Below are 86,694 nucleotides of genomic sequence, written 5' to 3'. Positions count from 1 at the left end.
AATGAGCGGTCACGATGCGCCAGAATGGTCGGTCACGATAGACCAGAATCGGTGGTCACGATCGGCCAGAATACCCAACTAAACTTTCCCTGCCAACAATAAACATTCGCCAGCGCTAACATTTAAAAGTGATAAGCCGCCCGGATTACAGCGAAATTTGCACCGCTATTGGGCTCCTTAATTCCACCATTAGAAAAATGCTGCAATTTCAGACCAAGGTCCAGACCATTGCTAAAGACATAGCCGACGCCAATGTGGTCACCGAACTCAAATGCTGTAGAAAAGCGACGGCTATTGTTATCGTATAAATGCGACATCAAATGCACGCCAATGCCAGCTTCGGCATAAGTACCTTTTTTATCATCTGCCTGAAAACGGAATACTGGGGTGAACCCGATATCTGTCATTTTTCTTTGCTGACCAGGTGCGTTCTGATACTGATTTTCCCGAAATTCAGTCAAACTCAAGTCCCAGTAACCGCCGATATGCGTGCCGTTTGATTGCCACCACTTGGTTCCCCAATCCCATTGAGTTGCCGCACGGACAAATTGGCTTTTGTTCCCAGTACCAACCTCGAGCGAAGCAGAGTCAGGTGTGTAATTGATTGCATAGGCCGCCTGTACACCAGCTAATAAGCATCCGATTGTAAGGATTTTGAAACCTATTCGTTTTTTATGCATAAAGACTTTCGACAAAGAAATATAAGAGGCAGGTAATGATCTACTAGGATGAGGCAAAATTAAATGGCGGGATGCGCTGCTAAATAATAGTTCAAAATCGAAATTTTTGCAGAATAAGTGATTATGTAGGCTCTTCAAAATACACGTCAATATTTAAAGTCATGGCGCGATCCTGAAGTGGCTTATTGCAGCCTGCACCAACGTATTTTAACGATGGATAGCGTTGCATCTTGCTATTGAAATACGGTATGCCGACAAATCTAAATGTGTAGAATTATCTATCAAGCGGACAAATCGTCATACCGGATTTGAAGACCTGATATGTAAAGTACGTCCCGAATTAATTTACATCAATCAATTAATCTCAACGCAGCTAAGCCACCAGCGAGGGCGTTGATCACTTCACCACCTGTAGATATGCTTCCGCTAGATTAACCCAGTAACTTGCCCCAATAGGGAGCAATTCGTCGTTGAAGTCATAGCTGGCATTGTGTAAGTTGCAAGGGCCGAGTCCGTGACCGCCGTCGCGATGGTCGCCGGAGCCATTGCCGAGAAACACATAGCAGCCAGGCTTACTTTGCAACATGAAAGCAAAGTCTTCTGCTCCCATTGTCGGCTCAACCGTTGCATTAACGTTATCGGCACCAGACATCGACTGCATCACAGAGACGGCGAATGCCGTTTCTGTCGGATGATTGACTAGCGGTGGGTAATTACGGTGGAAGCGAAAGTCCACTTCAGCGCCAAATGCTGCGCCTGTGTGATGTGCAATATCACGCATCCGCTCCTCAATTAAATCGAGCACATCGACCGAAAATGTACGAACCGTCCCGATCAATGTAGCCTCATCTGGAATCACATTCGTGGCACTGCCCGAGTGTATTTGCGTGATTGAGAGGACTGCGGAGTCGTTCGGATTCACATTTCGGGCTACGATAGTTTGCCAGCTCTGAGCTATTTGTACGGCGATCATTACCGGGTCAACGCTCTTGTGCGGCTGCGCCGCGTGTGATCCTTTGCCTTTAATAATGACTTCAAACTCATTACTTGATGCCATCATTGGGCCGGGTGTTACACCGAATTTACCGGCGGGCATGCCGGGCCAGTTATGCATGCCAAATACCGCTTCCATAGGACATTGCACAAAAAGACCATCGTCAATCATGCGCTGTGCGCCAGCACCACCTTCTTCCGCTGGCTGAAAAATTAAGTAAACAGTGCCGTCAAAATCACCATGCAAAGATAAGTGCCGTGCGGCACCTAGCAGCATGGCGGTGTGGCCATCATGACCGCATGCGTGCATTTTCCCCTCATGTTGAGAGGCATGCGCGAAAGTATTTAATTCTTGTACCGGTAGTGCATCCATATCGGCGCGCAGACCGATCGCACGTTTACCGTTACCCTTTTTTAGAACACCAACTACGCCAGTAATACCCATTCCACGAATGACTGGTATGTGCCATTCTGTTAATTTTTCGGCGACTACGTCGGCTGTGCGTTGCTCTTTATAACAGAGCTCGGGATGGGCGTGTAAGTCGCGCCGGATAGCTTGAATTTCTGACTGAAACTGGATAATCGATTCGATCAACTTCATAGGTTTCTCCGCATTGTGGACATGGCATTGCCGCTACGACGGGCAATGCCTAAACCTAGATTAGAACATATAAAAAAGCCGGTACTTGCAAAGCAAGTGCCGGCCAGGTCTATTCCTACCAATGTCACAGAACTTTTATGACAACAGATTAATTTCAATAGTATGAAATTAACGTAACCGCAACTTGTAACGTGCTGCAAGCGTTGCGATCACACTGAGTATGGCGCCAGCAATGACATAGAAAGTCACGGCGAGCTTGTTTTCAGTCGCGGCAATTAACCAGGTGATTGTCATGCCTGCAAAACCGCCAAAAATCATCACGGCGATGTTATAGCAAAGTGACATACCGGTGCCCCGCGTCTGAACTGGAAAGATATCCGATAGCAGCGCAGGCATGGATGCAAAATACATCGTCATTAAAATGCCGATGATGCCTTGCACTAGAAGCAAATTTAAAAAGCTTGGATGCGTCGATAAATAAGAAAATAAAGGATAGGTAAGGACCACAAACAGAATGCTGCTTGTCAGCATAAAAGGTGTTCTACCGTATTTATCGGATAGATGACCAACCAACGGTGAGAAAAGCATCATGATCACCCCGGCCATGATCGTTGCACTAAATGATGCAGTCGATGTCATGCCAAGCTGTTTTACCGCATACGTAGGCATGTAAATGACCAGGTACACCGACACGGTTGCCATGATGACGCTGCCCGTACCGATTAGCAGACGTTCTTTTTGAAATGTCATAATGTCGCGCAATGGCGTACTGGTTGCGCTGGCGGCCGAGAACTCAGGCGACTCTTCCAGGTTTTTACGGATGTAATAGCCAGCCGGTCCGATGAGCAAACCGAACAGAAACGGCAGACGCCATCCCCATCCTTCTAATTGCTCAGTCGATAATTGCGAGGACAATACAGCACCGAAGCCCGCAGCCAATAAAATACTCAGGCCCTGGCTGGCAACTTGCCAACTGGAAAAAAATCCGCGTCGATGCGGCGCATGCTCAACCAGAAAAGCGGTGGAACTTCCGAATTCTCCACCTGCTGAGAATCCCTGAATGAGTCGGGCCAATACAATTCCGGCGGGTGCCCAAAGACCGATCGAGGCATAAGTTGGCATGACGGCGATCATCAATGTGCCGATCATCATTAGCATGATGGAAAACGTCAAAGCAGCCTTGCGTCCGACGCGATCCGAGTACGCGCCAAGTATCACCGCACCAAGAGGGCGCATAAAAAAAGAAACACCAAAGGTTGCAAATGTGATCAGTAACGATACCGTTTGGTTCTCTGTTGGGAAAAATAGTTTCGCAATCGTCACCGCAAATGCACTGTAAATTAGCACGTCAAACCACTCCAATGCATTCCCAATTGAGGAGGAAATGACGGCACGCCAAGTTTGCGGATGATGGTCCGGTATGAGGGATGCGGAGCTACTTTCTTTAATGATCATCGGGGGTTCCTATCGGATGGCTTGCGATTTGTGATTGTTAGCCGGTCAGTTCGGCATGTTGCGGGCGAAATCTTCTAAAGAAAGGTAAGATTCTTCATAGTTCAACGCAGCTGCATTGTCAAAGATAGTAAACCAGTTTGTATATATAGGCATGTAATTTGCATACGAATTTGTCGTCTTCTGTCTTCTCTGACCAATGTCATCGAACACGTTATCAAACATGCCATCGAACATTGGCGATCACCAAAGGAACTCTATGAATAGCACCGCCCCGATTTCAGCAGCATTGCTTCAGCCATCACCAGACGTCATGACGATGATCGAACGTCTGATTGCTTTTCCGACAGTTTCGCGAGATTCCAATTTAGGTTTAATTGAGTGGACCCGTGATTATTTGGCAGGGCTTGGCGTTACATCAAGGTTGACGTACGACTCGACAGGTAAGAAAGCAAATTTGTTTGCCACGTTAGGGCAGGGTAAAAAGCCCGGGCTGATTCTATCGGGGCACACAGATGTTGTGCCGGTCGAAGGCCAGGCTTGGGACACCGATCCTTTCAAGGCGACGATCAAAGATGGGTTGATTTATGGTCGCGGTTCAGCGGATATGAAGAGCTACATCGCCACCGCGCTCGCGCTCGCACCGAAATTTTTGGCAGCCGATATGGAAGCGCCATTGCATTTTGCTTTATCGTACGATGAGGAAGTTGGTTGCATCGGCGTGCAAGGCTTAATTAAGGATCTGCAAGAGCTAGGATTGAAACCGGCCGGTTGTATCGTTGGTGAGCCGACGTCAATGCAGCCGATCATCGCCCACAAAGGCACGAATCGATTCCGCTGCTGCATTACCGGGCGCGAAGCACATTCAAGTTACACAACGATGGGTGTGAACGCGATCGAATATGCCGCGCGTATCATTGTTTATATTCGACAGATGGCCGACCGCTTTGCACAACTTGAAACCCGTGATTATGGTTTTACGGTTCCTTATACAACGATGCAAACTGGTTTAATTCGAGGTGGACTTGCATCGAATATTGTTCCTAAGGAATGTGCTTTCGATTTTGAAGCGCGTACCATGCCGGGCGTTGATGCTGAGCGTTTGTACCAGGAAGTGCAAGATTTCGCCGCGAAGCTTCTGCCCGAAATGCAGCTGATTGAGCCGAATGCGAAGATTGCTTTCGAATGGCTGGCCTCCGCGCCAGGCTTGAATACCAAAGAGCATGACGCGATTGTACAACTGGCGGCTTCATTGTCGCGTAACCATACTACTGGTGCGGTCTCTTATGGGACTGAGGCTGGACTATTTCAGCGCGCAGGAATTCCAACGGTGGTGTGCGGTCCGGGCAACATAGAACAAGCGCATCGACCTAACGAGTTCGTCGCGTTGGAGCAGGTCGCCCAATGTGAAGCATTCATGCTGCGTTTATTGGACCCGATGCCTCAATTTCGTTGAAATAAAACGATAGATATTTGCGGCCAAGGGCCTTGTAGTATATCTAAAGGTTTTTACGTGTAGTTATAGTAGAAATTTTCATGTCGATGGATTAATTCTGATAAGTTATCTGTCGATAACTGCTAATGCGTTTAATAATAATTAAGTGGTAATTGAATATTAAATTAACGGTTTAAGTCGCTCCGAATTAATCCATTTTCACCCAAACGATCATGATCACAACTATTGTCCGTGCCGCTTGCCCGCACGATTGCCCCGACACCTGCGCATTGCTGGTGACCGTTCAGGACGGCGTTGCCACTGAAGTGCGCGGCGACCCTGATCACCCGAGTACCGCAGGCGTGCTTTGCACCAAGGTTTCACGCTACACCGAGCGGACTTATCACAAGGACCGATTACTCCACCCGATGAAGCGTGTGGGTGCCAAAGGTGAGGGCAAGTTCGTTCGCATTAGTTGGGATGAGGCATTGAATACTATCGCCACGCGTCTGGGTGCAATTGCCGCACGCGATCCGCAAGCGATACTGCCCTATAGTTACGCCGGGACCATGGGACTGGTGCAGAGTGAGTCGATGTCGATGCGATTTTTTAACCGAATCGGGGCTTCGCTATTGGACCGCACTATCTGCGCGGCGGCTGGTGGGGCCGGTTATAAATATACGATTGGCGCTCGCGTAGGAACAGATCTTGAGCAGTTTCAAAATGCCAAATTTATTGTAATTTGGGGTGGCAATCCGATCGCCTCCAATCTGCATCTATGGATGCGTGTGCAAGAAGCCAAACGTCATGGTGCGAAGCTCATTGCGATTGATCCCTATAGATCACTGACCGCGGAAAAATGTCACCAGCATATTGCTCTGCTGCCAGGAACCGATGCGGCTCTGGCGCTGGGCATGATGCATGTCTTGATTGGCGAGAATCTGCTGGATCATGATTACATTGCGCAACATACGATGGGCTTCGATCAATTGCAAGAGCGTGCTTTGGAATGGCCACCAGAAAGGGTTGCCGAGGTGTGCGGCATTACTGCGCAAGAGGTTATTCAGCTAGCGCGCGATTATGGAAGCGCTGCGCGCGCGGGCGATGGCGTGGCCATCCGTGTCAATTATGGCTTGCAGCGTGTTCGCGGTGGCGGGATGGCTGTGCGTAATATCGCTTGTCTGCCAGCGCTGGTAGGAGCCTGGCGTCACGCCGCTGGCGGAGTGCAATTATCGACATCCGATAGTTTCCCGAAGAACCTGCAAGCATTGCAACGTCCGGACCTTTTGAAACATCATAAGATGCGATTGCGGACGATCAACATGAGCACCATCGGAGATGATTTGCTGCGTGAAACGTCGGCCGATTTTGGCGCTAAAATTGAAGCGCTGATTGTCTACAACGCGAATCCGGTTGCGGTCGCGCCACAATCGGGAACGGTCGCCCAAGGCTTCGCGCGCGAGGATTTATTCACGGTAGTGTTGGAGCATTTTCAGACCGACACCGCCGATTACGCCGATATCCTCTTGCCCGCAACAACTCAACTTGAGCACGCTGACGTGCACTCGTCTTACGGCCATTTGTACATGCTGGCGAATAACCCTGCGATTGCGCCGTTAGGCGAGGCAAAGCCGAATACTGAAATATTTCGATTGCTGGCAGCACGCATGGGATTTGACGATGATTGTTTTAAAGAGTCAGATGATGCGATTGCTGCACAAGCTTTTGATCGTCGAAATGAACGCGCGATTCATTTTGACTGGGACGCGTTAAAGCAAAAGGGATGGCAAAAACTGAATGCGCCGGCTGCGCCATTTGCTAACGGTGGGTTCCAAACACCATCGGGTAAGTGTGAGTTCTTTAGTGCCAGTATGCTGGCGGATGGATTGGATCCATTGCCGACTTATATTGCACCTTACGAATCAGTCGCAAGTAATCCTGCATTGGCGGCTAAATATCCTTTAGCCATGATTTCGCCACCGGCACGAAATTTTTTGAACTCCAGTTTTGTAAATGTACAAAGTTTGCGTGATACCGAGGGTGAACCGCATCTCGATATGCATCCGGCCGACGCACTCCAGCGCGGGATAGCGACTGGCGACACGGTTCGTATTTACAACGATCGCGGCACCTTCGTCGCCAAAGTCAGGGTGACTGATAAGGCGCGAACGGGATTGGTCGTGGGCCTGTCTATCTGGTGGAAAAAATTTGCTCCCGACGGAAAAAATGCCAACGAAGTGACGAGTCAGCGCTTAACCGATATGGGACGAGCGCCTACTTTTTACGACGTATTGGTTGAAGTCGAGGCAATCTGAAGCGCTGGCGATGAGTTACTTTTAAGACGGTGATCGGCGGCGTTTTTTTGACTCCTGATACCTTCGTTGTCGAGAAGACGGAGGAGGAAAACTTCATATGATCGCATCGCCGAAAACCCTATTAATGGCGCGTTTAACGGCGCTGTTACTCAGGTTGTTGACAGCGTTGTCGGCAGTCTTAATGACAGCGTTAATGACCGGCTGTACGCAGCTTGGTTATTATGCCCAGGCAGCGAATGGAGAGCTTTCGCTGCTAGCCGATGCGCGCCCCATTTCTGTGTGGCTGGATGATCCAGCCGCCAGTGATAAGTTGAAGTCGCAGTTGCGAACCGTTAAAGAAATTCGTCAGTTTGCTGTCAGTGAATTGGGCCTACCGGTCAACGGAAGTTATCGCAATTATGTGCAACTGCAGCGCAAGTTTGTACTGTGGAACGTGGTCGCCGCGCCCGCGTTATCGCTAACACCAAAACAGTGGTGTTTCCCCATTGCGGGCTGCGTTTCCTATCGTGGTTACTATAACCAGCAAAGCGCCCAACAATACGGCGCGCAACTTCGCAGTGAAGGTTACGATGTGCAAGTGCTGGGCGTGCCGGCCTATTCGACATTGGGCTGGTTTAATGATCCGGTGATGTCGACTTTTATTAACTATCCGGATGCAGAGTTAGCGCGGTTAATTTTTCACGAGCTGTCGCATCAATTGTTGTACGTCAAAGGCGATACCGATTTTAACGAAGCATTTGCCACCACGGTAGAGGAGGCCGGCGCTGAGCAGTGGCTGGCGGTGAATGGAGATGAGAAACGACGGCGCACATACGCGGAATTTGAAGGTCGCAAAACCGAATTTTTAGCCCTGCTATTAAAGTACCGTCAGCGATTGATGGATGTTTATTCAGGCGATCTGAGCGACGCCGCAAAGAGGCAGAATAAAATCCGTATTTTTGCCGCACTCCAGACAGAGTATCAGGTACTGAAAGCGCATTGGGGTGGTTACGTGGGTTACGACCGCTGGTTTGCTGAGCCGCTGTCGAATGCACATCTGGCATTGGTCGACACTTATTACGCGCTTGAACCGGGATTTCGTGGATTGCTGGCGCAGCAAAAAACCTTTCCACAATTTTATATTGCCGTCGGCAAGTTGGCGGCGCTGCCCAAAGAAGAACGGCGTCGTCAGTTAATCGATTTGGCATCTGCATCGGCAAAGCAAAAAACGAGCGCACTGGAAGGAAGTCATAAAGCGCTTGATTTTTAGAATAAATCGTCTATCAGGCGGCAACATTGCATGCCTGCTTTTGCCGAGGAGTTACTCGAATATGGTGCAAAACACTTGCAAGTGCGCGTCATGACCGATAGCATCGCGGTAGAATAAAACAATCGTGCTTTTTTATGTGAAAACAGATTCTTTTAAAATCCATTCACTTCTTCTATGCGCTATTTTATAAATTCTTCCCGGCTTAGTCGGATTTTGGGAGTTAACGCTATCAAAATGGCTGATGATCCTTTTTATAAGATTGCATTAATAACAACGAGAGACTAGGGCAGACCATGGATAAATTTTGGCTTAAATCGTATCCCGAAGGCGTTCCTGCCGAAATTGATTACACCCCGTATCGATCTTTAGTGCATTTGCTGGAGGAGGCATTTCAAACGTATGCTGGGCGTAATGCCTATGTTTGCATGGGCAAGTATCTGACCTACGCTGAGGTTGATCAGTTATCGAGAAAAGTGGCCGCATGGCTACAAAGCAAAGGCATGCAAAAAGGCGCGCGGGTCGCGATTATGATGCCAAACGTTTTACAATATCCCGTGGTGATCGCGGCCATTTTGCGTGCCGGATATACCGTCGTCAACGTTAATCCTCTCTACACGCCGCGGGAACTGGAACATCAGTTGAACGACTCTGGTGCGGAAGCGATTTTCGTTTTGGAGAACTTTGCTACGACGTTGCAACAGGTACTCACTCGCACCAAGATAAAACACGTGGTTGTCGCCACGATGGGCGACTTGATGGGCGCTAAAGGGTTGATCGTCAATTTGGTGGTACGGCACGTTAAAAAAATGGTGCCGGTATTTTTATTGCCCGGTTCCACCCCATTTAAGCGTTTGCTGTCGGAGGCTGGGTCCATGACCTTGACGCCGTTTGCGACGACACAAGAGGACGTCGCATTTTTACAATATACCGGCGGCACAACCGGCGTGTCTAAGGGTGCAACGCTGTCTCATCGCAATGTAATTGCGAACGTGTTGCAAGCGGAAGCGTGGCTTTCACCGGGCTTGGATAAAGGCCCCGAGATTGAGCAACTCGTGTTCGTCTGCGCCTTGCCGCTTTACCATATCTTCGCCCTGACCATATGCGGCATATTTGGTATGCGCGAAGGCGCGCTAAATGTATTGATTCCAAATCCTCGAGACATCGCCGGTCTGATCAAGGAATTATCCAAGTATCAAATCAATACGTTTCCAGCGGTGAACACACTGTATAACGCACTGGTCAATCATCCCGATTTTGCGAAGTTGGATTTTTCTAGTTATAGAGTCTGTGTCGGCGGCGGTATGGCAGTACAAAAAGTAGTCGCTGATAAATGGATGGCAGTGACCGGTTGTCCTATTATCGAAGGTTACGGCCTATCGGAAACATCGCCCATTGCCTGTGCCAACCCGCCGACGATTACAGCCTACAATGGCACCATCGGATTGCCATTGCCATCAACTGAAATCGTGATCCTCGATGATGCTGGAAATCCGGTCGCGTTGGGAGAAGCCGGTGAAATCGCCATTCGTGGACCACAAGTCATGGTCGGTTACTGGAATCGTCCGGACGAAACCGCATTGGTCATGACGCGAGATGGATTCTTTAAGTCTGGTGACATCGGTGTGATGGACGAGCATGGTTATACCAAGATTGTCGATCGTAAAAAAGATATGATTTTGGTCTCAGGTTTCAATGTCTATCCGAATGAAGTTGAGGGTGTGGTTGCTGAACATCCAGGTGTGCTGGAGTGCGCATGTATCGGCGTGCCGGATGAACATGCTGGCGAAGTCGTCAAGCTATTTGTTGTGCGTAAAGATCCTTCACTAACTGTAGAGGAATTGATGGGTTATTGTAAAGAGCAACTGACCGGTTACAAACGACCGAAATATATTGAATTCCGCACCGAATTACCGAAGACTAACGTCGGTAAGATTTTGCGACGTGAGTTGCGCGACGAAAAGGTGCCGCAAAAAGAAGCGGCATAAGTTTGCTCATATGGCGTTTGCTTATACGATAGTGCGATATAGAAATCCCCGAAATGCTTAACGTATCTCGGGGATTTTGTCGGTCTAATTTATTTGATGATGAGCTGGCGTGATGCTAAAACCGTTTTACCATTCTGCGAAACTACCATCCTTGTGACGCCAGATCGGATTACGCCAGCGGTGACCAAGGGCAGCGCGTTCTTTTACATATTCCTCATTGATCTCAATCCCCAGACCCGGCCCTTGTGGGATGGTGACATAGCCTTCGTTATAGGCGAATACGCCAGGATCGACCACATAGTCGAGTAGATCGTTGCTCTCGTTGTAATGAATACCCAAGCTCTGCTCCTGAATGAATGCGTTGTATGAAACCGCATCAACTTGCAGGCACGCTGCCAGCGCGATTGGGCCGAGTGGGCAATGCAGGGCAACGGCCACATCGTAGGCTTCGGCCATGGTGGCAATCTTGCGCGTTTCTGTGATGCCACCGGCATGCGACACGTCGGGCTGAATAATATCCACGTAGCCTTCGCTGAGAATGCGTTTGTAATCCCAGCGCGAATACAGCCGTTCGCCGAGGGCGATTGGCGTACTGGTCAGATGCGCTATTTCTTTTAGTGCCTCATAGTTTTCGCTCAGAACCGGCTCTTCAATAAACATCAGTTTGTATTGTTCAAGTTCCTTGATCAAAATCTTCGCCATTGGTTTATGCACGCGGCCATGGAAATCGACGCCGATACCGATATGCGGACCCACGGCATCGCGGACTGCTGCAACATTGGCCAGCATCGCTTCGACTTTTTCATAAGAATCGACGAATTGCAACTCTTCCGTGCCATTCATTTTGACGGCACTAAAACCACGTGCGACGGCATCTCTTGCCGCGGCTGCGGTGTCTGCAGGACGGTCGCCACCGATCCATGAATACACCTTGATGCTATCGCGCACCGGGCCGCCCAATAGCTGGCTGACTGAGACCCCGAGATCCTTACCTTTAATATCCCACAGCGCCTGATCGATACCGGCTAGTGCGCTCATGTGTATGGCGCCGCCGCGATAAAATCCGCCACGATATAGCACCGTCCAGTGATCTTCGATGTTGCGCGGATCTTTGCCGATCAGATAGTCGGATAACTCTTCTACGGCCGCCGCGACGCTATGGGCACGGCCTTCAACGACTGGCTCGCCCCATCCCACGACACCTTCATCAGTTTCGATCTTTAAAAAGCACCACCGCGGCGGCACAATGTACGTAGTAAGTTTTGTGATTTTCATGCAGTCATCTCCTTATTATTCTATGGCTTTCTAGTGCCGATCAAACCGGTCGCCTAAGCGACGACGGCACGCCAGGCAGCAATAAATTGTTCTGCGTTCAGTCGCACTTGTTCAGCATGCATACCGGGTTTATAAAGGGCAGAACCAAGACCAAATCCAGAAGCCCCGGCGGCGACAAAAGCCGCCATATTTTTCGGTGTAATACCACCGACCGGAACCAGTGCAACACTCGCCGGAATCACCGCCCGCCACGCTTTTACGACGATGGGGCCGAGCTGCTCGGCAGGGAACATTTTAAGAATATCCGCGCCAGCGGCCAATGCGGCAAACGCCTCGGTGACAGTGGCGACGCCAGGAGCGCAGGCAAGCCCAGCCTGCTTTGCAGCGCCGATCACGGTGGCGTCGCTGTGCGGCATGACAATGATTTCACCGCCTGCATTTTTTACCTCGATTACTTGCGCCTGGGTTAAAACAGTTCCTGCGCCGACGACGCAATCATTGGCCAATGCAGACCGTAACAGACGAATACTTTCAAACGGCTCGGGTGAGTTTAATGGTACTTCAATGACGCGGAATCCTGCGGTGTAAAGCACCATGCCAATAGCCGCGACTTCGCCGGGATGAACCCCGCGTAAAATCGCGATCATGCCGCATTGTTTCATCGCATTTTTTAACATCTGGTGGTCCTTAATATAATAAATATCTGTTGCAATATTGTGTCCATGCTGGCGGGCGACATCAGACTGGCACTGCGTGAGCGGAAACCAGTCCCGCCTGTTTCGCCAGCATCCATAAGCCACGCTCAGTCGCTTTTGCTGTCACGGTAGCGCCTTTTATTTCATAGATATCTAATGCCGTTTTATAACGCGCGCACAACGTAGCGTCGCCAATCAGGATGATTTGCTGCGGCTGATGTACCAACTCCTCCAGCGATGCACGCAACACCGCTATCTCATGGCCAATCAATAGTCCTGAGAGATATTCGCGTTGTCCGCTGCCGTCCAGCGCATCGGTTAAACCTAATGTGCGGGTACTGAAAATCGTAGAAAGTACGCCGGCCCTTCCTGCAACGGTCTGCGCCACTTCAAGGCCACGCGAAAAAGCCAAATGATTGGCCGTATTTTTTTCAGTATCAGCGCCGAAGTCAAAGGCGGCATCCATTTGCATGGTCCGTCCCAAAATAGTATGCGCACACAACGCGGCGTAAACTTCGCCGGTCATGAAGGTGTCGAAATGCTGGATAGTCGGCTCGGTACTATGCTGATGTACGCGTACCCATTTTGAGTGTGTACCCGGAAGACCGATCAATACATCATCTACTGAATGCTGATGCTTTCCGCGCTGTTCGGCTGCTATCGCTAATGCACCGATGACTTGTGTTTCTTCCCCGCGCATAACGTTGGGCAAGGTGGAATGTTGTATCAGGCCCGGCACAATATGGACGACTAATCCATCGGAGGTTTGTACAGTTTTTAACGTTTTTCCGATCTGATTAATGGCAATCGGTATCGGCAAGTAAGGCGCTTCACACCAGCCTTGCATACTGCCAATCATGCCGCAAGCGATGATCGGTGTTGGTGGTGCTGCCGCTAACCAATCGCCACAGGCTTGTCGAAAAGCGAGTTCGAAGCCAGCTTTGTCGCCCAGCGCTTGTTGGTTTTCGGTAGTAACAGTCGGCAAATGCATAATTCCCGTAGAAAGCGCCCGTTGCTCAAGCACCACACCTTGATGACCGATGCGGTACGCACGTAATGACGAGGTGCCCCAATCCAAGGCAATTAATTGGGTTTGATTCATGAGTTTATCTTCCACGTTACCTTCATCATTGTCCTGGCGTTTGGTGTCTGTTATTGATGCCACTAAGCCACTAAAGCGGGGCCTGACTGGTCTGATCGTCGGCCAATCGTGACCTTTGCATTTCTTTGATGCGGCAATTCCCGCATTTCATTTAAGTCCCAAGTCAACGTCGCCGATGACCGTGGCGCAAAGCGTCTTTGAAGCGGTTATCGCACTCTAGACCTTCATATTTATTTTGTCAATATATGAAACTACGTCCCAATATGTGGGATTTTAATACTATTTTGTGTAAAATGCGCTACGGGACATTCATTATTCCTGCCTGTAATATGCATCCAAATAGTGGGGTGATTCTGGTTTGATATCGATTTATAAAAAGAAAGTGTTGAATATGACTAAGCCAGCGGCGACAGTTGAGGTTTCCCAAAACGGCTTGAACCCTACCGGCACACAAACTTTGTCGCGCGGCTTGGCTGTAGTGCATGCAGTCGCCGCTGGCGCGCGTGAATTGATGGACATCGCTTCTGCCGTGGGCACTACCCGCAGCACGACGCATCGGCTCGCCAGTTGTCTGGTGCAGGAACGTTATTTGCGCTTTAGCTCGAGTACCGGCTACGCGCTTGGCCCTAAATTAATTGAGCTGGGGTTTCAGGCGCGCGAAGAAGTATCACTTTCCGTGGTCGCAAGGCCCTATCTGGAATCGCTCGCAGAGCAAACCAATGACACAATTCATCTCGCCGTACGGGATGTGGATGACGTTCTTTATCTCGACAAAATTTCAGGCAAAAAGGGTCTGGAAATGCGCTCGCGCGTGGGGCATCGCATGCCAATTGCCACCACCGGCGTCGGTAAAGCTTTGATGCTTGGCCTGAATGAGGAAGGATGGAAGGATTTGTACGAGAAACGGTCTTTTGTGCATACCGTCGATAGCCTAAAGTTATTAAAAAAAGGGAGCTGGGGCGACTTTCTTGAGCAAATGCAGCAATACGCAAAAGGAGATTTTTCCTTTGATCTGGAGGACAACGAACCATCAATCCGCTGCGTCGCAGCGCCCATTCGTGACGCTAGCCACATGATCGTTGCGGCTATCAGCGTGTCCAGTACCTTGCCTTACATGCCGCACAAGCGAATGCAGGCACTGATCCCCATTGTAAAAAAGGCTGCCGCGGCGATTTCGGGTGAGTTGGGCAATTGTCAGAGGAATTGATTTCATGGCATTTGCATGCCTATCGCCCAACAATTGCCGCACGCTGACTACTCTGGCGCATTTACTTAACGGCACATGCGCGTGGCGAACCTGAGCCGCACATCTTGCAGTTAATCCAATTGTGGGATTTGTCTGGGTTTACGATTTAGGTCGGTGGCAACGTAGGTCAACGTAGCTTCGGTCACTTTAACGATCTCTGTTTGCAGACGGTTGCGTTCGGCGTAGACTTCTACATAGACGGTAATCGAAGTATTGCCGACTTTGACAATTTCCGCGTAAAAGGACAACAGGTCGCCGACGAACACCGGATTTTTAAAAACAAACGAATTCACTGCAATGGTTGCCACGCGACCGTTGGCGCGACGGGTTGCTGGTAAAGAGCCAGCGACATCCACTTGGGCCATAATCCAGCCGCCAAAGACGTCGCCGTAGACATTGGCGTCACTGGGCATAGGCATCACGCGCAATTGGGGCATTTTTCCAACTGGCAATATATCCGCGTTGGCCGTGTTAATTTGTTCAGTCATGTTGTTAATCCTTTAATCCTTTAATCCTTAAGGGCTACAATAGTAGCTTGGCCTTCAGCATAAACTATTCCACAAGATTCTATCCATGCGTCGTTACTCTACTCCCTCTCCAGATGCCTCCAATCCAGCGTCTGCGCCCGCTTCTAAACGGAGCGACTGGTCCACGTTAAAAACGTTGATACCCTATTTGTGGACTTATAAATGGCGCGTTTCGCTAGCGCTATTATTTTTGGTCGGTGCAAAAATGGCAAACGTTGGGGTTCCACTGGTCCTTAAGCGACTGGTCGATAGCATGACGATTACGGCATTGCATCCGCAGGCCATGCTGGTTTTGCCGCTGGGTATATTGGCAGCATATGGCGCGTTGCGACTGAGCACAACCTTATTTACCGAGTTGCGCGAATTTGTATTTGCGCGGGTCACGCAACGTGCAGTGCGGACCATTGCGCTGCAAGTGTTCAGGCATTTACATGCGCTATCGCTGCGATTTCATTTGAATCGACAAACCGGCGGTATGACGCGCGACATTGAACGTGGTACCCGCGGTATATCGTCTCTGGTTTCGTACACTTTATTTAGTATTTTGCCGACGCTGGTTGAGATCACGCTGGTGCTGAGTTATCTGGCTATTCATTACGATATCTGGTTCACGGTTATCACCGGCGGCGCATTGGTTATCTATATTACTTTCACCGTTGTGGTGACTGAATGGCGTACCCACTTTCGGCGCACCATGAATGCGCTCGACTCGAAAGCCAATACCAAAGCGATCGACTCTTTAATCAATTATGAAACCGTCAAATATTTTGGCAACGAGGCCTATGAAGCCAAGCGCTACGATGATGGCTTGAGTGAGTACGAAACCGCTGCGGTGAAATCGCAAACCTCATTATCGCTGCTCAATACGGGACAGTCTCTGATCATCGCCATCGCGGTGACGTTGATTCTGTGGCGCGCAACCCAAGGGGTCATCGACGGTAAGATGACATTGGGTGATTTGGTATTGGTCAATTCGTTCATGATCCAGTTATATATTCCGCTCAATTTTTTGGGTGTTATTTATCGTGAAATCAAACAAAGCCTGGCCGATATGGAGCGCTTGTTTTCGCTACTTGATGAGAACCGCGAGATTGCCGATGCGCCGGATGCCATGCCGCTATTCACCACCGGTGCGCAAGTCCATTTTTCACATGTCGATTTTAGCTATGAAAGCAATCGCCAAATTCTGTTTGACGTCGACTTTACGATCCTTGCCGGCACGACTACTGCAGTGGTCGGGCATAGCGGTTCAGGCAAGTCGACGCTATCGCGTTTGCTGTTTCGTTTTTACGATATCAACGAGGGGAAAATTACGATCGATGGGCAAGATATCCGCGCTATTACGCAAACGTCTTTACGTCAGGCGATCGGCATTGTGCCGCAAGACACCGTGTTATTTAATGACACTATCGAATACAACATTGCTTACGGTATGCCGAGTGCCAGCAAAGCACAAATAATAGCGGTGGCGAAAGCGGCGCATATTCATGATTTTATTGAATCGCTTCCAGATGGCTATGCGTCCATGGTCGGCGAGCGGGGATTAAAATTATCGGGCGGAGAAAAGCAACGTGTGGCGATCGCGCGTACCTTGCTAAAAGATCCGGCGCTATTAATTTTTGATGAGGCGACTTCTGCCCTCGACTCTAAATCCGAGCAGGCAATCCAGACGCAATTAAAAGAAATTGCAAAAAACCGAACCACGCTGGTGATTGCGCATCGTTTGTCGACGATCGCCGATGCCGAGCAAATTCTGGTGCTGGACCACGGGCGCATCATCGAACGCGGCACGCATAGTCAATTGTTGGCGACGGATGGCGCTTACGCACAAATGTGGGCGCGCCAGCAAGCTAATCCTGAAGAGGCTTCGCCAGCATCGTCACCGTCTGTTCCCCAGATGCCGCTTGCAGAAGTCTGATGGCGTTTGTATTCAGCTGAATGTGTGATTTTCAGTCGTAAAGGGGCTAACCAAAGAGGGTTGGTCGACGTAATCGACTGGCTTGCTGAGCATTGAAATTAACCGATCTGATACGGTTAGTGCACTTAAAGTCAGCATTGAACTATTTTTGTCCCGCATTTGATATTTTTTTGCACGGTGAGGGACCCTTCCAAGACCGACTTCGCGTTACGATAGGGGAATGGAAAGCAAATGGTTAGAAGACTTTATTTCGTTGGCCGAAACGCATAGTTTCAGTCGTTCTGCAGAGCTGCGTCATGTCACACAGCCTGCGTTTTCGCGCAGAATACAATCGCTGGAGGCCTGGCTTGGCGCAGATTTGATTGATCGCACGTCGTACCCGACGCGGTTAACGCCATCCGGCGAAGTTTTTTACGAGCAAGCGATGGAAATGCTCGGGCAGATTAACAATGCGCGAGCGCTCATGCGCGGCAAGCGCCCGACCGGATTAAATACCGTTGATTTTGCCGTCCCGCACACGTTGTCATTAACGTATATGCCGCGCTGGATTCGCTTGCTTGAGACGGATTTCGGTGCGCTCACTACCCGTTTAATTGCACTCAATGTCCACGATGCGGTCATGACAATGGTCGATGGTGGTTGCGATTTGTTGTTGTGTTATCACCATCCGCGTCAACCGGTGCAACTCGACTCCGGTCGTTATGACATGCTCACGTTAGGTAGTGAAGTGCTGCGTGCTTATGCCCAATGCAACAAAACTGGAGTACCCGATTATTTATTCCCCGGTAGTAGTGACACGCCTTTGCCTTTTTTGTCCTATACCAGTAACGCCTATCTCGGACGAATGGTGGAATTGATTTTGGCCGACGCCAAGAAGCCACTACATCTGGATAAGCGCTATGAAACGGATATGGCGGAAGGCTTAAAAATGATGGCGCTCGAAGGGCATGGGGTCGCCTTTCTGCCAGAGTCCGCTGTGACGCGGGAAGTCAAACTTAAGCAGTTGGCGCGCGTGGACGATGGCGCAACTGAGTGGGAGGCAACCATGGAAATTCGCTTATATCGTGAACGCCCAACTGCGCAACGCCCCGGCAAACCTGTGGTGGCGCGGCTTTGGTCTTACTTATTACAGAAGCAAGAGTTGAAGATGCCAGCGCGCAAAACGAGTGAATTGACCAATACGGTAAAAGCAAAGAAAAAAGCAAAGTAAAAAACCAAGAAAAACGAAGAAAAAGCAAACCAAAAAAGTAAAGTAGCAAGATGCATTTTAAGTGAGCACGTGGTCCGGAAAACAGTCGATCAGGCCGATTTAATCGTATCCATGCAAAAAATGCATAATGGCATGCATACAAAGCATTGGAATTGAGGCACCCCAATGTTTTACGATTCGCTGCGAGATTAATAGGGCTGTTTTGTGCGCCTTACCTCACCTTATTTGCACCTCATTGCAACCTACGGAGCGCGTTCTAAAATGTCTATTCAGCATGAAGTTCCTTCTTATTTGTCGACACATGGCATTGGTCCATGGGGCGATTACCTTGAACAAATCGATCGTGTAACGCCTTATTTGGGCTCGTTAGCGCGTTGGGTCGAAACCATGAAGCGGCCAAAGCGTATTCTGATCGTTGATGTGCCGATCGAACGCGACAACGGCACCATTGCCCACTTCGAAGGTTATCGCGTACAGCACAATACTTCACGCGGCCCAGGAAAAGGCGGGGTGCGTTTTCATCAGGACGTAACCTTGTCGGAAGTAATGGCATTATCCGCATGGATGACTGTTAAAAATGCCGCCGTCAACGTTCCGTACGGTGGCGCAAAAGGCGGTATTCGCGTCGATCCCAAGACCCTTTCGCCAGGAGAGTTACAGCGCATGACGCGCCGTTACACTAGCGAAATAAACATCATCATCGGTCCCAATAAAGATATTCCCGCCCCGGACGTTAACACTAACGAACAGATCATGGCGTGGATGATGGACACCTATTCGATGAATCAGGGTAGCACCGCCTCCGGTGTCGTCACTGGAAAACCAATTTCCCTCGGCGGCAGTCTGGGACGGCGTGAAGCCACCGGCCGAGGAGTATTCGTGGTCGGCTGCGAAGCCGCCTCTAAGCGCGGCCTGGATATCAAAGGCGCGCGTGTTGCGGTGCAAGGATTCGGTAACGTCGGTGGCATCGCCGCACGCCTGTTTTCTGAGGCTGGCGCTAAGGTCGTCGCTGTCCAGGATCATATGAGCACCATCGTGCGTGATAGCGGTCTGGATGTCGTGGCATTGCAAGATTACGTCACTAAAACCGGCAGCGTTGCTGGATTTCAAGGCGGTGAAGAGATTGCCGACCGTGCACTCTTTTGGGCGACCGATTGTGATATTTTGATTCCTGCTGCGCTTGAACAGCAAATCAACGTTGATACCGCTCACACTATTCGTGCCAAGATCATTTTGGAAGGTGCAAATGGACCAACTACGCCTGCGGCTGACGATATTTTGCATGACAAGGGTGTATTGATCGTACCGGATGTTATCGCCAATGCGGGCGGTGTGACCGTGAGTTATTTTGAATGGGTGCAGGATTTTTCCAGCTTCTTTTGGACGGAAGATGAAATCAACTTGCGCCTGACCCGGATCATGCGAGAGGCCTTCACCTCGGTGTGGCAACTGGCAGAGGAGAAGAAAGTATCGTTACGAACAGCGGCATTTATTATGGCGTGCACCCGTGTTTTGCAAGCGCGTGAAATGCGTGGCTTGTATCCTTGATTAAGGATACGCTATAGTCGTCTATTTCTTGCGTGCATCATTTTGGGCCGTTGTCAGACAGATAATTGATGCCGGAAGGGTTTGGAGTTTGGATAGTGCCGAATTTTGGCACTGTCTGCTACTCACATCGGGCTGGGATGAAGCCGTTAGCCGACTTAGACAACCAATCGGACACCGCCATCGACGAATGTTGCCGCTGGCTTGAATCTTGCGTCACAATCGAGAATGCGGTTTTAGCGCATCTTTTAAGGGAAAGTGTAGTTATGATGGAAGGCAAGGCCAACACTGGCGTTATACAAAAAGATCGCATTGTCGGGTCGGGTCCTATAAAGTATTTAGCATTGATGCTCAGCGGATTTCTCATCAGCACGGCGTCCATCAGCGCACATGCTGACATATTAGACAAGATTCGTGACACCAAAACGATTACGATCGCCTATCGTGATGCCTCATTACCATTTTCTTTTCTTGATCAGAATAAGCAGCCAATTGGTTATTCCATCGATATATGTTTGAAAATCGCGGAAGCGGTTAAGCAAAAATTAAAATTATCACAATTAACAATCGCTTATGTCCCGGTGACATCGGCGTTACGTATCTCGACAATCGAGTCCGGCAAAGCAGACCTTGAGTGTGGGTCAACAACGAATACGCCAGAGAGACGTCAGCATGTCGCATTCACGATTGCGCATTTTATCGCTGGGGTACGAATGGTTGTGAATACTGATTCCGGTATAAAAAACTGGCCGGATTTGCGCAACAAGAAGGTTGCCTCGACTAAGGGAACGACGAGTGTGAAAACCTTAAGTGATCGCGGTCAGGTACGGTCACTTAATATCGTTTTATTGGAAGGGCGCGAGCACGATGATTCATTTCGTATGGTTGAGGACAAAAAGGTTGATGCATTTGTGATGGATGATGTGCTGCTGTATGGCTTGCGCGCGGCATCAAAAAATCCAGCTGCTTACCAAGTGGTTGGCGATGCGCTGAGTACCGAGCCTTACGCGATTATGTTACCCAAAGATGATCCTGCTTTTAAAGCATTAGTTGATCTTGAAATGGCGCGGTTGATTCAGGATGGCGACTTAAATAAACTCTATCAAAAATGGTTTCTTAATCCGATAACTGCAAAAAATAATATAAATCTGAATATGCCGATGGGTTATTTGCTTAAAGAGTCGCTACGTTTTCCATCGGATCAGGTTGGCAATTAATCTCGATTAGCGATGATATTTTTTGTAAAATGTCAGTTCACTGCCGTTAACAATAGTGCGAAAGCAGGACAGCGTAGTAGTCGAAATAAGTAAAAGACTTATTTTTTATATCGCGTTGGTAGCAGGGCAGATAAAGTTTTTCTGCTGCGGTGTTGATTTTGTTAAACTAAACAATTATTTTCCGGGGAGTCGTTATGAAGGTATCAAAGTTAATCGTTGCGTTAATCAGTATTGGTGTGATTGCTGGCGCAGCCCAAGCTCAAGAACTGACCGGTACGCTTAAAAAAATCAAGGATACTGGCACCATTACGCTGGGTGTTCGCGATTCCTCAATTCCATTTTCATACCTTGACGATAAGCAGTCGTATCAGGGTTATTCAATCGATTTGTGTATGAAGGCAGCCACTGCCATTCAAAAACAACTGGGTATGACTGCGCTAAATGTCAAGATGGTACCCGTCACTTCCGCGACACGTATTCCGTTGATCTCAAATGGCGCAATTGATTTGTCCTGCGACTCCGCTACCAACAATCTGGAACGTCAGAAGGTTGTATCCTTTGCGCCAACAATGTTTGTCACAGCAAATCGTTTGTTGGCTAAAAAAACCTCTAACATCACTAAACTTGATGATTTGAAGGGCAAGACGATCGTGTCGACTTCCGGAACTTCTAACCTGAAGCAAATCACCGAATTGAATGGTGAGCGCAAATTGGGTATGAATATTTTGGCGGCTAAAGATCATGCCGAAGCTTTCCTGATGGTCGAGACAGGTCGGGCGGTTGCCTTCGCAATGGATGATATTTTGTTGTCATCGTTAGCTGCTAGTTCAAAGGCGCCAAAAGACTATTCGATCACGACTGAAGCATTGTCAGTTGAGCCATACGGCATCATTGAGCGTTCAGGCGATTTGCCATTCAAAAAGGCAGTCGATACAGCGTTGACCAACGTGTATAAATCAGGCGAAATCAACAAGATCTACGCGAAGTGGTTCTTGGCGGCGATTCCACCAAAGGGAATCACGCTAAATATCCCGATGAGCCCAGAGCTGAAGGCGGCGTTTGCCAAACCAACAGATTCGGGTGATCCAGCGACTTATGCTGCAGTACCGGAAGCGCAAAAAGAATCTTCCAAGAAAAAATAAGATGCGGGCATCTTAAACATAAAGGGGGGCGAAAGCCTCCCGTTTTATTTCCGATGTAAAAGTTGCTGTGATGCACAAATTTTTTTTAGTCCCAGCACTGTCATTGGTAATAATCACTAGCAGTCAGTCGAGCTGAATTAACGGTATGGAAGTGGATAGATTTTTTCGTCTGATAAGGCGAAAGAGAGTAGCGGCATAGCTAGCTATGCAATGACGAACAACTAAGCGGCCGAAAAAAGACGCCATTTATAACCGTCAAATTTGGCTGGACTGACTACTAGTGTAATAGAGGGACTCAATATGCATTACAACTGGAATTGGAACATTTTCTGGCAAATGTCTCCCGATGGTGTCAGCACCTATATGGAAACGTTGCTGGCAGGGCTGAAATGGACGCTAGCGCTGTCCGCTTTGGCGTGGATTATGGCGCTTGTGATTGGTACTGTCGTCGGTACGATCCGCACGATGCCGAATAAATGGGCCGTGCGCATAGCCAATGGTTATGTTGAATTATTCCGTAATATTCCATTGCTGGTACAAATGTTCCTGTGGTATTACGTGATGCCCGAACTGGTTCCGGCCGGACTCGGCAATTGGCTTAAAAGTTTGCCGAATGCATCGTTCATCACCGCGTTTCTCGCGCTGGGATTTTTTACTTCGTCCCGCGTCGCCGTACAAGTTTCTGCAGGGATTCATGCATTGCCACGCGGCCAAAAGCTCGCTGGCACAGCACTTGGATTGACACTTCCACAAACTTATCGGTTTGTGCTGTTGCCAATGGCTTTCCGAATTATCGTACCAGCGCTTACCAATGAATTTGCCGCGATCATCAAGAACAGTTCGGTGGCATTGACTATTGGTCTGGTTGAGCTGACTGCCGCCACCTATTCGATGCGCGAATTCACTTTTCAGACTTTTGAATCGCTGACTGGTGCAACGGTCATCTACATCATCATCTCTAGCTTAGCGTTGTTGTTAGCGCGGTTTTTGGAGAAAAAAACAGCGGTACCGGGTTTTATTACCTCCGGCAGCGCTAGCACGGGAGGTCATTGATCATGTTTGCGAATTTTGACTTTAATGTGATCGAACGGTCGTGGGTATATCTCTTTACGACTGGTATGAAATTTACGTTGATGCTGACCATTTCGGCGATGATTGGCGGTATTTTCTTCGGTACTATTTTGGCGATGATGCGTTTATCGCACAGCAAAACGATCTCGTTCATTGCAACCAGCTACGTTAACCTGATTCGTTCTGTGCCTTTGGTGCTGGTGATTTTCTGGTTCTACTTCCTGATGCCGTTCATTGGCGCCTGGATTACCGGCGCTTCACAACCGATTCAAGTCGACGCATTTTCATCCGCACTCGTGACCTTCATCTTATTCGAAGCGGCGTATTACTGCGAAATCATGCGATCCGGTATACAGTCGATTCCACGCGGTCAGGTGTCAGCAGGTTATGCACTGGGTATGAACTATTGGCAGATGATGGGCAACGTTGTTTTGCCCCAGGCTTTCCGCAACATGATTCCGATCCTGTTCACGCAAACGATCGTATTATTCCAGGATGTTTCATTGGTGTATGTATTGGGATCAGTGCCCGAGTTTGTCACCGTGGCGTCAAAGATTGCCCAGCGTGATGGCCGTCTGGTGGAAATGTATCTGTTCGTGGCAGTAGTTTATTTCGTGATGAGTTTTGGCTTATCTACGCTGGTAAAGAAACTGCAGGAAAAAGTTGCGATTATTCGATAACGTGCATCCGTTGTCGTTGCTTCGTAGCGCGGCAATAGAGAACACTTGCAAAACTGTATTCAGCAATTTGGAGAAAACTTCATGATTAAACTTAATAACGTCAGTAAATGGTACGGTCAGTTTCAAGTACTGACCGATTGCACCACCAGCGTTGCCAAGGGCGATGTTGTTGTCGTTTGCGGTCCTTCCGGTTCCGGTAAGTCGACCCTCATCAAAACTGTTAACGGTCTTGAGCCTTTTCAAAAGGGTGACATCACCGTAGATGGTATTTCGGTGGGAAATCCAAAAACAAATTTGTCAAAACTGCGCGCACGTATTGGCATGGTGTTTCAAAACTTCGAACTTTTTCCACATCTGTCGATTCGAGAAAATCTGACAATCGGTCAAATCAAGGTGTTGGGTCGCAGCGTTAGTGAAGCGACTGAAAAGGGTTTGAAATATCTCGACCGCGTAGGTTTGAGCGCGCAAAAAGATAAATTTCCGGGCCAGTTGTCAGGTGGTCAGCAGCAACGTGTCGCCATCGCCCGCGCGTTGTCGATGGATCCGATTGCGATGTTATTCGATGAGCCGACTTCAGCACTGGATCCTGAAATGATTAACGAAGTGCTCGACGTGATGGTTGGTCTGGCGCAAGAAGGCATGACCATGATGGTTGTGACGCATGAAATGGGTTTCGCCAAGAAAGTTGCGAACCGCGTCATTTTCATGGATCAGGGCCTGATTGTGGAAGACTGCAAAAAAGAAGAGTTTTTTGGTGCACCTCGCTCTGATCGTGCGCGTGACTTTTTGGCGAAAATTATCCATTAAGCAAAAAGCGAGTGCTCATCAGATGCTTGTGAAGTGCTTGTTAAGCAGTCACACAACGTTGTTGAGCGCTTACTACTCAATGCAGCGATATTTGTACAAATAGTAATTGCCACTAAGGTAACGTTAATAAAAGCCGCGTCAGGTTAAAGCTGAAGCGGCTTTTTCATGCGGGCAATGGAAATATCACGTTGACCTGAGAATAAGGAGCAATGAAAAGCGAATAGCGAATAGTGAATGTATGAAGACTGGAATCATTCGTCTTTTATATCAAAAGGGACTTTTCTCCCTAAGTGGGACGACGAAGTGCGGCTTAGATTCGCTTGGAATGGTGGTGGATAAGTCGCTCATCGGTGTCGCTGCTGTAAAATACTCACATTCCCCTAACGACGATGCCATGCTTGCCGCTAAACCCTATCTCCGTGCTTTAAAAATCGACCCGGTCAAAGAAATCGACTTTGATGCCTATCCTTTTTGTATTCCCGCTGTCCGAGAGTTAGAAAAGTTGGACTTTCATGCGGATGTGACATTTTTGGTCGGCGAAAACGGCGCTGGAAAATCAACGCTATTGGAAGCGATGGCGGTGGCATGGGGATTTAACGCTGAAGGCGGCAATCAAAATACCGGCTTTTCGACGGCTAACGCGCATTCAGATTTACACACTTATTTAAGAACAGTTAAAAGTTTCAAGCGTCCGAAAACGGGCTATTTTTTGCGTGCCGAAAGTTTCTTTAACGTCGCCTCTAACATTGAAGAGTTGGATGCAGAGCCCGGCCTTGGCGGATTAATTGGTCCGTCTTACGGCGTCAGATCGTTGCACAAACAATCGCACGGTGAAGCTTTTTTAGCGTTATTGCAAAACAAATTTCGGCCCAATGGCTTTTATATGCTGGATGAGCCAGAGTCGGCGCTTTCACCTAATCGACAGCTAGCAGCGCTGGCCATCATTCATCGGCTGGCGCAAGCTAACTGTCAGTTCATTATCGCGACGCATTCCCCTATTTTGCTAGCGTATCCAAACGCTAGAATTTATTTGCTGGATCAGAGCGGTCTGACAGAAACGCGCTATGAAGATACTGAGCATTACACGACTACCCGCCATTTCCTGAATAATCCGGCTGGCATGCTGGAGCAACTTTTTGCAGAAGAGAATGAAGATGACTGATAGCTTGACCATCACCCGGCCAGATGACTGGCATTTGCATTTACGCGATGGTATTGTGTTGGCAAGCGTATTGCCGGATACGGCACGCCAGTTTGCCCGTGCGATTGTGATGCCAAATTTGAAGCCGCCCGTCACCTCTGTCGCGCAAGCAGCGGCATACCGGGAGCGTATTTTGGCGGTCGTACCGGAAGGTGTGTCGTTCGAGCCGCTGATGACGCTTTACCTGACCAACAACACGCCACCGGATGAAATTCGTCGCGCCAAAGAGAGTGGCTTTGTGCATGCCGTGAAATTGTATCCCGCTGGCGCCACCACCAACTCCGACGCCGGTGTGTCGGATCTCGCTAAGTGTTACAAGACGCTGGAAGTCATGCAAGAACTTGGCATGCCGTTTTTGGTGCATGGCGAAGTGACTGATCCAACCGTCGATATTTTTGACCGTGAAGCTGCCTTCATTGATCGTGTAATGCAGCCATTGCGTCGCGATATGCCGGAATTAAAGGTGGTTTTTGAGCACATCACTACTAAAGACGCAGCCGAATATGTTGCTAGCGCCGACGGGCCGATCGCGGCGACAGTGACGGCGCATCACTTGCTATACAACCGTAACGAGATTTTTAAAGGCGGGATTCGTCCGCATTATTATTGTCTGCCTATTTTGAAGCGGGAGACGCACCGTTTGGCGTTGATGCAAGCGGTGACGTCCGGAAGCGATCGTTTTTTCCTGGGTACTGATTCTGCGCCGCATGCAAAAGGTCTTAAAGAGCAGGCGTGTGGTTGCGCGGGTTGCTACACTGCATTACATGCTTTGGAGCTTTATGCACAAGCTTTTGATCAGGTCGGCGCGCTGGATAAATTAGAAGCTTTTGCCAGTTTCAATGGGCCTGCGTTCTATAACCTGCCACGTAACCAAGGGTTCGTGACGCTAAAACGTCAGTCCTGGACCATTCCAGCCGAACTGCCGATGGGAGACGCGACGGTAGTGCCGTTGAATGGCGGGGAGTTAATGAGCTGGCAACAGGTTAGTTAGTTAACTGAGGAAACCGTTTGAGGCAACATGTGTCTACCGAAAATCGCACTGGCTGGTGCGATTTTTGCATGTAAACGCATGACTATGGCGTCTTGATGGGTTGTTATACTACCTACTAATGCGTCTGTTAGGATGCAGCTTCGAATAAATGATGTTTCACGGGCTTTGTAGCATGCATAACCTTCGTATCGTGGTTGTCAATCCAGTTGCCATAGAGGGCGACAACGATCCTGCGTTCATCGCGCAGGCGGAACGTAGCCACGCCCTGCGTATTGGATTGCTGGAGGCTGGCTACAACATCATTGCCTCGTTGCCAGCCGACCTTTACTTGCCGGAACGTATTGCGCAAATGCAACCGGACATGATCATCATAGACGCTGAATCCGACGCTCGAGATGTCCTGGAACATGTCGTCATTGCGACCCGCGATGCACGTAGGGCGATTGTTTTGTTCACCGAAGATGAAAAGAAATCCAGCATGGAGGCCGCTATGGCCGCTGGAGTTTCTGCATACATCGTGGCAGGGTTACAGACCGCTCGCATTAAGCCTGTGCTGGAGGTGGCGATGCTGCGCTTCAATCAAGAGCAGAAGCTTTTAACTGAGCTATCGGACACTAAAACAAAATTGGCTGATCGGAAGGTAATTGATCGGGCCAAAGGTTTGTTGATGGAGCGTCAACAACTCAGTGAGCAGGATGCTTATAAAAAATTACGGCGCCTGGCCATGGATAAAAATTTGAAGTTGTCTGAAGTGGCGCAACGGATTATCGACGCCAATGATTTGTTGGGGTAACGTTCATCGCGAACGGAATCCCTGGATTCCTTGTTAATCCGTCCAATTTCTCCCTAGTTCTTACTCAGCTCTTTACATTTTCCCTTATGTTCTGCACCAATAAAAGCTAACACATTTGGTGCGGCGCACACACGCAGTGCATATTTTCGGACCAAATGCGATGAGTTGCTGCAAGGAATGCTGGCACGTTGTTTGCGTATAGTAGATTACGCGCCAATGCTGGCGCTTCTGGATATGGCCAACGGCGGTCTGTCCAACTAAGACAAAGGTGTCTTCCCGCAATGATTTGCTCATTGTGGGACGATGCCTTTTTTGTTGCCAAAACAAAGTGGAGCTACAGCAATGGAATCAAAAGTCGCAGTGCCTGAGAGCGCTCCAGCTAGGTTAGAAAATGTTAAGCGCCGTCAACTCATTCAAACAGCGACGATTGCCGCAGGAGCCAGTATGTTGGGATTAGCTAGTAGCGGCGTTTGGGCAGCCGGCTCAGATAAGCCGGAAAAAACTGAGGTCAAGATCGGCTTTATTCCACTGACGGATTGCGCCTCTGTTGTCATGGCATCGGTGCTTGGTTTCGATAAAAAATACGGTATCAAAATTGTTCTGAGTAAAGAAGCCTCATGGGCTGGCGTGCGCGACAAGCTCTCCAATGGAGAGCTGGACGCCGCACACGTGCTTTCAGGTTTGATTTACGGCGTCCAAATGGGGATCGGCGGACAGAAAAAGGATATGGCTGTGTTGATGGGCCTCAATAACAATGGTCAAGCCATTACCTTGTCTAAAAAGCTGGCCGACAAAGGCGCTGTAGATGGACCATCGCTCGCAAAATTGATGGCTACCGACAAACGTGAATATACCTTCGCCCAGACATTTCCGACCGGGACGCACGCCATGTGGCTGTATTACTGGATGGCGGCGAACGGGATCAACCCGATGAAAGATGCAAAGGTCATCACGGTCCCGCCGCCGCAAATGGTGGCCAATATGCGGGTGGGAAATATGGATGGCTTTTGCGTTGGCGAGCCTTGGGGGCATCGTGCGATTGTTGATGGCGTCGGTATCACCGCCATCACTACGCAGGAAATCTGGAAAGATCATCCGGAAAAAGTATTAGGTACTACCGCCGAATTCGTGACGAAAAATCCGAACACTTGTCGCGCGCTGATTGCGGCCGTATTAGATGCCAGCAAATGGATTGATGAATCGCTGGCAAACAAGAACAAAATGGCAGAAACGATTGCCGATAAATCGTATGTTAATACCAGCAAAGATGTGATCGATCAGCGCATTATGGGGCGCTATCAGAACGGCCTTGGTAAGACTTGGGACGATCCTAATTACATGAAATTCTACAACGGCGGTTTGGTTAATTTCCCGTATCTGTCGGATGGCATGTGGTTCATGACGCAGCATCGCCGCTGGGGTTTGTTGAAGAGCGATCCCGACTATTTGGCCGTTGCTAAATCGGTGAGCCAGATCGACCTCTACAAAGAGGCTGCAACGATGACAAAAACGAGTGTGCCAAAGGATGTCATGCGCAGTTCAAAGTTGATGGATGGCGTTGTATGGGATGGAAAAGATCCTAAAGCCTATGCGGCTTCGTTCAAGATCAGAGCCTAAGCAGAAGCGTCGCTAAGCGGCATGGGCTATGTGAATGGCCCATTTCCTCATACACATATGCATGGCTGAACTGGAGACTGAATGCATCGGATCCAGAGCATCGATTAATTCAGGAGTGACAATGAACACAATCGCAAATTCCGCCACGTGTGTCAATGGCAACGCCTCGGCAGTTGAAAAAGTGGAAGTGGGCAACTCTACGATGCTGGATGCGGCGCATCCAGCAGCAACGATGGCAGAAACCGAACCTGAGATCATGAAGTTATCGGCCAGAACGATGCGCCGCCGCTCTACCATGAGTCCGGGTCTAACGGCGGTCCTTGCACCGTTATTTGGCCTGGCATTTATGATTCTGGTATGGCAATTGATCGCGATCAATAATAGCCAGTTTCCTACGCCGATGGTGACGTTGAAGGAGGCGATAAAATTATTTTCTGATCCGTTTTATCGCACGAGTCCCAATGATCAGGGGATCGGCTGGAATATTCTGGCGTCTTTACAGCGCGTGGGAATTGGATTCGGTCTGGCCGCTTTGGTCGGGATTCCACTGGGTTTCATCATTGGGCGTTTTAAGTTTATGTCCAGTATGTTCGGACCGATTATCAGCTTGCTGAAACCGGTTTCTCCTTTGGCCTGGTTACCGATTGGTTTACTGGTTTTCAAGTCAGCCAATCCGGCCGCCATCTGGTCGATTTTCATTTGCTCAATCTGGCCGATGGTGATCAACACCGCAGTGGGCGTTCAACGTGTGCCGCAGGATTATATGAACGTCGCGCGCGTACTAAATTTATCCGAATGGAAGATCGTCACCAAGATACTTTTCCCCTCGGTTTTGCCGTACATGCTGACGGGTGTGCGGCTAGCGATAGGGACGGCGTGGTTAGTGATTGTCGCCGCCGAAATGTTGACTGGTGGAGTCGGTATCGGATTCTGGGTGTGGGATGAATGGAATAATTTAAACGTTCCTCATATCATCATTGCGATTGTCGTGATCGGCGTGGTTGGGCTCCTGTTGGAACAGCTTCTGGTGGCGCTGGCGAAGGCGTTTACTTACGAGGAAGTCAGTACCTGATTGGATGTATAGACTCGAAGGATTGGCTGATGAATTGCAGCGGTAGCCGATCCTTCGAGTTCTGCTCCGGGTTATCAATAGACAGTAATAACTATGTGGTTTAAATACTGCATATAGATAACTGCAAAGCATCGACACAAAACATCGAAACAAGGGGAAAAAAATGGCACTCCGTGACGAAAAATTTATTAATATTCATCAGGCCGAAATGGTGTTTCACACGCGCAAAGGTGACTTCCACGCGTTACGTGAAATTAATCTGACAGTGCAAAAAGGTGAGTTCGTCACACTGATTGGCCACTCAGGATGTGGCAAGTCAACTTTGCTTAATCTCATTGCTGGCCTGTTGCAGCCGAGCACTGGTGTTTTATTATGTGCAAATCGTGAAATTGCCGGACCATCGCCTGAGCGCGCTGTCGTGTTTCAAAATCATTCTTTGTTGCCATGGCTGAGTTGTTACGAAAATGTATTTCTCGGCGTTGAGCGGGTATTTTCTGCAACTGAAAATAAGGCCAGACTGAAAGATCGCACTAACGCAGCATTGGCGCTAGTCGGTTTGGCGACGTCGGCGCAAAAACGTCCGAATGAAATTTCGGGTGGTATGAAGCAGCGAGTCGGCATCGCTCGGGCCTTGGCAATGGAACCCAAAGTGTTGCTGATGGATGAGCCGTTCGGTGCCTTGGATGCATTGACGCGCGCCCACCTCCAAGATGAGTTGCTGAAAATCGTTGCGAAAACTGAGTCGACGGTGGTGATGGTGACGCATGACGTTGATGAGGCTGTATTGCTTTCTGATCGGATCGTCATGATGACCAATGGACCTGCAGCAACCATCGGTGAAATTGTCGATGTACGCTTGCCGCGCCCGCGTGACAGAGTGATACTCGCTCAGGATGCGTTATATGCAGAATACAGAACCACTGTGTTGGAGTTCTTATATCGCAAGCAAGTCCGCTCCACGGAACAGGCAGCCTGATCAACGACAAAAACAGCGATCGGCGACGCCATTCATAAACGGTTGATATGTAAACAGTTGAATGCGTGGCGCAGCGCCCTGTAAAATGTGGGCAAAATGCCCACCACGCCCTTATCCTCAGCAGAACACTTCCTTGATGTCATCGACTGGCGACAGCCTTGGCTCGCACCACTGCGTGCGTGCGGTGCGCTAATCGGCATCCACGACTGGCGTTTGGCGATTAACACCATTGCGGGCGAGCGCGATGTACGCAATCATCGCGGCTTCCCGATTGTTTTTGTGCCGCAAGCGGCTTTACCTTCTGCCACTGCCTATGAAGCCTTCATTGGCGAGACAGGCAGCGTACCGACGCGTGAAAATTTGCATGATTTTTTTAATGCATTGATATGGCTATCGTTCCCGCTGAGCAAAGCGCGTCTGAATGCGCTGCAAGCAACTGAATTGTCCAAGGCTGGTACGTTATCGGGCAGCGGTAAACTACGTGGCGCAGCGCGCGACGCGGCGACTATTTTTGATGAGAATGCTGCCTTTCTGGTGGTGCGCGAAGGTCCCGTCGGTGGCATATTGGTTGCGGCGCTGAGAGAGCACCATTGGTCCGAGGCTTTCGTTTCACAACGCCCGACCTTTAGTGCCGCCGATGCGCAGGTGTGGCTGTTCGGGCATGCGTTAGTGGAAAAACTGGTCAATCCCTATAAAGCCATTACTGCGCACACGTTCATATTGGTCGCGCCCGATAGTTTTTTTTCGCAAGACATTAACGCGAGAAGAAGCTGGATTGATCAACGTATCGCAGCACATTTAGTGGCGCACGGGATGACCATTGGCCAACTCACGCCATTGCCGGTGCTTGGAGTACCGGACTGGTGCGCCAATCAGGATCAAGCGTTTTATGATGATGTCGCCGTGTTTCGACCAAAACGCAGGCAGGTGTTGTAGGAAATCACTGCGCCGCCTGATAAAATCAGGTCATTACATTCGATGAGTGCGCAATAATTATGCAATTCTTAGACAAAGTGATTGTTGATTTCGATCGTGCCTTGCGGGTGATGGGTGGCATTGCATCAGCATCGCGTCCTAACCCCGCATCGCAAGTAGTTGACGTTGTATTGGACGCCGATCAGCAGCGTCACAGCGCCGGTTTGATGCGCGTTAATCATGTCGGTGAAGTCTGCGCGCAAGCGCTGTATGACGCACAAGGTCGATTTGCACAAGCGCAAACCGTCAAACAACAATTTGCAGAAGCTGGGCGCGAAGAAGAAGATCATTTGGCCTGGACAGCAGAGCGTTTGCGTGAACTAGGTTCGCATATCAGTTTGCTGAACCCGCTCTGGTATGTCGGCGCATACGCTCTGGGAACCGTCGCTGCGCGATTGGGAGATGCACGCAGTCTTGGGTTTGTTGCTGAAACAGAGCGCCAGGTTGAGGCACATCTGACCAGTCATCTGACTGAATTGCCAGAACAAGATGCAAAATCGCGTGCAATCGTGATCAAAATGCGGGAGGACGAAATGTCGCATGGAGCCGCTGCTAAAGCCTTGGGAGGGACGGATCTTCCGTTGCCTGCGAAAAAGGCAATGCAGGTCATGTCGAAGGTCATGACGAGCATTGCTTATTATATTTAGCGCAGATGTTGTGGGTAGACGGACTTGTTCAGTTCGGCGGGAGAGTGAGGTATGACGACACTTTTACCGGAACGCCGCACCTTTTGCCTTACTTTGCCATTCATTAGTTGAGTTGAACCTTGCTGGTCTTCCCGCCCGATTTCTCGCTTAACTGGTTGGCGGAAGCTCTGCCAAATCGTCGACGATCTCATAAGAGTGTGTCATTTCCGCCATCTTTTCCAGCATGATCGATGCTGAGCAATATTTTTCATGCGACAACTTAATAGCACGTTCCACGACGTTTGGTTTCAGGTTACGGCCACGTACGGTGAAATGGAAATTAATCTTGGTAAATACTTTAGGGTCTTTTTCGGCCCTTTCGGACGTCATCTTGACCTCGCAACCGCGAATATCTTGCCCGCTTTTCCGCAGGATGAGTACGACATCGTAGGCGGTGCAGCCGCCAGTCCCGGCCAATACTAGTTCCATCGGGCGCGGTGCCAGGTTACGACCGCCGCCATCGGGTGCGCCGTCCATCGTTACTGCGTGACCTGAGCCTGTCTCAGCCAAAAACGTCATGCCGGACAAGCCTGTCCAGCGTACTGTGCATTCCATATGTTCTCGCTGAATATGTAAAAGATGGCGCTAGTTTAACTGCTCTTGTTGTTTGTGGTTTGACGATGAGCGCATTGATCTGGCCTGCGCGGTAATAAAACAAGCAAAAAAGATAAAATGTTGCGTCGCATCATTTTATCTTTAGAGAAACGTATATGGTTAGTCAAAAAATGAGCAATATGAACTATGCGGATGGGTTATCTATAGATAAAACTTGCAAATTTGAGTACAAATTTAATTTGTAGTTTTGTTCTTGCGCTGCACAATTTCGTCTGCTAGTATGGATTGATTGGTTGTTGCTTTCGAAGCTGGCGACCAACAATGTCTCCTCCACTCTCCTCGTAGTGTGGATTCAAACCCGAAAAAGCTGTTTCGGGTTTTTTTTTGCTAGCTGTATAAATGTACTTCGCCTCCCTACAAGCCGCTTGCAGCGGCCAAAATTACAACAGTTTCGTGCGCTGCTTGGGAAAACTCGGTAGTTACATCAATGAATTTGACGCCAAGTCCTTGAAAACGTTATAATTTACGACTTTTCCGTTTGCTCAGGAAAAGATTACAAGGCAGAGTCTGGCGTTAAAAGCAACACAACAGCACCAATATTGCGGTGCGGTTGATAGTGCCGGAACCACCATTTGAGCAAATTAAACTAGTTAGGAAGTCAACATGAAAACTTTTTCCGCTAAAGGACATGAAGTCCAGCGTAATTGGTACGTGGTTGACGCGACGGACAAAGTCCTCGGACGTGTTGCCAGCGAAGTGGCACTCCGATTGCGCGGCAAACACAAACCTGAATTTACTCCGCACGTCGACACTGGCGATTTCATCGTCGTTATCAACGCTGGCAAATTGCGTGTAACTGGCGCAAAAGCAACCGACAAGACGTATTTCCGTCACTCCGGTTACCCAGGCGGTATCTACGAAACCAATTTCCAGAAAATGCAACAGCGTTTTCCAGGTCGTGCGCTAGAAAAAGCGGTCAAGGGCATGTTGCCTAAAGGCCCGCTTGGCTACGCCATGATCAAGAAGCTGAAAGTGTACGCAGATGGTTCCCATCCGCACGCTGCGCAGCAACCACTAGTACTTGAACTCTAAGGAATCGACATGATCGGTAACTATAATTACGGAACCGGCCGTCGCAAGAGTGCAGTTGCGCGCGTCTTCATCAAGTCCGGCTCAGGTCAAATCATCGTCAACGGCAAGCCAGCGAATGAGTATTTTTCGCGCGAAACCGGTTTGATGGTTATTCGTCAACCATTGGTCCTGACTAACAATGTCGAAACTTTCGACATCAAAGTCAATGTCAGCGGTGGCGGCGAGTCTGGTCAAGCTGGCGCGGTGCGCCACGGCATCACTCGTGCATTGATCGACTACGACGCAACTTTGAAACCAGAACTGTCAAAAGCTGGCTTCGTAACACGTGATGCACGTGAAGTTGAGCGTAAAAAAGTCGGTCTGCGCAAAGCACGTCGGGCAAAACAATTCTCGAAGCGTTAATATTTGCTTCTGGAATCAAGAAAAACCGCCTGGCTTACGCCCGGCGGTTTTTTTTTACTTGTGTGGATCGGATTGTAGAAGCAACATAATATTTTGCAGTCGGAAAAAAGCAGCAAACGTGTGCGTGAGATGGTTATCCAGTGCAAAAAAAAGGCCTTGGTATGGCCGTATTAGTATCTCAACTAAGTACTGGTTAATATACCAATTAAGTTGCCAGATAATTCTCCGACGGGCGCAATTTGAAGTTGTCGCTTAATATTTTGCCTAATTTCACAGGGTAAATGTCGGTCTATGGAAAGTTGTTTCTACGAGGCTGCTAAAATGCAGCGTTATTCCAATCTTTCGGCGCTACTCGCGTAGATAGAGGGTGATAATTTGGAATTAATGTGCAATCAAATGTTATAACGGGTTGGCACTCATGTTGCCGTATTGTTTTCATGCAAGGACAAAAAAATGATTAAGGTTGGAATTGTTGGTGGCACTGGATATACCGGTGTCGAGTTGCTGCGTTTGTTAGCAACCCATCCTCAAGTGCAACTTATGGCGGTCACCTCACGAAAAGAGGATGGAACGCCGATTGCTGACATGTATCCGTCTTTGCGCGGCCGCATTGCGTTGTCCTTTTCAAGCCCTGAAAATGCCCACCTGGAAGCATGCGATGTCGTATTCTTTGCAACCCCGCACGGCGTCGCGATGGCGCAAGCGCCGGCGTTGCTGGCAGCAGGCGTTAAAGTCATCGATCTGGCTGCAGATTTCCGGTTGCAGGACACGGCAGTATTTGAAAAATGGTACAAACTATCGCACAACTGCCCTGATTTGCTGAGAGAAGCAGTTTACGGCTTGCCGGAGTTGAATCGTGCAGCGATTAAAGAGGCGCGTATTGTCGGCAATCCCGGTTGCTATCCAACGACTATGCAGTTGGGACTCGCGCCGCTGCTAAAAGCCGGAGTAATTGATGCTTCAAATCTCATTGCCGATTGTAAATCAGGCGTTTCGGGAGCTGGTCGTAAAGCGGAGGTGACAATGTTATTCTCCGAGGCGAGTGACAATTTCAAAGCTTACGGTGTATCGGGTCATCGACATTTACCCGAGACGCTGGAACAGTTGTCCAAGCTAACGAAAGATAAAGTTGGCTTGCTGTTCACACCGCATCTGGTGCCTATGATTCGTGGCATGCACTCCACGATATACACACGTCTGAATCAAAAAATCGATAACGTTGCGTTGCAAGCGCTGTTTGAAGATACTTACAAAGATGAGCCTTTCGTTGATGTGATGCCTTTTGGTGCGCATCCCGAGACGCGCTCCACACGCGGATCGAATATGTTGCGTATTGCATTGCATCGTCCGAATGATGGCGATACCGTCGTGGTGCTTGTGGTTCAGGATAATCTGGTGAAGGGGTCATCTGGTCAGGCCGTTCAATGTATGAATTTGATGTTCGGTCTGGAAGAGACGACCGGTTTGATGCACGTTCCTGTCATGCCATGACGGCGGGGGATTATCAGCGCGGGAAATCTTTCGTCTTGGTGCGATGAAGAAGACGTTATGGCGACGACGGATGTCGATTTCAGCGCCCAAAATGAGTGTCAAAAGTCATTTTCCATGGCCGTTGAAAATTGTTTCTTTAGTGGTGATGATTGGAGTAGCGGTCGCGCTAACGTTTTGGGTCTATGAATCCGGTCGAAAATCTGCTGGCGCTCATATGAGCGCTGCCGAGAGTACGCGTACCGTGTCCGAACTAAAATCACAGGTTGTCGAGCTGAGCGCAGAGCGAGATCGTTTTTCCAGCGTTGTAAATGCATCGGAGAGCCAGTCGAATATTGCGCAGGCAACGCAAGTCCAGCTAAGTAAGCAGATCGCAACGCTGGAAGCGAATAATGCCAAACTGAAAGAGGATTTGGCATTTTTCGAGGGCTTGCTACCCACAGCCACTGGCGGAGATGGTATTGCGATCCAGCGCTTGAGTCTTCAGTTAATGTCGCCGACACAGTTGCGTTACCGCGCTTTGATTATGCAAGGTGGCAAAGTAGGGCGGGATTTTATTGGCGACGTTCAGATAATTGTGACTTTAACAGTGCGCGGCAAGAGCGTCGTGTTGTCCTTTCCGGAGCAAAATACGAATACAGTGGAGAAAGCGGGCTTTCAGCTCGACTTCAAATATTATCAGCGTGTTGACGGTGTATTAACGCTCCCGGATGGCGCGGTGGTTAAAACGTTGCAAGCAAAAGTACGCCAAAGAGGTAGGGTTCTTGCTCAGCAAACCGCAGATATTTAGCGTGGTCTTGTTTCTATTGTTCGCTCCGTTAATATGGCGCAGTATAGTAGCTCTGGGAAATATACTACTACCCGTTGGCATCAGAGGAATCACATGTTTAACCGTAAAGCAAAAAGCACAATCGATAGTTTGATTGGTGCAATGACAAGTATTCATGGCGATGTGCACTTCAAGGGTGGTCTGCGCATTGATGGGCACATTAAAGGAAATATTCTGGCCGAAGAGGGTTTAAGCTCGATGCTGGTGATTTCAGAGAAGGCTAAAGTAGAAGGCGAGATACGGGTTGCGCATCTGGTGGTCAACGGTGAGATAGTTGGAAACGTTTACTCTTCTGAGCTGCTTGAATTACAGCCAAAAGCCCGCATAACTGGAGATGTAAGTTACAAAGTGCTTGAAATGCACAGCGGCGCACTGGTGAGTGGAAAGTTGACGCATGATCAAGTGACTGAACCAGCGTTAAAGTTGCTGGAAACGCGCGTAGTGCCTCAGATTGCGCAAACGTTATCGATACCCGAGTTACCGAATGGCACAGAGGCCGCATAAAAAATGTGACTTAGCGTATAAGTAGATTCGGGTATGCGTAAAGAGTAGTGTAAATAACGGGCTTTAGTGGTGGCGATGCGACAATCTGCATGATTGCTGCTAAAAGTCTATAATGACGTATTGTATGTTCCCGCAGGAGCTAGAAATGAATGCTGTCGCTGAAATCCAAGACGTTGTATCCCCGATTCTTTTTTCTGATAGTGCGGCCTCGAAAGTGGCGCAACTAATCGAGGAAGAGGGCAATCCAGATTTAAAATTGCGCGTTTTTGTGCAAGGTGGTGGTTGCTCCGGCTTCCAATATGGTTTCACATTTGATGAAATCGTCAATGAAGATGACACTACCATGAGCAAGAACGGCGTCCAGTTATTGATTGACTCCATGAGTTATCAATATTTGGTTGGTGCTGAAATTGACTACAAAGACGATCTTGAAGGCGCGCAATTCGTCATCAAAAATCCAAATGCGACCACTACTTGCGGTTGCGGATCGTCCTTTTCAGCTTAGTTTTAGTGTTGAATTGTGTGGAAAACGGCTACATGAAAATGTCTGGCTGATTGATCGCGCAATTTGCAATCATTTTGGTCGTCAAGAAATCAAAAGACACTTAAGTTATTAACTTAAGTGTCTTTTTGTATGTGCCCCAGTCACTCTACAGTTGGTGTTTGGAGTACGTTATCCCGCTGGATACAGTGCTCCCAAAATACGTGGTCCGACCGCACCAGTCACAGCGGGGAGATTTCCAGGTAGTCGCAGATCAAAACGTTGGGCTAACCAAGCGAACGCTAACGCTTCCACGTGATTCGGTGCAATACCGAGCGCTTCCGTCGATTCTACCTGGACCACTAAACCACGTTTTCCCAGTGCGCGGCCTAACATCTGCATGAGATAAGGGTTATAGGCACCGCCTCCGCAAACGACGACCAACCTGACGTCGGGGGCGTGTAATGCAATTGCGTCGGCGATAGTTGAGGCGGTTAGAGCGGCCAGCGTAGCCTGTACATCCGCAGGTGAAAACTGTGGGAATAGCGATAGTTTTGCTGCTAACCAAGCTTCATGAAACAGGTCGCGGCCGGTACTTTTCGGTGGCGGCAGAGCAAAGTAAGGCTCGTCAAGACAGGCTTTTAAGAGTAACGGGATCACAGTGCCGCCAGCCGCCCACGCGCCATTTTCATCGTAATCCTTGCCTTGGTTCAGCTTTACCCATAGATCCATTAATACGTTGCCAGGGCCGGTGTCAAAGCCGATATCGAGAGCGTTTCCTCCCTCCTTGGTTTGTTGGCGCAGGATGCTGATATTCGCCACGCCACCAATGTTGACAACCACGCGGGTTTCCGCAGGATTGGCAAACACGGCTTGGTGGAAGGCTGGCACCAAAGGCGCGCCTTGACCGCCAGCGGCAATATCGCGGCTACGAAAATCAGCAATCACGTCGATTCCGGTAAGTTCGGCCAATAGTGAGGGATTGTTGGTTTGGCGGGTAAAGCCCAACTCTGGTCGATGGCGGATAGTTTGACCGTGCACACCAATAGCACGCACTTGATCGGCGCGCAGACCAGCATCGATCAATAGGCGCTCCACGCAGGCCGCGCAGTGTGTTGCTAACGTATTGGCGACCAGCGATTCACGCTCAATTTCATTGTCGCCAGCTTGTTGCAACGTCATTAACTCCCTGCGTAACGCCGCAGAAAAAGGCACATAGGCTGACGCCAGCGTTGTTGCCCGATGTTGGTTGACGACATCGTTCGGGAATGACGCCATGACACCGTCGATGCCATCCAGGCTAGTGCCCGACATCAGACCAATGAATAAAGTGGTATTCGCGTTGTGCGTAGTCATAAAAAACCCGTTGTTGGATCACCTGATTTTACAAGGACTGATCCATCAACGGGCTTTTTGAGTTGCCGGAAGGCTTAATAAACTATTGCAACCGTCAGGATTTAGCCGCTATTGGGGCAATTTTATTGAGTGCGGTCTTCGTATCTGGCTGTAGCAGGTCGAAGCGATGTGACATATCGTTTGCTACAGCGCGAAAACGTTGAAGCTTCGGACCAGCGAGCGCTTGCATCGTTGGCGCAACGACGGTCATCGGATCGAGTGGTTTATCGGCGACACGGTATTCGTAATGCAAATGTGGTCCGGTAGCCCATCCAGTCATACCAACAAAGCCGACGACGTCGCCTTGACTGATTTTGCTGCCACGGCGGAAACCTGTTGCGAAGCGGCTCATGTGCGCATAAACGGTGGAAATATTGCCAGCATGTTTAAGGATTACCACATTACCGTAGCCATTTTGCACACCGACGAAATCAACTACGCCATCACTTGCTGCATGGATAGGCGTTCCGGTTGGGGCCGCAAAATCGACGCCGCTATGCATTTTCCAGCCACCCAAAATCGGGTGCGTACGCATGGAAAATCCTGAAGAAATACGAGTGAACGCCAATGGAGATTTTAAAAATGCTTGCTTCAGTGACGAGCCGTCAAAGCCATAATAGCCACCGCCTTGCGTGCTCTTGGCATCGTCAAACCAGACTGCCTGAAAAGTTTTCCCGCCGTTGACGAATTCGCCTGCGAGTATGCGGCCAGCACGCACAAACTGACCGTTTTGCCAAAAAGTCTCGTAGGCAACGTTAAACCGATCACCACGCTTCAGGTCGGACGAAAAATTAATGTTGGTGCCGAACATATCGATGATCTGGGCCGAAACCGTATCGGGAATTTCTGCATCATCGGTCGCTGCAAATAGTGATGAGCGGATGACGCCAGAATGCATTTCAATGCGTTTTTCTAAGTTGGAGGTTTCTTCTGTGGCACTAAATTTGTCACCGTTGCGCGTTACTATCAGATTTTTAGGCGCATCTCCGTCTGTACGGGTAGCGCGCATCCACTGTAAATCGCCTTCAGTATCGGTTTGAGCCTGTACCATGCTGCCCGGCTTGAGGCGTAACATGTTGCGAGCGATAGCATCGGATTTAATAAAATTTGCAGCGGCGGCGTCGTTAATGCCAAGTCGGGTCATCAGTGCGGCTAATGTATCGCCCGCACGCATTTTATCTTCGGCGACGTAGAGGTGATCCTGGGATTCTAGCGCAGTGACTTGCTGCTGTAGACTTGGCAGCTTGAGTTCTTCTGCGATGGCTCTGACGTGAATATCAGAACTCTCTGGCGTGATCGGTGATACTCCAGCAGCGCCGAAGGCGCAGACGACGAGAAACAAGGCGGAAGCCGAAACAATGCGGGTTTTACGTGATGAACCGGTCAACAGCTTTAAGCTGGGACGAATGTTCATGAATTTATCTTTAAAGGACATGGAGCTATACGTTAAAATTTGCCGTTTGTACCGATTCTCGTTAATGTTCTTGTGTTGACAGACACTATGGCAGGGGTTTTAGGGAATCGAGGATTATATCAGATCACAATTTGCTAGTAATAAAAATGTCAAATAATTAACTTTTCGAGTTCTTTCAGGTATTACATGGACCTTTTATCCGACGTGAGCGCCGTTGTGAGCGTCAACTTCGTATTCGCTTTGTTTGAGCTTTGTTATTACGCTTTGTAATTGAGTTTCGTCGCTGAACTTTGCCGTCCAGCTTAATGCACTAAATTTTAGAACTTACTAGGCTACACACAAGAAATAAACTATGTCTTTATCCCCAAATACCACGCCTGCGTTGTCTGCGAACGCAGCACCCGAAAACAAAACACTGATCCTTTCCGATAAGGTACAGGAAGCATTGGCTATCGCCAAACGCGGTACGGAGGAGCTGCTGATTGAAGCGGATTTTGCACGCAAATTGCAGCGCTCGGAGCAAACGGGTAAGCCTCTTCGGATTAAACTCGGACTCGATCCCACCGCGCCGGATTTACATCTTGGTCACACCGTCGTTCTCAACAAGATGCGTCAGTTGCAGGATCTGGGTCATCAGGTCATCTTCCTGATTGGTGATTTTACCTCGATGATCGGTGACCCATCAGGGCGCAACATCACGCGTCCGCCATTGACACGTGAACAGATCGAAGAAAACGCCAAGAGTTATTTTGCCCAGGCCAGCCTGGTGCTGGACGGAGAGCGCACCGAAATTCGCTACAACTCGGAGTGGTCCGATAAGTTGGGCGCGCGCGGCATGATTCAGTTATCGGCCAAATACACAGTCGCCCGGATTCTGGAGCGAGAAGACTTTACCAAACGCTATAAGGCTGGTACGCCGATTTCTGTGCACGAGCTGCTTTACCCTTTGATGCAAGGTTACGACTCTGTTGCGTTGGAATCCGATCTCGAATTAGGTGGCACTGACCAAAAATTCAATCTGCTGGTCGGGCGCGAACTGCAAAAAGATTATGGACAAGAGCCGCAATGTATTCTCACCATGCCGCTGTTGGAAGGCTTGGATGGCATCGAAAAAATGTCGAAATCCAAGGGAAATTACATCGGTATTACAGAACCCGGCAACACCATGTTCGCAAAAATCATGAGTATTTCGGATGTCATGATGTGGCGTTATTATGAGTTGCTGTCGTTTAAATCGCTGGCCGATATCGCGGGATATAAGGCGCAAGTTGCTGGCGGTCAGAATCCGCGTGATATCAAGGTCGCACTGGCCCAGGAAATCGTAGCCCGTTTTCACAGCCAGCAAGCGGCAGAAGACGCGCTTGCCGATTTCAACAATCGGGCCAAAGGGGGAATTCCAGACGATATCCCGGAAGTCAGCATTAGTGGCGCACCGATGGGTATTGGCCAGTTACTCAAGCAAGCCAATTTGTGTCCATCCAGTTCTGAAGCTTTACGCATGGTGGAGCAAGGCGGGGTGCGGATTGATGGCGTGGTGATTAGTGATAAAGCATTGAAAGTTGATGCCGGTACACTCGTAGTTCAGGTGGGAAAGCGTAAATTTGCACGTGTCACTTTGCGCTAAGTCCGATCCTTACATAGCGTTGTAAAGCGAGCGTTTTACAACCTGATTAATTTTTAATGCAAGGCGGCTTAATTTGATCGGACTCATTCAGCGCGTAAGTGATGCCAGCGTGGTGGTCGATTCAGTGACTATCGGAAGGATTGATGTCGGACTCATGGTGCTGGTGTGCGCTGAGCGAGGCGATACGGAAAAACAGGCCGATGCGTTACTGACAAAAATACTCGGTTATCGCGTATTTTCCGATGCTGCTGGCAAGATGAATCGCAGCGTCATTGACGTTGCCGGTGGATTGTTGTTAGTGCCGCAATTCACCTTGGCTGCGGATACTAACTCGGGAACGCGCCCATCCTTTACACCCGCCGCAACGCCGGATGACGGTCGGCGCTTGTTCAGTTATTTCGTGACCCAAGCCGCGACCAGGCATGCGGACGTTGCGACAGGTTTATTCGGTGCTGATATGAAAGTGACGCTGACGAATGATGGCCCTGTGACGTTTTGGCTGCAAATTAAGCCGCCGACGGTGACGGTTGCTTGATTTTCTGCGACTGATCGAACGTGTTGTGAGCAAAAGGTAATAAATTGGAGAGCGTGTTTCAGGTTTTTTTTGCATGATATTCAGAAGCACTATTCCACGTAGTACGGATTCCAACAGGCGCGCATGCAGACCACAGAAATTTTATTGATTCGCCACGGCGAAACAGACTGGAATAAAGACAAGCGGCTACAAGGGCACCTCGATATTGCGCTTAATGCGGAAGGTCAGCGCCAAGCGCAAGCACTTAGCGCTTGTTTGGCTGAGTTGACGTTGGATGCTGTTTTTTCGAGTGACTTGCAGCGCGCTCGCGACACTGCTCAACCGTTGGCAGCACAGCATGGATTGACGCTGGACGTTCATGCTGACCTAAGGGAACGTTGTTATGGCGTGATGGAGGGATTGCGACGTCCTGAAATTGCAGAGCGCTACCCGGAGGCTTTTAATGCATTGAATACACGGGAATTGGATGTGCGTTATCCGCCCGGTGTCAATGTGGCTGAGACGCTAAACGAGTTTTCGGAGCGCGCAATGGGTGCAATGCAACGGATACTTGGCAACACCAGCCACCGTAGGATTGCTATGGTCAGCCACGGAGGATTTCTCGATTGTATTTATCGCCATATTGAGAATAGGACGATGAGAGAGATGCGAAAGTTCGATATTTTGAATGCCAGTATCAATCGCCTTGTATGGACCGGCGCGCAACTAAAACTGGTCGACTGGGGCGATGTCAGCCATTTAAGGTATTTGAATAACATTGCTCTGGATGAGATAGATCGTTAAGTCATTGATCGCCAAACAATCGGTTCGTTGTTCCGCATGATGAAATGTAAATGTGACGTTCTTTCGGTTGTTCCTGACAAGCATCTCAATGCGTAAGTTGGTTAGTACGCACGGTAATATCCGCCAATTAGACCAATTGTTTGTGCTAATCTTCTCGAGTGGGATCACCATAAAACATTCGGGGCTAGCATGAAATTCAGTTTGTTTTCCTCCTGTGCGCAACGCGCAGCTGCTGTGCTCCGCGCATCTGGACTTAGTCCGCCCGGCGCACCGCTCGTGGCGGCGGATGACAGCCTGTTACAGCCGTCAAATGTTGCCTTACTTGATACAGAGCGCCGTAATGCAGAGCGTCTCTCTACAGAGCGTCTCTCTACAGAGCGTCTCTCTACAGAGCGTCTCTCTACAGAGCGTCTCCATACCGAGCGTCAAAAATTAAATGGCGTGCTGCATCAATTATTGCGCGAGTCCGCTCAAGGAAGCGGGGATCGCAAAAGTTTGCAGCGCGTTTGTGAAGTGATTTTATCGGCAACAAAAAAATTGCGTCTGGTGTGGATTGGGTTTTGTCCCGACGATGCCGCGGCGATGATTGTGCCGGTCGCGTTCACGGGGCCGTCTATGGCCGAATCTTCTACATGGGCTTTGCCCAAAGATAGTTTCGATTTTATTGCCCCTTACACCCAGGTTGTTGATTGGCACGCCGCGCAAGAGTCTGAATTTCACGCATTATTTTCGCCTTGGCAGCACAATCAACAGTACTGTTCGGTGACTAATGCTTTAGCGATTCCTTTGCGCGCAGAAAAGTCCAAAATGCGTGGCATGATTGTGTTTTATGCCGATGATTCTTGCTATTTTAATGATATTGGAATGGCTTCATTTCAGGGCCTTGCACATATTTGTGAAGTGATCTGGAAGCAATCTCATCTCACCTTTCTGCTTACTCAACATGCGCGTCTGGATCGCTTGACCGGATTATTGAACCGGCAAAGAATCGCGCGTGCGTTTGAGCGCAATGCCGCCCTCAGCGCCAAGGTCAATTCGACCCAAGCTTTATCAATCATATACTGCTGTTTACATGATTTTAACAAGCTTAGTGCTTTGTACGGATGGGTCGCCGCCGACAATATGCTGGCTTCTTTTGCCAAGGCGACGCTGTCCCAGATGCGGGAGAAAGATCAGGGAGGCCGATGGGGTAGTACCGAATTTTTGTACGTATTGCCCGGCGCAGATGCTGCGTTGGCGGAAGATTTGATGATGGCGTTTATTACCTATTTCAAGGAGTCGCCAGTCGTCGCAGATAATTGGTCGATTCGCATGGGGTTTTCGGTCGGCGCGGCGACTTACGGGATTGACGGTACTGGATTAGATGAGTTGTTGCAGCATGCGAGCCAAAATATGCGCAATTCGGCGACACCAACTGTGGCTTATGACAGTCCAGCATATAAAGATGTCGTGCGATGGCGCACTGCTGCGTCTGTACTCAATACGTCTTCTGAGTCTGGTCCGTCAGAATGATGCCTGATGGAATGAATTACCACAATAATTGAAATAATCAGGTTTGCAGGGAGGACGACCATCACAATTTAGCGCGATTATTCTCATTCGCGATAAAATATGGTCTTTCTACGTTTAACGCTCATCTTGCGCGACCTACATTGCCGTGAATATTGGCCCGTACCTGCTCCGTAATAATATCTTTGTAGCACCGATGGCGGGTGTTACAGATCGCCCTTTTCGACAACTTTGCAAAGAGTTAGGGGCGGGCTATGCAGTTTCCGAGATGGCAGCATCTAATCCGCGCCTATGGAAGACTGAAAAAACCTCACGCCGCATCAATCACGATGGTGAGATGGCACCTCGGGCAGTTCAGATTGCCGGTGCTGACCCGGTCATGATGGCGGAGTGCGCCAAATACAACGTTGATCACGGCGCTCAGGTGATTGATATCAATATGGGCTGCCCGGTCAAAAAAGTGTGCAACAGCTGGTGTGGGTCGGCTTTATTGCAAGATGAAAAATTGGTGGTGCGTATTTTGGAGGCGGTAGTGGCAGCGGTTGATGTGCCCGTGACATTAAAGTTTCGCACCGGCTGGGATCGTCTTAATAAGAACGCCCTGAATATCGCGCGCCTGGCTGAAGAGAGTGGAATCGCCATGTTAACGTTGCATGGAAGAACCCGGGCCGATGCGTATCGCGGCGATGCCGAGTACGTCACTATCGCGGCTGTGAAGGCTGCGGTGTCGATTCCAGTGGTCGCAAATGGTGACATTACGACCCCTGAGAAGGCACGTCAGGTATTGGAAATGACCAAGGCTGATGCCATTATGATTGGTCGCGCCGCGCAAGGGCGACCATGGATATTTCGGGAGATTGACCATTATTTGCGGACGGGAACGTATTTGCCAGCGCCGTTGGTTAGCGAGGTCCAGCAGTTAATGGCCGAACATTTACGGGCGCATTATAGTTTTTATGGCACGTATTTAGGTGTCCGGACTGCGCGCAAACACATCGGTTGGTACGTTCGTGATCTGGCGGGTGGCGAAGAGTTTCGTCAGCGTATGAATTTGCTGGAAGATTGCGAGCAACAGCTTGCTGCGGTAAATAGCTTTTTTGAAATGCAGTTTGCGCATGGCGAGCGGTTACAATACGGTGTAGTAGCGCAGATGGCTGCTTGAAAAAAAGTGCTTGGATCAGCGTGACCATTGAGTAAAAGACTATGCGAACATCGTCAGTATTGTGAAAAATGCGGCCTGGATAAGATAAAAACACCACAAAAATACGACAAAAATATCGATTAAAGCAAGCCGAAACCGAGATTGAAGCCAAGATCGGATCGTGCTGGCTATGTGTTTTAGTCAAGTTAATAACCTCTAAGAATTAAAACAGCAAAGCGAAGAATGAGCAAAGAAAGTATTCAGGACGTTGTCAAGAAAAGCCTTGAGAAGTATTTTAAGGATTTGGGCGAGCAACCGCCGACCAATGTATATGACATGGTGATTTCCACCGTCGAAAAACCGGTGCTGGAAGCCGTCATTGCGCGCGCCGAGGGAAACCAGTCGCACGCGGCTGAGATGCTGGGAATTAATCGCAATACATTGCGTAAGAAACTACAGCAGCACGGTTTATTGTAATTTTTTCATCTCGAAACGAGCAAAACAAAAAGGTGTGGCAGATGCCGCAGGGCCGCGAACGTTTATATCCGCGTACAAGCAGCCATCCCTGCATGGCTGGTGACTAGCAAATCGCCCCGCACTGGTATCACGCCGACACATGCTGCTTTGTTTGTTCATTATTGTTAGCAACGTATTATTTCCCGAGTTCCCACCATGATTAAGCAAGCCCTCATATCTGTCTCCGACAAGACTGGCATTATCGAATTTTCCCGCGAGCTGATTGCATTGGGTGTAAATATTCTGTCGACCGGCGGCACTGCCAAGCTTTTGGCTGAAAACGGTATCAAGGTGACCGAAGTGGCAGATCACACCGGCTTTCCAGAAATGCTGGACGGACGCGTGAAGACCTTGCATCCTAAGGTGCATGGTGGCATTTTAGCCCGGCGTGATTTCCCGGCGCATGTCAGCGCATTGGCTGAGCATCAGATACCGCTCATCGATATGGTGGTGGTCAATCTCTATCCTTTTCAGCAAACTATTGCAAAAGACCAATGCACATTGGAAGATGCGATTGAGAACATCGACATCGGCGGCCCCGCCATGTTGCGTTCGTCCGCTAAAAATCATAAAGATGTGATCGTGCTGTGCGATCCAACCGACTACGCCAGGGTCTTGACCGAGTTGAAGGCGAATGAGGGCGAGGCGACTTATGAGACCAAATTTACGTTGGCGAAGAAGGTTTTCGCACACACTGCCCAATACGATGGCGCAATCACCAACTACTTCACTTCTCTTGGTGAAGATAAGCAGCACGTGACGCGTAGCGCATATCCAACCACGCTCAATTTGCATTTCGAAAAAGTACAAGAAATGCGTTATGGTGAAAATCCACACCAATCAGCGGCGTTTTATCGCGACATTCAACCGATTGAAGGCGCGCTGGCGAATTATCGTCAATTGCAGGGAAAAGAACTATCCTTCAACAACATCGCCGATGCCGATGCTGCGTGGGAATGTGTAAAGAGTTTCGACGAAACGGCTTGTGTCATCGTAAAACATGCGAATCCATGCGGTGTGGCGGTTGGCACGTCCACGTTAGAGGCTTACAGTAAAGCATTGCAAACCGATCCGACCTCGGCTTTCGGCGGCATTATTGCGTTTAATCAACAGGTCGACGGTAATGCGGCTGAAGCAGTCGCCAAACAATTTGTTGAAGTCGTCATTGCGCCATCGTTTACGGATCAAGCCAAGCAAATTTTCGCTGCCAAACAAAATGTTCGCGTTTTGGAAATTCCACTCGGTAACGCACGTAATATCCATGACATTAAGCGTGTCGGTGGCGGCTTGCTGGTGCAAGCACCAGATGCAAAAAATGTTACCTTGGCAGAAATCAAGGTAGCCAGCAAAAAACAACCGACTCCTCAACAGTTGCAAGACCTGATGTTTGCCTGGCGCGTTGCCAAGTTCGTTAAATCGAACGCCATTGTTTTTTGTGGAAATGGCATGACGCTGGGTGTTGGCGCTGGTCAAATGAGTCGGGTCGATTCTGCACGCATCGCATCGATCAAAGCCCAAAACGGCGGGTTGTCGCTGGTCGGCTCGGCGGTTGCTTCAGACGCGTTCTTCCCGTTCCGTGATGGCCTCGATGTTGTTGTTAACGCTGGCGCCACCTGTGTGATTCAGCCAGGTGGTTCGATGCGCGACCAGGAAGTGATTGATGCTGCCGATGAACATGGCGTCGTCATGCTATTGACTGGCATTCGCCATTTCCGTCATTAAGTTGCCGCTAACAAGTTGCTGTAACCGACTAAGTTAATCGACTAAGTTAATCCGAGATAGCAACAAGGTAGTTGTTATAAACTTCGCAGCCATCTTGACCGGTCGTTTTATCCGGTCTGGTTGGTTGTAATCAATGAGCGTATTCAGCGGGCACGAAGGCCTGGCTTGAGTTTTCGCACGACGATTTATCGATCCGTATGATTTACACAGATAGAAGCTTTGCTGAGGTAGTCCGTTAACTATGAGAATCCTCGGTATTGATCCCGGTTTGCGTACCACTGGCTTTGGCGTTATTGACAAGCAAGGACACAAACTTGCCTACGTGGCATCCGGCACGATCAAGACACCGGACGCCAGTTTGCCGGAGCGTCTGAAAGTTATTTTGGCCAGTGTCTCCGAAGTGGTAAAGACTTATTCGCCGGACTGCTCGGCAATAGAGATCGTTTTTGTTAATGTAAATCCACAATCCACGCTGCTACTGGGTCAGGCCCGTGGTGCTGCAATTTGCGCGCTGGTTAGTGCTGATTTACCTGTCGCCGAATATACCGCTTTGCAAATCAAGCAAGCGGTAGCGGGGCACGGTAAAGCACAAAAGCAACAAGTCCAGGATATGGTCCAACGTTTACTGTCTCTGCCGGGTTTGCCGGGGACTGATGCTGCCGACGCCCTGGCCGTAGCGATTTGTCATGCGCACTCGGGGGATGCACTTGCAGCACTGGCGGCGCTTGCACCCTCGTTGGCGAAAAAAGGATTACGTGTAAAGGGTGGTCGTTTGATCGGGTAAATACCTTCGGTGTACTCAGGGCACTGGAAAGCGATACGACCGTCATTTTTTTGCCGAATTGGTGATAATCTTATTTTTGCAATATCGTTTTAATCTTGGCTTCAGTTTACCTTAATGTGTTTTTCTTCATGCTTTTTCTATTTTTTTCGCTATCCCAAAATCTGACTTCTTCCTCTGTCCTTTTTACCCTCCCAATTTGAATTGCTTATTGACTCGGTGCACCTGCGATGAACTCTTCTTTTCGAGTTTGTGTCCAGTTGTGGTCAAAATCCGAATTGCATTAGTCAAAAAATGCACAATTTAAGAGCGCATAAGACACCACTAAACACATGTGTTTATCTCATAAGAAACTTTTATAGTATTCGGTAAGTCCTTCATTAATAGAGGTATTTGGTTTTTTGTGGTTTCGAGGTTTTGTCGGCAAAGTTACGCTAAGTCATTGACTTTACACAAAAATTTGCAATTTACATGGACTAAATGGCTTGACCTCTTATAAGGCATACTCTAAAGTGGGTGGCAGTGTGAAAAAGTGTGTTTTTGTGGGGCGTTTTTGTTGCTCATAAAAACATTTTTTGCGCTGTTCACAGTATTCAACAAGGAGTCTGCGGTGTTTCAGGGTGCGTCAGCATTAAATCTCGATGCGAAAGGACGGATGTCAGTACCGTCAAAGCATCGTGACGCGCTGACCGTTCAATGCGAGGGTCGCCTGACCGTCACCAAACACCCGCACGGCTGCCTGCTTCTATTTCCACGTCCGACATGGGAGACCCACCGCGAGAAAATAGCGGCGTGGCCAATGTCGGCGCGTGCCTGGCAACGTATTTTTCTTGGAAATGCTTCTGATGTTGAACTCGATTCTGCCGGGCGCATTTTGATCGCTCCGGAATTACGCGTCGCAGTTGGTCTATCGCGAGAAGTAATGTTGTTAGGTATGGGAAGCCATTTCGAGATTTGGGATGCAGCCAAACTGGCTGAAAGCGAGTCGCAAGCAGTTGCGGCTGGCATGCCCGATGTTTTAAGTAACTTTTCATTCTGACTGCGCCAAGATGACTGAACAATCGGTGCCCGAATTCCAGCACCGCACGGTGTTGCTGGATGAGGCTGTAGAAGCATTAAACATTGTTGGACCACGTGCCGATGGCGTGTATGTCGACGGTACCTTTGGCCGTGGTGGACATAGCCGCAAAATTTTAGAAAGCCTTGGACCGATGGGGCGTCTGATTGCGTTCGATAAGGATCCGCAAGCAATTGCGACCGCGAACACCATCACCGACCCGCGATTTGAGATCGTACATGACAGTTTTGCGACGATGGCTGAAGCGTTGCGGGATCGTCATATTGCGCAGGTAGATGGTGTATTGCTAGACCTCGGTATTTCTTCGCCGCAAGTTGATGATGCAAGTCGGGGATTTAGTTTTCGCGCCGATGGACCGCTGGATATGCGTATGGATACCACGCGAGGCATGTCTGCAGCGGCGTGGCTGGCGATAGCGGATGAACAAACAATTGGAAAGGTAGTGCGTGATTATGGGGAAGAACGGTTTGCTGTTCAGATTGCAAAGGCGATTGTTGCTGGCAGGGCAGTCCAGCCAATTTCAACCACACGACAGCTTGCCGCGATCGTGGCAAACGCTGTCAAAACCCGCGAGAAGGGCAAAGACCCGGCCACTCGCACATTTCAAGCTATCCGGATTTACATCAATAAAGAGCTTGAAGAACTCAAAATAGTGTTGGATCAGGCGTTCGAGCAGATGTCTCTGCAAGGGAGATTGGTTGTGATCAGTTTTCACTCGCTGGAAGATCGCATCGTCAAGCAGTATATGGCTTCCAAAGCCAAGCTGCCGCAGCCAGACCGTCGCTTACCGATTCTTGCTGTCGATTTGCCGCAACCTCAGTTAAAACTAGTCTCGCGTGTTAAGCCATCGGACGCCGAAGTGACTGCCAATCCGCGCTCACGCTCAGCCATTATGCGGGTCGGTGAGCGTCTCGCCAGCAGCGCAAAATCAGGTCTCATGACAGGTGATCAGTCATGATCGGGCGTGTCAACGCGATGTTGACGGTAATGCTCGTTATCTGCGCGCTGGCATTGGTCAATGCGCAATATCAGGAACGTCAGTTATTCATCGAACTGGGGCGCGCCCAAAGCCAGGCGCGGCAGCTGGATATAGAGTGGTCCCAACTACAGCTTGATCAATCTACTCTCGGCAAAAATGCCAGGATCGAGGCCGGTGCGCGGCGTGACCTGAATATGGTGCCATTGACGCCGCAGCGCACCCAGTACTTAACGATGGGGGCCAAATGACTCGCAACCCACCGCGTACCGCCGCATCCAAAGGCATGCCATTTACCGCAAGCCCTGTATTGAAAGTCAAACTCCCGGTTTGGCGTTCACGCGTTGTGCTGTTTATGTTATTTGCAGCTTTTTTTGCTTTGGTGGCAAGAGCGTTATGGTTACAAGGCGTATCTACCGAATTTTTGCAAAAGCAAGGCGCTTCTCGTTATGCACGCACGCTAGAATTGCCAGCGACGCGTGGCAAGATTACTGATCGCAACGGTCAGGTATTGGCCTCATCGGTACCGGTCAAAGCAATCTGGGCGATTCCTGATGATGTACAGCAAGCGCCCAAAGAAAAGTTGCAAGCGCTGGCAAAATTACTTGATATGACGCAGGCCGAGTTAAATAAAAAGCTCGATTCTGATCGAAGCTTTGTCTACCTCAAGAGGCAAGTCGAGAAAGAGGCGACGGATCAGATAGCCAAGCTTGGTATTGCCGGGATCGAAACGCGTCCCGAATATAAACGCTTCTATCCTGAGGGTGAAGTAGCGGCGCACGTGGTCGGCTTTACCAATATCGAAGATGCAGGACAAGATGGGATGGAACTGTCACAACAAAAAACGCTGGCAGGAGCTACTGGTAGCCGCCGTGTTATCAAGGATCGTCTTGGTCGGATTGTCGAAGATATTGAAGCCGTCAAAGAGCCGCATGACGGTCGCGATCTTGTCTTGTCAATAGACAGCAAAATTCAGTACATTGCTTTTACTCAACTAAAAGAGATGGTTGAGAAGAGCAAAGCCAAAGCCGGAGCCATTGTAGTGGTCGACGCCAAAAGCGGCGAAGTGCTGGCACTCGCCAATCTGCCTAGTTATAATCCTAACGATCGATCAATACTCACCGGCGCGCAACTGCGCAATCGCGTGATGACCGATACTTTTGAGCCGGGATCGACGCTAAAACCATTCACGGTGGCATTGGCGCTTGATACCAATCGTATTCAACCTGGAACCACGTTCCAGGTGCCGGATAAAATGACGATCGGTACGGCAACTATCGGTGACTCACACCCGCATGGATTGCTTAGTATGACTGTTGCTCAGATTATCCAAAAATCGTCCAACCTCGGGACGGCACAAATAGCCTTGCAGATGCCAGCCGAAGAAATGTGGGAAATGTTCACCACGGTCGGTCTTGGACAGCAACCAAAATTTGGCTTCCCCGGTGCTGTCGCCGGTCGCGTCCGTCCGTTCAAATCATGGCGTCCGATTGAACAGGCAACCATGAGTTACGGCCATGGAATATCTGTATCACTGATCCAGATGGCACATGCCTATACCATTTTTGCGCGCAACGGCGACTTGATCCCGTTGTCATTCAAAAAAGTCACTACCGATCCGATTGGTCAACGCGTCATTTCTGAAAAAACGGCGTTAACCATGCGTGCAATGCTCGAAAGAGTAACTGCGCCCGGAGGTACGGCACCGAAAGCACAAGTGCCCGGATATCGTGTAGGCGGAAAAACGGGCACGGCTTACAAAATTGAAGGTGGTAAGTACGTTAAAAAGTATATTGCTGATTTCGTCGGTTTCGCTCCAGCGTCGGATCCTCGCTTAATTGTTGCTGTAATGATTGATGAGCCTAGCAACGCCTACCGTTATGGTGGTGATTCCGCTGCGCCAGTTTTTGCCAGTGTGGTGGGAAATGCATTGCGTACCTTAAATGTGCCGCCTGACTCTAATATTACCGACATCATCATTCCGACTGATGGTCCGAAGGAGAGTTTCTGATGACTATCAGACGATCCCCGCCATCTGCGTTAAACACACTAACCAAGTTGGCGTCAATCCAGACATGGTTGGAAGGACTTGTAACGGCGGCATCTCCGACAGTCCGACTAGTCTCCGATTCACGAAAAATAAGTGCCGGAGATGTGTTTTTTGCCTACCCCGGCGATGGCGCCGACGGCCGTACATACATTGCCCAAGCCTTGGAAAAGGGCGCTGTTGCAGTTGTATTTGAAGTACACCAATTCGAATGGAATCCGGATTGGACCGTTCCGCATCTGGCTGTAGATGGCCTGAAAAAACTCGCAGGCCCGATAGCGAATACCTTTTATCAGCAGCCTGACCGCGATATGAGCGTTATTGCCGTGACCGGAACCAATGGCAAGACCTCGTGCAGTCAATGGCTGGGCCACGCATTGGCACAGCTCGGGCAAACGACTGGCGTCATCGGCACGCTCGGAATTGGTACTTTTGTACCGCGCCAACGTGCTGAATTTACGGTTACCGGCTATACCACGCCTGATGCGATTCTTTTACAGACTGAACTGTTGAAGCTGCAACAAGCGGGCGTGCAGGCGCTGGCGATTGAAGCCTCCTCTATCGGGCTGGATCAAGGTCGCCTCAATGGCCTGCATGTCGATATTGCTTTGTTCACTAATTTCACCCGTGATCATCTCGACTATCACGGCGATATGGCAACTTACGAGTTAGCTAAGCGCGCACTTTTTGAATGGCCGGGTTTGCAACACGCTGTGATCAACCTTGACGATGAGATGGGTTTGCGTCTGGCGCGGCAAATGCTACAAGAAGGCGGTTCGGCAGCCGTTATTGGTTATGCCTTGACGGATGCGGCGATGGAAAGTGCTGCCGTTTTAGGTGAATTTCCGATACTGCGCGCGACGGCAGTACGCACCAGCGCCAGCGGTACGGCTTTTCACGTCGTCTCATCATTCGGTTCAGGCCAGATTAAAACGCATCTGGTTGGCCAGTTTAACGTCAGTAACGTGCTAGGTATTTTAGGCGTTTTGCTTGCCAAAGGAGTCGTATGGGATACCGCGGTCCAAGCGCTTGAGCGGTTAACCGCTGTTCCCGGACGCATGGAGCAATTTGGTGGTCAGGATGCGCCATTGATTGTGATTGATTACGCGCATACTCCAGATGCATTGGAAAAAACATTACTTACATTGCGTCAGGTCGCACAGCAACGTGGCGGTGAGTTGTGGTGCGTATTCGGTTGTGGCGGAGATCGCGATCCGGGCAAGCGGCCGCAGATGGGTGCCGTTGCAGAGATTGCCGATCATGTGATCGTCACCAGCGACAATCCGCGCAGCGAAGATCCGGGCCAGATCATTGCACAGATTCTTGCAGGGATGAAATCAGCGGCAACCGTTCAAACGCAGGAAGATCGGGCGGCGGCGATTCTGCGCGCTGTGCGCAAGGCGGGTAAAGCGGATGTAGTGTTGTTGGCTGGCAAAGGCCATGAAACCTATCAGGAAATAAAAGGAAAGAAATTACCATTTTTGGATGCTGATCATACGGCCCTCGCGTTGGCGTCACGTGCCACGATGAAAGGTGGCCCGATATGATCAAGATTCCGTTTACTGCATCAGTCGATGATCTGCAATCCTGGCTGCAGTCCTGGCAACAGACAGTGAGTCTTGCCAGTATTAATGGCAGCGGCAGCGTTGCCGCTGGCGACATTGCCATCACCGGCTTAACAACCGATAGCCGGGCTGTCGTGCCGGGAAACCTGTTTGTCGCCTTACGCGGAGAGCGCTTCGATGCGCACGATTTTTTGGATCAGGTTATAGCGCAAGGTGCAGCAGCATTAATCGTTGAGCGTGCGCCGACCAATTTATCCGTACCTGCGCTGATCGTGGCAGATACGCGCAATGCACTTGGCGCGATTGCTAATGGGTGGCGTCGACAATTCTCTTTGCCACTGATCGCCGTAACCGGCAGCAATGGCAAAACCACGGTCAAGGAGATGATCGCCGCGATTTTGGCTGCCGCGTTCGGTGTTGACGGTTATCTGTCCACACGTGGTAATTTCAATAACGAAATAGGTGTGCCGCTCACCCTGCAACGGCTGGATGCCAGCCACCGGGCGGCGGTGATCGAATTGGGAATGAATCACCCCGGCGAAATAGCGGTACTCGCTGCTATTGCCGCGCCAACGGTTGGACTGGTGAATAATGCGCAGCGCGAACACCAGGAGTTCATGGCCAGTGTCGAAGCCGTGGCTTTAGAAAATGGCGCGGTAATGAGTGCCTTATCAGATGGCGGGATTGCAGTTTTCCCTGCCGATGATCCTTTTACGCCACTGTGGCGCGGGCTTACTGCTGACAAAGGTGGAGGCGTGCGGTCGCTGACCTTTGGCTTTTCTGCTGATGCCGATGTGCACTGTACTTATCAACCAACGGCATTTGGCAGCATCTTACACGTCACAACACCTAAACAAACGTTCGCGGTACGACTCGATGCAGCTGGTGAACACAATGTGCGGAATGCACTGGCCGCCATTGCTTGCACATTGGCTATCGGTATTGAAATATCGGCGATTCAGCAAGGACTGGAATCGTTTGTCCCGGTCAGTGGTCGCTTGCAGCGCAAACAAGCACAACATGCCGGGTATGCGGGGGCGTTAGTTATTGATGATACTTACAATGCCAATCCGGATTCGGTACGCGCTGCAATTGACGTACTGGCGCAATCTGCCCCGCCGCGATTGTTGATACTGGGTGATATGGGTGAAGTCGGTAACGACGGTCCTGCATTCCATCAGGAAATCGGAGAATATGCCCAGCAACGCGGAATTACCCATTTACTGACGCTGGGTGCGCTAGCAATTGATGCCACTAAAGCTTTCGGCGTATCAGCGCAACATTTCGAAGATATCGCGGCATTGATTGCCACTGCCGACTCACTCATGACGCCCACCACAACGGTACTCGTCAAAGGCTCTCGCTTCATGAAAATGGAGCGTGTCGTCGCGCATCTGGTCAGCGCACCTGGCGTCAGGGATTTATCAACACCGTCATCATCGTCATCACCACAGGAGACGCACTAATGCTGCTTTGGCTAGCGCAAATTTTTCAGCAGGATCATAGTTTTCTGCGCGTATTTAATTTTCTCACTTTCCGTGCGGTCTTTGCGACGCTGACGGCTTTAGCGATCGGCTTGATTGCAGGACCCGGCGTGATTCGTATGCTGGCGCGCCTGAAGGTTGGTCAGGCAGTGCGCACCGATGGTCCGCAAACACATTTGATCAAATCCGGCACACCAACGATGGGTGGCGTGCTCATTCTGATTGCGATTGGCATTTCGACGTTGTTGTGGAGTGATTTGAGTAATCGCTTTGTCTGGATCGTATTGTTAGTAACGTTCGGGTTTGGTGCAATAGGTTGGGTCGATGACTATCGCAAGGTCGTCTATAAAGATCCAAATGGCATGCGTTCGCGTGAAAAATATTTCTGGCAATCGCTGATCGGTATTGTGGCAGCGATCTGCCTGGCATTTTCGGTTTCCGGCGCAACCAATATGCAAGTCTGGGATTTGTTTGTGGCTTGGATTAAATCTGGATTGAGTATGGATCTGCCGCCGAAAGCAGATTTGATTGTGCCATTTTTTAAGACCGTCAGTTATCCGTTGGGTGTATGGGGCTTCATGGCACTGACGTATTTTGTCATCGTCGGGACCAGCAATGCAGTCAACCTGACTGACGGTCTTGATGGTCTGGCGATTATGCCGACTGTCCTCGTCGGCGCGGCGCTGGGTGTCTTTGCTTATTTAACCGGTAATTACACTTTTGCACGATATCTGCTAATTCCGCATATTCCTGGGGCTGGTGAATTACTGATTTTTTGCGGTGCAATGGCTGGCGCAGGACTTGCGTTTCTTTGGTACAACGCTTACCCGGCCCAAGTCTTCATGGGCGATGTTGGCGCACTTGCTTTGGGTGGCGCACTCGGCACAGTTGCCGTCATTGTGCGGCAAGAAATATTGCTATTCATCATGGGTGGCATCTTCGTCGTAGAAACGCTATCGGTGATGTTGCAAGTGATTTATTTCAAATACACAAAGAAGCGTTTTGGTATTGGACGTCGCGTCTTGTTGATGGCGCCGTTGCATCACCATTATGAGCAAAAAGGCTGGAAAGAAACACAGGTGGTCGTCCGCTTCTGGATCATCACGATGATGTTAGTGTTGTTTGGTTTATCCACGTTGAAGTTAAGGTAAGAGCGGTAATGAATTACATCGGCAAACATGTTCTGGTGCTGGGCTTGGGTGAGTCGGGACTGGCAATGGCATTGTGGCTAGCGCGCTGCGGGGCCACGCTGCGCATCGCTGATACGCGCGATGCGCCTGAGCGTTTACAGCAATTGCTGCAGGCGGTTCCTGATGTTGAGTTTGTGGGTGGCGTCGAAGATGGCAGATTCAATCCTTTGCTTTTAGACGGCATCGATTTTGCCGCAGTAAGTCCAGGTCTGGTACCGGACGCGGAGTTGAAAGACATCATTCCGGCGGCCTTGCTCGCCGAAATTCCTGTGTGGGGAGAAATTGAACTCTTCGCCCAAGCGCTGGCAGCTTTGCGTGAAAGTCAGGAATATCACCCGAAAGTGATCGCCATCACTGGCACTAACGGCAAAACCACGGTGACCAGTCTGACCGGTTTGCTATGTCAACGATCAGGTTTAACTGTACAGGTCGCAGGTAATATCAGCCCTGCTGCATTGGATGTTTTGCGCACCGCTTTGGATACGGAAACTTTGCCGCAAGCATGGGTATTGGAGTTATCCAGTTTTCAGTTGCACACCACTTATAGTTTGCAAGCGGATGTGGCAACAGTATTAAACGTGACCCAGGATCATCTCGACTGGCATGGCGAGATGGCGGCTTATGTTGGAGACAAGGCACGCATTTTCGGCGAAAACACACTTCGTGTTTTGAATCGTGACGATCCAATCGTCATGAAAATGGCCGACGCCACCAGCATTACCTTTGGTGTTGATGAGCCGGACAAGGCGAATTGTTTTGGCTTGACCAATGAGAACGGCATGCAATGGTTAGTGGTGGCTTCCGAGGTCGCAGAAGAAACTGAAAAGAAACGTGGAAAGAAGCATCAGGTCGAAGCATTGCCCATCAGTATCAAGCGCTTGATGCCAGCCGATGCCTTGCGGATTCGTGGTCAGCATAATGCCGCCAATGCATTAGCGGCTCTGGCTTTAGGGCGAGCGATCGGTTTGCCATTTGCCTCGCTGTTGCACGGTTTGCGTGAATACCGTGGCGAACCACATCGAGTGGAGTTGGTCGCCAGTATTGACGGCGTTGAGTATTACGACGACAGCAAAGGCACTAACGTTGGCGCTACTGTTGCTGCCCTTAATGGTTTAGGGCGCGGACCCGACGGCGGTGCCAGCGCGAACCGGTTGGTTTTGATCGCGGGCGGTGACGGCAAAGGACAAGACTTTACCCCGATTGCAGAACCATTAGCGCGTTATGGACGGGCGCTGGTGTTGATTGGTCGCGATGCCGATGCGATTCGCCATGCGGTCAACAGCGAACTGCTGGCCGCCGGAATCGATATCGTCGATTGCGATACGTTGGAGCAAGCGGTGCAACGTGCTGCTGAGCTTGCGCATGCTGGTGATGCAGTGTTGTTGTCACCGGCGTGCGCCAGCCTCGACATGTTCCGCAATTATGCGCACCGTGCTGAGGTGTTCGTGGCTGAAGTGCGCGAACTGGCATTGGCACGTGGCGAGGTAAGCTTATGAAATTCGCATTCCCATTCTTTTTAGGGAGTAGCGATAAGTCTGCGGAAAAGCCGCGGGCACCAGTTTCACCTATTCCTGCTCGTGCACGTTCTGTCGATGGCATGAAGCCGGGCATTCAGCGTTCAAAAATGATGGAGTACGACCAACCGCTGGTGTGGGTCGTGGTGTTGTTGATGCTGCTTGGTCTGGTGATGGTGTATTCGGCTTCTATCGCGTTACCGGATTCGCCTAAATATGCGAGCTACAAAAGTTATAACTTCTTGCTCCGTCAGGCAATTTTTATCTGCGTTTCTATGGTCGCAGGGTTTGTGACGTTTCGTATTCGTATCGCCACGTGGCAACGTTGGGCGCCCTATTTGTTTGTGATTACGTTGGTATTGCTGGCGATGGTATTGGTGCCCGGGTTAGGTAAGGGCGTCAACGGTGCCAAACGCTGGCTCTCGTTTCGCGTCTTTAATTTGCAGCCGTCGGAATTAATGAAGCTGTTCATCGTCCTCTATGCCGCCAACTATACCGTGCGCAAACAAGAGGTGATGCATAAGTTGACTAAAGGTTTCTTACCGATGACGGCAGCCGTCGGCGTGGTGGGACTATTGCTGATGTTGGAGCCAGATCTTGGCGCACTCGGTGTAATCGTCTGCATTGCAATGGGGATTTTATTTTTAGGCGGCATTAACGGGATTTGGTTCGGCGGTATTACAGCGATGCTGGCCGTGATGTTTTCGATGGTGATCTGGTTGTCACCATGGCGTCGAGAACGGATTTTCGCTTACTTGAATCCATGGGATCAAGACAATGCTTTAGGCAAGGCATACCAACTGTCGCATTCCTTGATTGCATTTGGGCGTGGCGAAATATTCGGCGTCGGGCTTGGTGCCAGCGTTGAAAAATTACATTATTTGCCGGAAGCGCACACCGACTTCTTGCTGGCAGTGATTGGTGAAGAACTCGGTTTTGTTGGTGTGCTGGTAGTGGTGATGATGTTTTATTGGATCATCAAGCGTGCCTTTGAAATCGGCCGTCAGGCGATCGCCATGGAGCAGGTTTTTGCCGGATTGACTGCCAAAGGTATCGGTATCTGGATCGGTGTGCAGACATTTATTAACATGGGCGTCAATCTGGGTTTGTTACCGACTAAAGGATTGACGTTGCCGCTGATGAGTTACGGCGGATCAGGTGTCTTGATTAATTGTATTGGGTTGGCGATTTTGTTGAGAATTGATTACGAGAATAGAGTCATGATGCGCGGGGGGCGGCAATGAAAAAATTGCTCATCATGGCCGCTGGTACTGGCGGACATATTTTCCCCGGTTTAGCGATTGCCGACACGATGCGGCAACGTGGCTGGCAGGTAACGTGGCTCGGAACGACGCATGGCATGGAGGGCGATCTGGTGCCGCAGCATGGTATCGAGATGGATCGTATTGCGTTTTCTGGATTACGCGGAAAAGGCCTTGCGCATTCATTGCGTGGCGTGTGGCGGTTACTGGCCAGCTTTCCAGCCTGTTTTAGCTTCATTGGCCGACGTAAGCCCGACGTTATTCTCGGTATGGGCGGTTACGTCACCGTGCCGGGAGGAGTGATGGCACGGTTGCGTAAGGTGCCGTTAGTGTTGGTGAATGCGGATGCAGGGCTGTTGTTGTCAAATAAAGTATTGGCGCCTTTAGCGCAGCGTGTTTTGTTTGGATTTCCGGCAGAATTTGGTGCCGCAGCCAATAAGGCGCTGGTCACAGGCAATCCTGTGCGTCAGGAAATCATGCAATTGCCTTTGCCAGAGCAACGTTATAGCGGTCGTATCGGCCCGCTGCGGTTACTCGTAGTGGGCGGCAGCTTGGGCGCTAAGGCGCTCAATGATTGTTTGCCGGCAGCATTGGCGCTGATCCCGCTGGAATCGCGACCAAGCGTGACGCATCAATCTGGCAAGCAGCATATTGCAACCTTGCAAGCGGCCTACAAAGCGGCCGGCGTCGCAGCCGAAGTGGTGGCTTTTATTGACGATATGCCACGGCGCTATACCGATGCCGATTTGGTGGTCTGCCGTGCTGGTGCGATTACGATTTCGGAATTGACGGCGGCGGGCGTTGCTAGTGTGTTGATCCCGCTGGTGGCTTCGACCACTTCGCATCAGCGTGACAACGCCAAGTGGATGGCGACAAAACAAGCGGCAATTCATCTGCCGCAAAACGATTTAAGTGAAGAGCGCTTGTCTGGGTTGTTGATGCGCATGACGCGTCAAGATTGTCAGGCAATGGCGCAGGCAGCCTACGAGAACGGCCGCCGCGATGCAAATCAAACCATCGCGCAGGTCCTTGAAGAATATGTAAGCACGGAAAGTAGTCATGAAACATAAAGTAAAAAATATTCATTTTGTCGGTATCGGCGGCTCAGGAATGAGCGGTATTGCTGAGGTGTTGTTAAATCTTGGCTACACCGTGTCCGGCTCCGATCTCGGCAGCAACGACGCCACGCGTCGGCTGGCTAAACTTGGCGCTAAGGTCATCTTGGGCCACGCCGCCGAAAATATTCAAAACGCTAACGCCATCGTCACCTCGACGGCTGTAAAAGAAGACAATCCGGAGGTTGTTGCCGGTCGCGAAAAGCATATTCCTATCGTGCCACGTGCCGTCATGTTGGCAGAATTGATGCGCCTCAAGCGCGGCATCGCGATTGCCGGTACGCACGGCAAAACGACCACGACAAGTCTGGTTGCCAGTGTGCTGGCTGAAGGCGGTCTTGACCCGACTTTTGTTATCGGCGGTCGGCTTACCAGCGCCGGAGCCAATGCCAAATTAGGTTCAGGCGATTTCATCGTGGCCGAGGCGGACGAGTCGGATGCTTCATTTTTGAACTTGTCCCCGGTGATTGAAGTCATTACCAACATCGATGCCGATCATATGGAAACCTATGATCACGATTTCAACAAGTTGAAGCAGGCCTTTGTTGAGTTCACGCAGAGGTTGCCATTTTATGGTGTTGCGGTGCTATGCATAGATGATGCAAATGTGCGCGACATCATGCCGCAGATTTCCAAGCCAATCACCACCTATGGCTTCCATGAGGAAGCTCAAGTGCGGGCGATTGATGCCAGGCCGGTTGCCGGGCATATGGAATTTACCGTGATTCAGGATGGCTATGCACCAATGCCGATCAGTCTCAATCAGCCCGGCATGCATAACGTGCAAAATGCGTGTGCCGCAGTGGCGATTGCGCGTGAACTCGGCGTTGCCGATGGCGCGATCCAAAAAGCGTTAACGGAGTTTCATGGCGTTGGTCGCCGCTTTACCCGATATGGTGAAATCTCGGTTCCCGCCACGGATACGCAGCCTGCCGGCACGTATGCATTGGTTGACGATTATGGTCATCATCCGGTCGAAACGACGGCGACTATTTCGGCGGCGCGTGGTGCTTATCCGGGCCGGAGACTCGTATTAGCATTTCAGCCGCATCGCTATACCCGGACCCGCGATTTGTTCGAAGACTTCGTCAAGGTGTTGTCCACCGTCGATGTACTCGTGCTGGCAGAAGTTTATGCTGCCGGAGAAACGCCTCTTGTGGCGGCGGATGGACGTGCATTGGCCCATGCGTTACGCGTGGCAGGAATGGCTGAACTGGTATTTGTTGAGAAAATTGCGGATATGCACGCGGCGATTGTCAACATAGTACGCGATGGCGACGTTGTGATGACAATGGGTGCAGGTTCTATCAGCAGCGTACCCGCGCAACTGGTCAATCAAACTGCATCCGACTAAGATTTTTAGAATTGTTTTGTGTTTTGATGCGTATTTTGGGATCGCTCGGATGAATAAGATATGCGTAACATAGTAAGCGAGATACATTAGCAATACGGTCAAAAACATACTGAGTAATACAGCGATAGTGAGCAAGTGATGAGTACAAAATCTATGACCAAGCAATTCGGAAAAGTCGGCGTCCTGTTCGGCGGGCGATCGGCTGAGCGCGAAGTATCTAAAATGTCCGGCAACGGCGTTGTGCTGGCACTCAAAAACCAGGGCGTTGATGCGCACCTGTTCGATCCGGCTGAACGTAGTCTGGCGGAATTGGCCGCTGAAAAATTTGATCGCGTCTTCATTGCGTTGCACGGCCGCTTTGGCGAAGACGGCACGCTTCAAGGAGCGCTGGAACAACTCGGTATTCCTTACACCGGTCCGGGCGTGATGGCATCTGCGATTGCGATGGATAAGGTAATGAGCAAGCGCGTCTGGCAGAGTCTCGATTTGCCAACACCACGTTTTCTTGTCCTGGATTCCGCGAGTGTATCGAGCGACGAGCTGCGTCAATTGCCGGATGCGCTTGGCTTGCCATTGATGCTCAAAGCCCCGCATGAAGGTTCGACAATTGGCATCAGCAAGGTAACCGGTTACGCAGACATTGATGCTGGTTTCGCCTTGTGTGCAAAATACGATGAAGTGGTCCTCGCAGAAGAATTTATCAGCGGACGCGAGTTGACTGTGCCAGTGTTGGGCGCAGGTCGGACCGCGCGCGCGTTACCCATCGTAGAAATCCGTGCACCGGATGGTAACTATGATTATCAGCACAAATATTTTACCAATGACACTACCTATTTATGTCCGGCGCCGTTAGACGACGCATTGACGCAGCGCATACAGTCATTAGCGGTACAGGCTTTCAATGCACTTGGTTGCAAGGGGTGGGCAAGGGTTGATTTTATGTTACGGGATAGCGACAACGCCCCGTTCATTTTAGAAATCAATACATCGCCGGGGATGACAAGCCACTCGCTGGTGCCGATGTCAGCCAAGCAGGATGGATCAAGTTACGAAGAATTATGTGTGGAAATACTGGCGTCAGCATCACTGGAATTGCGGCACGAGAGCAACGAGACGCCAATCTGAAAAGGTTGATATTTCGGTCAGGACACATTTTAACGAATTTAATACGTAGCAAATACGAGCGATAAAGATAGCAATTATGTGGCAAGACATCAAAATATTGAACGCAACTTCCAATGCCCTGATTGGGCTGGTTTTGCTCGTCTTGTTAGCCTCCGGTGTATGGTGGCTGGCCCAACGGCCTATGTTTACGTTAAAGGTTATCCGGGTTGAGGGAGCGGGGCAAGGCGAGATACGTCGGGTTAATCCATTGACGATTCGTGCCAGTGCTTTGCCGCGAATTAAAGGTAATTTTTTTACAGCGAATCTGGATGCGGTACGCGTAGCGTTTGAGTCGGTTCCATGGGTACGCAAGGCCTCGGTGCAACGCGAATGGCCGAACCAATTGGTCGTCACGATTGAGGAACACCAGCCATTAGGCACGTGGGACGACGATGGACGGTTGTTATCGGTTAAAGGTGATTTGTTTATTGCCAATCTGGATGAGGCAGAAGAGGACGGCGATCTGTTGAAATTTGGTGGTCCAATCGGTAGTGAGAAAGACGTTCTTGCACGATTCATGGATTTCAAGAAATGGTTTGCGCCGCTCAAATTAACACCTACAGATGTGGAGCTTTCTCCGCGTTATGCATGGAGCGTTAAATTGGATAACGGTATGACCGTGGCGCTTGGGCGGGAACAAAACAAGGCAACCTTGCAGGATCGTGTTGGCCGGTTGGTTGAGATTTATCCGCAGTTGTTGTCGCGTTTGCAGGACCGGATTGAAAGTGTGGATATGCGTTATCCGAATGGTCTGGCGTTAAAGGCGAGTGGCCTTGGTGCTGGATTGGGAAATAAAAAATAATAAGCGGAATATTATGACTAAAGACGCAAAAAACTTGATCGTTGGCCTTGATATCGGCACTTCCAAAGTGGTGGCGGTAGTAGCTGAGGTTCTGCCTGATGGACGACACGAAGTGATCGGGCTCGGTCAGCATGAATCCAGAGGCTTGAAAAAAGGGGTAGTGGTTAATATTGAGGCCACAGTAGAGTCGATCCAGCGTGCGCTGGAAGAGGCTGAATTGATGGCGGATTGCAAAATCCGCAATGTGTATACCGGTATTGCCGGTAGCCATATACGCAGCTTTAATTCCAGTGGCATGGTGGCGATCAAGGACAAGGAAGTAACGGCAGCAGATGTCTCGCGTGTGATCGAAACAGCGAAGGCTGTCAACATTCCGACCGATCAGCAATTGCTGCATACGGTGCCGCAAGAATTTATCGTCGATAGCCAGGACGATGTGCGTGAACCAATCGGGATGAGCGGTATCCGACTTGAGGTCAAGGTGCATATCGTTACCGGCGCAGTGTCGGCGGTACAAAACATTGTCAAATGTATTCGCCGCTGTGGTTTGGAAGTATCGGACCTGATTTTGCAGCCAATGGCTTCGGCCGATGCGGTGCTCACTACTGATGAAAAAGAACTTGGCGTCGTGCTGGTTGATATTGGTGGCGGTACAACCGATGTAGCGGTATTCACGGAAGGCGCGATTCGGCATACGGCCGTGATCCCGATTGCCGGTGATCAGATCACCAACGATATCGCGATGGCGTTACGGACGCCGACTGCGGAAGCGGAAGAAATCAAGTTGCGTTACGGCGTCGCAAAACAGATTCTGGCTGATCCGGGCGAAACGTTGGAAGTACCAGGTCTGGGTGATCGCAATTCGCGCACGCTGTCACGTCAGGCGTTGGCTGCCGTGATTGAACCACGCGTCGAAGAATTATTCGCACTAGTGCATCAAGTTGTGCGTGAGTCGGGGTATGAAGAGGTGCTCTCTAGCGGCATTGTGTTGACCGGTGGATCGGCACTGATGCCCGGCATGATCGAGCTGGCAGAAGATATCTTTTTGAAGCCAGCACGTTTAGGCACGCCACACTACAACGGCCAATTGGCTGACGTGGTGCGCAGTCCGCGTTACGCGACGGTGCTGGGTTTGCTGTTGGAGGCGAAAAAGCAGTATCTGCGTGGCTATATTGTGACGCGTCAGGAAGGCTCTGCGAAGGCAGTCTGGCAACGTATGAAGGAATGGTTTTTAGGGAATTTTTAAGTGTTGGAATGTGGTGTAGATGGGGTCAGACACAACTTCTGAAGTTGCAGTAAAAGGTCGAGGCAGTACAAAGAAGCAAAGTAGAAGCAGCAGATATGGCAATACATTATTTAAAATTGGCGTGGTTAATGTTATTTGTGTAACGCGCAGTTGTCAGTTGCTAGGCCTCACACCGCGTGATGCCTATTGACTGGATGCTGCAACTTTATAAGGAAACATCATGGAAATCGATATACTTGACAATGCAACGCTGGGTACCGTGATTAAAGTCGTTGGCGTCGGTGGCGCTGGTGGCAATGCGGTTCAGCACATGATCAACAAAGGTGTCTCGGGAGTCGAGTTTATCGCTGCCAACACCGATGCCCAGGCGCTGAAGCACTCCAAAGCGCACAACGTTATCCAGATCGGTGAGACCGGTTTGGGTGCGGGGATGAAGCCTGAAGTAGGCCGCCAATTAGCGGAAGAGTCACGCGCGCGGATTGAAGATGCGCTGCGTGGTGCGCACATGGTATTTATTGCGGCCGGTATGGGCGGCGGTACTGGCACCGGTGCCGCGCCAGTCGTCGCACAGATCGCCAAGGAACTTGGCGCGCTGACAGTGGCGGTGGTGTCCAAGCCATTTTCGTACGAAGGTCAAAAATGCATGGACCTCGCTGACGAAGGCTTGGAAGCGTTATCACAACACGTTGATTCGCTGATCATCATTCTCAATGAAAAACTGGAAGAGATTTACGAAGACGACAGCATGGTCGAATGGCTGGAACACGCCGATGACGTACTCAACAATGCCGTCGCCGGGATTGCAGAAATCATCAATGTGCCGGGTCATATCAACGTCGATTTCAATGACGTCAAGACGATCATGGGTGAACAAGGCAAGGCGATGATGGGGACGGCAACTGCGCACGGCGTTGACCGCGCACGTCTGGCGGCAGAGCAGGCAGTTGCATCGCCATTGCTGGACGGTATCGATCTGTCGGGTGCACGTGGCGTGCTGGTCAACGTCACCGCAAGCCGCAGTCTCAAAGGTAAAGAAATCAAAGAAGTAATGGCTACCGTTCGTGCGTTTGCTGCACCGGACGCATCGATTGCACAAGGGATCGCTTACGACGAAACCATGGGCGACGATATCCGCGTTACCGTGGTCGCAACCGGTCTTGGCCGTGCGCGCAAATCGGTTCAACTGGTGCAGCCACAAATGTTGCGCACGGGAACGCACAACGAGCCGATGATGCAACACGGTCACGCCAATTCACATTCTGTCGGCCACGGTAGTTCGTCGTTTGACGGGATGAAAGCGCCAGCAGTATGGCGTCGTGAATCTGCGTCGGACACAGTACGCGCTCTGGAAAAGAATGGCATGGAAACATATGACATTCCGGCTTTCTTGCGCAAACAAGCGGACTAAGCAAGCCGACTAAGCAAGCGGACTAACCGAAAATGGCTATTGTTATTTGAAGCAAGACCAGTCAACGGTTGGTAGCGGTTTGTCCGCCAGGAAACGTTGACTGTAAATCGCTTCAACCTCTGCAGAAATGTGGGGAACAAGGCATACTTTAGAACGTCGCGACCTTTTTGGCGCGGCGTTTTTTTTAATCTTTTTATTTAAATATTAAGATTAAAAATTTAAGAATAAAAAAACAGACGGTAGTTCGTTGAGTGTAAGAATTCAGCGGATAAAGTGTTAATAGATTATTTGGCTGCGCCATAAAGTGGCGAGCAATTCTTATCCATTTTGTAGTACCAATAAAACCACCCAGATATAAGGACAATCATCATGACAATCAAAATCGGCGATACCTTGCCTGAAGGCCAATTAGCAGAATTCATTGAAACAGAAACGGAAGGTTGTTCGTTAGGACCAAATACTTTTAACGTCAGTGATTTAGTAAAGGGCAAGAAAATTGCCTTGTTTGCTGTGCCCGGTGCATTTACGCCGACCTGTTCGGCAAAGCATCTGCCCGGTTATGTTAAACACGCCGCGGAATTCAAAGCGAAGGGCGTAGACGAAATTTGGGCCATTTCAGTCAATGATGCGTTTGTTATGGGCGCTTGGGGCCGCGATCAAAAAGCGACCGGTGCCGTGCGTTTGCTAGCTGATGGAAATGCATCTTTCGTAAAGGCGTTGGGTCTGGACGCAGATTTTAGCAAAGCAGGCATGGGAATACGCTCACAGCGTTTTTCTGCGTTTATTGATGATGGTGTAGTTAAACAATTGAACGTTGAAGCGCCGAAGACATTTGAAGTATCGACGGCGGAAGTACTGTTGTCGCAAATATAATATTGAGTCGGTTGCGACCCATTTGCTGAACGAGTTATTGGTAATTAAACGGCGCGATTGCGCCGTTTTTTATTGGGGCTCCTATAATTAGCGCATTTTGCGTCGAAGATGGCCCTAATCCGTGTTTTTTATCCCACAATGACCACACTTCGTTACAGTCGCTGTTGGCGGCAACATCTATAATGATGACATGTTGAAACAACGCACCATCAAAAAAATTGTCAAAACCGTCGGTATCGGATTGCATTCCGGAACCAAGGTTGGGTTGACCTTGCGCCCGGCAGCGATAAACACCGGTATTGTTTTCCGTCGTATCGATCTCGATCCAGTCATTGACTTTCCTGCAACCGCCACTGCGGTGGGCGACACGCGAATGGCGTCAGTGCTGTCCAAAGATGGTCAACGCGTATCGACGGTCGAGCATCTGCTTTCGGCATGCGCAGGTCTCGGCGTTGATAATTTATACGTGGATCTGACCGCGGAAGAAATTCCCATCATGGATGGTTCTGCCTCGTCTTTTGTGTTTCTGCTGCAGCAGGCCGGTTTGGAAGAACAAGGCGCGGCGAAAAAGTTTATTCGAGTCAAAAAAACGGTGGAAGTCAGGGAGGGCGAGGGCGACAAGGAAAAATGGGCGCGGCTCGAACCTTGTGACGGTTTCAAGCTGAAATTCTTTATTGAATTTCATCATCCTGCTGTCGATGGGACAGGACAAACCGCCGAAGTTGATTTCAGTTTTGAGTCCTATGTGAAAGAAATTGCCCGTGCGCGCACTTTTGGGTTCATGCAGGATGTTGAAACTCTCCGAGGAATGGGCTTGGCGCGTGGTGGTTCATTAGAAAATGCGATCGTGATGGACGAGTATCGTATTTTGAACAGTGACGGCCTGCGCTACGAAAATGAATTTGTGCGGCACAAGATATTGGATGCTATTGGTGATTTGTATCTTATCGGCCATCCGTTACTTGCCAGTTACACCGCTCACAAGTCCGGTCATGCGATGAATAATCAATTATTGCGCGCACTGTTGGCACAACCCGATGCGTACGAAATTGTCAGCTTTGAAAACCTTGCATCTGCACCTGATACGTATCAGCGTCAGGTTGAGCAGGAATGGGCGTTGAACTAAGCAGCATTGTCTCGTTAGCGTGGATCAGGTGATTAAATTTTCACTTTGAGCGCTAACGATGGACTTTTTTTGCTGCATCATTAATTCCCACCATCCCACCATCCCACCATCCAATTCCTACGAGATAGATTGTTTAATTGGCAATTTCTTTTATCGTGTCTAATGGCATGCCGCAGTCATTCAGCGTAACCATGAATATATTCGGTCTGCGCGCTTTATCTACTCTGTTCGTCTGTGTATCTTTTGACCATTGCGGCAAGAGCCGCTTTCAATGCTTCGTTGCGCGGCGACTCTTCTAATGCTCCAGCCAGATGCGCGAATGCGGAAACTGCAGTCGGCGTGAGGCTAAATTGTTTAATTGGCGTTAATTTTTGTAGGCTTTGGCTTACTTGTACTTTGATCCGAATTCCATTAACCTGCCAGTTCTCCGCAAGTAAATAATTCTGAAGTTTTGGTAGTTGTTGTTTTAACTTCGTTGCTAATGCCGCGTTTGGGGCCGAGAGAACTAGTTGGCCTGATTCAAAATGCAATACCTCGCACGCTTCAAACATGCTTGGTAAGCCAGCGGCACACTGTTTTTGTAAAGCCGCCATACGAGTAAGGGTTGGCAGCAGCGCTGCCATTTTGTCGTTGTCGCGCAGGAAGTCAGTGGCCTCTCGGGAGATCCATTTGGACGACTTCGAACCGGCCGCTTGCATAAATGAAGAGGAAAATGAGAGTTTGCGCATGATCACGAAACGATATCACACCTATTACGCGAAGGGCGATCTAACCGCTATTGGCGAGCGGCCGCGATGCAAGTAATTCTTCTGCATCCCCGTTTCTCTCGTGCTAAATCGATCACATTAGGTGGTCGTCATATTGCAATGTTGATCGTGTTATTTCTGATAGCGGTATTATTGACGACGGTGTTGCTGTATTTTCTGACATTTCGTTATGCTGGTAGCGTATCTATACCTTTTATGAAGACGCCAGTCTCCTTCAGCAACACTGGGAGTGTTCCTGACAATGATAAATTTTTGAAAGAAAATCTCGCCGCAATGGCCATTAAATTAGGTCAGATGCAGGCGCAGTTGCTCCGCCTTGATGCATTGGGCGAGCGCGTTCAGGGTTTGGCGGGTGTGAAGCCGGAAGAGTTTAATTTCAAAGGGACACCGGGAACTGGCGGCGCAGAGCCGTCCAGCATGAATGAACGGAAGTCACGGGCGTTCGGCATTACTGAGTTCCAATTAGCGCTGGATTCGATGGCGCGTGATATTGGTCATCGGGCCGACTATATGGATGTGCTTGAATCCACATTAATGAGTGACAAAATCAAAGCAAAGCTGTTGCCGACCAACCAACCGGTTGCAGTAAATTACAACTCATCCAGTTTTGGATGGCGAGTGGATCCTTTTACCGGCCGCAGTGCGTTCCATGAAGGGTTGGATTTTCCGGCAATGACCGGCACGCCGATTGTTGCAGCCGCAGCCGGAGTAGTTATTGCCGCAGAATATCATCCGGCCTACGGCAATATGCTCGAGATTGATCACGGCAACGATATCGTTACTCGTTACGCACATGCCTCCAAATTATTGGGAAAAGTGGGTGATATCGTGCAACGCGGACAACATGTTGCGGATATTGGCAGTACCGGACGTTCTACTGGACCGCACCTCCATTTTGAAGTCAGAATCAAAGGCGGCGCTCAAGATCCGCGCAAGTTTCTTGCGGCTGGTACCGATCAGGCAAAAATGGCGGTATTGATCGGGAGGTAGTTAATTTTTTGACACTTTATTAAATGTCAATATACAAAAGTCTGATACAAATTGGATAAGGGGGGATTGTTTCCTCGCGCATAACCCCAACGTGACGGAGGTCACATGATAAAATCTTGTACTTATGTGGTTATAGGACTTAAGCAAAACCGCCTCAGCGGAGTCATGCCTACCAGCGTTACATCCGTAATGCCGTCTTTATTAGGGCTAGCTGAGACCATTTTGCATACATCCTAAGTTATAGTCTTACGGCCTGGTTTTAGTGATTTTGGGCTTGTTATGTATTTTGTTCGCTTCGCCTTCCTTAATTGTTTAAGGCTCGCGCTTCGCCTTTACGTTAATGGCTGATATAAACGGAGCAGTTTGTGTGAAAACGCGCAATAACTCCGATACTTTTTTTAGAATCCAAGCATGTCATTACTGACCCAGATTTTCGGTAGCCGCAACCAGCGACTGCTCAAGCAATACCAAAAAACTGTAGGCCAAATTAATGGCCTCGAGTCGACAATGGAAAAATTGTCGGACGCGCAGTTGAAAGCTAAAACGGCCGAGTTCAAACAGCGCATCACCGATGGTGAAAAGCTGGATGATATGTTGCCGGAAGCGTTTGCAGTGTGTCGTGAGGCTGGCAAGCGGGTTCTCAAAATGCGCCATTTCGATGTCCAACTAATTGGTGGCATGGTGCTGCATTACGGCAAAATTGCCGAAATGGGCACCGGCGAAGGTAAAACGTTAATGGCAACGTTGCCAGCGTACCTGAACGCCTTGTCAGGCAAGGGCGTTCACGTGGTCACAGTGAATGATTACCTCGCACAGCGCGACGCTGAGTGGATGGGGCGCTTATATAGTTGGCTTGGATTGACTACCGGTGTGAATTTGTCCGCGGTAGAGCATGACGACAAGCAAATTGCTTATTTAGCTGATATTACTTACGGAACGAATAACGAATTCGGTTTCGATTATCTGCGCGATAACATGGTGTTTGAAGCCGGTGATCGTGTGCAGCGGGTGCTGAATTTTGCGATTGTTGATGAAGTCGACTCGATTTTGATCGACGAAGCGCGGACGCCACTGATTATTTCTGGTCAAGCTGAAAATCACACCGATTTGTATCAAAAAATTAACTCCTTGCCGCCGCTACTGACACTACAAGTTGGTGAAGAAACGCCTGATGGCAAAGGTAAAGTTGAGATTCCGGGCGACTATACCAAGGATGAAAAAGCGCATCAGGTCTTGCTGACCGAAGCCGGGCATGAAAAAGCCGAGCAAATTTTGACCAATATGGGTCTGTTGGCAGAAGGCGCGTCGCTGTATGACGCGGCTAATATCAGTCTGATACATCATTTGTATGCCGCTTTACGCGCGCATTCCCTGTACCACAAGGATCAGCATTACGTTATTCAAAACAACGAAGTCGTTATCGTCGACGAGTTTACCGGCCGCATGATGCAGGGACGTCGCTGGTCAGATGGTTTGCATCAGGCGGTTGAGGCCAAAGAAGGCGTTCAGATTCAGAACGAGAACCAGACCTTAGCGTCGATCACGTTCCAGAATTATTTCCGTATGTACGGGAAACTGGCTGGCATGACCGGTACTGCCGATACAGAAGCCTACGAATTCCAGGAAATCTACGGTTTGGAAACCGTGGTTATCCCACAAAATCGTCCGAATCAGCGTAAAGATCGCCAGGATCAGGTTTATAAGACTTCAACTGAAAAATACAACGCAATGCTGATCGATATTCAGGATTGCTATGAGCGCGGACAACCAGTGCTGGTGGGTACTACTTCCATCGAAAATTCAGAGTTGCTGTCAGGTATTCTGGATAAAGCCAAATTGCCGCATAACGTTTTGAATGCCAAGCAACATGCACGCGAGGCGGAAATTATTGCGCAAGCGGGTAGTCCGAAGGCAATTACGATCGCCACCAATATGGCGGGTCGTGGTACCGATATCGTATTGGGTGGCAATGTAGAGAAACAGGTGCAGTTTATTGAGGCAAACACTGAGCTCGGCGACACCGAAAAACAATTGCAATCAGCCAAGCTGGTGAACGAATGGCAGTCACTGCATGATCATGTGACGAACGCCGGTGGTTTGCATATCATTGGTACTGAGCGTCATGAGTCGCGCCGGGTAGATAATCAGTTACGTGGTCGGGCAGCGCGTCAGGGCGATCCTGGATCGTCACGCTTTTATTTATCATTGGACGACGCATTGTTGCGGATTTTTGCTGGTGATCGGGTGCGCTCCATCATGGATCGCCTGAAGATGCCAGAAGGCGAACCAATTGAAGCGGGTATCGTCTCGCGTTCAATTGAGTCCGCTCAGCGCAAGGTAGAAGCGCGTAACTTCGATATTCGTAAGCAATTGCTTGAGTATGATGACGTTGCCAACGATCAGCGCAAAGTGATTTATCAGCAGCGTAATGAGTTGCTGGAATCCCGAGACGTGTCGGAGATGGTTGGTTCGCTACGTCACGGCGTCCTAAACGATACTTTCCGTACCTACGTGCCAGCGGAATCGCTCGATGAGCAATGGGACATCCCGTCGCTCGAAGCGGCGTTGACCAACGAGTTGCATCTAGAAATTCCGCTCGCCAAGGTGTTGGAGTTAGAGCCTAATCTGACCGATGATGAGTTGTTGGACCGCGTGTTAAATGCGGCAGATGCTGAATATGCGGCGAAAACGGAAGTCGTTGGAAAAGAGTCATTTGCTGGTTTCGAACGTAGTGTCATGCTGCAAAGCGTTGACAGTCATTGGCGTGAACATTTGGCCGCGCTGGATCATTTGCGTCAAGGTATTCATTTGCGTGGTTATGCGCAGAAAAATCCGAAACAGGAATACAAGCGCGAGGCATTTGAATTGTTTGGCCAAATGCTTGATCTCATCAAAAATGAAGTTGTGCGTGTGGTGATGACGGTGCGCATCGAAAACCGCGCAGAAATTGATGCGGCGGAAGAGGAGTTGTCGCACTCACATTTGGAAAACGTCCATTTCCAGCATGCTGAATTTAATCCGAATGCAGGCGCCGAAGAGCTGTTGGCCCCGACTGCACATCCGGACGAGGCAAGATTACAAGCCCTTGTTGACGCTGTACCAAAAGTGGGACGTAATGATCCATGTCCGTGCGGAAGCGGCAAGAAATACAAGCAATGTCACGGTCAATTGGCTTAACGTGATTTTCGTAATTGATTGGTAAAGGCCGTTATCACCTGCGTTGTCTTTAAGCAGAGCGTATGCGCCACCTTTCAAACTGCAAGTGGTGTCCAACTCGTTGCGAAGTTGCTTAGATGCTGCCCTTAAGTCGCTTTTAAGTTGATTTTAAGCTGCTCCTAGCTGCAAAAAAAAGTGAAGGCAGAGCCGGGAAACCAGCTCTGCCTTTTTTTCCGCCCTGCCAGTGCCATCGATTGCACCGATTCCTGCTTATCCGATTTAAAATAGCTGCCTTGATTGATCGCAGTACGCACATTTTTTATCTGTTATGCATAGTTAGCGGCATTATTTCAGCGGCATGAAGGCTAATGGCTATGGCGCAAGATGCGGAACAGATTTTAGCTACTTTTCTTTTTATTTTCCCCGCAAAGGATTCTCATGGCCGTCAATTCCCCCATTCCCGTTGCTTCTGATCTGAAGCCCGTAGCCGGTATTGAACTCGGTTATACAGAAGCCGGTGTGCGCAAAGCTAATCGTAAGGATTTACTGGTCATGAAACTGGCCCCAACGGCGACCGTCGCTGGTGTTTTTACGCTGAATCGATTTTGTGCCGCGCCGGTTCAGGTCAGTAAAGCCCATCTTGAGGCTGCACGCGTGTCAGGTGAGCCGATTTGTGCGTTAGTCATTAACACAGGCAATGCGAACGCTGGCACTGGCGAAATGGGTCTGGCAGCGGCCAATAGAACCTGTGTCGCATTAGCGGAACTGATTGGATGCAATCCAGCCCAAGTTTTGCCATTTTCAACTGGCGTCATTTTGGAGCCTTTACCGGTGGATCGGATCGAAGCTGGGTTGCCAGGCGCGCTTAACAATCTGTGCGCTGATAATTGGTTCAATGCCGCAGAAACCATCATGACCACCGATACGCAGCCTAAAGCGGCATCGCAAACTGTGATCGTCGCTGGAAAGAAGGTCACAATGACTGGTATTAGCAAGGGCGCTGGCATGATCAAGCCAAACATGGCCACCATGCTTGGTTTTCTGGCAATGGATGCCAAAGTCGCGCAACCAGTATTGGATCGCCTAGTCAAGCAAGCGGCTGACCAATCTTTTAATTGCATCACCATTGATGGCGATACGTCGACCAACGACTCCTTCATGCTGATTGCAACGGGCTTGGGCGAGTTGGAGGTCAACAGCTTTGATTCGCCTGAATATAGCGCGCTGGCAGCGGCCGTGACTGAGTTGTCGCAGCGTTTGGCGCAAGCCATTATTCGCGATGGCGAAGGAGCGACTAAATTCATTACCGTTACGGTAGAAGATGGTTTGAATGTTGAGGAATGCAGGAAGATTGCCTATTCAATAGGGCATTCACCGCTGGTTAAAACTGCTTTTTTTGCTTCCGATCCTAACCTCGGCCGGATTCTGGCAGCGATCGGCTACGCTGGCGTTGATGACCTTAATGTCGAAAAAATAAATCTTTATCTCGATGATGTCTGGGTCGCCCAAAATGGTGGACGCAATCCTGATTATCTGGAGGAAGACGGTCAACGGGTAATGAAGCAAAGCGAAATCACTGTGCGCGTGAATCTTGGGCGCGGTGACGCCACAGCGACCATCTGGACCTGCGACCTTTCGCACGAATATGTCACCATTAATGCCGATTACCGCTCTTGATTGACTGATGGCGATCCATCGGACTCAATTTCCATCGCCGTTTGAATAACTGGATTGACTTTATATGACGCAATTAGACCAATTCCTACTCCGTGCTGAATCTATGCTGGCACGTCTTGAGGCAATTTTACCCAGCGCCAATGCCGAACCTGACTGGCAGTCGGCAATCGCCTTTCGCTGGCGTCAACGCAACGGTAGTCAAGGCGGTGGCTATTTGCAGGCGGTGCGTCATATATCGAATATCGGCTTATCGGACCTGCACAATATCACCCCGCAAAAGACGCAGATTGACCAGAACACCCGTCAATTCGTTGATGGCAAACCGGCTAATAATGTACTGCTTACCGGTGCTCGTGGTACCGGCAAATCGTCGCTCATCAAGGCGTGTCTGAATCATTACGCTGATCAGGGCTTACGTTTGATCGAAGTCGACAAGGATCACCTTTCGGATCTGCCGGACATTGTCGATTTGGTTGCTGGTCGTGCCGAGCGCTTCATCATTTTTTGCGATGATTTATCGTTTGAAGAAGGCGAGAGCGGCTATAAGGCGCTGAAGGTCGCGCTCGATGGCAGCATTGCGACGCAATCGGACAACGTATTGATTTACGCCACGTCCAATCGTCGTCATCTGTTGCCTGAGAAAATGTCAGACAACACCTCTTACAAAACGACCGAGGATGGCGATTTACATCCAGGTGAGACCGTTGAAGAAAAAATTTCACTTTCTGAGCGGTTTGGTTTGTGGGTGACGTTTTATCCGTTTAAGCAGGATGATTATCTGGATATTGTGGCGCACTGGCTTGGCCATTTCGGCTGTAACGCCGCGCAAATTGCAGATGCGCAAGGCGATGCGCTGCGCTGGGCCTTGCAGCGTGGGTCGCGTTCGGGCCGGATAGCGTGGCAATTTGCCAAGGATCATTCCGGTCGGATGACGTCATGAATGTTGGCTAATAACTGAGTACTAACTACTAAACACTAACGGTGGTCATCAAACAATGGTATCAAAATAATGACAGCGAACAGTGCACCCATTAACGTCGCAGTGGGTATTTTGATGCGGCCCAATGGAGATGTTTTGTTGGGCCAGCGGCCAGAGGGAAAACCTTACGCCGGCTATTGGGAGTTTCCGGGCGGGAAAGTTGAAAGCGGAGAAACGATCTTTGCAGCGCTGCAACGGGAGTTCATGGAAGAATTAGGCGTCGAGATCATCTCGGCCGAACCATGGTGTGGCGTGCAGCATCAATATCCCCATGCAAACGTGCGATTGCATTTTTACGTGAGCAGGGATTGGCGTGGCGAACCCCAAAGTCTCGAAGATCAGGCGTTTGCCTGGCAAGGCAGCGTTGCGGTAGAGCCGTTGCTTGAGGCGACCATTCCGTTAATTGCATGGTTGGATCAACTACGAACAGTAGCAACGACGACAGCGAGTAGTTTGGATGAAAGATTGACAATTGGCTAGCGCCCATGAGGTCAATGATAGCTTACAAGCAACGCACAAACTAGCGCTAGAGAAGCTGCTTTGGCGTTTGCTCCTTGCGGTGAACGCTATTGCGCCAGCTTATTGTCGTCATCAATATCATCTGGCGGGTTGACCGCCGGAATTGTGTATTTCTCTTCGGCCCATGCGCCAAGATCAATTTGCTTGCATCGCTCAGAACAAAAAGGGCGAAATTTGTTGGCTTCGGTCCATTCAACTTTGGCGCCGCAGGTAGGACAATCGACAATAGCCATATATTCAGAAATCTTAAATCAAAAATTGCAAAGAGTCAGTTCGAACGGGACTTCACCTTCGAAAGCTTTAGGTTTGAGGTCGCCGCCCTGAGACGTATAGCGTATCCAAAGCATGTATTTATTGGCAGATATTTCAGGGATTGCACCGAGTTCCTCATCGAGCGTTATACGCAACATCTGATAAGACTTGCCTTGCAGCATTTGCTGATAGCTACCGTTATCGGCGCTGATTTTGATTGGGTGGCCGGTCTCGCGAAGCAAGCGCAAAACGATGCCAATTGCATCAAATAGTGGGGCAAGCGGCGCAAACCAACTTAGGATGTCTGCGTAGCGTTTTTCCGCGGAATGCTGTTGCCATGCGTAGTATGACGGCAAATCGAATTCACATGCGCCGCCTGGAATAATGGTGCGACCGCGAATACTCATTAACCATTCGTTTTCACGGATATGCTGACCAGTTTTGCCCTGCATTCCCTTCAATGCCTCGCTGGTTTGATCCAGTTCGTCCAGCACCGCGTCCAGCATTTCGGGGAGTACGTTTGGATTTGAACGGAAGCCTAATAATGTTTGTCGCTGGCGCTCAAGTTCTTGCAGCAGGTCCATTTTCAGATCGGCGCGCCCGGCAACTTCCAGCATCTCGAAGATGGTGGATAGCGCGACGTGATGTTGTAAGGGACTTTCCTGACTGACAAAAAAAACGAATTTTTCGTGCAAGTCTTCCAGTCGCAACAACGTACGTATGCGCTCGTTGAAAGGATATTCGTAAACGATCAAAATGACATCCCTTTATGTGTGGGCACGACAAGTAGTGATTCTGACCGATGCGAAGCGAAATTACAAACTCTCCGCCATTTTTCTTTAGACCGGCGGTACTAAAGACAGGTAGAAAGCATGCAATTTATCCACTTGAGGCACCAATGCCGCAACATTAGAGTTGTTAAAAATAACATCATTTGCCACTTGCAAGCGCTGCGTCCGTGTTGCTTGTACGGCCATGATCGCTTGCACTTGTGATGCGGTCATCGTATTGCGTTGCATCACTCTTTCGATTTGCGTCTGCTCGTCACAATCAACGACTAATACGCGCGTTACGCGTTGTTTCCAGCTACCGGACTCCACTAATAACGGAATTCCCAACATCACGTAAAGCCCGCGCGCCGCCTGAATCTCCAGCGCAGTTCCGGCACGAATTAAAGGATGCAGGATTGCTTCGAGGCGCTGTTTGGCAGTGGCATCTGAAAATACAAGTTCGCGCATTTTTTTGCGATCCATGGCGCCGTTCGGCGCAATGAAATCGCGACCAAATGCGGCGTGGATCGCTGCGATGCCAGCGCCATTGGCGGCAGTCAGCTGATGGGCGATCATATCAGTATCGATGACTGCAACGCCGCGCTCGGCAAACAGATTAGCAACGGTGGTTTTTCCGCTCCCGATACCGCCCGTTAAGCCGATTAAAAACGGCACAGGTAATATGGCGTCTAGTGGATTTGAATCCGATATCAAGGGTTGGGCCATGTTGAGGTTATACGACAAAACCGAAATAGGCTTCTAAAATCGGGTGGCCGTAGAGCAATGCAAGTAGTCCTGCTCCCGCCAGATAAGGTCCAAACGGAATAGGTTTGTCGCGCCCCCGACGGCTGAAAATGATCAGCAAAATTCCTACAAATGCGCCCACCAGCGACGAAAAAAGAATAATAACCGGTAGCATCTTCCAACCCAGCCATGCGCCTAAAGCGGCCAATAGCTTAAAGTCGCCATAACCCATGCCTTCTTTACCGGTTGTCAGCTTGAACAACCAATATATTGACCATAATGCAATATAACCAGCCGCGGCGCCGATAACCGCGTCGATTAACGGTACAAACGTTCCACCAATATTAATGAGCAGACCACCCCATAATAAGCTCAAGGTCAGATCGTCTGGCAGCAATTGCGTATCGGCATCGATGAATGTCATGGCCAGCAAAAAATAGACGAACAGCAACGTTGCCAATCCCGTCCAGCCACTTCCAAACCGCCAGATCAGGAAGCCTGAAAGTAATCCGGTCACCAATTCGACGATAGGATAGCGTTTCGAAATAGGTGTCTTGCAGGACGCGCATTTGCCGCCTAATACGAGATAACTTATTACCGGAATGTTCTCCAGGGCACCGAGTTGGTGATGACATTGGGGGCAAGCGGAGCGGGGTAAGGTCAGATTGTAGCGATCAGTGTGCGGCAATTCCTTGCCACTTTCCTGCGCAACGTAGTTGTCGGATTCGCGTTGCATCATTTTGGGCAAGCGATGTATGACGACGTTTAAAAAACTGCCAATCAGCAATCCAAAAATAGCGGCAAATAGGGCGGGAATCAGACTTCCTGCGGGTGCAAATAAGACACCACCGAACGCGTTATTCTGTAAAAACTCATTCATCCGTGTGGTCGCTTTGAGAGGTTAGTGTGGCTTTATTCGTTTGGCAGATATTGCCTGGACCAATCGGTTTTATCATTCTGTGCTTTTTCGAATTTTAACATTGCGTTAGCCTCGCAATAATAAGAAAGGGGCAAAGCGTAAAAATTGATACGCAGCAAAATGCAATGGTAGTTTTATTACAGCACGGATAGGGGGATAAGGTGATTTTAAACGGCAATGTTATGGGGTTTTCTTAATTTTCTCCATGCCATAAAGAGCTCGGAATATCGTTGGATACATCTGTTTAGCGAAGCAATAACCCCTCTAATCGAGGCCAAAGATCAAATAAGGCGCATGTGCTTTAAAAGAATATACCTAAATAATAGGTAGGTAATACAAATAATAATTGTTTTACAGGTATTGCATTCGACGTTATAGTTTTGAGCGATCAGAATGACAATCACCTTAAAGATCAACGCTTTACAAAAAGTGTCATGCGCCAAAAGTAGTACAACTAGCGATCCAGCAAATAATCGCAATGGATCAGAGTGGTTTTCTGGCTCATTAAAAATTTTTGAGGAAAGGCATCAGGCCCATGCGACTGACCCTTAGACAATTGCAAATATTTCTTGCCGTGGCGCAAGAGGGAAGTACCACAGCGGCCTCAAATGCGGTTGCCTTGTCGCAGTCCGCGACCAGCGCGTCCTTAAATGAACTGGAGATGCTGTTAGGGATTCAATTATTTGACCGGGTTGGAAAACGTCTGTTACTCAATGATAACGGACGGTTGATGTTGTCGCAGGCGCGACAAATACTGGATGCGGCTATGACGATAGAACAACAATTTATGACCTCTATGGCGTCTACCGGTGGCGGCATGCGCATTGGTGCAAGTTCGACGATTGGCAGCTACTTATTGCCGACCATGCTTGCTAGTTCGATTCATCGCGATGCGGACAGCTATCCACGGATCACGATTGCCAATACGGCAGATATCACAACAGCGGTCAGCAATTTTGAGGTGGATATCGGACTTATTGAAGGTCCCAGCCACCGTTCAGATCTGGAAGTAGAACCGTGGATACGGGATGAGTTAATTATCGTCGCCGCACCGACGCATGCTCTTGTCGTGAGTAAGTCAGCCGGAAAAGTATCGTTAAAATCACTGCGGGGCGCAGGTTGGTTGATGCGTGAGGCAGGGTCTGGCACGCGTGAAGCAGTTGAATATGCGCTGCTACCCCATCTGCATTCAGTACGAACGGTATGCGAGTTCAGTAATTCCGAAGCGATCAAATATGCTGCGGCGGAAGGCTTGGGGCTGGCTTGCCTGTCACGTTGCGTGGTCAAAGATATTATTGAGATGGGACGATTGGTCGAGGTCAAAACAGTGCTGCCAGAACTGAACAGACAGTTTTATCTAGTACGTAGTAGATATAAAATCCTATCGCCTCGGTTGCTGCATTTTCACAAATTTTGTCAGGAATGGACCCGATAATACTGCATCAAAATGACAGCATTTTTGCTGCAATGTTTGTCCTAAGTGAGTTCTTCTGCAGAGTGTGTTGAGTCAATCCGTCGCCAGCTTGTGCCAGACCAGAAGGCAGGCGATTCAGTCAGGTTATATGTTTTAGCGAGCCATAAAACTATCACTACACGCGCAAAATCGTTCCAGCGGCATTACACCTTCTAACGTACTGTCTGCATGACTAAAACCCTATTGCGTAAGACCGAAATAACCATCACCAAATCAAGGAGATTTTATCCATGAACGCCAAGCTGAAAAACCTTGCCTTATCTGGCGAACCCGAAATATCCCCGCTGCCTGACCTATCCACGTTATCTCCAACTTCGCGGCGTCGCTTCATGCGCGGAGCGAGTTTGCTCGCAGCAGGTCTGGCGGCCAACCCGCTCGCAAGTCTCGCCGCAACCATCCAGGCCAAAGACGACGGCGTAACCTTTGCTGATGGTCCGCGGGAATTGATCGCCTATCCGCAAAAGCGTCCGCTGATTCGGGTTACGACCCGCCCACCACATTTAGAGACGCCATTCGAGGTATTTAATCACGGTCCTATTACGCCTAACGATGCGTTTTTTGTGCGCTATCATCTGGCAAATATTCCCACTTCGGTTGATCTGAAAACTTATCGACTGACGGTGACGGGACTGGTCAGCAAACCCTTGAGTCTCTCTCTGGCTGAGCTGAAATCATTGGCTGAACCGGTCGAAATAGTGGCCGTTAATCAGTGTTCAGGGAACAGTCGCGGCTTTTCATCGCCGCGTGTGTTTGGCGCACAGTTGGCGAATGGTGCCATGGGCAATGCGCGGTGGGTGGGCGTGCCACTCAAGACTGTACTTGAAAAAGCCGGTGTTGGCGCGGGAGCCAAACAAGTCACCTTTAACGGCCTCGATCAGCCGGTATTGCCCAGCACCTCAGATTTCAGAAAAGCGCTGGACGTCGAGCACGCGTTAAGTCCAGACGTGCTGCTTGCCTGGAGCATGAACGGAGAAGATCTTCCCTATTTGAACGGCTATCCTTTGAAACTGATAGTACCCGGTTATTTTGGTACTTACTGGATCAAGCATCTGTCCGAGATCGAAGTCATTGATCACACTTTTGACGGTCACGATGCCCTGTTCATGACTACCGCTTATCGTGTGCCGGATAACGACTGCATGTGCGTGGCGCCAGGCACAGCGCCTGATAAAACCAGACCAATCTCGACCTTGCCAATACGCAGTTTTATCACCAACGTCGCCAATGGCGGTGTATTGGCATCCGGTCGCATGGTGGAACTTAAGGGCATTGCTTTCGACAGCGGTGCTGGCCTGAGAACGGTCGATGTCTCTATCGATGGCGGACAGAGTTGGCAGCCCGCCAAGCTCGGTCGTGATCTGGGACGCTATTCCTTCCGCGAGTGGAGTTTGCCGGTACGTTTCAGTCAACGCGGTAATGCCGTGTTGCAGGTGCGAGCCAGTAACAAGCAGGGCGAGGTACAGCCAGCCATTGCCAGCTGGAATCCCGGCGGATATCGACGCAATGTCATCGAATCGACCAACGTCACCATCGCTTAAGGAGAATGCTCATGAAACGTCTTGTAATTGCATGTGCTGGCCTCTCATTAGTCAGCGTTGCGCTGCTGGCACAGGCCGCACCTAACATCAATACACTGCCGCCCGAAACAGCAAAATTAACCTTCTCAGCTTTGCCCGGTTATATGATCGCGATGCAAAAATGTGCCATTTGCCATTCAGCCGATTATGTCAAATATCAACCGCCGGGGATGACGTTAACGCAATGGACCGCTGAGGTCGGTAAGATGCAGCATCTGTATGGCGCACCGGTCACCGATGACGATGTCAAAAAAATAGGTGCCTATCTGGCTGTGACTTATGGTACTGCCAAAGAAAGCGCTTTACCCGCAGAGCTGAAGACTGCTGCGGTTAACGCGCCTGAAACAGCGCTGAATCCCAGCGCTACGACGCCAGCTTTGCCGGTCGGAAAAAGTATCGATGCCAAAGCACTCCTTGCGGCTAATAGTTGCCTGAGTTGTCATGCCATCGACCAAAAAATCGTCGGTCCGTCCTATCACGATGTCGCACTCAAGTATCACGCTGATCCTGAAGCGGTAAGCAAACTTGAAACCAGTATTCGCAACGGCGGCGCTGGTAAATGGGGCGCGATTCCGATGCCCGCCTTTGCACAACTAAAGCCGGAAGAGCTGCGCGCATTGGCCGAGTTTGTGTTGAAGCAATAAATTTAACCATGTTGTGCAGACCGTTGCGCAACATGGTTAACGCTGCATTGCAGCGCAAACGCACCGCAACCACGGTTAAATGACCTTATCGATTAGTAATGCGTTATACAGCGTTAGTGCTGATGCGGTCATTCATTCTGTCGATACGACGTGCCGCCATTTCTGCGAGAAGTTGGGATGACGATAATGCGAGGCGCAGCAAGGTCTCGGTATCGAGATTGTTGAGCGTTGGCATCGTTCCATCATCTCTATCCGTATTACTCAAATGCGCCAGATCAATGCATGTTTTTACACCTTGGCAGATATCCACTGTCAGGGCATAAAATTGCGCATGCTCGTCGCCTTTAAGCTGAGGTAAAAGCCATGAAAACGATGTATGGAATGACTCTGTTGCGGAAGCTGACGGTGGAGTCCTGGATGGCTCGGTCATGATTGCACCTCGCACTTGGTGAGCAAGTTTGCGACAGCGTCGGCTTGGTTAAGTAATTTATCGAAGATTTGTAAATCAGATTGTCGGTGCGTGATGATTCTTTGCATTTGTGACTTCCGTAAGTGGCGGTTTAACCGCGCCCTTCCGGAAGGTATATAGCAGGGACAAAGACCGATACCCACAGCGACCGGCAACCCGAAGGTTCCCCACCATTGCCGACCAGTGACGGCGCAACAAAGGTAGAAGCACGAAACGGCATTACGCCGTATGTGCGCTGTAGGTAATTCAGGCGACTAAACCCGGTCCCCTTTTTCTCAGAGACGCGATGAGTATAGAGCAACATCGCGTCTTTTTGAAGCGCCAATTGTTATTCGGTACTGATCACCCATCTAATAGGCAACGCTATGGAAGCTACGTCGTCAGCCTATTTTTGTGCAACTAGAATTGCTTTTATGTCGGTCTGGGTAGTAGGATGGTTGGCCTTCTCAATTCAAGATAAATTGTTTTTGTGAAAACGAGATTGCGTGCAAGGTTATTGCAACCAACGCGGTTGCAGCGCATGGTATTTATCTCCTTCATAATTAATCATTTCAGCATCATAATCACCAATTTTCTGTCCTTACGCACACTGCTTATCGACCATTATCATATTCACAAAAGGGACTATATGAATACGCACGCACCATCTCGTGTTGCCGTCGTCACAGGAGGTGCCCGAGGGATTGGACGCGCCATTGGCGAATGGTTTCTTCGCCATGACTACAAGGTCGTCCTGTTGGATCGGGAAAACGCCATTCTGGACCAAACCGTGGCGGTGATCGATCGTCCCGATGATGTGTTAGCGGTCTACTGTGATGTGTCTGATCCTGCGCAGGTTGACCGGGCCGCCGGAGAAGTGATCGCAAGGTTCGGCCAGGTTGATGCGCTGGTGAATAACGCTGGCGTGGCTATCTTCAAGCCGACGCTAGAGATGTCCTTTGACGAGTGGCGCGCAATTATGGCAACGAATCTCGATGGCGTATTCCTTTGCTCGCAAGCCTTCGGCACGCTGATGGTGAACAACGGAGGCGGTGCTATCGTCAACATCGCATCAATCTCGGGCTTGAGAGCCAGCACGCTACGCATGGCTTACGGCACCAGCAAGGCCGCGCTGATCCACATGACAAAGCAGTACGCGGTCGAATTCGGCAGTGTCGGAGTGCGTGTCAATGCCGTCGCACCCGGTCCGGTCGAAACTGAAATGGCAAAGCTGGTCCACAGTGCGGCGATCCGTTCAGACTACTACGACGCCATTCCACTAGGCCGGTATGCCACCACCGAAGAGATGGCCAACGTCGTCGGATTTCTATGCAGCGACGAGGCCAG

78 protein-coding genes (1 of these 78 only partly in view) are annotated in these 86,694 nt (G+C 49.7%); 61 read left to right on the top strand and 17 right to left on the bottom strand.

Annotated features, from left to right (window positions below; all coding sequences use genetic code 11):
* Nucleotides 1-122: 122 nt before the first annotated feature.
* From QN379_RS02470 to QN379_RS02460, 3 genes are all read right to left on the bottom strand, one after another.
* The gene (locus QN379_RS02470; RefSeq protein ID WP_322240375.1) at nucleotides 123-680 is read right to left on the bottom strand and encodes an acyloxyacyl hydrolase; all 558 of its coding nucleotides are present in this window, start codon (nucleotides 678-680) and stop codon (nucleotides 123-125) included.
* A gap of 397 nt (nucleotides 681-1,077) precedes the next feature.
* Complete coding sequence (locus QN379_RS02465; protein WP_323505880.1) at nucleotides 1,078-2,274, bottom strand: M20 aminoacylase family protein; 1,197 nt, start codon at nucleotides 2,272-2,274, stop codon at nucleotides 1,078-1,080.
* 168 nt (nucleotides 2,275-2,442) lie between these two features.
* Nucleotides 2,443-3,729 carry an MFS transporter gene (locus QN379_RS02460; RefSeq protein ID WP_322235226.1) on the bottom strand — a complete coding sequence of 429 codons (1,287 nt, stop codon included), beginning with the start codon at nucleotides 3,727-3,729 and terminating at the stop codon, nucleotides 2,443-2,445.
* A 256-nt stretch (nucleotides 3,730-3,985) separates the two neighbouring features.
* Here QN379_RS02460 and argE point away from each other — a divergent pair, with 256 nt between their 5' ends.
* The 4 genes from argE (at nucleotide 3,986) to QN379_RS02440 (ending at nucleotide 10,710) form a co-directional block, all read left to right on the top strand.
* Entirely contained in the window at nucleotides 3,986-5,182 is a 1,197-nt protein-coding gene (gene argE / locus QN379_RS02455) for an acetylornithine deacetylase (RefSeq protein ID WP_323505879.1), read from the top strand.
* A 212-nt stretch (nucleotides 5,183-5,394) separates the two neighbouring features.
* Complete coding sequence (locus tag QN379_RS02450; RefSeq protein WP_323505878.1) at nucleotides 5,395-7,476, top strand: molybdopterin oxidoreductase family protein; 2,082 nt, start codon at nucleotides 5,395-5,397, stop codon at nucleotides 7,474-7,476.
* 97 nt (nucleotides 7,477-7,573) lie between these two features.
* The gene (locus QN379_RS02445; protein WP_416348510.1) at nucleotides 7,574-8,725 is read left to right on the top strand and encodes an aminopeptidase; all 1,152 of its coding nucleotides are present in this window, start codon (nucleotides 7,574-7,576) and stop codon (nucleotides 8,723-8,725) included.
* Between the two features lie 293 nt (nucleotides 8,726-9,018).
* Complete coding sequence (locus QN379_RS02440; protein WP_323505877.1) at nucleotides 9,019-10,710, top strand: long-chain-fatty-acid--CoA ligase; 1,692 nt, start codon at nucleotides 9,019-9,021, stop codon at nucleotides 10,708-10,710.
* Between the two features lie 126 nt (nucleotides 10,711-10,836).
* Here the strand turns inward: QN379_RS02440 and dgoD are convergent, their stop codons facing one another.
* The 3 genes from dgoD to QN379_RS02425 form a co-directional block, all read right to left on the bottom strand.
* Nucleotides 10,837-11,985 carry a galactonate dehydratase gene (gene dgoD, locus QN379_RS02435; protein ID WP_323505876.1) on the bottom strand — a complete coding sequence of 383 codons (1,149 nt, stop codon included), beginning with the start codon at nucleotides 11,983-11,985 and terminating at the stop codon, nucleotides 10,837-10,839.
* Nucleotides 11,986-12,038: 53 nt separating this feature from the next.
* On the bottom strand, nucleotides 12,039-12,662 hold the full coding sequence (locus tag QN379_RS02430; protein ID WP_323505875.1) for a 2-dehydro-3-deoxy-6-phosphogalactonate aldolase: 624 nt from the start codon (nucleotides 12,660-12,662) through the stop codon (nucleotides 12,039-12,041).
* A 61-nt stretch (nucleotides 12,663-12,723) separates the two neighbouring features.
* Entirely contained in the window at nucleotides 12,724-13,782 is a 1,059-nt protein-coding gene (locus tag QN379_RS02425; RefSeq protein WP_323505874.1) for a 2-dehydro-3-deoxygalactonokinase, read from the bottom strand.
* A gap of 391 nt (nucleotides 13,783-14,173) precedes the next feature.
* Here QN379_RS02425 and QN379_RS02420 point away from each other — a divergent pair, with 391 nt between their 5' ends.
* Nucleotides 14,174-14,989: an IclR family transcriptional regulator gene (locus tag QN379_RS02420; protein WP_322235243.1), complete on the top strand. Its 816-nt coding sequence runs from the start codon at nucleotides 14,174-14,176 to the stop codon at nucleotides 14,987-14,989.
* A gap of 110 nt (nucleotides 14,990-15,099) precedes the next feature.
* On the opposite strand, the gene QN379_RS02415 is transcribed toward QN379_RS02420, so the two are convergent.
* Entirely contained in the window at nucleotides 15,100-15,516 is a 417-nt protein-coding gene (locus QN379_RS02415) for an acyl-CoA thioesterase (protein ID WP_322235245.1), read from the bottom strand.
* Between the two features lie 85 nt (nucleotides 15,517-15,601).
* Between QN379_RS02415 and QN379_RS02410 the strand changes: the two genes are divergently transcribed.
* The 16 genes from QN379_RS02410 (at nucleotide 15,602) to coq7 (ending at nucleotide 33,417) form a co-directional block, all read left to right on the top strand.
* Nucleotides 15,602-17,473 carry an ABC transporter ATP-binding protein/permease gene (locus QN379_RS02410; protein ID WP_323505873.1) on the top strand — a complete coding sequence of 624 codons (1,872 nt, stop codon included), beginning with the start codon at nucleotides 15,602-15,604 and terminating at the stop codon, nucleotides 17,471-17,473.
* Between the two features lie 220 nt (nucleotides 17,474-17,693).
* On the top strand, nucleotides 17,694-18,683 hold the full coding sequence (locus tag QN379_RS02405) for a LysR family transcriptional regulator (protein WP_323505871.1): 990 nt from the start codon (nucleotides 17,694-17,696) through the stop codon (nucleotides 18,681-18,683).
* Nucleotides 18,684-18,944: 261 nt separating this feature from the next.
* Entirely contained in the window at nucleotides 18,945-20,231 is a 1,287-nt protein-coding gene (locus QN379_RS02400; protein ID WP_322235253.1) for a Glu/Leu/Phe/Val dehydrogenase, read from the top strand.
* Nucleotides 20,232-20,326: 95 nt separating this feature from the next.
* Nucleotides 20,327-21,445: an amino acid ABC transporter substrate-binding protein gene (locus QN379_RS02395; protein ID WP_323505870.1), complete on the top strand. Its 1,119-nt coding sequence runs from the start codon at nucleotides 20,327-20,329 to the stop codon at nucleotides 21,443-21,445.
* A 194-nt stretch (nucleotides 21,446-21,639) separates the two neighbouring features.
* Nucleotides 21,640-22,587, top strand: a complete 948-nt coding sequence (locus tag QN379_RS02390) for an amino acid ABC transporter substrate-binding protein (protein ID WP_322235259.1) — start codon at nucleotides 21,640-21,642, stop codon at nucleotides 22,585-22,587.
* A gap of 300 nt (nucleotides 22,588-22,887) precedes the next feature.
* The gene (locus QN379_RS02385) at nucleotides 22,888-23,640 is read left to right on the top strand and encodes an amino acid ABC transporter permease (protein ID WP_322235262.1); all 753 of its coding nucleotides are present in this window, start codon (nucleotides 22,888-22,890) and stop codon (nucleotides 23,638-23,640) included.
* Between the two features lie 2 nt (nucleotides 23,641-23,642).
* Nucleotides 23,643-24,338, top strand: coding sequence for an amino acid ABC transporter permease (locus QN379_RS02380; RefSeq protein ID WP_322235264.1), 696 nt, complete (start codon nucleotides 23,643-23,645; stop codon nucleotides 24,336-24,338).
* Nucleotides 24,339-24,419: 81 nt separating this feature from the next.
* Nucleotides 24,420-25,145: an amino acid ABC transporter ATP-binding protein gene (locus tag QN379_RS02375; RefSeq protein WP_322235268.1), complete on the top strand. Its 726-nt coding sequence runs from the start codon at nucleotides 24,420-24,422 to the stop codon at nucleotides 25,143-25,145.
* A gap of 394 nt (nucleotides 25,146-25,539) precedes the next feature.
* Nucleotides 25,540-26,307, top strand: a complete 768-nt coding sequence (locus tag QN379_RS02370; protein ID WP_323505902.1) for an AAA family ATPase — start codon at nucleotides 25,540-25,542, stop codon at nucleotides 26,305-26,307.
* A complete protein-coding gene (gene pyrC, locus QN379_RS02365) occupies nucleotides 26,300-27,337 on the top strand; it encodes a dihydroorotase (RefSeq protein ID WP_322235271.1) in 1,038 nt (345 codons plus the stop codon). The genes QN379_RS02370 and pyrC overlap by 8 nt, the downstream gene beginning before the upstream one ends.
* Nucleotides 27,338-27,509: 172 nt before the next feature.
* A complete protein-coding gene (locus tag QN379_RS02360) occupies nucleotides 27,510-28,130 on the top strand; it encodes an ANTAR domain-containing response regulator (RefSeq protein WP_322235274.1) in 621 nt (206 codons plus the stop codon).
* 342 nt (nucleotides 28,131-28,472) lie between these two features.
* On the top strand, nucleotides 28,473-29,747 hold the full coding sequence (locus QN379_RS02355) for a CmpA/NrtA family ABC transporter substrate-binding protein (protein ID WP_323505869.1): 1,275 nt from the start codon (nucleotides 28,473-28,475) through the stop codon (nucleotides 29,745-29,747).
* A 277-nt stretch (nucleotides 29,748-30,024) separates the two neighbouring features.
* A complete protein-coding gene (gene ntrB, locus QN379_RS02350; protein WP_322240385.1) occupies nucleotides 30,025-30,819 on the top strand; it encodes a nitrate ABC transporter permease in 795 nt (264 codons plus the stop codon).
* A 163-nt stretch (nucleotides 30,820-30,982) separates the two neighbouring features.
* The gene (locus QN379_RS02345; protein WP_322235276.1) at nucleotides 30,983-31,795 is read left to right on the top strand and encodes an ABC transporter ATP-binding protein; all 813 of its coding nucleotides are present in this window, start codon (nucleotides 30,983-30,985) and stop codon (nucleotides 31,793-31,795) included.
* Between the two features lie 96 nt (nucleotides 31,796-31,891).
* Nucleotides 31,892-32,731, top strand: a complete 840-nt coding sequence (locus QN379_RS02340; RefSeq protein ID WP_322235279.1) for a DUF3025 domain-containing protein — start codon at nucleotides 31,892-31,894, stop codon at nucleotides 32,729-32,731.
* Between the two features lie 59 nt (nucleotides 32,732-32,790).
* Entirely contained in the window at nucleotides 32,791-33,417 is a 627-nt protein-coding gene (gene coq7 / locus QN379_RS02335) for a 2-polyprenyl-3-methyl-6-methoxy-1,4-benzoquinone monooxygenase (protein WP_322235282.1), read from the top strand.
* Between the two features lie 147 nt (nucleotides 33,418-33,564).
* Here coq7 and QN379_RS02330 read toward each other — a convergent pair whose 3' ends face one another.
* The gene (locus tag QN379_RS02330; RefSeq protein WP_323505868.1) at nucleotides 33,565-34,011 is read right to left on the bottom strand and encodes an OsmC family protein; all 447 of its coding nucleotides are present in this window, start codon (nucleotides 34,009-34,011) and stop codon (nucleotides 33,565-33,567) included.
* 663 nt (nucleotides 34,012-34,674) lie between these two features.
* On the opposite strand from QN379_RS02330, the gene rplM reads away from it, so the two are divergent.
* The 6 genes from rplM (at nucleotide 34,675) to erpA (ending at nucleotide 38,831) form a co-directional block, all read left to right on the top strand.
* Entirely contained in the window at nucleotides 34,675-35,103 is a 429-nt protein-coding gene (rplM, locus tag QN379_RS02325) for a 50S ribosomal protein L13 (RefSeq protein WP_108442890.1), read from the top strand.
* Between the two features lie 9 nt (nucleotides 35,104-35,112).
* On the top strand, nucleotides 35,113-35,505 hold the full coding sequence (gene rpsI, locus QN379_RS02320; protein ID WP_108442889.1) for a 30S ribosomal protein S9: 393 nt from the start codon (nucleotides 35,113-35,115) through the stop codon (nucleotides 35,503-35,505).
* A 453-nt stretch (nucleotides 35,506-35,958) separates the two neighbouring features.
* Nucleotides 35,959-36,996 (top strand): N-acetyl-gamma-glutamyl-phosphate reductase, encoded by a 1,038-nt coding sequence (argC, locus tag QN379_RS02315; RefSeq protein ID WP_323505867.1) that lies wholly within the window; start codon nucleotides 35,959-35,961, stop codon nucleotides 36,994-36,996.
* A 91-nt stretch (nucleotides 36,997-37,087) separates the two neighbouring features.
* Nucleotides 37,088-37,783, top strand: coding sequence for a DUF6776 family protein (locus QN379_RS02310; RefSeq protein WP_323505866.1), 696 nt, complete (start codon nucleotides 37,088-37,090; stop codon nucleotides 37,781-37,783).
* A 93-nt stretch (nucleotides 37,784-37,876) separates the two neighbouring features.
* Nucleotides 37,877-38,326: a polymer-forming cytoskeletal protein gene (locus tag QN379_RS02305; protein WP_323505865.1), complete on the top strand. Its 450-nt coding sequence runs from the start codon at nucleotides 37,877-37,879 to the stop codon at nucleotides 38,324-38,326.
* A 145-nt stretch (nucleotides 38,327-38,471) separates the two neighbouring features.
* The gene (erpA, locus tag QN379_RS02300) at nucleotides 38,472-38,831 is read left to right on the top strand and encodes an iron-sulfur cluster insertion protein ErpA (RefSeq protein ID WP_322235297.1); all 360 of its coding nucleotides are present in this window, start codon (nucleotides 38,472-38,474) and stop codon (nucleotides 38,829-38,831) included.
* A 168-nt stretch (nucleotides 38,832-38,999) separates the two neighbouring features.
* Here erpA and QN379_RS02295 read toward each other — a convergent pair whose 3' ends face one another.
* Nucleotides 39,000-40,163 carry an anhydro-N-acetylmuramic acid kinase gene (locus QN379_RS02295; protein WP_323505864.1) on the bottom strand — a complete coding sequence of 388 codons (1,164 nt, stop codon included), beginning with the start codon at nucleotides 40,161-40,163 and terminating at the stop codon, nucleotides 39,000-39,002.
* Nucleotides 40,164-40,257: 94 nt separating this feature from the next.
* Nucleotides 40,258-41,616: a M23 family metallopeptidase gene (locus QN379_RS02290; RefSeq protein WP_322235301.1), complete on the bottom strand. Its 1,359-nt coding sequence runs from the start codon at nucleotides 41,614-41,616 to the stop codon at nucleotides 40,258-40,260.
* Between the two features lie 352 nt (nucleotides 41,617-41,968).
* Here QN379_RS02290 and tyrS point away from each other — a divergent pair, with 352 nt between their 5' ends.
* The 25 genes from tyrS to lpxC all read left to right on the top strand — a co-directional run bounded on the left by tyrS (nucleotide 41,969) and on the right by lpxC (nucleotide 70,431).
* A complete protein-coding gene (gene tyrS, locus QN379_RS02285; protein ID WP_322235304.1) occupies nucleotides 41,969-43,240 on the top strand; it encodes a tyrosine--tRNA ligase in 1,272 nt (423 codons plus the stop codon).
* A 73-nt stretch (nucleotides 43,241-43,313) separates the two neighbouring features.
* Nucleotides 43,314-43,775 (top strand): D-aminoacyl-tRNA deacylase, encoded by a 462-nt coding sequence (gene dtd / locus QN379_RS02280; protein ID WP_322235306.1) that lies wholly within the window; start codon nucleotides 43,314-43,316, stop codon nucleotides 43,773-43,775.
* Nucleotides 43,776-43,898: 123 nt separating this feature from the next.
* Nucleotides 43,899-44,558 carry a histidine phosphatase family protein gene (locus QN379_RS02275; protein ID WP_323505863.1) on the top strand — a complete coding sequence of 220 codons (660 nt, stop codon included), beginning with the start codon at nucleotides 43,899-43,901 and terminating at the stop codon, nucleotides 44,556-44,558.
* A 189-nt stretch (nucleotides 44,559-44,747) separates the two neighbouring features.
* Nucleotides 44,748-46,070 (top strand): GGDEF domain-containing protein, encoded by a 1,323-nt coding sequence (locus tag QN379_RS02270; protein ID WP_323505862.1) that lies wholly within the window; start codon nucleotides 44,748-44,750, stop codon nucleotides 46,068-46,070.
* A 145-nt stretch (nucleotides 46,071-46,215) separates the two neighbouring features.
* Nucleotides 46,216-47,229, top strand: a complete 1,014-nt coding sequence (gene dusB, locus QN379_RS02265) for a tRNA dihydrouridine synthase DusB (RefSeq protein WP_322235313.1) — start codon at nucleotides 46,216-46,218, stop codon at nucleotides 47,227-47,229.
* 222 nt (nucleotides 47,230-47,451) lie between these two features.
* Complete coding sequence (locus tag QN379_RS02260) at nucleotides 47,452-47,685, top strand: Fis family transcriptional regulator (RefSeq protein ID WP_205322319.1); 234 nt, start codon at nucleotides 47,452-47,454, stop codon at nucleotides 47,683-47,685.
* 195 nt (nucleotides 47,686-47,880) lie between these two features.
* Nucleotides 47,881-49,446 carry a bifunctional phosphoribosylaminoimidazolecarboxamide formyltransferase/IMP cyclohydrolase gene (gene purH / locus QN379_RS02255; protein ID WP_322235317.1) on the top strand — a complete coding sequence of 522 codons (1,566 nt, stop codon included), beginning with the start codon at nucleotides 47,881-47,883 and terminating at the stop codon, nucleotides 49,444-49,446.
* Between the two features lie 241 nt (nucleotides 49,447-49,687).
* Nucleotides 49,688-50,230 (top strand): crossover junction endodeoxyribonuclease RuvC, encoded by a 543-nt coding sequence (gene ruvC / locus QN379_RS02250; protein WP_322235320.1) that lies wholly within the window; start codon nucleotides 49,688-49,690, stop codon nucleotides 50,228-50,230.
* A gap of 607 nt (nucleotides 50,231-50,837) precedes the next feature.
* On the top strand, nucleotides 50,838-51,266 hold the full coding sequence (gene mraZ, locus QN379_RS02245) for a division/cell wall cluster transcriptional repressor MraZ (protein ID WP_322240388.1): 429 nt from the start codon (nucleotides 50,838-50,840) through the stop codon (nucleotides 51,264-51,266).
* A 10-nt stretch (nucleotides 51,267-51,276) separates the two neighbouring features.
* Nucleotides 51,277-52,263 carry a 16S rRNA (cytosine(1402)-N(4))-methyltransferase RsmH gene (rsmH, locus tag QN379_RS02240; protein ID WP_322235323.1) on the top strand — a complete coding sequence of 329 codons (987 nt, stop codon included), beginning with the start codon at nucleotides 51,277-51,279 and terminating at the stop codon, nucleotides 52,261-52,263.
* The gene (ftsL, locus tag QN379_RS02235) at nucleotides 52,260-52,532 is read left to right on the top strand and encodes a cell division protein FtsL (RefSeq protein ID WP_322235325.1); all 273 of its coding nucleotides are present in this window, start codon (nucleotides 52,260-52,262) and stop codon (nucleotides 52,530-52,532) included. The genes rsmH and ftsL overlap by 4 nt, the downstream gene beginning before the upstream one ends.
* Nucleotides 52,529-54,292: a penicillin-binding protein 2 gene (locus tag QN379_RS02230; protein WP_322235328.1), complete on the top strand. Its 1,764-nt coding sequence runs from the start codon at nucleotides 52,529-52,531 to the stop codon at nucleotides 54,290-54,292. Before ftsL ends, QN379_RS02230 begins: the two co-directional genes overlap by 4 nt.
* Nucleotides 54,292-55,875, top strand: coding sequence for a UDP-N-acetylmuramoyl-L-alanyl-D-glutamate--2,6-diaminopimelate ligase (locus tag QN379_RS02225; RefSeq protein WP_322235330.1), 1,584 nt, complete (start codon nucleotides 54,292-54,294; stop codon nucleotides 55,873-55,875). Before QN379_RS02230 ends, QN379_RS02225 begins: the two co-directional genes overlap by 1 nt.
* Nucleotides 55,872-57,359 (top strand): UDP-N-acetylmuramoyl-tripeptide--D-alanyl-D-alanine ligase, encoded by a 1,488-nt coding sequence (locus QN379_RS02220; RefSeq protein ID WP_323505861.1) that lies wholly within the window; start codon nucleotides 55,872-55,874, stop codon nucleotides 57,357-57,359. Before QN379_RS02225 ends, QN379_RS02220 begins: the two co-directional genes overlap by 4 nt.
* Nucleotides 57,359-58,528 carry a phospho-N-acetylmuramoyl-pentapeptide-transferase gene (gene mraY / locus QN379_RS02215; protein WP_322235335.1) on the top strand — a complete coding sequence of 390 codons (1,170 nt, stop codon included), beginning with the start codon at nucleotides 57,359-57,361 and terminating at the stop codon, nucleotides 58,526-58,528. Before QN379_RS02220 ends, mraY begins: the two co-directional genes overlap by 1 nt.
* 8 nt (nucleotides 58,529-58,536) lie before the next feature.
* Nucleotides 58,537-60,063, top strand: a complete 1,527-nt coding sequence (gene murD / locus QN379_RS02210) for a UDP-N-acetylmuramoyl-L-alanine--D-glutamate ligase (protein WP_322235338.1) — start codon at nucleotides 58,537-58,539, stop codon at nucleotides 60,061-60,063.
* Nucleotides 60,060-61,325: a putative lipid II flippase FtsW gene (gene ftsW, locus QN379_RS02205; protein ID WP_416186802.1), complete on the top strand. Its 1,266-nt coding sequence runs from the start codon at nucleotides 60,060-60,062 to the stop codon at nucleotides 61,323-61,325. Before murD ends, ftsW begins: the two co-directional genes overlap by 4 nt.
* A complete protein-coding gene (gene murG / locus QN379_RS02200; protein ID WP_323505860.1) occupies nucleotides 61,322-62,413 on the top strand; it encodes an undecaprenyldiphospho-muramoylpentapeptide beta-N-acetylglucosaminyltransferase in 1,092 nt (363 codons plus the stop codon). Before ftsW ends, murG begins: the two co-directional genes overlap by 4 nt.
* Nucleotides 62,403-63,812, top strand: coding sequence for a UDP-N-acetylmuramate--L-alanine ligase (gene murC, locus QN379_RS02195; protein ID WP_322235343.1), 1,410 nt, complete (start codon nucleotides 62,403-62,405; stop codon nucleotides 63,810-63,812). The genes murG and murC overlap by 11 nt, the downstream gene beginning before the upstream one ends.
* 138 nt (nucleotides 63,813-63,950) lie before the next feature.
* Complete coding sequence (locus QN379_RS02190; RefSeq protein WP_323505859.1) at nucleotides 63,951-64,937, top strand: D-alanine--D-alanine ligase; 987 nt, start codon at nucleotides 63,951-63,953, stop codon at nucleotides 64,935-64,937.
* Between the two features lie 76 nt (nucleotides 64,938-65,013).
* The gene (locus QN379_RS02185) at nucleotides 65,014-65,778 is read left to right on the top strand and encodes a cell division protein FtsQ/DivIB (RefSeq protein WP_323505858.1); all 765 of its coding nucleotides are present in this window, start codon (nucleotides 65,014-65,016) and stop codon (nucleotides 65,776-65,778) included.
* A gap of 13 nt (nucleotides 65,779-65,791) precedes the next feature.
* Entirely contained in the window at nucleotides 65,792-67,024 is a 1,233-nt protein-coding gene (ftsA, locus tag QN379_RS02180) for a cell division protein FtsA (RefSeq protein ID WP_322235348.1), read from the top strand.
* A 220-nt stretch (nucleotides 67,025-67,244) separates the two neighbouring features.
* A complete protein-coding gene (ftsZ, locus tag QN379_RS02175) occupies nucleotides 67,245-68,432 on the top strand; it encodes a cell division protein FtsZ (RefSeq protein WP_322235350.1) in 1,188 nt (395 codons plus the stop codon).
* Nucleotides 68,433-68,801: 369 nt separating this feature from the next.
* Nucleotides 68,802-69,305 carry a peroxiredoxin gene (locus tag QN379_RS02170; RefSeq protein ID WP_322235353.1) on the top strand — a complete coding sequence of 168 codons (504 nt, stop codon included), beginning with the start codon at nucleotides 68,802-68,804 and terminating at the stop codon, nucleotides 69,303-69,305.
* A gap of 190 nt (nucleotides 69,306-69,495) precedes the next feature.
* The gene (lpxC, locus tag QN379_RS02165; protein WP_323505857.1) at nucleotides 69,496-70,431 is read left to right on the top strand and encodes a UDP-3-O-acyl-N-acetylglucosamine deacetylase; all 936 of its coding nucleotides are present in this window, start codon (nucleotides 69,496-69,498) and stop codon (nucleotides 70,429-70,431) included.
* Between the two features lie 215 nt (nucleotides 70,432-70,646).
* On the opposite strand, the gene QN379_RS02160 is transcribed toward lpxC, so the two are convergent.
* On the bottom strand, nucleotides 70,647-71,159 hold the full coding sequence (locus QN379_RS02160) for a hypothetical protein (protein WP_322240393.1): 513 nt from the start codon (nucleotides 71,157-71,159) through the stop codon (nucleotides 70,647-70,649).
* Between the two features lie 66 nt (nucleotides 71,160-71,225).
* On the opposite strand from QN379_RS02160, the gene QN379_RS02155 reads away from it, so the two are divergent.
* The 5 genes from QN379_RS02155 to QN379_RS02135 all read left to right on the top strand — a co-directional run bounded on the left by QN379_RS02155 (nucleotide 71,226) and on the right by QN379_RS02135 (nucleotide 78,480).
* On the top strand, nucleotides 71,226-72,188 hold the full coding sequence (locus tag QN379_RS02155; RefSeq protein ID WP_323505856.1) for a M23 family metallopeptidase: 963 nt from the start codon (nucleotides 71,226-71,228) through the stop codon (nucleotides 72,186-72,188).
* Nucleotides 72,189-72,599: 411 nt separating this feature from the next.
* Entirely contained in the window at nucleotides 72,600-75,365 is a 2,766-nt protein-coding gene (gene secA, locus QN379_RS02150; protein ID WP_322235362.1) for a preprotein translocase subunit SecA, read from the top strand.
* A gap of 417 nt (nucleotides 75,366-75,782) precedes the next feature.
* A complete protein-coding gene (gene argJ / locus QN379_RS02145) occupies nucleotides 75,783-77,021 on the top strand; it encodes a bifunctional glutamate N-acetyltransferase/amino-acid acetyltransferase ArgJ (protein ID WP_322235364.1) in 1,239 nt (412 codons plus the stop codon).
* Nucleotides 77,022-77,085: 64 nt separating this feature from the next.
* Entirely contained in the window at nucleotides 77,086-77,961 is an 876-nt protein-coding gene (locus tag QN379_RS02140; RefSeq protein WP_322235366.1) for an ATP-binding protein, read from the top strand.
* A 69-nt stretch (nucleotides 77,962-78,030) separates the two neighbouring features.
* A complete protein-coding gene (locus QN379_RS02135; protein WP_322235368.1) occupies nucleotides 78,031-78,480 on the top strand; it encodes an NUDIX domain-containing protein in 450 nt (149 codons plus the stop codon).
* 86 nt (nucleotides 78,481-78,566) lie between these two features.
* Here the strand turns inward: QN379_RS02135 and yacG are convergent, their stop codons facing one another.
* From yacG to QN379_RS02115, 4 genes are all read right to left on the bottom strand, one after another.
* Nucleotides 78,567-78,752 carry a DNA gyrase inhibitor YacG gene (yacG, locus tag QN379_RS02130; protein WP_322235371.1) on the bottom strand — a complete coding sequence of 62 codons (186 nt, stop codon included), beginning with the start codon at nucleotides 78,750-78,752 and terminating at the stop codon, nucleotides 78,567-78,569.
* An 18-nt stretch (nucleotides 78,753-78,770) separates the two neighbouring features.
* Nucleotides 78,771-79,526 (bottom strand): cell division protein ZapD, encoded by a 756-nt coding sequence (gene zapD, locus QN379_RS02125; RefSeq protein ID WP_322235373.1) that lies wholly within the window; start codon nucleotides 79,524-79,526, stop codon nucleotides 78,771-78,773.
* A gap of 84 nt (nucleotides 79,527-79,610) precedes the next feature.
* Nucleotides 79,611-80,267 (bottom strand): dephospho-CoA kinase, encoded by a 657-nt coding sequence (coaE, locus tag QN379_RS02120; protein WP_322235375.1) that lies wholly within the window; start codon nucleotides 80,265-80,267, stop codon nucleotides 79,611-79,613.
* A gap of 7 nt (nucleotides 80,268-80,274) precedes the next feature.
* A complete protein-coding gene (locus QN379_RS02115; protein WP_322235376.1) occupies nucleotides 80,275-81,165 on the bottom strand; it encodes an A24 family peptidase in 891 nt (296 codons plus the stop codon).
* A gap of 574 nt (nucleotides 81,166-81,739) precedes the next feature.
* On the opposite strand from QN379_RS02115, the gene QN379_RS02110 reads away from it, so the two are divergent.
* The 3 genes from QN379_RS02110 to QN379_RS02100 all read left to right on the top strand — a co-directional run bounded on the left by QN379_RS02110 (nucleotide 81,740) and on the right by QN379_RS02100 (nucleotide 84,899).
* Nucleotides 81,740-82,639: a LysR family transcriptional regulator gene (locus QN379_RS02110; RefSeq protein WP_322235379.1), complete on the top strand. Its 900-nt coding sequence runs from the start codon at nucleotides 81,740-81,742 to the stop codon at nucleotides 82,637-82,639.
* Nucleotides 82,640-83,007: 368 nt separating this feature from the next.
* Nucleotides 83,008-84,216, top strand: a complete 1,209-nt coding sequence (locus tag QN379_RS02105) for a molybdopterin-dependent oxidoreductase (RefSeq protein WP_322240395.1) — start codon at nucleotides 83,008-83,010, stop codon at nucleotides 84,214-84,216.
* Between the two features lie 11 nt (nucleotides 84,217-84,227).
* Nucleotides 84,228-84,899 (top strand): c-type cytochrome, encoded by a 672-nt coding sequence (locus QN379_RS02100; protein WP_322235381.1) that lies wholly within the window; start codon nucleotides 84,228-84,230, stop codon nucleotides 84,897-84,899.
* Between the two features lie 103 nt (nucleotides 84,900-85,002).
* On the opposite strand, the gene QN379_RS02095 is transcribed toward QN379_RS02100, so the two are convergent.
* Both QN379_RS02095 and QN379_RS02090 read right to left on the bottom strand, forming a co-directional pair.
* Nucleotides 85,003-85,329: a hypothetical protein gene (locus tag QN379_RS02095; RefSeq protein ID WP_322235384.1), complete on the bottom strand. Its 327-nt coding sequence runs from the start codon at nucleotides 85,327-85,329 to the stop codon at nucleotides 85,003-85,005.
* A 130-nt stretch (nucleotides 85,330-85,459) separates the two neighbouring features.
* The gene (locus QN379_RS02090; protein WP_322235386.1) at nucleotides 85,460-85,672 is read right to left on the bottom strand and encodes a hypothetical protein; all 213 of its coding nucleotides are present in this window, start codon (nucleotides 85,670-85,672) and stop codon (nucleotides 85,460-85,462) included.
* A 324-nt stretch (nucleotides 85,673-85,996) separates the two neighbouring features.
* Here QN379_RS02090 and QN379_RS02085 point away from each other — a divergent pair, with 324 nt between their 5' ends.
* A protein-coding gene (locus QN379_RS02085) for an SDR family oxidoreductase (RefSeq protein WP_322240398.1) crosses the window boundary here: on the top strand, nucleotides 85,997-86,694 show its 5' portion. 109 nt of this gene lie beyond the right edge of the window; 698 of the gene's 807 nt are visible here — the first part of the coding sequence; its start codon is at nucleotides 85,997-85,999; its stop codon lies beyond the right edge, outside the window.

The sequence above is a fragment of the Glaciimonas sp. Gout2 genome (assembly GCF_035018905.1).
Taxonomy (GTDB): domain Bacteria; phylum Pseudomonadota; class Gammaproteobacteria; order Burkholderiales; family Burkholderiaceae_D; genus Glaciimonas.
This window is presented reverse-complemented; position numbering and strand designations above follow the sequence as displayed.

Excerpts from the sequence above, each read along its gene's own strand:
- QN379_RS02190 (WP_323505859.1), top strand. The coding sequence starts at position 63,951 with ATGAGTACAAAATCTATGACCAAGCAATTCGGAAAAGTCGGCGTCCTG.
- argE (WP_323505879.1), top strand. The coding sequence starts at position 3,986 with ATGAATAGCACCGCCCCGATTTCAGCAGCATTGCTTCAGCCATCACCA.
- QN379_RS02260 (WP_205322319.1), top strand. The coding sequence starts at position 47,452 with ATGAGCAAAGAAAGTATTCAGGACGTTGTCAAGAAAAGCCTTGAGAAG.
- tyrS (WP_322235304.1), top strand. The coding sequence starts at position 41,969 with ATGTCTTTATCCCCAAATACCACGCCTGCGTTGTCTGCGAACGCAGCA.
- ftsL (WP_322235325.1), top strand. The coding sequence starts at position 52,260 with ATGATCGGGCGTGTCAACGCGATGTTGACGGTAATGCTCGTTATCTGC.
- QN379_RS02390 (WP_322235259.1), top strand. The coding sequence starts at position 21,640 with ATGAAGGTATCAAAGTTAATCGTTGCGTTAATCAGTATTGGTGTGATT.
- QN379_RS02155 (WP_323505856.1), top strand. The coding sequence starts at position 71,226 with ATGCAAGTAATTCTTCTGCATCCCCGTTTCTCTCGTGCTAAATCGATC.
- QN379_RS02445 (WP_416348510.1), top strand. The coding sequence starts at position 7,574 with ATGATCGCATCGCCGAAAACCCTATTAATGGCGCGTTTAACGGCGCTG.
- erpA (WP_322235297.1), top strand. The coding sequence starts at position 38,472 with ATGAATGCTGTCGCTGAAATCCAAGACGTTGTATCCCCGATTCTTTTT.
- QN379_RS02100 (WP_322235381.1), top strand. The coding sequence starts at position 84,228 with ATGAAACGTCTTGTAATTGCATGTGCTGGCCTCTCATTAGTCAGCGTT.
- QN379_RS02230 (WP_322235328.1), top strand. The coding sequence starts at position 52,529 with ATGACTCGCAACCCACCGCGTACCGCCGCATCCAAAGGCATGCCATTT.
- QN379_RS02185 (WP_323505858.1), top strand. The coding sequence starts at position 65,014 with ATGTGGCAAGACATCAAAATATTGAACGCAACTTCCAATGCCCTGATT.
- QN379_RS02470 (WP_322240375.1), bottom strand. The coding sequence starts at position 680 with ATGCATAAAAAACGAATAGGTTTCAAAATCCTTACAATCGGATGCTTA.
- QN379_RS02290 (WP_322235301.1), bottom strand. The coding sequence starts at position 41,616 with ATGAACATTCGTCCCAGCTTAAAGCTGTTGACCGGTTCATCACGTAAA.
- QN379_RS02330 (WP_323505868.1), bottom strand. The coding sequence starts at position 34,011 with ATGGAATGCACAGTACGCTGGACAGGCTTGTCCGGCATGACGTTTTTG.
- QN379_RS02340 (WP_322235279.1), top strand. The coding sequence starts at position 31,892 with ATGCCCACCACGCCCTTATCCTCAGCAGAACACTTCCTTGATGTCATC.
- QN379_RS02270 (WP_323505862.1), top strand. The coding sequence starts at position 44,748 with ATGAAATTCAGTTTGTTTTCCTCCTGTGCGCAACGCGCAGCTGCTGTG.
- QN379_RS02360 (WP_322235274.1), top strand. The coding sequence starts at position 27,510 with ATGCATAACCTTCGTATCGTGGTTGTCAATCCAGTTGCCATAGAGGGC.
- lpxC (WP_323505857.1), top strand. The coding sequence starts at position 69,496 with ATGTTGAAACAACGCACCATCAAAAAAATTGTCAAAACCGTCGGTATC.
- QN379_RS02375 (WP_322235268.1), top strand. The coding sequence starts at position 24,420 with ATGATTAAACTTAATAACGTCAGTAAATGGTACGGTCAGTTTCAAGTA.
- QN379_RS02345 (WP_322235276.1), top strand. The coding sequence starts at position 30,983 with ATGGCACTCCGTGACGAAAAATTTATTAATATTCATCAGGCCGAAATG.
- QN379_RS02400 (WP_322235253.1), top strand. The coding sequence starts at position 18,945 with ATGTCTATTCAGCATGAAGTTCCTTCTTATTTGTCGACACATGGCATT.
- QN379_RS02440 (WP_323505877.1), top strand. The coding sequence starts at position 9,019 with ATGGATAAATTTTGGCTTAAATCGTATCCCGAAGGCGTTCCTGCCGAA.
- QN379_RS02225 (WP_322235330.1), top strand. The coding sequence starts at position 54,292 with ATGACTATCAGACGATCCCCGCCATCTGCGTTAAACACACTAACCAAG.
- dgoD (WP_323505876.1), bottom strand. The coding sequence starts at position 11,985 with ATGAAAATCACAAAACTTACTACGTACATTGTGCCGCCGCGGTGGTGC.
- QN379_RS02370 (WP_323505902.1), top strand. The coding sequence starts at position 25,540 with ATGCTTGCCGCTAAACCCTATCTCCGTGCTTTAAAAATCGACCCGGTC.
- QN379_RS02110 (WP_322235379.1), top strand. The coding sequence starts at position 81,740 with ATGCGACTGACCCTTAGACAATTGCAAATATTTCTTGCCGTGGCGCAA.
- murC (WP_322235343.1), top strand. The coding sequence starts at position 62,403 with ATGAAACATAAAGTAAAAAATATTCATTTTGTCGGTATCGGCGGCTCA.
- QN379_RS02105 (WP_322240395.1), top strand. The coding sequence starts at position 83,008 with ATGCGCGGAGCGAGTTTGCTCGCAGCAGGTCTGGCGGCCAACCCGCTC.
- QN379_RS02090 (WP_322235386.1), bottom strand. The coding sequence starts at position 85,672 with ATGTTGCTCTATACTCATCGCGTCTCTGAGAAAAAGGGGACCGGGTTT.
- QN379_RS02115 (WP_322235376.1), bottom strand. The coding sequence starts at position 81,165 with ATGAATGAGTTTTTACAGAATAACGCGTTCGGTGGTGTCTTATTTGCA.
- ftsW (WP_416186802.1), top strand. The coding sequence starts at position 60,060 with ATGAAATTCGCATTCCCATTCTTTTTAGGGAGTAGCGATAAGTCTGCG.
- pyrC (WP_322235271.1), top strand. The coding sequence starts at position 26,300 with ATGACTGATAGCTTGACCATCACCCGGCCAGATGACTGGCATTTGCAT.
- QN379_RS02410 (WP_323505873.1), top strand. The coding sequence starts at position 15,602 with ATGCGTCGTTACTCTACTCCCTCTCCAGATGCCTCCAATCCAGCGTCT.
- murD (WP_322235338.1), top strand. The coding sequence starts at position 58,537 with ATGAATTACATCGGCAAACATGTTCTGGTGCTGGGCTTGGGTGAGTCG.
- QN379_RS02420 (WP_322235243.1), top strand. The coding sequence starts at position 14,174 with ATGACTAAGCCAGCGGCGACAGTTGAGGTTTCCCAAAACGGCTTGAAC.
- ftsZ (WP_322235350.1), top strand. The coding sequence starts at position 67,245 with ATGGAAATCGATATACTTGACAATGCAACGCTGGGTACCGTGATTAAA.
- yacG (WP_322235371.1), bottom strand. The coding sequence starts at position 78,752 with ATGGCTATTGTCGATTGTCCTACCTGCGGCGCCAAAGTTGAATGGACC.
- argJ (WP_322235364.1), top strand. The coding sequence starts at position 75,783 with ATGGCCGTCAATTCCCCCATTCCCGTTGCTTCTGATCTGAAGCCCGTA.
- QN379_RS02450 (WP_323505878.1), top strand. The coding sequence starts at position 5,395 with ATGATCACAACTATTGTCCGTGCCGCTTGCCCGCACGATTGCCCCGAC.
- argC (WP_323505867.1), top strand. The coding sequence starts at position 35,959 with ATGATTAAGGTTGGAATTGTTGGTGGCACTGGATATACCGGTGTCGAG.
- mraY (WP_322235335.1), top strand. The coding sequence starts at position 57,359 with ATGCTGCTTTGGCTAGCGCAAATTTTTCAGCAGGATCATAGTTTTCTG.
- rsmH (WP_322235323.1), top strand. The coding sequence starts at position 51,277 with ATGACTGAACAATCGGTGCCCGAATTCCAGCACCGCACGGTGTTGCTG.
- QN379_RS02135 (WP_322235368.1), top strand. The coding sequence starts at position 78,031 with ATGACAGCGAACAGTGCACCCATTAACGTCGCAGTGGGTATTTTGATG.
- QN379_RS02140 (WP_322235366.1), top strand. The coding sequence starts at position 77,086 with ATGACGCAATTAGACCAATTCCTACTCCGTGCTGAATCTATGCTGGCA.
- QN379_RS02380 (WP_322235264.1), top strand. The coding sequence starts at position 23,643 with ATGTTTGCGAATTTTGACTTTAATGTGATCGAACGGTCGTGGGTATAT.
- rpsI (WP_108442889.1), top strand. The coding sequence starts at position 35,113 with ATGATCGGTAACTATAATTACGGAACCGGCCGTCGCAAGAGTGCAGTT.
- QN379_RS02415 (WP_322235245.1), bottom strand. The coding sequence starts at position 15,516 with ATGACTGAACAAATTAACACGGCCAACGCGGATATATTGCCAGTTGGA.
- QN379_RS02465 (WP_323505880.1), bottom strand. The coding sequence starts at position 2,274 with ATGAAGTTGATCGAATCGATTATCCAGTTTCAGTCAGAAATTCAAGCT.
- QN379_RS02095 (WP_322235384.1), bottom strand. The coding sequence starts at position 85,329 with ATGACCGAGCCATCCAGGACTCCACCGTCAGCTTCCGCAACAGAGTCA.
- QN379_RS02220 (WP_323505861.1), top strand. The coding sequence starts at position 55,872 with ATGATCAAGATTCCGTTTACTGCATCAGTCGATGATCTGCAATCCTGG.
- secA (WP_322235362.1), top strand. The coding sequence starts at position 72,600 with ATGTCATTACTGACCCAGATTTTCGGTAGCCGCAACCAGCGACTGCTC.
- QN379_RS02460 (WP_322235226.1), bottom strand. The coding sequence starts at position 3,729 with ATGATCATTAAAGAAAGTAGCTCCGCATCCCTCATACCGGACCATCAT.
- QN379_RS02425 (WP_323505874.1), bottom strand. The coding sequence starts at position 13,782 with ATGAATCAAACCCAATTAATTGCCTTGGATTGGGGCACCTCGTCATTA.
- QN379_RS02430 (WP_323505875.1), bottom strand. The coding sequence starts at position 12,662 with ATGTTAAAAAATGCGATGAAACAATGCGGCATGATCGCGATTTTACGC.
- QN379_RS02160 (WP_322240393.1), bottom strand. The coding sequence starts at position 71,159 with ATGCGCAAACTCTCATTTTCCTCTTCATTTATGCAAGCGGCCGGTTCG.
- QN379_RS02310 (WP_323505866.1), top strand. The coding sequence starts at position 37,088 with ATGAGTGTCAAAAGTCATTTTCCATGGCCGTTGAAAATTGTTTCTTTA.
- murG (WP_323505860.1), top strand. The coding sequence starts at position 61,322 with ATGAAAAAATTGCTCATCATGGCCGCTGGTACTGGCGGACATATTTTC.
- ruvC (WP_322235320.1), top strand. The coding sequence starts at position 49,688 with ATGAGAATCCTCGGTATTGATCCCGGTTTGCGTACCACTGGCTTTGGC.
- QN379_RS02295 (WP_323505864.1), bottom strand. The coding sequence starts at position 40,163 with ATGACTACGCACAACGCGAATACCACTTTATTCATTGGTCTGATGTCG.
- coq7 (WP_322235282.1), top strand. The coding sequence starts at position 32,791 with ATGCAATTCTTAGACAAAGTGATTGTTGATTTCGATCGTGCCTTGCGG.
- ftsA (WP_322235348.1), top strand. The coding sequence starts at position 65,792 with ATGACTAAAGACGCAAAAAACTTGATCGTTGGCCTTGATATCGGCACT.
- QN379_RS02385 (WP_322235262.1), top strand. The coding sequence starts at position 22,888 with ATGCATTACAACTGGAATTGGAACATTTTCTGGCAAATGTCTCCCGAT.
- QN379_RS02405 (WP_323505871.1), top strand. The coding sequence starts at position 17,694 with ATGGAAAGCAAATGGTTAGAAGACTTTATTTCGTTGGCCGAAACGCAT.
- ntrB (WP_322240385.1), top strand. The coding sequence starts at position 30,025 with ATGCGCCGCCGCTCTACCATGAGTCCGGGTCTAACGGCGGTCCTTGCA.
- coaE (WP_322235375.1), bottom strand. The coding sequence starts at position 80,267 with ATGGCCCAACCCTTGATATCGGATTCAAATCCACTAGACGCCATATTA.
- purH (WP_322235317.1), top strand. The coding sequence starts at position 47,881 with ATGATTAAGCAAGCCCTCATATCTGTCTCCGACAAGACTGGCATTATC.
- QN379_RS02305 (WP_323505865.1), top strand. The coding sequence starts at position 37,877 with ATGTTTAACCGTAAAGCAAAAAGCACAATCGATAGTTTGATTGGTGCA.
- QN379_RS02355 (WP_323505869.1), top strand. The coding sequence starts at position 28,473 with ATGGAATCAAAAGTCGCAGTGCCTGAGAGCGCTCCAGCTAGGTTAGAA.
- QN379_RS02170 (WP_322235353.1), top strand. The coding sequence starts at position 68,802 with ATGACAATCAAAATCGGCGATACCTTGCCTGAAGGCCAATTAGCAGAA.
- rplM (WP_108442890.1), top strand. The coding sequence starts at position 34,675 with ATGAAAACTTTTTCCGCTAAAGGACATGAAGTCCAGCGTAATTGGTAC.
- QN379_RS02275 (WP_323505863.1), top strand. The coding sequence starts at position 43,899 with ATGCAGACCACAGAAATTTTATTGATTCGCCACGGCGAAACAGACTGG.